Source organism: Sporolactobacillus shoreae, assembly GCF_004684935.1.
Classification (GTDB): Bacteria; Bacillota; Bacilli; order Bacillales; family Sporolactobacillaceae; genus Sporolactobacillus; species Sporolactobacillus shoreae.
In genome coordinates this window covers 1-115,343 of sequence record NZ_SRJD01000007.1, presented here as the reverse complement: position 1 = coordinate 115,343, position 115,343 = coordinate 1, and the positions used below count along the sequence as shown (strand labels likewise).

The following is a 115,343-nucleotide window of genomic DNA, read 5'->3' as shown; positions in this document are numbered from 1 at the left end:
AAACCGACGATGAGACCGGGTCGTTTGCCGATTGCTTCTGCAATATATGCGGAAAGGATAGGAACCATCAGTCCCATTGCAATGGCACCGATACTTTTAAGCTGAAAGGCGAATGGATTGAACTGAGCGTTTCCTGGTTCGCCGGAATGTATGCCGAACATGAAGGACACAGCGAGCAGCACACCTCCAGCAACTACAACAGGAATCATGTGCGAGACACCGTTCATCAGGTACACATAAATTTTGTGTAGATAGGAATCTTCGCTTTCAGATTGATTGTGTCCCTTCCCTGATGAACGCTGTTTTCCCTCTTTGAAAGGAGGCAGGTCGTCGCTCAGAATCTTTTTAATCAGTTCATCAGGCTCTTTGATCCCTTTTGAAACAGACACCTTGATCACTCTTTTACCGATAAAGCGATCCTCATCGACATCTTTGTCGGCGGCTATAATGACACCGTAGGCTTCCTCGATTTCCTGATCAGTCAGCTCGTTCTCAACACCAACCTGGCCGTGGGTCTCGACTTTGATTGAAATGCCTTTTTTCTCTGCTGCATCTTCCAGGGCTTTTTTAGCCATAAAAGTATGAGCAATGCCCGTAGGACAGCCAGTAGCCGCAATAATTTTCTTTGTCATTGCTTTCAAACCTCGCTTTCAGTTATGTTTTTTAGAACAATTTGCCTGAGGAGAAGCGGGATATCTTTAAGATCACTCAGACCTGATGTAAAGGCTGTTGAGGAAGCGGCCGCCGTTGCGTAAGCAAGCGCTTCGGCCAAATTTTTCCCTTTAATTTGTGAACCGACAAAAGCGGCCAGTAAAGTATCTCCAGCACAAGCCGTGTTGACTACCTCACCCTTCGGTGCACTGGTACTTAGAAGGTGCTTCTCATCTAAATAAATTGCACCCTTTGAACCGCGGGATACGATGATGCGCCGCGCTCCCATTTTCAGTAACTCTTTGGCCCCTTCAATGATTTCGCTCTCACTCGAGAAAGACGCGGGATTGGCATTAAGGAAGGCCGCAAGTTCCTCGTCACTTGGTTTAATCAATGAAGGACTATAAGGGAGGCATTTCAATAGTGCTTTGGAACTGACGTCAAGGACTAAGGAAAAACCTCTTTGTTTTGAGAGACGCGCAATCTCAACCAGGATGGTGTCATCGACATTCCGGGGCAGAGAACCGGAAACAAACAGGCTGTCCCTGGCACCCAAACCGCTGATCAACTCCAGCAGTTTCTGCTGGCTCGCTTTGCTGATCTCGGGACCGTGATTGACTGCTTTATATTCCTTATTGCCTGCGCGGATGAATGTGTTAATTCTGGTAATTCCTTCAACATGAATGAAAGCGGTAGTAATGTTCTTTTCCTTCAGACTTGATTCAATGAATTCCCCGGTAAATCCGCCGATAAATCCGGTGGCAACACTGTCAATACCCATTTTTTTCAATATAAATGAAATATTGATTGCCTTTCCGTTTGCCTGATAGTCTTCATAATGGCTACGGTTGACGACAAAGGGTTTGAAGGTGTCAAATTCTGAAAATAGATCAATAGCAGGATTCATGGTGCAAGTATAAATCATAGTTACCGTTCACTCCTTTCTTTCACCTTCTATGTTATCAGTATCGCATATCTTCGCCGAAAAAATTTTCAAAGCATGCTATAATTAATGTAAGGCTTTACATTGTTGAAAAGAAGGGGTTTCCATTGGCAACAAATTTTCTGACACGGATTCAAGAGCACGATCACTTACTCAGTAATAGTGAAAAGTATCTCATTAACTATATAAAAGATCATCTTGAACAAATCCCCCAATTATCAATTGTTCAATTGAGCATGGAAGCTAATGTTTCAACGGCTACGATTGTCCGCGCGATGCAAAAGCTCGGATATGGCGGCTTTACTTCTTTTAAAATTCGACTTAAGGATGAAACTACGGAAAATATCAGATTTACCGCTGTGGAAAAAGTGGATCATAAGATTAAAGAAGCCATTTTAAAAAATGAACGTGAAGTGAGCCAGACCATCGGTATGCTGGACAGTGGGACGATTGAGGATACACTACAGAAAATGATCTATGCCGATAAAATCATGCTGTTTGCACGGGGATTTTCAGAACTGATTGCAAAAGAAATGATGATTAAGTTACAGCTTCTGGGAAAATACAGCGAACTTCATAATGATCCGAACATCATCCGTACCATCAGTAAACGAATCCGGCCAACCGATCTGGTAATGTTTATTTCTCTGAATGGAAAAACAGAGGAACTTGTCGAAGCAGCGGAAAATTGCAAGGCGAACGGTGTCAGTACGATTACATTGACGGCCAATCGTAACAGTCCGCTTTACGAGCTTTCGGAAATTTCTATTGTCGGCTATAAATCGCATGTCTCCTACTTTCCGGATTATGAAGTACAATCGCGCATGCCGATTATGGTCATTGCCCGAATTATTCTTGATGCTTATGCGATACGAACTCAGGGAAAAGATTGATATCGTACATGCGCATCGATTATTTTATTCCTCTGCTTCTACTTTCATAAAATAGCATAGACAATTCTACGTATTTATCATTTAAAGTAAACTATTAGTCTATTTCATATCACTTTCTCGAAAACTCAAGGCGGCTGGTCTCTACAACAGCGCGCTTTTTTGATGTTCAAATTTATATTTTCAAATAGCAATGAGTCATTATGCCTGATCCGTTAGGCTGTTCACGCCTGGGGGACTTAAGAATCAATTTATGGGACAACCCTTTACAAGAGTCGAAGAATAGCAGATTATGACGAATAGTGTCGAATAACTGGAACGCTGTTTAAAAATGTCTCATCAGCTATAAAACGCGCAGCGGATACCAATTGCTTTCATGAGGTAAAGTGGGTGCTGAAATTTGTGGTTCTCTCAAGATATCTATCCTGCCGTAATGATCGGCCTGTTACTTATATTCTTTTTGGGCGCTTTGTGGCGTGAAAATATTTTTAAGAAGCCGTTGATTCTGTTGTGCTGCATGATAAGCGCGATCTACCTGGTCTGGAGAATTTTTTTTACGCTGCCCGGCGATGGCCTAGCCAATATCATTGCGGGCATTATTTTGCTTGCGACAGAATTTATTGGTTTCTTGCAGATGCTAATTTTTTACACTTTAGTTTGGAAACCCGCCGATCAGAAGACAGTTCCACTGGAGAGGCTTGAAAAAATTCCGACTGTTGACATTCTGATTGCAACGTATAATGAACCTGTTTCTGTTTTAAAGCGGACCATAGCCGGCTGTCTGAATCTTGATTATCCTCCCGGTCTTTGTACGATTTATCTGTGCGATGATGGCGGCCGTGAAGAAGTCCAAAGAATGGCGGAACAGTTCCATGTTCGGTATCTGGCCCGAACCGATCACACATCGGCTAAGGCGGGAAATCTGAATCATGCACTGCAGCATTCAGAAGGAGACTTTATCGTCACTCTTGACGCCGATATGGTTCCTCTGGCACCTTTTCTGCGTCAGACACTGGGTTATTTTTCAGAACCTGAAGTGGCTTTCGTCCAGACACCTCAGGCTTTTTATAATGACGATCCCTATCAGTACAATACATTTTCCACGCATCATGTGCCGAATGAGCAGGACTTTTTCATGCGGACGCTACAGGCCGGCAAGGCACGCTTCAACGGAGTGATGTTTGTCGGCAGCAATGCAGTCTTTCGCCGTACAGCGCTTGATGCCATTGGGGGATTCGCAACGGGGGTTATCACCGAAGATATGGCGACCGGCATGATCCTGCAATCGAAAAAATACAAAACGAAATTCGTCGGCGAGGTGCTGGCAATGGGCCTCGCGCCGGAATCGTGGAGTGATATGCTGAAGCAGCGCGATCGATGGTGTCGGGGAAATATTCAATGTGCGAAAAAGTGGAATCCTCTGACCATGAGCGGTTTGACACTGATGCAGCGCCTGCTTTACATGGACGGGCTGATTTATTGGTTCTTCGGCCTCTTTAAGCTGGTTTACGTGGCGGCGCCGCTGGCATTTTTACTACTTGGCATCTATTCGCTGAAGACAGATATTTTTTCTATTATAATTTTCTGGCTCCCCTTTTTCCTTGGCACAGTGCTGGCTTTCCGTATTGTCTCGAAGCGGCAGCGCAGCATGATCTGGAGCCATATCTACGACACATCGATGGCCCCGAGGCTGGCCCTATCGGTGCTGATGGAGCTTTTTTTCAATAAGCAGGTTCATTTCAAAGTCACACCAAAAGGGGAAAGATCCGACCGGAGGGACTTCCAGTGGCTGACGATTCTACCGCATTTGATTCTTCTGGTACTTACTCTGACCGCATTAGCAAAAGTGGCGGTCGATTATTTCTATTTTCACAATGTGGCGATCAACAGTGTCAGTTTCAACCTGTTTTGGGCACTCTACAACATGACCGGACTGATTGTTTCGGTAACGGTTGCCGTCAACCGGCCGCGTTTCCGGCGAGCTGAGCGTTTTGCTGTTCGGCAACGCGCGCGGCTTCACATGATGGCTCCGGATGGATCGGCCTACGACGTCCAGGCGCAAATCGTCGATATGAGTGAAACCGGGGCCCGTGTTTCTATTGATGACCGGAAGATCCATAACGATCTGAATCTGGTGGCGCGCGCTCTGACGATTGAAGGTGTCGGCGAACTGGCCTGTAAAATGATTTGGATATCGCCGGATTCCGTAACTAATGGCGCGTTTCTTGGACTCCATTTTGACGCGTTAAGTGAGTCCCAGTATATCCGTGTGATTCAGCTGCTGTTCAATATGAATAATCCTCGCCGCCCGTTTGTCGAGCAGCGGTCGGGATTTATTCGGACACTCTACCGCTTTTCCCGTAATTCCTTTGTGCCGCTCAAGGACCGGCGCCGCCAATACGTCCGGGAAGTGATTCAGGCCGAAGGTTATCTCCTTAAAATATCCTCTGAAAGGATTCATCAGGCCGCGTTTGAGGCAGCCGCCGCACTTGCACAGAGTACTTCTTATCAGGAACAAATAGTCCGTCCGATGGAGAAGCCTGTGACCATCATGGATATCAGTTCAACCGGATGCCAGATCCGAAGCCGATTTCCTCTTGTCCTTCATGAAAAATATGCCCTTTCTTCCGAATCAGAAAGAATGAATCTTGTCCGTGCCGAAGTGGTCTGGACGAAAAGAAAACTAGGAAAGAGTTATTCGGGCCTTCGATTTTTGTAACACAATAAAAGATTCAAAGAAAAGCCCTCTCCCTCACACGTTCCGTGCAAGGGAGAGGGCTTGCGTGCGATAAACCATCATTTGTAGCAACAAAATTGTAGAAAAAGCTTCAGAGTTTTTAATAGGTGCTTTTTCTCATAGAAAATCCATGCAAATATGTGAAATAACGACAACAAAAGTGCAAATCCGGGACTTTAATAATGGTATAATTAATCTGCATTTATTATTTCTTATCCTTGATCAGAAAGAAGGCCTATCATTTGTTCTGCAAAAATTGCGGCGCTAAGAATCCGGATGATGCGAAATTCTGTGCCAAATGCGGCATTCCGCTGGCAATTCCACCTGTCCCGCTGCAACCGGAAACACCGAAGCCGCCTGATGTTCCGAAAAGTGTTGAAAGATCTAACACTTCTGAAATCTCTGATCCTCCTGAAATTCCGGAAGTCACTCAAGCATCTGAAAGCTCGGCTCAGCCTGAGCCTCCAGTATCGGAAGCTCCCCGGGATTCTGAAGCAGCAAAATCACCTGATATACCTGAAGTAAAGAGTCAGGATCTTCTATCAGATGCTAAATTGTCGGATAATCCTGAAACGTCCGGTGAAGAAGTGCCGGATCGACCGGCCGCTTCTGAAAATGAGGATCCGGCGGATATCCCGGGCATTCCGAGTGAACCGGATATTGAAATACGCAGAAGGCCCGAGATGGTGCATCCTCCTGAAAATATCCGAGTGCCTGAGGAATCATTAAGCTCGCACCCTGAAAAGATTGCGCTGGCTCATGTTCCAGCCGGAATGGCCCCAGGCGAAACACGCACCGCGAGTGGTACTAAGTCGAAGTCGCATAAGAAGCTCTGGCTCATCCCGATTCTGATCATCGTCGTATTGGGCACGGCCGCCTATTTTACAGGAAAATACTTGACCGACCCGAGCCGGACGGTGGATGCTTTCGAGCAGGCTGTCCGCGATCAGAACGTGTCGGAACTTAAGTCGCTGATTCAGCCGAATGAGCACACAGGCGTGACAGATGCCCAGATCAGGGCGATGCTTAATCTGTTTAAAAATCAGCCAGATACATATCACTCAATTGTTACAGCACTGGATGCGTCAGCAGCATCACCAAACCGGACAACCGGCGACACACCTTATTATCTGCAGAGGTCTGGCAAGAGGTTTCTGATTTTTGACAACTATCGGATCGGGACGGACACGGTTCAGGCCAAAGTGACGACAAACCTGCAGGGGATGCAAGTGGGGATACAAGGTGTCGGACAGTCGAAAGTTGCCTCTGAGGCGGACAGCAATACACCTCAGACACTCACTGTAGGACCGGTGATTCCAGGTGAATATACAATCTACGGGAAATCAAAGACCCTGAACACGACGAAAGTTGTCAGTCTGACTTCTTCAGGAAAGTCTGTCGACTTTTCCGGCATTTATGTCAGGGTCAGCAGCAACATCAGCGATGCTGAGCTTTTTGTCAATGATCAGGATACAGGGAAAACAATCGCTGAAGTGGGAGAATATGGTCCGTTTAAGAAAAATGACACTCCGGTGTTCTACGCTAAATATACGGTGAACGGGAAATCCATACAGACCAGTCCGGTATCGATCACTCCTGACGGTTCAAATTATGACGACAGCAGCATGACATTTGACGATGCCCAGAACAGTGGTATTGAACTCGACTTCTCCGAGGTGAATTCAGGCGATTTCTATGTTCTGAACAGCAACGATGAACAGGGGAACATTGATACACTGAACAGTTACTTCTCCGGGTTCTACGATGCCCTTTCGAATGCCGTGTCCAGTGGCGATACATCTGATTTCGCCAACTATTTTGAAACCGGCACAAGTTACGCTGCCGCTCAGTTGAAAAACGCACAAAGTTTTAATAAACAGGGCATTAGCGAAACCAACTCGGATTATACAATCAATAGCGTGCAGAGCCTCGGCAATGGCGTGTTCAGCGCCCAGGTTGATGAAAGCTGGGATGAGGAGATTACAGACCCCGATACCGGTGATTATACGACTAAGAGTTTTTCGTACACCAATACTTATAAACTCCAGGAAACAGCGCCCGGCACATTGAAGATTATCGGTCAGAATATCACCAACAGGCAGGATACGACGGACTCTTCATCTTCGTCCGACGCTTCCAGCTTTTAATCCGCTTGCAAGTAGTGTGTTAAGAAGATTCCTGGTAAACCGTTTCTTGGAATTTGGAAGATAATAGTGTGGATTCAAATTTCTTTAAAAATGATCTGACCCACCCCTCATTTTGTCAAAAAGAGACGAATGTTATACTAATTGACTGTAATTTTGTCGAAATTTAGAGATTAAAGGAAAGATAATAGTGAAGAAGTTTTTGCTCACGGTAGGTTCTATTCTTGTTTTCCTCCTGGCTGCCGGAGGTGGATATGCCTGGTGGATGTGGCATTCAGCAGCCGCGACAGCGCAGAAAATGTATGATGTAAAAGGCGGTAAGGGCAATCATCAGACCGTTGCTGTCCAGAAACCGATCAGCATTCTGCTTCTTGGAGTTGACGAACGTAAAAATGATTCCGGAAGATCCGACACGATTATTGCACTGACACTGAATCCGAAAACGGGCACGATGCAGATGATCTCGATACCACGCGATACCCGGACTGATATTGTCGGACGCGGGACGCTGGATAAAATCAACGCTGCTTACGCATTCGGCGGCGTACAGATGGCTGAAGATACAGTGAGCAATTTTGTCGGGAACATCCCTTTCGACTTTTATATCAAGATCAACATGCAGGGCATGAGTGATCTGGTCGACGCCATTGGCGGTGTAACGGTCAATAACACGGTGGACTGGATCGATGAGGGGTACTATAAAAAGGGTTACCACTTCAAAACGGGGAAAATCACGCTGACAGACGGGGCAATGGCAATGGGGTATGTCCGCATGCGCCATCTTGATCCGCAGGGTGATCTCGGCAGGAATAAACGCCAGCGCGAAGTGATTATGGCGATCGTGAACAAGATGGCCAATGTCAGCTCTGTTTCCCGTTACTCCCAAATTTTGCAGGCAATCGGAAATAACGTTAAGACGAACATGACCTTTGACGATATGAAAAATATAGCGCTCCACTACCGGAATGCCAGCAAGCATACGATTAATTACGAAGTCAATACGACGCCCGAGAAGATCAACGGAGTCGACTATCTGGTCGTCAGTGATGCGGAAAAGCAGCGTGTGCACGACATGATCGAAAAACAACTCGGCAACACGACGAATGAATAAAAAACAATTGAAATAAAATCCTGAGCAGGAAAGTCACCTGCCCGGGATTTTTCATTGTAAAGGACCATTATAAAAAAAGATCTGTAGATTACTATGGCTAAGCGGTACAACAGAAGATCTTATGAAAAGCGAACCCGAGATTGCTGAGTTCCGATAAAATTGCTTGAGTTCTGATAAATTGATCCGAGTTCTGATATATTTTACCGAGTTCCGATAAATCTGTCTGAGTTCTGATATATTTTCTTATTGGACCAGGGTTTGGAAATCAGGTCTGATTTTTTTACTTTTGGATGCGTTCTCCAAAGCTTGAGGAAACCATATACAATTCGGATGAACTTCAGAAAAATAAGCCCACCTCCGAATAAATTCCGATGAAACTTTTTCTAAATCATGTAAAATGTAAGAAGTTGTATTCTTAGAGACAGACCGCGGGATGATGCGGACGGAGGGGATTTGCAATTCTTATTTTTGCTGAAGTAATTTTGCCGGTTTTTCTGATTTTTGTGTGCGGTTTTGTTTTGCAGCGTGTGTTCATGCTGGATTTGAAGCCGATCTCGACACTTGCAGTGTATCTGCTTCTGCCGTTTCTCGTGTTTGATACGTTTTACACAGTACCATTAAATATGAATTTTTTCTATATCGTGGTTACTTCGGTACTGATCATGGCCGTTCTGATTGTTTTTGGGGTATTTCTATGCAAGCTGCTGAAATATGACAAAGGTGAAGCCAATGCCTTCCTTCTGTCCACCATTTTTCCGAACAGTGGCAATTACGGTATTCCAATCGTGATGTTCGCTTTCGGAAAACAGGGTGTGGCTTACGCGATGCCGCTGATGATCTGCCACGCGATCTTGATGGGAATCATCGGAATCTATATCGCGGCGAACGGACGCGGTGGAGCCAAAGTTTCGCTGCAGACCGTTCTAAAGCAGCCAATGAATTACGTGATTATCCCGGCGATACTTATGCAGCAATTTCAGATCCGCATTCCCGGAAATTTTCTGGAAAGTATTGAAATGATCGGCAATACAGCTGTTCCAATCATTATGATCATTCTGGGGATGCAGCTGGCAAATGTGGCGATACGGAAAATGAATTGGAAAAAGATCAGCCTCGTCTCGCTGGTTCGGCTGATCCTTTCACCTGTGATTGCTTTTATCATCTGTCTGCTTTTCCCGGTAAGCCCGCTGCTGAGAAATGTGATCATTGTGATGGCAGCGATGCCAAGTGCGGCGAATACTACTTTGTACGCAATCCAGTTTAATGCGCGGCCGCAGTTTGTTTCCAGCTGCACCCTGATTACGACGCTTGCCAGTGTCGTAACGTTGACCGTTCTCTTAAATCTGATTTGAAAAGTTAATCCGCTTTGACTTTAAAAGAGATGACCACCTGGTGCAGTTCATCGGCGATCGCCGCGAGCGCGCCCGCACTATTAGCCACTTCTTCAGCGGCGGCAGCCTGCTCTTTGGACGCGCTCGAAATCGTAAGGGTCTGTTCGGAGGTCGCAAGAGCCGCTGTTTCGATGGTCTTATAGGCTGCTGCGGCTTTGAAGGAGACCTGGGAAATTTTATTGACTTCGGAGTCGACGGTTTTCATTTTTTCACTGGTCTCATTCACAAGATCTTCAATCTGTTTGAATGATTTCCCTGTGCGTTCGACCGTCTCCATGCCCTGGTCAACCTTTGCGACGCCAACGCCCATTGATTGGGCCACACGCTCGGTCTCATTCTGAATCGCCGCCAGAATTTCATGAACCTTCTGCGCCGACTCCGCAGATTGATCGGCCAGTTTTCCGATCTCATCGGCGACAACGGAAAATCCTTTGCCCTGTTCCCCGGCGCGGGCAGCTTCAATAGATGCATTCAGCGACAGAAGCTGTGTCTGATCGGCAATGTCGTTGATGTCGCGGATGATCTGATTAACATCCTGTGTCTGGGTGCTCAGCTTTCCGACCATTTCGGCCAGTTCGTTGACGGTCTCCTTGATCTCTCGCATCTGCTGTGTCGCCCGTATCATTTCTTTTTCACCGATCCGGGCTGTCCGGACGGATTCCTTTGCAGACTCAGCAAGTTTCATTGTATCCATCGTAATGGCGACAATGGACATGTTAATGCCGTCATTATCTTTCTTTGCTACATTGACGCTTTGAAGATCCTTATCTGTGGCCGATGCCACCAGCTGAAGTGAATGAGCGATTTCATCGGTTGTGGCTTTGTTCTCTTCTGAAGATGCGGTTAGCTCCTCTGATGATGCTGCGACCGTTTCCGATTTATGCCTGATCGTGTTAATAATCCCATTCAACGAACCGATCATCTGATTGACGCTGTTTCGCATTTCGCCGAATTCCCTGTTCGTCACAACGGAATCCTCCAGCTGTCTGGACAGGTCATGTCCGCTCACAGCATTCAGCCTCTTGATAAATCCGTCCATTGGTTTCAGAAAAACAATACGGCAGACAAACCAAACGAGGATAAAAAGGACAACCAGTGTAATCAGGGCAATGATACCTATCTGTTCAACAATGGGGAAGGCGGCTGATGCCGCTGCTGAGGAGCTCAAATGTAGCCGCGTTTCGCCGAGTGTCTTAATATTTGAATAAACGGATCCAATAATGAAAAGATCCGGAATAATGACTATGGCTAAGACAAACGGAAGAAAAAGAGTGCGGATATGAAACCTTGAAATGATTCTGGTGAAGCGACGTATGAGATTCAATGAGATAGGCCTCCCGGGAACAAAAACGATTTTTTCGTATCAAGTCCTATCTATTATATCGGTTTGAGTAATGAAAGATATAGAGCGTTTTCAAAAAAATTATACTGCCAGTTTGAAATGGGCCCATATATTCCATATAGTAAAATAAAACTACCTGAAACCGGAAAGCGGGGTTCACGATGGAATACATTATTAAATTTATTTATGGATTTATCCTGCCCCCGGGCCTCTTTTTCACCCTTATGGTTATTTTGAGCCTATGGCTGCGTCAAAGGAACCGCAGACTGTTTTTCCTGACCGGGGGATTCGCACTTTTGCTTTATCTGTCTTTCATCCCGCTGACGGGAATCCTGCTCGTCCACCCGCTGGAGAACAGCTATAAGCCGCCAGCCCACCCAAATGGCGACGTGATTGTGATGCTAGGGGGCGGGGCGACACTTGGCACGCCGGATATGAATGGGGAAGGGCAGCTATCCGGAGATGCGGCGAACCGGCTGATGACCGCGTTCCGACTGTACCGTGAAACCGGCCTGCCCGTTATTGTTTCGGGAGGAAAAGTCTACCCGGACAGCGGGGTTGAAGCGGATATAGCCAAAAGAGAATTGATTGCTCTCGGCATGCCGGCGAATAAAGTAATTGTTGAAAATAAGAGCATTACCACGCGTCAAAATGCGATTAATACTAAAAAAATTCTGGTACGATTCCATTACGTGCGGCCTGTCCTTGTCACGTCAGCCTTTCATATGCCCCGCGCGGTCCGGAATTTCAGCCAAATCGGGATCAGGGTGGGGCCTTATCCGACGGATTATCTGGCGAGCAAAAAACTGTCGCTTTATCCGGGGCAGTTCGTCCCGTCCGATGGCGGAGTAGCTTTTACAGCTATTAAAGAGTATGCGGGATTGCTTACCACGCTGTTTTAAAGGATTAGACTGAAACATTTTAGAGGGCCCTGAGTCATAAATTACTCACTCGGACTTTTTAATGTGTTTGGAATGTGTAAGGGAAATAGAGATGCCCATTAGATTGTTCATACCAACAGCGGATCTGATTGGTCATTGATTAGAATGTACTCAGACTACAGAAAAGGTCTCCCAACAGAGCATCAGAAATCGGCTAGAAAAAATAGAACTACGGAATGGAAGATCACTCATTAAAAAATGAGCAATATCTTAAAAGAAACTAAGGATCTTACAGCAAGAATAATGTTGTAAGATCCTTAGTTTCATTATGTGGGATTTTTGGATCGAAACAGGTAAATAGGATTCAATCATTCGATTTCATCTTTAATAAATTTCCAAAGTTTATATAATTTTGCTACTTTTGTTTCAGGATCAACTTCTAAATCTGCAATGAACTGAGAGTACTTTTTCAATTCAATCATTAATTGAATTTCTTCATTTGAGAGAGAAAGTTCCTCTGTGACTTTAATTAACAAAGGGGGATTCTTGACATTCGTCAGACCAATTAGATAGTCAGTCGATGTATCAAATAGAACTGACAACGTTTGCAGTGCATTCAACGAAGGCTCATTTCTGCCTTGTTCATAGTAGCCATACGCACTAGTCGTTATATTGAGTTTCTTTGCCATGTCCTCTTGCTTTAGCTGAGCATCTTCTCGTAATTCTCTTAACCTTTCGGGAAAGGTAGTCACTTGTCAACACCTCTTACTCTTGAGGTGAATTATACAATCAAAGATTGTTAAAAATTAAAAATACAACAAAATGTCAGAAAATATATTTACATACAACATAATGTTGTTTATAATGTTCCATGTAAGGTAAACTTACATCAAATAATACATATTTCGACAGAAGGGATGTCCTGAAGAGCAGAGATTAGAAATCACAGCTTAGCAAATTTTTTTTATTCGACTGTGGGAGCATATTGAATTGCGAGAAAAGGAGGGAGCCAACATTAGAAGAGTGGAGAGAAACAAATGATGAGTAGGTAGCTTGGGATATCTTAGAGTCCGTATAGAAAAAATATCTGATTATTACCAAAATAGGTTGAAAAATAAAGCATCGAGAAGCAGGAGGAAAAAATAGAGGATGAAACTGAAAAAGATAAGCTTTAAGGGAGTTACACTGTTTTTAATATTCACTCTTATTATGGTACTTGCCTTGTCAGGATGCAGTGGTTCTTCACAAGGCAGTAACAGCAAAACCATAAAATTGGGTCTGCTTGAAGATCGCTCAGGTGATTTTTCATTAGTCGGTATTCAAAAATATCACGCAGCAGAATTGGCTGTAGATCAAATTAATCAACAGGGTGGCTTATTAGGGAAAAAAGTAGTGTTGGACGCACCTGATACCCAATCTAACAACAGCGTCTATCAACAGATGGCTAAAAAATTAATTTTGCAAGATCATGTCGTAGCGATTATGGGTGCTTATTCAAGCGCCTCACGAGAAGCAATTCGGCCGATTATGGATCAGAATAAAATGCTCTACTTCTATAATAACCAATATGAAGGCGGAGTAGCTGATAATGATACTTTCTTAACAGGAGCGGTTCCGGAGCAACAAATCGTTCCATTGATGAAGTATATGATTAAAAAATTTGGTCCCCGCGTTTACACGATTGCGGCTGACTATAACTTCGGTCAGATCTCTGCACAATGGGTTCAACAGTCCGTGAAGCAGGATGGTGGAAAGCTGGTTGGACAGGAATTTATTCCATTGGATGTCTCTCAGTTCAGCAGTACAATCAGCCGGATCAAAGCTGCAAAGCCTGATGTACTTGTAACGTTACTTATTGGTCAAAACCAATCGGCATTCTACGAGCAGTGGGCCAAACAAGGAGACAAAAGCATACCTATGGCTTCATCGGTTAACCTTGCTCAGACCTATGAACAATTGCGCTTTGCTCCACCAACAATGGCAAATATGTACGTCACAACAAGTTTTATGCAAGAACTTGATACAAAATATCCGGGTGCAAAGACATTTGTTGATGCGTTCTATAAAAAGTTCCCTCACGATAAATATGTCGGACAGGAAGCTGAAGCTGAATATAGTGGAATTATGCTTTGGGCAAAAGCAGTTCAAAAAGCGAAAACAACAGATCGGGATGCAGTTATAAAGGCACTTGAAAGTGGTATTAGTTATAACGGACCTACCGGACCGGTGACAATAGATCCAAAAACGCATCACGTCATTAGAAATATGTTTCTGGTAAACACCGATAGTAAACAAAAAATACAAATTGATGCAGAATATAAAGCGGTCAAGCCAGATTGGCTCTCAACGGCAAAGGGGGTAGACTTGCCCAAAAAACCGCAGTCTCACCAATATACACCTTTAGGTAACTAATCAAAAATCAATTATTGGGGGGGAAATCCCCCCATTTATCATTTAATACCACAGTTTAGCAGTATAGGAGGATGAAATGAGCCTATCAAGTTTAATGAATCAATTTATCAATGATTTCTCATTTTTGATTTTGGCAGCGATTGGGCTGGCCGTCATATTTGGCATGATGAAGATCATTAATCTCGCACATGGAGAGTTTATTATGCTCGGTGCATATATAACGACTTTATCTGCTCAGGCTGGCGTACCTTTGATCATATCTATTGTTTTCGGTGCTATTGGTGTCGGGATCATGGGATACTTGATTGATCGTCTTATTATTTGCAGGCTCTATGGAAGAACCCTAGACTCCGTTGTTGTCACTTGGGGAATTAGCATGGTTATTCAGCAGGGGATGCTGATCATTTTTGGCCCTTCATTACAAGGAGTGTCAACACCACTGGGATCGGTTTCTTTCGCTGGAAGTACCTATTCTGTTTACAGAATACTCCTTTTTGCAATATCTATTGGCGCCTTGTTTCTTTTGTATTTAATTTTTATGAAAACAAAATTCGGTTTGTATTCAAGAGCGACAATGCAAAATCAGGAAATTGCGAGGAGTATGGGAGTTAATACTAACAGGATCTATTCAATGACTTTTAGTATAGGCGCCGCGTTTGCTGGCCTGACAGGGGGACTATACGCACCAACGATGGCCATTTCTCCAACATTTGGGACAGGTTTCTTAATGCAAAGTTTTGTCACAGTGATTGTCGGAGGGGCCAATCCTCTTATAGGCACTTCATTGTCAGGAGGGGTGCTTGGCATCGTAAATAGCATTTTGGATACCACATGGGGGACCTTTTTCGGTGAAATTGGACTCTTGATATGCGCCATTCTCGTGATTAGATTACTGCCACTTGGATTTTCAGGAGTAGTAGAAAAATGGTTTGTAAGAAAACGCAGGATGTGATTGTAGATGGTTCAAGGAAAAATTAAAACTGAAAATATCGTAGCAGCCTTGATCTTTTTCTTCCTTTTTATATGCCCATTATTCATTGATTCCTATAGTGTACTTAACATTTCCTATTTTCTATCAATGGCCTTCTTATCACTAAGCTTGACACTCATATGGGGGTATTGCGGCATATTTAGTTTTGGTCAGGCAGTTTTCTTTGGAATTGGCGGCTATTTCTATGCAGTTTTGACATTAAATCTAACTGGAACGTCAGCAATTACTCCGCTCGGATTACTTTTAGGAGTGATATTAGGTGGTCTTGCAGCTTGGATATTGGGTTATTTTATGTTCTACGGGGGTGTGAACGATGTCTTTGTCGGTTTGATCACGCTCTGTTTAACGCTAGTCTTATCAACTTTTATGGGACAAACGGCAGGATCTGCATGGAACATCGGTCAGGTGAGCCTGGGAGGATTTAACGGAATTAATGGTATACCTGCACTGGAGTTAGGTCCAATTAGTCTTTCCGGAAATAACTTCTATTACTTTGTTCTGATTATTCTATTTGTGATCTATTGCCTTTTAAAATTGTTTACACATTCTAAAGTTGGTGCAGCGATCGTTGCTATACGTGAGAATCGGGAACGGACAAAGATGTTTGGGTATAACGTGCCGAAAATACAATCCCTGGTTTTTGCGGCAGGCGGAGCTTTAGCGTCACTGAGTGGTATTCTATATGCCACCTGGGGCAACTATATTACTCCTTCCGCTTTCGCATTGTCTTCGGCTACAATTCCAGTCGTTCTTGTAGCAGCAGGAGGAAGAAAAAATTTTACTGCATCAATCATTTTCACCGTTTTATATTATTGGTTTGCCCAAGGGCTTTCCGCAAGCGGAAGTCAATACGCTTTGGTCATTCTTGGCTTGATTTTAATATTGGTCACTCTATTCGTTCCGGATGGTATCATTGTTTTCCTGTTTCATTTATCAGACCGCTTGTTTTTCCATCGAGAAAGTAAAATGAAAGAAGTTCAAGAGGAGCATTTGCATGAAAAAAACATCGGTTGAGAACAGTACTAATAAGAAAGCGATACTGGAACTAAAAGGAGTAGGAAAATATTTTGGCGGACTCCGGGCGGTCGATAATATTAATCTATCAGTCAAAAAAGGAGATTTACACTGTTTAATCGGGCCTAATGGAGCGGGAAAGAGTACGATCTTTAAAATGATCATGGGTGTCTACAAACCGACAAGTGGCTCTATTTTATTTGAAAATAATGCTATTACAAACAAGAGAACTTGGGACAGGGTAAAACTCGGGCTCAGCATTAAAATGCAGATTCCCGGGGTATATGGTGACCTGACGGCCTATGAGAACATGAAAATTGCTGCTCAAAATTTTTATAAGCGCAGAGAAATGAACAATAAAATTATGGAATTATTCGACTTGTTGGAGATAACGAACTTAAAATCCAAAATTGTTAATAATTTATCCCATGGGCAGCAACAGTGGTTGGAAATAGGGATGGCACTGGCGTGTAAGCCCAAAATGCTTTTGCTGGATGAACCAGCAGCCGGGCTGGGACCAGAAGAAACAAATTATACTTCTGATCTTATTCGTAAGTTGAATGATAAAGGCCTTACCATTTTATTCATCGATCATGATATGGATTTTGTTAAAAATATAGCAAAAAGTGCTACTGTACTTCATCTAGGCAATAAATTCGCAGAAGGAACTGTGGATGAAATTGCATCAAATCAAAAAGTAATCGACATTTATTTGGGAAAATAATTGGAATAATGACCAAGGAAGAAGGGAGATAAAAATGATACTAAATACAGAGGGTGTGTTTTCTGGATACGGAAAAGTTGAGGTCGTAAAAGACTTCAATATTCAAATTAACGAAGGTGAAATTGTTTCAATTATTGGAAGAAACGGAGTCGGAAAGAGTACTTTTATAAAAACTCTAATGGGGCTATTGAAAACCAACAAGGGCAGCATTACATTTAAAAATCAAAATATTACAAATGTTAAAGCATTTGACCGTGCACGTGGAGGAATAGGCTATGTACCTCAGGGACATGGCGTGTTTCCAACTTTAACTGTAGAAGAAAACTTACTAATGGGGAAATTGATTAATCTCCAGAAAGAAAATTTGAAATTAGAACTTGTTTATAACTATTTTCCAAAGTTAAAAGAACGTAGAAAACAAAAAGCCGGAACACTTAGCGGAGGAGAGCAGGCTGCCTTAGCTATTGGAAGAGCTCTGGTTGGCAATCCTGATCTTCTAATACTGGATGAACCATCGGAGGGTATACAGCCGAGTATTGTTAATCAGATCAGTAAAATAGTCAATCAAATTAATCATGAAACGGGCCTGACGGTTTTATTTGTAGAGCAGAATATGGCGCTGATTCAACAATTATCACAGCGTTGTTATGCCATGGATAAAGGAATGATCAAAGGCGAAATAAATCAGGAAGCCTTACAGGATTATGACGTTTTAAAAAGTTATTTAACTGTGTGATTACGTTGTTTTAAATAGTGGATTTTGAATTGAAAGGAATGTAATTAAATGTCAGTTAAAGTGGCTGCTATTCAATTTGAACCTACAATGTATGAAAAGGAAAGAAATATCAGTAAGTTATATAACCTGGTTGAGGCTGCAGCCAAGAATGGGGCAAAGTTAATTACTGCACCTGAAATGGGGACAACAGGTTATTGCTGGTATGATCGTTCGGAGATTGCCCCTTTTGTCGAAACAATACCAGGACCAACAACAGATAAGTTTCAAACATTGGCTAAGCAGTATGCATGCTACATTGTCATTGGTATGCCTGAAGTGGATATTGAAAATAATCTTTATTATAATTCGGCGGCCTTAATAGGTCCTGCGGGTGTTGTCGGAAAACACAGGAAAACGCATCTTTATATTTCTGAGCCTAAATGGGCGGCCGCAGGAGACTTAGGGCATCAGGTTTTTGACACACCTATTGGACGGATAGCTCTGCTGATATGTATGGATCTTCATTTTATTGAAACTGCCCGACTGGTTGCCTTGAATGGTGCTGATGTTATTTGTCATATCAGTAACTGGCTTGCGGAACGCACACCGGCACCCTATTGGATTAATCGTGCTTACGAAAACAGATGCTATTTGATGGAGAGTAACAGATGGGGGTATGAACGAACGGTCCAATTCAGTGGTGGCAGCTGTGTGATTAGTCCGGATGGGTCGATTCAGTCAGTGGTTGACTATGGGGACGGTATTGCGTATGGCGAGATGGATATCAAAAATTCAAGGGACAAGAGTATTGACGGAGAAACAATATTTGCCGATCGCCGTCCGGATCTTTACTCAGCACTACTGACAGATACCTACTTGTGGAATCCTCTGGATTTCTTTTCACTCTATGGACATCGGCCGTTGCCACCGGGCAAGCAATCAAAAGTCGCTGTAGCACAAATGAAAATATCAAATGATAAAAAAGTGAATTACAAGAAGATTAATGAAGAAGTCGTCAAAGCAAAAAATGAAGACGCAGAATTGGTTGTTTTCCCTGAATTTGCTTTAAGCGGATTTTATGAAAACCAAACCTCTGCAGAAGTTATTCCAGTTGGTGGCACAGAATATCTTATGCGGCTCGCTATGAGATATAAGATATATCTGATTGCTGGGCTGATCGAAGAAGATCACGGTCTGTTCTATAACACAGCCGTTCTTACAGGGCCAGAAGGGTACATTGGAAAATATCGGAAAATACATTTGAATCAAAGTGATAAACAATGGGCTACATGTGGGAATGAGTGGAAAATTTTTGATCTGCCTATTGGAAGAATTGGACTCTTGATTGGTTATGATGCGTTCATGCCGGAAGCAGGACGCATTCTATCTCTTCAAGGGTGTGATTTGATCGCTTGTCCTTCTGCTATACCTCATTTAATGACGATGAGTCATCAGGGAACATCGGTAAAACAAAACTATCCGATTCCAACATCTGCAGATCCGTATCACTGGCATCTCTTTCGAGTCCGTGCAGGTGAAAACAATGTGTATGTTGCATTTTCAAACATTTACCTTCCTGAGAAAGCCTATCTAGGCAAAAGTGGGATTTTTGGGCCGGACACCTTTAGTTTTCCACGTTCAGAATCGATGATGTTCGATGATGAGGGAGTAATACTTTCAGAAATGGATACGAGAAATTTAAATAGTGGGTATCCGACCAATGTTGTCCGTAGAAAAGATCTCGTTATGATGCGGCAGCCACATTATTACAAAGATTTGATCTGCCTCAATGAATTTAAAGAGTGACACTAATAGATAGTATTCTATTACTCTATCCATAAAGTCCGTCCGGAAATGCAGAACAAAGACAGTTTATCAGACTCTTTAAACTTCACCTAATTTATCTGCATGCTATAGTTTTTAGCTCTCCGCTAAAAACCTAACATAAATATTATTTGGAGGTAATTATTGTGAAAGAAATAAAGCAACCAGGCAAGTATAGTTATGTTTTCAGCCGTTATGCGGAACCTATTGTTCATATTGAACCAGGTGAAACTGTGGCTATTTATACAAAGGATGCATTTGAAAATCGTGTTTCCAAGGAGACAGACTTACCCTCAAAGATTCTTGAGGGAGATCCGAATCCTCAGACAGGACCAATCTACATTGATGGGGCAGAACCTGGAGACACGCTTGCAGCACATATCATTAATATTGAGCCAACACGCGGCTATGCAGTAAGTGCCCATAAACCGGGGTTAGGAGGCCTGACACCTACACGTTCAACTCCAATGCTGGCTGAGCCAATGCCGGAAAAGGTCTATATTTATAAGATTGAAGGAGACATGATTACTTACAACGATCGAATGAGTTATCCTTGGCGTCCATTTATCGGCACAATTGCAACGGCTCCTAGACTGGAGGCATTATCTGCACTAACACCCTTCGACAATGGCGGAAATATGGATACTCCGGAAACGAAGCCTGGCAATATTGTTTATTTACCGGTAAACATCCCTGGGGCATACTTCTACACAGGTGATTGCCATGCGGGGCAGGGTGATGGTGAATTGTGTGGCTTTGCTCTTGAAATACCTGCTAAAGTAACGATTAAATTCGATCTCATCAAAGGTAAATCCATTAACTGGCCACGTATTGAAAGTCCGTCAGAATTTATGGCCATAGGTAGTGCCCGCCCAATGGAAGACGCTGCAAGAATCGCTTATGCTGAACTGATTGAATGGATGGTCGAGTATGGCTGGGATAAATATGATGCTCACCAAGTGCTTTCGCAGATTGGCAAATTAAGTGTAGGCAATATGGTTGATACTTACTATTCTTTGGTAGCGAAGATTGAGAAGAAATATGTCAAATTTTGATTAATAGGATCATATCAGAAACAGAGCTATCTCTAAGTTGTTAGAATGTCCAAAACGTTGTATGAAGGGCGGATTTCCCTAACATCTTTGTTGAGAGGAGAGTGCACATGACAAAAGTAGCTATCGGGCAAATTACACCTATTACTGGGGATAAAGAAAAAAATATTAAAAAAATGGAAAGGTTCATTTCCGAAGCAGCTGGCCAAGGTGCTCAACTTGTCGTTTTTCCAGAGCTTGTCCTAACCGGCTACAACTGTGGCGATCAATTTTTTGAAGTGGCAGAGCGGATCCCGGGAGCTGCGACTCAACATTTCACTAAGATAGCTGAGAAATTCGGCATCTACATTATATGGGGGATGCCCGAGACAAGTGTGGATGGTATTCTCTACAATGCAGCGGCTCTAGTTGGCCCTGAGGGATTCGTAGGTAAATGGCGAAAAAATACATTACCCGGACATGCGACAGAAGCGACTGGTCCCGGAGCTTTTCCTGATCGCAGATATTTTAAGCCGGGAGAAGACCTGCAGGTATATGAGACGTCAATTGGTAAAATTGGCTTGCTTATTTGTTATGATATTTGGTTCCCAGAACTGGCAAGATTGCTTACCCTTAAAGGTGCGGATTTAATTGTTGGCATTTCTGGTTCCCCGTCATTTGAAAGAGAAATTTTTGAACCGCTTGTTAAGGCAAGAGCAGTTGAAAACGCCATAAATTTTGTGTATACCAATCTTGTCGGTCAAGAGGGAGCGATTACCTACTGGGGAGGAGGTTTTGTCGTTAGCGCGGGAGATAAAGAAAAGAAAATTTCTGGATCTCCGATTCTCTGTAAAGCTCCTTATGAGGGTGAATGTATCACCATTGCTGAAATCGATCTCGAGGCCCGTCACAAAATCAGCCCGTATTTTCCATTCATGCGTGATTTGACGACACATATGTATGAACAACTGGCTGAAGCGCATCGACGACTAACTTAAAGATGTGATTGTTATTAAGTTAAAGAATTGAGGTAAACTCTATAGAAATTTTGAAGGTAATAGATTAATTGGCCAGATAATGCACCGGGAATGAAGTGTATTATCTGGTTTTTTGAGTGAATTGAATGGATAGAAGCAAGTATGATTGTATATAAAAATCCAATAATTGACGAACTATTGCCTATTCTTTATAAAAAAATATTAACTAAGTAGATGACCATTGATGATTGGATTATCCTCCAGTTGGACATAAACGATTTTTGCCTTTCATATGCATAATTGGAGAACAATGCAGAGTTTACATGCTTTATGATGTTTAAACTTGGTTATGAGGTGAACTTTATGGAACTCATTCAATCCTCAGAAACAATCGAACTTGTCCATGAAAACGGAAACTGGCTGCTCAGCAGGCAGGAGGGTTTTTCCCCGGTTCAGCTGATTGCCGCATCTGCGGCGGCTTGCAGCAGCTATGTATTCGAGGAACTGCTGAACAGGCAGCGGATTCCATATCAGCTGATCAAAGTTTCTTTCGAATATATGGAGAACCCTTTTTACCCCAACCCGATCTCGAAGATTGACGTCCGTTTTCTAATCAATGTGCCTAAGAAAAATCAGGAGGCAGCCAAACAAATTTTCCTGCAGATTCCTCAGAACTGCCCTGTGATCCAATCACTTCATCCGCGCATCAAGCTTAATGAATCCGTTTTTTTTGCTGAATAAGCGACCATTACTGTCGGAACGGCTGTGACTGGTAAAATCTCGAATCATGCTGGTAAATACGATAGAAAGCATGTACATTTGAAATGATAGGATCGCAGCATAACAATCAAATTAATTTTTCCCACTTATAGTCTATTAAATTGAATCGCTCATTTCAGAAGGAGCCTGCATGTCATGTTGAATAGACATAGACAAAAAGATTTTTATTACGGCGGAGATTATAATCCGGAACAGTGGGATGAATCAGTGTGGGCTGAAGATATGCGCCTGATGAAGGTGGCAGGAGTGAATTATGTCAGCATCAACATTTTCAGTTGGGCACGGCTTCAGCCGAATGAGGACACGTACGACTTCAGCATATTGGACAAAATTATGGACATGCTCGCGGCAAACGGCATTTACGCAGATCTGGCGACGGCGACCGCCGCGCCACCCGCCTGGCTCGCCAGGAAATACCCGGAGTCGCTTCCGGTCACGATTGATGGCGTGCGACTTCTCCCAGGCTCGCGCCAGCACTATTGTCCGAACAGTCCTGACTACCGGAGACTCGCCGCGGGGCTCGTCGAACAAATCTCTTTCCGCTACCGGAATCATCCCGCACTTGCGATGTGGCATGTGAACAATGAGTTCGGCTGCCACGTTTCGGAGTGCTATTGCAGTATATGCAAGGCGGAGTTCCAGAAATGGCTTCAAAAAAAGTACAGAACAATTGAGCAGCTAAACCAAAGCTGGTCGACGGATTTTTGGAGTCAGCGCTATTATGACTGGGAAGAAATAAACCTTCCGGGAAAGATGCCAACCCATCACAATCCGAACCAGCAGGTTGATTATAAACGGTTTATGAATGAATCCATTTTGCGGTTATTTAAAACAGAACGCGACATCATCAAAAAATATACGCCGCACGTCCCGGTGATGACCAATTTGATGGGGCTTCATAAACCGATCAATGGATTTATGTGGGCCAAAGAAATGGATCTGGTGACGTGGGATGCTTATCCGGATCCGTTTTGGCATGAGCCTTATGAATTTTTTATGGCGCACGATTTAACGAGAAGCCTCAAAAAAAGGCCTTTTTTATTGATGGAACAGGCGCCGGGCGCGGTCAACTGGCGGGAGCAGAACGCTGTAAAAACGCCCGGGCAGATGCGGCTGTGGAGCTATGAAGCGGTGGCACACGGTGCGGATGGCGTGATGTTTTTCCAGTGGCGGGCGTCACAGGGCGGTGCGGAAAAATTCCACAGCGGGATGGTGCCGCATTCCAATGACGAAAACAGCAGGAGTTTCCGAGAGGTTACCGTGCTCGGGCAGGAACTGAAACGCTGCCGGGAACTTGTTGGTACAACGTACAGGGCTGATGTGGCCATTATTTTTGACTGGGAGAACTGGTGGGCGCTGGAGCTGGATTCCAGGCCGTCCAATCTCGTCCGGTACGCGCCTGAGCTGGGTACATATTACCGGGCGCTTCGCGAACTGAATATCAGTGTTGACTTTATCCATCCGGATGAAGCGCTGGAACCCTATCGCGCGATTCTGGCTCCGGCCAGCTATCAGGTCTCCCTTTCGTTTGCAGAAAAAATGAAGGAGTATGTCCGGGGCGGAGGCATTTTCCTGACCAACTATTTCAGCGGGATTGTCGATGCCAATGACCGGGTCTATCTCGGAGGCTATCCCGGCGCATATCGAGATCTGCTCGGCATCTATGTTGAAGAATTCGCTCCGCTGAAAAAAGGAGAGGTGCATCAGATCAAGACACCATGGGGTGAATCGTCCATTCAAATCTGGGAGGAATGCATTCACCTGCGCGGCGCTCAGGCGCTTGCCACCTTCAACAACGGTTATTTATCAGGCATGCCTGCGGTAACGGAAAACAGTTACGGTGCAGGGAAAACATTTTATGTCGGCACACATCCTTATAAGGATTTCCTCAAGCGTTTGCTAGGCGGAATCATGACGGAAGCTCAGGTCAGCGCTCCTCTGAATGTGCCAGAAGGCGTTGAGGTGACGGTGCGCGAAAGCCCCTCAGCGAAGTACTATTTTATTCTTAACCACTCAGACACCGAAAAAATGTTTGTCACGGACAAAGAATTTGTGGATCTTTTGACAGATCGCCCGGCAAGTGGAATCGTCCAAATTAAATCTATGGATGTAAAAATTTTAAAAAGCAAAAAGCGCTAAGTTTTTTTAGAAAAAAAGTGTCAAAAAATACCTTCTGACAGAAGATCCGACACAAAAGTGTTCCTGTCTTGGTAGATTGCCTCCGACCTGTTAAAATGAACATATCAGACCGGAATGGGCCGGCATTTTCCCGAGAGGAGGATCAAAGGCGTGAAAGTCCTATTTTGTGTAGGGAAATCCTATTTTCCAATTCATCAAACGATCGTAAGCCAGCTCGAGTCAATCGGTGCGGAAGTGACCTGCCTGATGTACGATCAGGCAAGTAATAAACAGAACATTATTGATGCGATCCATGATGCGTCTGTCTATATAACCGCGGTGGCACCCGCCGATCAGGAAGTGATTGACGCAGCACCGCAGCTCAAATATATTTTAAAAACCGGCACGGGCCTTGACAATGTGGATATTGATTACGCGACCCAGAAGGGAATTTATGTCAGTAACGCACCAGGTGAAAATGCAACATCGGTTGCAGAACTTGCGATCGGGCTGATGGTGGCGATTTCGAGAAAGATACCGCTGCTGGATAAGCAGACGAAGGATGGCCATTGGTTACACAATAACGGCTTTGAGTGCAGCGGAAAGACTCTGGGAATCATCGGCTTCGGGTCAATAGGAATGAAGATCGCCCGAATCGCCGGCGCATTCGATATGAAAGTCATCGCCTATGGCGTGCATAAGGACTATGACGCGGCGGCCAGGCTGCGCGCGGCATTTGTCGATCTCGACACGCTGCTCGCCGATTCCGATTATATCGTGGTCAGCACATCGCTGAAGAAGACAAATTATCATCTGATCAATGCTGAGGCGATGGATAAAATGAAGGATTCAGCGTATCTGATCAATATTTCCCGGGGCGCCCTGATCGATGAACCGGCACTATTTGAAGCTTTGCGCCAAAAAAAAATCGGCGGAGCGGCGCTCGATGTTTTTGAGTCGGAGCCGCCTGCTGAACCTCTGCCTGATCTCGACAACCTGATTGCCACGCCGCATATCGGCGGCACGACGCAGGAAAGTGTTACTCGGGTGGCCGAGGTGACTGTTGAGAATATCCGCCGGTTTATTCAACATGAGCCGTTGTCGCACTTAGCTAATGAAAAAGAGCTTCATCATTTGCAACAATGAAAAAAAACAGACCTCGATGTCTGTTTTTTTGTTGTTAACAGATAATACACAACAAAATGTATTTGACGCGACCAAAATTTCAAGTTCGCATTTAATTGAGCGAAAGGCGCACCGAAACAGAAAATAATCATACAAAAGATTCCCCTATGTGCCGCTCTGTCCACATGAAATAAGCTGCGAGAACAAGAATATAATCAAGGAGGCGTACATTTTTCAACGGGCGTACGCCTCCTTTTTTATTACTTGGCCTTCTGATGGGAAGGAGAATGAACTTGGAAGAGCACCGACTGAGAGAATTGCTTGCACAGCTCAGCCTGAAAGAAAAAATCGGTCAGATGACCCAACTGCACAGCCACTTTTATCAGGATCTGAATGAGAAAGCAGCCGGACAGATGATGAAAATGGGCGTAACCGATGAAATGGTGGGAAACAGCGGATCTGTTCTTGGGGCTTCGGGAGCCGGCCGGATCAAGAAAATGCTGAAAAATCAGCTTGAGAAAAACCGGCATCACATTCCTCTTCTGATCATGGCGGATGTGATTCACGGGTATAAAACCATTTTTCCAATTCCACTGGCGCTTGGCTGTTCATGGGATCCGACGCTTGCGAAGCGGGCGTCCGAGGTAGCTGCCCGTGAGGCATCTGTCAGCGGTGTCCACGTTGTTTTTGCTCCCATGGTTGATTTGGTACGCGATCCGAGATGGGGCCGGGTGATGGAATCCACAGGTGAAGATCCTTACCTGAATTCCGTGTTCGCTCAAGCGTTTGTTGATGGTTTTCAGGGCGACGATTTAAAAAATGATCTGAATCGGACAGCGGCCTGTGTCAAACATTTTGCAGGTTATGGAGCGGTTGAGGGCGGACGCGAGTACAATACCGTCAATATGTCGGAACGGCAGATGAGGCAGGACTATCTGGTTTCCTATAAGTCGGCCATCGAAGCGGGATGCAGGTTGATCATGACCGCTTATAATACTGTGGATGGGATTCCGGCCACCGCCAACCATTGGCTTCTGCGGAAGGTGCTCAGGGATGAATGGGGTTTTGATGGTGTAACTATTTCCGACTCGGGAGCTGTACGCGAATTGGTTCCGCACAGTGTTGCTGCAGACGAAAAGGAAGCGGCGATGAAAGCTATAGAGGCAGGCGTTGATATCGAAATGGGAACGTTCTGCTATATGCACCACCTGGAACGGCTGGTCAATGAGCATAAAATTCTGGAGTCCCGGATCGACGAAGCCGTTTGGCGGATTCTGAAACTGAAAAATGATCTCGGCCTTTTTGAAAACCCATTCCGCGGAGCCGATGAAGAAAAAGAAAAAAGGGTTGTTTATTGCCGAGATCATCGGGATCAGGCTCAAAAAGCCGCTGAGCAAAGCTGTGTTCTTCTGAAAAACAGCGGCATTCTCCCATTGAAGCAAAATCAGAAACTGGCGATCATCGGTCCATTCGCAGACAACGGAGCCATTCTTGGTGCCTGGTCGTGGCGGGGGGATCCGAATGCGACCGAAACGCTGACTGCAGCATTCAGGTCTGAAAAAATTTTTAAGACGTATTCCTCCAGAGGCTCAGGGATTCTTGAGGGGAATCGGGAGCTGCTGAATGAGGCGATAAAGACGGCAAGGGGGGCGAATTTGATCATTGCAGCCGTGGGCGAAGCATCAAATATGAGCGGCGAAGCATCCAGCAGGGCACACATCGACCTGCCTGAATGCCAGCTTGAACTCATCCGGGAACTGAAAGCCCTGCGGAAACCCTTAGTTATCGTACTTTTTAACGGTCGACCGCTCGACCTCACTCCGCTGATTGACGACGTCGACGCACTGCTTGAAGTCTGGTATCCGGGATCTGAAGGTGCGCATGCTGTTTTTAATCTGCTGACGGGAAGAGCCAATCCGTCGGGAAAACTCAGCATGTCCTTTCCCAGAACAATCGGACAGATCCCGATTTATTATAATTGCTATAATACCGGCCGCCCACTCGCAGAAAACGGGGACAAAAAGAAATACGTTTCAAAATATCTGGATTGCCCGAATGACGCGCTTTTTCCCTTTGGTTTTGGATTGAGCTATACCACGTTTGAATATAGCGGGTTGAGCCTGGCAGCGGTCCGAATCGCCGGGTCCATGTCCGTTCAGGTTACTGTCTGCGTCCGGAATTCCGGAAAAGTTGCCGGATCAGAAGTTGTACAGCTTTATATCCGGGATATTTCCGGGGAAGTGGTACGGCCTGTGAAAGAACTGAAGGCTTTTAAAAAGATCGATCTACTGCCGGGGGAGCGCAAATACCTCCACTTTACGATTCAGGAATCGATGCTCAGATACTATCATTCCGATCTCACGTTTAAGAGCGATGATGGAAAATTTGAAGTGATGGTGGGCGGCGACAGTGTAAGGACGCTGCACGTACCGTTCGTTTTGTCGAGAGGACGTTTGGTGCTGATTCATGATGAAGCGAAATAAAAATACTGGGATATTTTTTACACTGTGGATCTGTCGTGTAAATAAAATGATCTCGCAGTAACCTAGGTACGGCAAAGTTATAGAAAGTTGACTGGTCATAGGTTATGCTTAATCTGGGTACTGCTCTAGGTTGTGTCATATTTTTGATTCGTTGGAATCGATCAATGAATGAGGTGGAATCATGTCAGATATGGAACTGTTGTTGAAAAATGCGCCTCACCAGCTTTTTATCAATGGGAAATGGGTGAATGCAGAAAGCGGCGCGACAGATGAAGTAATCAACCCGGCGACCGGGAGAGTGATTGCTACAGTCGCACGCGGCGGCGCCGTAGATACTGAAAAAGCAATTAAAGCCGCAAGTGAGGCGTTTCCAGATTGGGCAGACACACCGGCCGATCAGCGGGCGCAGATCATGCGTACGATTGCTGATCTGATTGTTGAACGGGCAGATCAGCTTGCGGTGATCATGACTTTGGAGCAGGGTAAACCAGTGGCCCAGGCAAAGGGGGAGATTCTCGCTGGAGCGGAGAGTGTCCGCTGGTATGCGGAAGAACTGCGCCGTGTCTATGGCGAAACGATTCCAGGACCGAACGGACATCTGTTCCTCGTTGAGAAAGAACCGCTTGGCGTCGTTGGGGCGATCACTCCCTGGAACTTTCCTTCTTCGATGATCACACGCAAAATTTCCCCGGCAATTGCGGCGGGTAATACGATTGTACTCAAACCGTCACCGGAAACGCCGCTCTCGGCAACGGCGTTGATGGTGATTTTCCAGGAAGGCGGACTTCCTGACGGCGTCGTCAATCTGGTTATGGGCGATGCCCCGGCGATTGGTCGAACGCTGACTCAAAGCGATACCGTGCGTAAAATTGCGTTTACCGGATCGACCGCGGTTGGCAAACTGCTCTTCGGTCAGTCCGCCGAGACAGTGAAAAAGATCTCGCTCGAACTCGGCGGACATGCGCCCTTTATCGTCTTCGGCGACGCACCTGTCGAAAAGGTTATCCCTAATCTTGTCGGTTCAAAGTATCGAAACAACGGACAGGTCTGCACCTCGCCAAACCGGATTTTTGTCCATCAGTCGATACTAAAGGAATTTACGGAACAGCTTGTCGCAGCAGTAAAAAATGTGAAGGTCGGTAATGGGCTTGAGAATGGTGTCGACGCCGGGCCGCTGATCCGGGAAGATGCGATCGCCAAGATTGACGGGCAGATCGCGGACGCTGTTGCCAAAGGCGCGAAACTTGAGACCGGGGGCAAAAGGCTGACAGACGGAGCCCTTGCAGAAGGTTACTTCTATGCACCGACCGTCCTGACCGGTGTCACCAATAAAATGAAGATCTTTTATGAGGAAACATTCGGTCCGGTGATTCCGGTGATCTCATTCTCCGATACGGATGAAGTCATTGCCATGGCAAATGACACAGCTTATGGACTGGCCAGCTATTTCTATACAAGAGACCTGAAGACTATTGCCAGGGTCAGCAGAAAGCTCCAGTACGGCATGGTCGGTGTCAATAGCAACGCAGTCGCATTCACTCAGGCACCGTTCGGCGGTGTCAAGCACTCAGGGGTTGGCCGTGAAAACGGACACCAGGGCATTGATGAATACGTGAATGTGAAATTTATTAATCTTGACTATAATTTCTGAGGATGCTTCAAATAGAAATAGGATCCAGAAGGGTAGTTCACCGATTACAGGGTGAACTGCTTTTTTGTTAGACCGTATAAGAAACAGGAGGGCTAAGAATGATCTGAATTTTATCATCAGAGAATTGAGGATAAGAGTGGAAGATGCTCTGCCATCTTTACGAAAAAAGTAAAAATAGCAGAGCATTTTTTCCCATGAAAAACTATTGATGTGCGATTCCTGTTGGCCGACTTTTTACTAGTCCCGCTGCACCGGTGCGTACAGTGCAATATGATCACTGTTGTACAAGGTCTCGGAAACGTTGAAGATCGCACTGTTTCTCAGGAAGTTGATTTCCTTGATCATCAGACAGGAACTGCCCTGATTCAGATTCAACAGATGGCATTCTTCATCAGACAGACGTTTCATAGAGATGTATTCATCTGAAAAACGAATGTCCATCTTCAAGTCATTCTCGATATAGGAATAAATCGAATTTTTGACAATATTTTTGTCCAGATATTTGACGATATCTTTATTGTAGTAAGAATTCTCAATGGCCAGTGGTTTACCATCAATCATCCGGAGTCTTTTAACCCTGTAAATCAATGTTTCAGGATCGCAGTTGAATTCCTGGGCCATGGCTGCATCTGCTGGAAATATATGGAAATCCAGAACCTCCGATGTTATGGTGCTTTTAGGCAGTAAGCGAGTCAGTCCGATTTTTACCGATAGATTGATAATCGTTTTATCGTCTGTCGTTTTCCTGTTGATGTAAAGACCGCTTCCCTGTACCTTATGAATGCTTCCGCGCTTAACCAGAATATTTATGGCACTACGAATGGTATTTCGGCTTACATCATACATTTCTATGAGCGCCTGTTCCGTGGGCAACTTTCCATTAAATTCATTGGCGTAGATCCTTTTCTGTATATCCTCTGCGACTTCTTTATATTTTACCATTTTGAAACCTCCGTCTCTTTGAATTAATACCATAAATTGATGAATAAAAGCAAATAAAAAATATTTATTGGTACTTGAATAATTGGTACCAATAAATTATACTATATTTGTTCTATGAAAGCGATTGCATTTATTTGGAAAGGTGGGAATCATATTATGAAAATCGTACTTTGTTGTGCAGCAGGAATGTCTACTAGTTTGTTAGTTTCGAAAATGGAAACGGCTTCAAAGGCGCAAAATAAGGATTATACAATAATCGCCGTTCCCGCGGAGCAAGTGCCTCTAGAAATTGATTCCACGGATGTACTGCTTCTTGGTCCTCAAGTCAGATACCTCCTAAGCAAGTTTAAAAAACTGGGGGAGGAAAAAAATGTCCCGGTTGATGTCATTGGCTCGATTGAATACGGGACAATGAACGGAGCAAAAGTTCTTGCTCAGGCTGAAAGTCTACTAAATAATCAAACGGGGAAAGGAGGGGAAAAGAAATGAGTGAAACAAAAGGTAGTTTTATTGATGAAAAATTGTTGCCAATAGCCGGCAAGATAGCGAGTCAGCGTCATCTCGTGGCCCTTCGTGATGGTATTATGCTGGCCATGCCGCTGATTATTATCGGATCATTATTCCTGATTATCGCAAACTTCCCGATTCCTGCGTATCAAAATTTCATGGCAGGAATTTTCGGTAAAGATTGGGCCACGGTGGCTCAATATCCGGTTAACGCGACGTTCAGCATTATGGGCCTTGTCGCCGCCTTTGGTATTGCTTATTATCTGGCGCAGAGTTACAAAGTTGATCCACTGTCGTCTGGAATCATTTCAGTGGCTGCATTCTTACTTGCCATTCCTCTGGATAAACTCAGCGATGTTCCACTCGCTTTGCTGGGCAGCCAGGGATTGTTCATGGCCATCATCTTCGGATTATGTTCTGCGGAAATTTACAGATTTTTTATTCAGAAAAACATTACGATTAAAATGCCGGATTCTGTGCCACCCGCTGTCAGCAAATCGTTCTCAGCGCTGATTCCCGGGTTCGCAGTTGTTGTGCTGGTATGGCTCCTCAGAATTCTTGTGGAACATACATCGATCGGAAGCATTCCAAACGTTATTACCTCTGTCATCGGTAAACCGTTAAGCATGGTCGGCGGCAGTTACGGAGGGAGCTTAGTCGCTGAATTCGCCATTGTATTCCTTTGGTCTTTCGGTATTCACGGTGCCAATATTGTCGGCGGTATTATGGCTCCGATCTGGTATGGCGCAATGGATGCCAACCGTGTTGCTTTCCAAGCGCATCAGGTACTTCCGAATATCGTGACGCAGCAGATCTTCGATAACTTCATCAACCTTGGCGGTTCAGGGACAACCCTCGCCCTTGCATTCATGATTGCCTTCCTTGCGAAAAGCCAGCAGCTGAAAGCATTGGGAAAGCTCGTTGTCGGACCGGCAATATTTAATATCAACGAACCGATACTGTTCGGATTGCCGATCGTCATGAACCCGATGATGATCATTCCATTTGTCCTTACGCCAATCGTCGTTTTGACAACAACCTATTTCTCTATGAAATTCGGGTGGGTTTCGCTGACAGCAGGCATCGCGGTTCCCTGGACAACACCGCCGATTATCTCAGGCTACTTAGCAACAGGTGGACATATTTCCGGAGCAATTATACAGGCTGTCAATATCGTTCTTTCATTTTTCATCTACTATCCGTTCTTCCGTGCTGTCGACAGACAGAAACTCAGAGAAGAAGATGAATACAACAAAGAACACGGTGCTGACGTAATAGGAAAAGAAACGGCCTGAAAGCAAAATAAATCACGAAATCAGGTGGATGTAAAAATGAGACAGGAAGAAACGTTTCAGTTGATTCTGCATGGCGGTAACGGACGCAGTTTCGCGATGGAAGCGATCTATCAGGCAAAAGACGGCAATATTGAGGGAGCAAAGGAGAGCCTGAAAAAAGCTGGCGATGAACTGGTTCAGGCGCATCATGTCCAGACCAAAGCCCTGCAGGACGAAATAAAAAACACGGAAAACGGAGAAAAAAAGCCAGTCTCGCTTCTCGAGGTGCATGGTCAGGATCATCTGATGAACGCGATGACGGTCAGGGACCTGGCAACCGAAATAGTCGAATTATACGACTATATTGATAAAAAATTTTCAGAGAAATAAGAGGTGATATTATGCCGCAATCACAGACAATACTATTTCCAGAGGGTTTCCTCTGGGGCGGTGCGACAGCTGCAAATCAAATTGAAGGCGCGTACAACTCTGACGGAAAGGGTTTGGACGCCCAGGATCTGATGCCCTTTGTCACAAAGGAGCAACGAAAGGGCCGAATCAGTATGGATCTGACTTCGGAGCAGTTTGAGCACAATCTGAAGGATGAAGTAGGTGTCTATCCCAAGCGGTTTGGTATTGACTTTTATCACCGCTACAAGGAAGATATCAAACTTTTTGCCGAAATGGGTTTTAAAGTTTTCAGGATCTCGATATCTTGGGCGCGGATTTTTCCTAAAGGTTACGAGCAGGAACCGAATGAAAAAGGCCTGTCCTTTTATGACAGCGTTTTTGATGAATGTCATAAATATGGCATTCAACCGCTCGTCACACTGTCCCATTATGAAACACCGGTCGGACTGATAAAAAAGTACAATGGCTGGGAGAGCCGTGAAGTGATTGATCATTTTGTCCACTATGCGACAACGGTGTTCAATCGCTATAAGGATAAAGTAAAGTACTGGCTCACATTCAATGAAATAAATGTGATTACCAAAAGCCCTTATACCGGCGGAGGAATTATACTGGACCGCGCGAAGGATCCGGTTAGCGTTGGCTATCAGGCCGCACATCACCAATTTGTTGCCAGTGCACTTGTTACGAAAATTGCTCATGAGATCAATTCGGATTTCTGTGTCGGCTGTATGCTGGCAAGGAGCGAGATCTATCCCGGCACTAATGATCCCGTAGACATTCTGCTAGCACAGCAGGAAAATAACCTGAATCTTTTTTTTACGGATGTGCAGGTCCGCGGTGAATATCCTGCCTATATGACCCGTTATTTTGAAGAAAACGGTATTCATATTCACAAGAAAACAGGCGACGACGAACTGTTAAAATCCTATCCAGTCGACTTTCTATCCTTCAGTTATTACACATCGCTCAGTGTGTCGACCCATCATGACACAGCAGCCTCCGAGGGAAATCTCTTTCAGGGTCAGGTTAATCCGTATCTTGAGACTTCCGATTGGGGCTGGCAGATTGACCCGATCGGCCTGAGAGTAGCATTGAATGATTTGTATGTCCGTTACCGTGTGCCGCTGTTCATCGTTGAAAATGGATTGGGCGCTTATGACAAAGTTGAAAACGGACAGATTCATGATGATTACAGGATCAGCTATCTGCGTGAACATATACGGCAGATCGGGGAAGCAATCCAAGATGGCGCGGATGTCATCGGCTATACCTCCTGGGGACCGATTGATCTGGTCAGCATGTCCACCTCGGAAATGAGCAAACGGTATGGATTTGTTTACGTCGATCAGGATGATGAGGGCAAAGGTACCTTAAAACGGCTGAAGAAAGACTCTTTTTATTGGTATAAGAAAGTGATCGCCAGCAACGGGCGGGAACTTTGAACAAACGTGTAAACGGAAAGGGGCACATCATTTATGTCACAAGAAGCATTGTTTCCTAAAAATTTTCTTTTCGGCGGGGCCCTCGCAGGGAATCAGTACGAAGGAGGGTTTGACAAAGATGGGAAAGGATTGTCCATTGTCGATGTCGAACCGGCTGGACCGGAACGCAGCCAGATGCTGGCGCACCCGAAAAATTATTTGAACATCAGAGATGACCTGTATTATCCTTCGCATAAAGCGATCGAGTTCTATGATCACTATAAGGAAGACATCAGACTGTTTGGTGAGATGCATTTTTCAGCACTCAGAATTTCTGTGAACTGGGCGAGAATTTTTCCAAATGGCGATGAAGAAACGCCAAATGAGGCCGGCCTAGAGTTTTATGATCAGGTGTTTGATGAACTGGAAAAATATCAGATCGAACCTGTTGTAACTATTTCACATTATGAAACCCCGCTTGGGTTAGTGAAAAAGTACGGGGGCTGGAACAACAGAAAATTGATTGACTTCTATCTGAGATACGCAGAAACCCTATTCAAGCGTTACGGAAGCCGCGTAAAGTACTGGATGAGCTTCAATGAAATCAACTGTATAACGGGCAGTCCGTTTATCGCTGGCGCACTGGTTCTGGATGATGTGCCAAATAAGATCCAGGCGATCTATCAGGCATCGCATTATGAGCTGGTAGCAAGTGCGAAAGCGACTAAACTGCTTCACAAGCTTGTTCCGGGCGCTCAGATGGGCTGCATGCTCGCATTCTCTCCTTTTTACGCGAAAACCTGCAGACCGGAAGATCAGATTGCCGCACTGCAGCAGAACCGCGTTACCCTTTTCTATGGAGACGTACATTCGCGGGGGTATTATCCGACTTACATGAACCGGTTCTTTAAAGAAAACAACGTTGAACTTGAGATCACCGATGAGGACCGGAAAGTGCTCAAAGAGAATACGGTAGACTATATTTCATTCAGCTACTATATGAGCCATACGACTGACGCGGATCACAAGAGTAAACTGGCCAGTGAGGCATTTGAACCGGTTAAAAATCCGTATATCGAAGAATCGGACTGGGGCTGGCCGATTGACCCTGTTGGGCTGAGATATTCTCTGAATCTTCTCTATGAGCGTTATCAGAAACCGCTCTTTATTGTTGAAAACGGGCTCGGGGCACGGGATGATATTGAATCGGACGGCTCGATCAATGACGATTACCGGATTAACTATCTGAATGATCACCTGGTTCAGGTGGCGGAAGCGATTAAAGATGGCGTGGATCTGATCGGTTACACAACTTGGGGGCCGATTGACGTGGTCAGCGCAGGCACCGGCGAAATGGAGAAACGCTATGGTTTCATTTATGTGGATCGTGATAACAAAGGAAACGGCACACTTGAACGACGGAAAAAGAAAAGTTTCGACTGGTACCGGGATGTGATTGACTCCAAGGGGGCAGTACTGAAATCGGCAGATCTTGAAGAGCGTTCGATACACTAAGTTCTATATGGAAGCCAGCAGTGCGTCGTTCAAAAAAATATTTTATTCTCATGTTTATTTTAATGAAGCACTCCTCTTTTTTTCATCAAAGACGGGTGCTGTTTTAACATGACAGAGCGTAAAAAAGACACTTGAGGACATTTGTAAATCTGTACTCAAACACGATAACGGGATGACTATTTTCACACTTTGATTTAAATTTTTGGATTCAAGGTTAACCGTACTCTTTTGGTACAGAGAGAAACAATGCAAGGAGGTGCTGATATGCCCATTAAATTAATTGCTGTGGATATGGATGGCACATTTCTGGATGATCAGATGTCCTATAATGAACAGCGATTTATGAGACTTTATCATGAGATGAAGTCACGCGATATACATTTTGTCGTGGCCAGCGGGAATCAGTACTTTCAGCTGCGCTCATTCTTTAAAGGTTATGAAGATATCATTTATATTGCTGAAAATGGCGCTTATATTGCAGATGGTGCTAAAGAATATTTTATCTCATCATTCGAAAGGGAAGCATTGGCTGTAATTTTTGATTATGTTGCACGGCATCCTGAATTAAAAAATGCAGTCTGCGGAAAAAAGAATGCCTATATTTTGAGAACAGCAGATGCAGCTTTTATTTCAATGATGAAGAAATACTATCACAAAATTCAGTTGGTTGACTGCTATGACACTATCGATGACCGTATTCTGAAATTCGCCATATCGTGCCCGGATGAAAAGACTATGAAAATAATTGATGAATTGAAGAACGGACTGAATGGTGCCGCAGTGCCTGTGTCCAGTGGATTAGGAAGTATTGACCTTATTAAGTCCGGAATGCACAAAGCCAATGGTCTTAGAAAATTAGGGGAGGTGCTAGGTATTTCATCAGCCGATATGATTGCCTTTGGCGACGGAGGGAATGACGTTGAGATGCTGAAGTTTGTCGGCTGCGGTGTCGCAATGAAAAACGCTCTGGGAAGTATTAAGGCCCAAGCCGACGCAGTGACAGATTCAAATAATGATGAGGGTGTCTTAAATTATATTGAAAAATGCCTGAACCCATAAAATTTGTAAGTTTTCCCGATCATCAGAAACAGGGACTGCAGTGCAATTCCGCACTACAGTCCCTGTATTTTTATATTTGAACGATTGAATAAATATCAGTTTGTAAAATAATTCTTAATGACTGTCTTCAGCTGATCAGGTGCCAGAATAACCTGGTCATTGTTCGCTTTCAGTACATCGTCATACATGACAGCGCCGCGGCCCTTAACCTGACGGTACTTAATCTGCTGCTCCGGATGGAAATTGCCTCTCGCGCTCAGGCCGATACTTACCATGTCTTCTGAAGACATGTTCGTCGCCATCAGGAATTTCGGGAGCGATTGCGACAGAGCAGGGAAGCGAGTCACATTGGACGGCTGCATCATCTTTTTAGCGATGCCAATCAGTGCCGCTTCCTGCAGCTGCTGACGGCCGTAGTCCGTACCCGGAAGCGAGTAGCGTTCGTGAACGAGTTCTGTCACCGTCGCACCGTCAAAGGAATGCATGCCCGGCTGATAAGTTCTGCCTTGATAAGCTTTGTTCCAGGCGTGTGTCAGCGTGACTTTGAACGGCAGATTCATGTCAATACCGCCGATCGCGTCGACCATATCCTGAAGGCCCCAATAGTTCGTTTCTGCGTAAAAGTTGATCGGCACGCCGGTCAGATTCGATACGGCCTTGACGGCATCAACAATTCCTGCCTGTGTTCCGTGGTTGACCTGTGAAATGTACTGGACACTGGTGAGCTTCGTGTAGCCGTAACCATCCATGTAGACACGTGTGTCCCGAGGGATACTTAGCATGTTATACGTATGATCTTTTAAATTCGCATGAATGAGCACCATGGAGTCCGTATGGCTTGCCGAATCTCCTTTTCTGGCGTCAGAACCAATCAGCAGCATATTGAAAACGCCGGCGCTTTGCTTGGCATTTCCGGTGCCACCGATTACTTTCAGGTTGCTGAACCGGTTTTCAGGATTCAGCCGATGGACTTCATAAGCGGTGAATCCGGCCGCAGTGGCCACAAGAAGTACAAAGACAAGCAGAACAATGCGAAGAACTTTATGCTTCTTTTTGCTTTTTCTCAAGTCTGATCTGGAAGTATTGCTATCATTTTTCCGCATTTTATCCAATCCTTTTCATTATTTACCAAAAAATATGTCGGAATATCTGTGACCACGGAATAATAATACTCTATTTCGGTCTAAAGTTCTATATGCCCTGAGAATATATAAAAATTCCCAAACTCTTGGGCAGGCTCAGAACATGACATTCCATGTTTTCGGTCCGACGATGCCGTCCGCCTCCAGTCCGTGGTGCTTCTGATAGGACCGGACGGCCCGCTCAGTGATCGGACCGAACATCCCGTCCGCTGTCACGCGTACTACCCGCTGAATACGCATGACGTCCTTCCCGCGGCTGCCGAGGTGGATCAGCCCGGGGTAGGGGACAATGGCTGCCTGTGTGTCTGAATCTGATTTCTCCGGCGGCTTTTCTATCAAGGGAATGGCTGCTCTTTTTGCTGCGCTTCGGTTCCAGGTACTGGACGGATCGAGGATCCGATCATAGTCCACGGTAATCCCGGCCAGTGCCCTGCCGTTGTCGTGCTGATAGATGTGGGCGCGCCGGGATAATTTTCCGCTCGACCAGGCATAGGTCTGATAATAATAGTCTGCGGCGCCTGAACGCGCAAGCGCTTCGACCACTGAAAAAGAGCCGTAAGCGCCTGTTTTGTATTTGCCGATCACGGATTTAATGCGGCGAAAATAATCAATAATCGAATCCATTTCATGCGCCGCCGCGTCATAATCTACGGTGAAATAAATGGGCGTTGCTGCGGGCTGGCCGATTCCGGACGCGAAAAGCGCCGCGCTTTTCGCGTCTTTCTCACCTTGCGCTCCGGTAAAGTAAGCGTGCCTGACAGGGTTTGTTTCCCAGATGCTGAAGAGACTCAGGCCGGCTGAGAGAATGCTTGAAGCTTCGGAGCGGTTCATCGCCTTCCATGATGACTCAGGGCCCAGGTAGCGTCCAATCACCTGAACACCCGATGCCTTTAACCCTTCAATGTTTTCCTTATTCAGTTTTGTTGCGCAATCGATTGCTTTCATTCGGAATTCCCCTTCCTTATCATCAAGAATGGAGAGACGAGCGAAAAATTGTTTCGCGCCTCTCTTATTTCAATAAAGTAGAAGGGACCGAAAGGAAACGGTGATCGTGATGTGCTGCCTTGAGAATAAAGTGATCTGTCGATGGGCAAAACGGCCTACTTTATTCTCTGTCCTGCCTGACTTTTTAAAGCAGGGTATTCACGGATCCTCTCTGGTTCTTCATTAGTCCTTCTCAGTATGATCCATCCAATGAAGACAAGCATCAGAATAGGCAGTGAAATAAGAGACCAGTATGTTGTCTTTTTCAGATAAGGTGCTTCAGAACTTTGAAAGACCTTGAATCTCAGATCAGCCTGCCCTTGGTGGACACCATTTTCCATTAAGTAACCGCTGGGGTAAAGATCCCTGATTTCGGGGCCTGCTCCATTCATCTGCAATTGAAGCTTTGACCCGCGGCTTCCATTCAGCTGAGTCAAACGGATGCGTTCTTCTGCCGCATCGTTTGGTGTTTTTCTAGGGATAATGAAATCAAGATTCCGTCCCATTCTGATCCTGGATATTCTGAATTTTTGAGTGAACAGGACCCTTCCGGTTTTTTCATCGGAAATCGACATTTGGTAGAGTCCTTTTCCTCTGGCGCTTCTTTCAAAAAGTAAGATGTGATTATATGGACCGAATGCGCGGAAAGTCTGTGCGACAGAGTGTTTCGCGTCGATCACCGCATTTTCCTTTCCCGCGGCATAAATCTGATTGACAATGTAGTCGTCCTGCGGTTGTTTTGCCTGAGTATAGTCATATAAGCCGGCTGACGCGCTGAGAAGGACGGCCGCAAGCAGGACACAGACGGTGATCAGTTTCAGGGTATTCATGACCGGCACGTGCCTTAGATGGTCCGATTTGTTTATCTGTACGGCATCCGCCAGGTCCCTGAGGCCGAACGCACTGCTGATCAGGATGAATGGAGTGAACAGCAGACTGTAGCGCGGCTCCGCTTCCCAGACAAATACGTAAAAGAGAAAATTCCCGAACAGGCAGATCTGGATCAGCAGGTTCAGATCTGCCTGTCGCGTTTTAAAGCCACGGATCACCGAGAAAAGAAGAAGGAGCAGGTTGACAATATAGAACACCTGAATAATGAACAGAGTCAATCCTTTTTGATCATTAAAAAGGTATTGATAGGCCGTAGTCGGGTTCGTGGAAATGTGGGCATACGTGAAATAATTGTGTGAGCCCGCGCCCCATGTCCGGGCCGTTTTAATACCCCATGTTTTTACAAGTCCGCTGAGACCGTCCGTGCTGATCCTTTCCTTGATCAGCTGCAGGTCCGCCTGTTTCTTAGCGGTCTGGTCGGGCTGAGACAGGGTCAGATTAAAATCGTGTGCATTGTAGGCTCCATCATGAGACAGGCCCATCATGATCCAATGTGTAGTCGGCATATCCAGAGACGGATCACTGATGTAACCGAAATGCCTTTCAATCGTCGGCGTGGAAAGGCTGATCATCCCAAGAACGACACCAATCAGAACGGTGTTAAGCAGCACCTTCTTCCAATTAAGAACGAAGAACATATAGATGATCAGAGCGGGCAGAAACAGGATGAGATTCGGGCGGATCAGATCGCCAATGCCCAGAGTCAGCCCCAGAAGCAGAATGAAGCCGATGTTCTTCGACTGGCTGTAACGATACCATAGATAGAGAAGCAGAGCCGGGAACGCCATGATCACCGTGTCTGTATAAAAATACAGCGTATAGAAGAAGAGCGGCAGGCAGGTTAGTGTCATGAGCAAAAAGATACAGGCGGTTCTTTCGTCAGCAATTTTTCTGACCAGTCTCCAGGCGATAAAAATGCCCGCTCCCATCACAAACGCACAAAAAATCCGGTCAATGATCATGTAGTTTGAAAAATGCACCAGTGCAAAGGGGCGATAAAGAAAATACCGCAGCAACGTGATCGGTATGTTATTCGGATAAATCTTAAAATACGCATTTCCCGAGGCATGATGATGCTGCAGCAGATACAACGCCTCTGCATAAGTGTGCCCGCCGTCAATGATCGGAGGTAGAATGGTGTTAAAGGCAGCAATCAGAGCGATTTCTGCGATCGCCATGACAGTGAGCAGTACAATTGAGACTCTGTAGACAGCCACGGAAGTCAACGAACCAAGAAAATGGCAAAATGCCAGAAAAAAACAGATAACAATCGAAGCAAACAGCGCAAGTAAGAGTGCCGCTGTCAGAAGATCCTGATTGTTTCTGTAAATCAGTGGAAATAAAAAGCTGACAATCAGCACGGCCAGGAAACAGAGCGCAAATGCAATGCTGAAAAGTGAAGTTAATCCTTGTTTCAATCGTAAAATAAATGCCACATCCCGTCTCATTCTTTGCCGTTCTCAGCCGGATGCATGCTTAGCCAAGTTTGCTCTCAAGTGCCTTTTTCTCTACGTCCCTACGGCCATCCGTTAAAAGGCGCTTTTCGACCGTATAACGCGGGCGGTGTTTCGTTTCCTTGAATATTTTTCCAATGTATTCCCCGATTATTCCTGTCGCGATCAGTTGCAATCCTCCGATCATCCAGATTGAGATAATCATTGACGTCCATCCGGTAACCACGTGTCCGAGAAAATGCTGGATCAGCGCGTACATCCCGATCAGAAAGCCGATTCCGGCCACTATTCCACCCAGATAAGTTACCATCCGGATCGGAGCGATCGAAAATGAGGTCAGGCCGTCAATTGCGAAATTCAGCATCTTTTTCAGGGGATATTTGGACTCTCCGGCGAATCGTTCCGCTCGGTTGTAGTAGACTTCGGTGCTTCTGAACCCCAGCAGCGGGATCATGCCGCGCAGGAAAATATTTTCTTCCTGATATTTGACAAACTCGTCGAGCACTCGGCGGTCCATCAGCCGGAAGTCGGCATGATTAGGTACCATTTTGACACCCAGTTTTCCCATGATTCTGTAGAAAAGAAGTGCGGTGTTGCGTTTGAAGAAAGTGTCGGTCTCCCGTTTGTCGCGCACACCATAGACGATGTCGTAGCCTTCCTGATATTTAAGCAGAAATTGTCTGATTGCGTTCACGTCATCCTGAAGATCCGCGTCGATCGTAATGACGCAATCCGAATAAGGGCGTGCGGTCTCAATTCCGGAGATCAGCGCATTCTGGTGTCCGAAGTTCCGGCTGAGCTTCAGACCGGTGATGTCCCTATACTCCTGTATATTCCTGTCGATCATTTCCCATGTACGGTCACTGCTCCCGTCGTCAACAAAAAGGATCGTGCTGCCATAGGAAGCCAGATGTTCGCGGCATACCCGCGACAAAACGGCGCGCAGCCGTTTCGCAGTTTCTTCCAGCACCGCCTCTTCATTAAAACAGGGCACGACAATGGTCAGAATGGGTTCGTCCATGATTTCTTCCTCCTGAGCCGTTCGAATTTATTACTAAGCTAAGTGCGGCAGACCTATGCCTGGTACCGCGCCTGGATTTTATGGAATTTATGTTATACTTGTGATGTTTCGTGGTAACAAATTCAGCGTGAAATTATCATGAGATTATTCTCATAAAACTCTCATGACGCATTCCATACGAATCAACTGCAGATCCTCTATAATATAGACTGGGTTCACTGGCTCTCCGGACACATCGGTCAACGCTTACACTGAAAGAGAAGGTTGCTCATTCATGGAAAAAACAAATATTCTGCTCGTTGAAGACGAAAAAAGTGTGGCTTCTTTTGTAGCGACTGAACTCAGCTTTGAAAATTATCAGGTTGAGGAAGCCTATGACGGGGAGCAGGCACTGGAATTATTTTTTAGTGATGAGTCTAAATGGGATCTGGTCCTCCTTGACTGGATGCTGCCGAAGCTGAACGGTCTTGAAGTCTGCCGGCGTATTCGCAAAAAAAGCCTGGTACCGATTATCATAATGACCGCGAGGGACTATGTCGGCGATAAAGTGGCCGGGCTCGACGGCGGAGCGGACGATTATATTACCAAACCGTTCGACATTGAGGAACTTCTGGCAAGGGTTCGGGTCGCGATCCGGCGGCGGAAAAGCTATTCTGAAGCGCCTGCCGCCCACCTTTATAAAACGGGCGATCTCACACTCGATACAGAGAAACGAATGGCTTCGCGTGGCGGGAAGACCTTTGATCTGACGCAGCGTGAGTTCGATTTGCTTGCTACCCTGATGAAAAATGAGGGCAAAGTCATGACACGTGATGAACTGCTTTCAAAAGTGTGGGGTTTCGACTATATGGGACAGACCAATATTGTTGATGTCTATATCCGTTATCTGAGAAATAAGATCGACCGTCCCGAGACGGGAAAACTGATCCACACAGTACGCGGTGTTGGCTACGCGCTGAGGGTTGAAGAATGAGAAAGTGGATGACCGCACTCAGGATTAAAAGAAAAACAACTCTTTTCCAAATGAATTTCTGGTATATTCTGATACTTTTCCTTACAGTGCTTTCAATCGGGCTCGCCGTTGTTTCTGTCACCAGTTACCAGCTTTATAAGGGGACCGAGCAAGAAGTCATTTATGTGGAAAGTCAGCTGAAAAATGAATCGATGGAAAAACACCCGGACTGGAAGGATTCTCTTGACAGTATTATTTATGAGCAGCATCCGGATTTCTATGTCCGGATCGAAACACCGGATTCGAAGACCATTTATTCCCGAGGCAGTGAAAGCATCACGGATCAAAATGAATATTTGATCAAATTGTCGCTTTTCTCTTCCATCTCTTTCAAAAAGAAGTTTATACCTGTCTATCACCACCAGGCTTCATATAATGGTTACACTTTTGACATCTATGTCCGGATGATCAGCATTCATACCTTTATTGTTGACATGGTTAGAGTGCTCGCACTCTGCGTTTTACTGGGCATCGTGATCGGGTCGCTTGCCATATACCAGCTGTCCCGGAGACTCAGCCGCCCGCTGCTCGATGTGACAGGAATGATCCGTCAGGTGACGGAAACCAACGATCTGAAGCGGCGCGTGCTCATACCGGATCAGCCCAAAGAAGTACATGATCTGGCGAAGTCATTCAATCAGCTGATGAGTCAGCTTGATCAGCTGATTGAAAGGGACAGGCACTTCGTCTCGGATGCCTCACATGAACTGAGAACACCGCTTTCAGCGATCCGGGGCCATGTCGAGCTGATCCAGCGGCACGGCGCGGGTCACCCCGAAGTAGTTGAACGGTCGATCCACTTTGTCGATCAGGAATCGAAACGGATGCAGCGCCTCATTGAACAGCTCCTGATGATTGCCCGTCTCGACCGCAGATCGAAGGTTCTTGAAACAGTCGACTTGTCGATGATCGCAAAAAATGTCATCGCAGACTATGCGCCTAGTATCATTCAGCGGTTCAAAGCGAATATCGCTGACGGGACGTATGCGCTTGCCAACGAAGATTACGTTCATCAAGTTATCGTTTCACTGCTTGGAAATGCACGGAAATACACGCCGGATGACGGATGGATCAAAATCATCGTCGAGGGAGGCCCGGAGTTTTCCTATGTCCGGGTGCAGAACTCAGGACCCCGCATCCCCGACGAAGAAAAAGAGAAAATTTTTACACGCTTCTATCGGCTGGATCAATCCCGGTCGAGCGAAGCCGGAGGATCCGGACTGGGCCTGGCCATCGTCCGGGAACTCGTGGAGCTTGACGAAGGGATCATCTGGGTTGACGATCTTAACCCGACCGGCAGTGAGTTCATCGTCCGCCTCAAAGCCAGGAAGGCGGAGGGGTTAAATCAGTGATTTCGAAAAAGGAAGTACATCAGATTTACAATGTTGTATTTTAAGCTGGATCATTTGACTTGAATTGGGAACTTTTCGCGATGAATTGACGCGAAAAGTTCTTTTTCTGATTCAGACGTGAAGAGCCGAGACTCCTGCGGGATCAGTGAGCCTTCTGCCCTCTCAGTGAGGGTACCAAGCGAGGAGGCTTACGGATCGTCCGCGGAAAGCGAGCACATGGAGCGTCATCGCGGGGGTGAATGACGCATAAACAACACGCATCATAGGTTTCAGGACCGGGCGATTTTTGACCGGTCTTAGCATGAGGCAAAAATACGATGGCGCCTAGTCGAATGGTAAAGAGAGAGTCGCATTGAATCGCATGAAACTTGCACCGGAATCCTAATCAATCACACTGAATCAAGATGAATTTTTTGCAGATCAAGGAAAATCCCGTCTTGAATACAACCAATGGAACGGCTTACCAGCCGGATTCGGCACTTTACCAGCCGCGATTGCAAATTTACCAGCCGGATTCGGCACTTTACCAGCCACGATCGCAAGTTTACCAGCCGGATTCGAGATTTTACCAGCCAGCAGCTAAAATGTTGTATCTTTTTACCACATCACAATGTCGCAATCCATGTTTGCTGCGTCACAGTTAATTCAGGATTTCCTCTAAACAACAAAGGATCAGTCGATTTTTTGCCCCGTTCTTCTTAGTTAAAAGCCAACGATCCCCGAACCTAATCTTTCAATGGAACGAAAATTTAACAATTTCCTTGCTTCAACTTTACAGAGCCTTCAAACTTCGATATTAGAATTGAAACTGCCTGTTTCTATGCATAGAACGGGTTTTGCAGGGATACTGTATAAAATAGTGATAATAGGTGAGGAGTGGCGGAATGAGAATCGCTGTTATCGGTACGGGATATGTCGGTCTGGTGACGGGTGTGGCGCTTTCGGAAATCGGCCATGCAGTGACGTGTATCGATATTGATCCTAAAAAAGTTGAAAAGCTGAATCATGGGGAACCGACGATTTACGAACCGGGGCTCCAGGAACTGATGCTGAAAAATATGGAAGCGCACCGATTGTCCTTCACTTCCAAACATGAGACGGGGCTTGAGGGCGCACAGGTCGTCTATATTGCTGTAGGCACGCCGAGGCGGCCGGACGGTTCGGCGAATCTCGATTATGTCGAACAGGCCGCACGCGATATTGCCGGAAATCTCAGCCGCCCGGCGATTGTTGTTATAAAAAGTACGGTTCCGGTCGGCACAAACGATCATATTAAGAGGCTGATTAACAGTGCAGCGAAGGATGGAATTCAGGTAGAGATTGCCTCCAATCCGGAGTTTCTTCGCGAGGGTTCCGCTGTCGAAGACACATTCAATGGAGACCGGATTGTGATCGGCACGGAGAGTCCGGCGGCCGCGGATGTTCTTGAAGAAGTCAACCGTCCGTTCGGCATACCGGTTCTGAAAACAGATTTGGCAAGCAGTGAGATGATTAAATATGCGTCTAACGCATTTCTTGCGACAAAAATCAGTTTTATCAATGAAATTGCGAATATCTGTGAGAAACTAGGCGCAAATGTCGATGAAGTCGCCACAGGGATGGGAATGGATCGTCGGATCGGTTCCAGTTTTCTTAAGGCCGGGATCGGGTACGGCGGCTCATGCTTCCCTAAAGACACTAACGCGCTGGTGCAGCTGGCAGGCAACCATCATCACGACTTCAATCTGCTGAAGTCAGTGATTGAAGTCAACAACCACCAGCAGGTTCTGCTGATCGAAAAAATGCTGGCGCGGTTCGGATCACTTAAGGAGAAACGGATTGCGGTTCTCGGTCTTGCTTTTAAGCCGAATACGGATGATTTGAGAGAGTCGCCGGCGCTGGTGATGATTCCGAAGCTGGTCGAACTCGGCGCGGATGTGATCGCCTATGATCCGATTGCCGTAAAAAATGCAAGGAAGGTTCTGAGCGCCCCTGTGGCCTATACGGAAAATGTGGGGGAGGCGCTGCGCGGAGCGGATTGCGTCTTAATTATTACAGATTGGCCGGCCGTAAAAAAGATGGATCTTTCGACCTACAGCAGGACGATGAATCATCCGGTCGTTTTTGACGGACGCAACTGCTATAGCTTGGATGAGGTCAGCCGTTCCAAAATTGAATATTACTCAATTGGCCGGCCGAGCCACATTCCTGAGCTGATCGGGTGATATTTTTCTCCCTGGTCTGCTTTCCATAACGTGAGTGAATGTCAGTCAGAGCGGAGTACATTCTTTTGCCTAGTTATCAGCGTGACGTCCGAAATAACCCATAGTGCTGAGAATAATCAGGACAGGAGTCAGGCTGACAAGATAGCGCGATCTGGTCTCCCAGATGTTCAGAAAGAGAAAGAAACCGATCAGCGCGAGCATGGAGAAAATCACAAATGCGCTTGGTTGCCGCCGCAGATACGGTATAGCGGCCAGAAGAATTCCGGCAAGAAGTACCAGAAGCTGAACGCGGGCGTAGCCCTGCGTCAGCCAGCCCAGTGGATGATGTGCTAACGCATCAAAATGATCAGGAACCGCCGGCTTTCTTTTTAAAACATTCAGGGCATAGTAGGTTCCGTCGGACCAAGTCTCCGCATTTTTTTCAATCAGAAAGCGGACATTTCCCAACCATCCTTTTTCTGAGATGCGTTTCCGCAACTCGCCAAGCTCGATTTGGGAAACTTCACCGCGCGAATGCGTCTCCAGCAATTGTTGTGTATGAAGGACATCGCTGAGCAGATATTTTCCGTAATGCGGCTGATTCTGACCCATCAGAAGCCAGTGGGTTACGGGAAATTTGAACTGCCCGGTCAACTGGCGGTTAGCGATTCCGCTTCCGAAAATACAGAAATTAAAGATGGACTGTACAAGAAGAAATATAATAATAGGAAGAAAAAAATATACTTTTTTCCATTTTCTGAAAAACAGGAACATTGTCAGGCTGAAAGCAATGACAAAGACGATCATCAAGCCTTTGAGAAGCACTCCGAGAGCAAGGATGACGGAAACGACGAAAAGAATGTGGAAATCCTCTCTTAAGCCTCCATCCTTTCGGATAAAAAGAGCGAGCGGGAGGAGGATAAAAAACAGTGACAGGGTGTCAGTGTACACAATCGGCGCGTAGAAAATATAGGGAAAGAAGAGCACGCTTGCCAGAAGGCTTAAAATACCTGCGGGTTTTCCCAGCAGCCTCGCGGTGATTCGGCCGATCAGAAACTCGCTGAGTGTGATCACAAAGATATTTAAGGCCACATAGACGGCAAGCGAGGGGAAGATCAGCTTGCCAATCAGAGCCAGAATGACAACGATCAATAAGTTGTTCGGGTAGTTTTCAAAATAGGGATCAATATGGCCGCCTTCAGAAAGCAGCCTTGCGCTTCTCACAACGACGCCGAAATCCCATGAAGGATGCACAACGAATAAAAATACAGCCGCAACCTGCAGACCGACGCTGAAAGTGAGAAGGAGCGCCGTGGCGCGTCCAGCGGGAAGCTTTTCTGTGAAATGGATGACACGGCGGCGTGCCTTGTAGAGCATTAGAATGGTCAGACCGGAGAGAAGCAGTGTCACGATTTTAAAAATGAAAGAGGCCGACTCTCCGATGGACTCGTAGCCCCTTGTGAAAAAAATGTTGAGAATGAGGATGAATCCCAGAATAGCCAGAAAAGTAATAACAATGGCTTGGTTAAAAAATTTGGACATCATATTCTCCTTAAAGGAAAGTTTCCATACGGCGGACGATCAACCGGCTAAAGTGAATCTTAGCTGTAAAAAACACCGTTGTCTATTATCTTTGGATATTTTTTATTAAACTTTTACAATAAGATAGCAGTAGATACATACAAACACAGTACGGCCAAAATATCCTGCTGACTGGCGGTTCTGAAGATGACACTGCCATCACAGATGGAGAAGAGTGAACATGAAGATTCTTTTTTTTGTCGGAGAATTTCCGAAATTATCTCAGACTTTTATTCTCAATCAGATCACAGGTCTCATTGAGGCCGGGCATGATGTGAAGATCATCGCTAAGAGAAGGGCTCCCGGACAGCGGGTTCATGAGGATGTGCTGAACTATAGTCTGGACGAAAAGACCGTTTACTATGACAGGGGCGGAAAAAGCGGCAAAGCGTGGAAGGCACTGAGTATTTTTAGAAACCTGATCTGCCTGGAGGCGTCCCGATTTTTTTCAGGAAGAGGCGACGAACACGTTGCTCTCAAAGATTTGATCAGGTACCCCAATCTAATTTATCTGATCCGTACACTGCACCACGTGGATCTGTCTGATCGTGAAATTATTATGGCTCATTTCGGACCGAATGGCATTCTGGCGGAGAAATGCATCGAAATGGGACTGCTCAAGGGAAAACTTTTCACCGCTTTTCATGGCTACGACATGTTGCGCTACGTGAATGAAAAAGGAGTGAATGCCTATGATAGTCTGTTCCATTCACCGGCCGTTCTGCTTCCGATCAGTGATTTTTGGAAAAAGCGGTGCGTCAGTCTTGGCGCGGATCCTGACCGCATCATCATTCACCGCATGGGCATTGATCTGAAAAAGTTTGACAGCCATCCCGCAAATCCCGGCCGTGTGCTCCGGATTGTATCGGCCGCGCGGTTTGTCGAGAAAAAAGGCCTGGAGTACGCGATTGCCGCTGTAGCCCAGCTCATCAAAAAGGGCTATAACGTCTCTTATGAGATCGCTGGCGACGGTCCGATGAAGGAAAAAATGGAAGGCCTCATTTCAATTAATCATCTGGGTGATCATATTCGCCTGTCCGGCTGGAAGACGCAGGAAGAATGGATTGAGATCATGAAAGACGCCCAGATCGTGCTGGCACCGAGCGTGATCGCTGATGACGGTGATATGGAAGGGATTCCAGTGCAGCTGATGGAGGCAATGGCCATGGGAAAGATTGTCGTCTCCACTTTTCACAGCGGCATCCCGGAACTGATACATAACGAAAGAAATGGTTTTCTGGTGGCGGAAAGGGACACGGAGGGATTGGCCTATACGATCGAGCAGATTATGAAACATCCGGAAAACTGGCCGGAGATTGCAGAAAATGCCCGCAGGATCGTTTCTGAAGAATTTAACATCCACGTCCAAAATCAAAAGCTGATCGATCTTTTTGAAGAAGAGATCAAAAAATCAACCTGACTGAACGACAGTCAGGTTTTTAAAAACCTTTTTTAATAATCAGGGTCGGTCCGGTTCGGTCACGCTTTTTCTTCGGGACAGAACCCATATTTGTCGGATGGTTGCCCACTGAATGAGCAAAATGAAGACCAGCATACCGAGGTTGATCAAGGGCATTTCTTTTACGGGCAGCAGATTCAATGAGGCACTGATCAGAAGGACGACAAACACAAGATGATGCTTCCACACGCTGAACTTCATTCCATTTTTTCCGGAGAAATAGGTTCTTGCCATGAAGAAAAAGATATAAGAAACTGCCGTTGCTATTGCAGTACCGACGGCTCCAAACTTCGGAACCAACAGAATATTGATCACGAGGTTGGGTACAAGGGCGATCAGACCAACCCAGATGGTCAAATAACTCTTCCTTGAAAAAACGATGCCGAGGCAAGTGGTTTCGCTCACCGTGAAGATAACCGGCTGAAGGCAAAGAAATCCGATAATAAAACGCGCGTCCGCGTAACCGGAAGATAAAATGGTGACAATGAGCCCTTTGAAAATGAGAACGGCCTGAGCCAGAATGGACATCCCTAGAAGGATGGCGTCACTCACTATTTTAAAGTATCTGATGTTTTTCCCTTCACTGTACCAGCGATAGGCAGTCGGCACCCAGAAACTGGTGAAGCTTGTCTGAATGATGGACAGGACGGCGGCGATTTTCCATGTCGCTGTAAGAATACCTATCTGGTAAAAAGTGCTCCAGGTCCAAAGCATCAGACGGTCCATATAATTAAGCAGGCTGGAAAGAGAAGTAGCGACGACAATGGGAATACCGAAAACAATCATTCCTCTGATCAGAGCTCTGTCAAGTGAGAAAGATTTCATATTGAATAAACCGCGGTATCGTGCCAGTAAAAAAAGGTCGCCAAAAATCTGCCCAAAAACCGTTGAGTAGACAACAGCCAAAAAATCGCGTCGAATAAAAAAAACAAAGACAAATGTGAGGACCAGGGCCGCAAACTTAACAAAAATATTGAGCAGAGAATATTCGATGGCCTTTTCCTGCATTCTTAAAGACAGAAGGATAAAACGTTCAAGCACCATGAAGATGATCATTACGCCAAACAAAACGGCGGGCGCCTGGTATTTGGAACTTCCGAATAGTGCAGATGATACTGCACCGGGAAACGCCACAGTAATAAGCAAAACGGAAAGAGCGAGAATCAGGGGCAGCATCAGCGCGTTCTGAAACAGATTAAGCTTATTGTTAGTCGAATGATACTCGCGGGTGTAGGCCTGATCCAGCCCCAGAAAAAGGAATGTGGCAAAGATCATCTGAAAGGTCATGAACATGCTTGCCTTTCCATATTCACTGGGAACCACAAAGTAGGTTGTTAAAGGAATAGTAATAAAAGACAGAATCGCGCCAACCACAGGCCCGATTGAAAAACCGATGAATTTGCTGATAAATGCTTTCATTAATATAGAGCAGCAAACGCCAGTCTGCTGCTTTCCTCCTTAATCACTTTATCCAGCACCTCTAACGGAGCTCAGGAATGTGATACCTCTGAACACTGTACAGCGAAGTTTCTGGAGCTTCAAGGCTTTTTGTCCATTCTCAATACCAGCTTTACTTAATCTTTATAGTTCCATAACAAATTTTAAACGTAATTCATTTTTTTGCCGCCCATCTGTTCAAGACGCTCCCCGGTTTACCGTCCACGAAGTATATTCTCCCTGCAATACAGGGAATGATTATAAAGGGGCTTTGTACGGAAAGCTGGGATCGGAGCAGGCAGCCATTGAGCCAGGTAATGAGGCCACCTCACCTGCAGCCAATTGCCGCAGAACCCTCTTTACAAAACCTTTAACTAATCACCACGATTTCTATACATCCTCTAATTATAATTGAAAGATGTACTGAAGAAGAAATGAATGGGCAAAGAGGTGGCCTTTCGTGAATGCAGAAAAACAGATGAAGATGGACAATAGCTATGCGGTCATGATGATGCCGAAAACCGTGCTTCCTGCGGGAGCTGAATCCTATCTACACCTGAAAAGGGCGGGCGACATTCTTTTGTCCGCCGTAGGGTTGATCGTGGCTTTGCCGCTTATTGTGATTTTTTCCATATTGATCATGATTGAAACGCCGGGCTCCGCTTTTTACTCTCAGGTGAGGGTCGGCAAGGATGGGAAAAAGTTCCGGATGGTCAAGCTCAGATCAATGAGGATTGATGCGGAGAAGGCCGGCGCGAAATGGGCGGAAGCGCATGATCCACGGGTGACCAGGGTCGGCCGTCTGATCCGGAAGACACGTATCGACGAACTGCCTCAACTCATCTCGGTTCTGAGAGGCGATATGTCATTGATCGGGCCACGCCCCGAACGTCCGGTTTTTACGGAACAGTTTGAACGCGATATACCGGGATTTAAAAACCGGCTGATGGTCAAGCCTGGATTGACGGGACTCGCGCAGGTCAGCGGAGGCTATGATCTCTCGCCAAGGGAAAAACTGGTGTACGATCTGGAATATATCCGCAAACTGTCACCGAAACTGGATTTTGAAATCATCATCAAAACAATTCGCGTGCTTCTGACCGGAGAAGGCGCGCGTTAATCAGCCTACTGAGCCGATGCGGAGTAATCGGACAATCTCCAATGTGAGAATAAAAAACAATGCAAAACAGTATTTATTAGAGGTTAGAGATCTCGTAAATAATGAGGTTTTAACAGCCTGTAAGGAACTATAGGGAATAAGGTGAATTCTGATGGACAAAGTGATTGTTACAGGCGGGGCGGGGTTTATCGGATCCCATGTTGTCGAAGAACTGATCCGGCGTGATTACGAAGTTTCCGTGATCGATAACTTTTCATCAGGTCATCACGAGAACATTGCGGGGCTCCCGGTTAAATTGTATATATGCGATGTTGCGGATCCGGCGGTCATTAATTTGATCCAGTCATTGAAACCGGACTTTATTATTCACCTGGCGGCACAGGTGAGTGTCGCTCGCTCAGTGAAAGACCCGCTGCTCGACGCTCGGACCAATGTCGTCGGTTCACTCAATGTGATTAACGCCGCAAATAGTGCAGGTGTTAAAAAGGTCGTCTTTTCATCGTCGGCGGCTGTTTACGGAAATCCAAAGTCACTGCCGGTGCTTACGAGCCATCCGGCAGAGCCCGAATCGCCCTACGGATTGACAAAGCTGACTGTCGAAAATTATCTGAAGATGTTCGATAAATTTCATCATCTGTCCTACGGCATTTTGCGCTTCAGCAATGTCTATGGACCGAGGCAGGACGCCGAGGGAGAGGGCGGTGTGGTCTCCATTTTCGCGGACCGTATCAGAAAAGGGACGCCGCCGATGATTTACGGGGACGGAAAGCAGACAAGGGACTTTATCTTTGTAAAAGACGTGGCTGCTGCCGCCGTGTCCGCACTGCGCGTTGAAAATAGCTTCTGCGCGAATGTTTCTTCCGCAACTTCGGTATCCATTATCCGGCTGTTTGAAATCATGAAGGCTGTCTCTCATTCGGACATTGAGGTGCTTTACGGGCCGGAGCGTCAAGGTGATATCCGTGACAGCACGTTATCGAACGAAGAAACAAAATCGATACTGAATTGGGTGCCTTGTTTTGACCTCGTAAGCGGTCTGCGGGAGACATTGGGTATTGTCAGCGGAAGAAATGCGGCTCTTTAATTTAGGCTCTGTTTCGATTCAATGTTGATTCTGTCTCTCCGTTAATGGAGCGGAAGGTGCACGTGACTCTGCGGGATCAGTGAACCTTCTGGCCTCGCAGCGAGGGTACCAAGCGAGTGCCTGAAGCGAAAAAGAGCAGACAAGTCTAACAAAGCCTTTAATTATAAGCCCTATATATTTATTAAAGAAAAACAGGGGATTAAAAGATGAATCATATTAACCTGTCGGCAGGGAAGACAACGGGACTATTCGCGGTTCTGCTCGCGGGGCTGGTGGGAGTCAGCCTCGCTGGATCCGCCCCGGTCCACCTGATTTTTTTTCTCTGCTGGACTTGGGCTCTGATCTGCGCCTGCCTTTATATCAAAACATCGGAATTGGGCGGGCAGGTATTTGTCAGCACTATGTACCTGTTTATTGCCACAACCTTTTTAAATCAATCCTTGTTGAGCGTGCAGGTCGGTTTCTTTTCACTCTTTATTTACAGGTTGATGCTGATTGTGGCGCTGATCATTTTATTGGTCAAAGCGAACGGCGCGAAAGGGCTTCACGATCTTTGGGATCAGATCTATGTCAAAGGCGTTCTGTTCTTTTTACTGTTCTGGATGGCCTACGGAAGTATCTCGCTGCTCTGGGCGCAATCGGTTATTGACGGAGTGAAGTACCTTTTCCTCCTTGGAATCGGCATCGCCTTTATTTTTCTCGCTGTTTTTTCTTTTACAAAAATCAGGCAGCTGACCGTATTTTACGCCATTTGGATGTTTATGACGGCCGCTCTTCTTGTTATTGGCCTGGTGAACCATTTTACCGGATTTCAGCTGCCAACGTCTTCGTTGTATGGCGGATCGGCATACAAGCTTGATTACCCGACTGCAGTGTTTACCAATCAGAATGATTTTGCAACATTGCTGACCATTTCATTCTTTTTCTATCTCTCGTATGCAAAAAATGCGGAAAAGGGCGGATACAGGGTACTCACCCTGGCATTGTCCGCACTTTCCCTCTATATTATTTTTCTGACCGATTCACGCGCGAGCCTGCTCGCGATTGCGGCGGGACTGGCTTTTTATGTTTTTATGTTTCTTCCCGGCAAATTCAAAAAGTACAGTGCGATTGCGGCGGCCGCGCTTCTAGCCGGCGGGGTTCTGCTCTATTCAGGCAAGATCGTCTCTAAGCTGATCGCTTTTTTTACCGAGGAACCCGACCTTTCAGTTTATGGCACCACCGACTCAAATGTGGTGCGCATGCATTTTCTGCAAAGCACGGCGCATTATCTGGCGGACACATATGGCTTTGGTGTCGGAGCCGGCAATCTCTCTTATTATCTGGAATACCGGCCTTTATTTAATACGGATCATATATATGAAGTGCACAACTGGCTGGCAGAAATCACCGGAAATTTTGGCCTTCTGATTGGTGCCGGTTATCTGGCGATGTACACCGCCCTCTTTGTGAGTCTGTACCGTATGCGCCAAAGAGTTGAGGAACGCAACCAAAAAATGCTGATTGAGGGTGCCTTGGCGGGGCAGCTTGCTTTCCTTGTATCAAGCATCAGTCCGAGCTCAGTGAGCAACCTTTATTTTCATTGGGTTTTCCTCGGTTTTGTGGTGACGCTGGTATCCGTCCTTCAAAGAGACAGACGATTGAATGAAGTTAAACCCGGAGGAGTAAAAAGATGAACGTGATACGAAGAATCTCAGAACGATTGAAAAAACATATGCTGATTTTCATTGCCATTCCGCTTATTCTCGGAGTGGCGGGCTGGCTGATGCCTGCGGTGCACGGATCGTCCACTTATCAGGCAAGCGCCACTGTCCAACTCGGAAAATACTGGAACTATGATCTTAATACCCCTGAACCTGTGATTCAGCTTCTCTCAAACGGTCCGTTCTATCAAAAAAATTTGCCGGATCTATGGAATAGTCAGCAGCAGAATCTGTTGTCACATATTAATGTTACCTCACTCAAAGGAAATCTTGTGCAGGTGACATATACCGGAGTATCTAAAACAGAGGCTGCGGACACAGCCAACCGAATCGCCAACGCCTTTTTGAAAAATGATCAGGAACAGTATCAGAAAAGGATGGCGCTGACCGATCAGTCCATCCAGGCAGTCACCCAGTCGAAAACCAATGAAAGCAGTGCCGTTGATAAACAACGATTCCTTTACCAGCTTGGGTCGGATAAAATTAAAATGAAGCCTGCAGAGCTTCTGGAAGCCGCCCAACCTGGTGTCATCAAAGGCACTAGTTCATTCACGCCGAAGAAACGCGCGGTTCTGGGCGTTGTTCTGGGTATCACGCTGATCTTTGTATGGGTCGCTTTTCCTGAATTTGTCAGAGAAAGAGAAGGGAGACGCTGATGCTCCCCTTCGGTCCGGAAGTTTCGATCATCACCCCTTCTTATAATTCAGAGAAAACGGTTGAAGCGACGATTCGATCGGTACTCGGACAGACTTTTCGGGACTGGGAAATGATCATTGTCGACGACTGCTCTACAGATCAGACGCGGATGAAGCTCGCTGCTGCCGAATTTGCAGATGAACGGATCCATACCGTTTTTCTGACTGAAAACAGTGGAGCTGCAGCCGCGCGAAATGCAGCACTGGATCTGGCCAGAGGACGTTACATCGCGTTTCTCGACAGCGATGACTGCTGGAAGCCTGAAAAGCTGGAGAAACAATTGAATTTTATGAAGAAAAATGGGTATGCTTTCTCGTTCACCGGCTACGAATACATCAGTCAGGACGGCGAATCGCTCCACAAAGTGATTCAGGCTCCTGCACAGATTACCTATGAAGATATGCTTAAAAACACGATTGTCGGTTGTCTGACGGTTATGGTCGACAGGGAGAGAACTGGGCAATTCAGGATGCCCGACCTTCGTTCCAGACAGGATCTGGCGACTTGGCTTGGGTTATTAAAAAAGGGAATCGTCGCATACGGCCTGAATGAGACACTCTCCGAATACCGGATCAGCGGAAAAACATCTCTATCCGGAAATAAATGGAAGGCCGCGCGTAAAACCTGGTTTGTTTACCGCCAGGTGGAAAAACTCCCTGTGCTGCTTTCCTGCTGGTATTTTTGCCATTATGCGGCACACGCGCTGATCAAGCGCTTTTGAATCAGGAGGTTAGACGATGAAGAAGATACACGTTATTGTCGCGACGGGAATGTGGGGGCAGGACGCCCTGAGATACAGGCGTCACAGGCTGGCTGATTTCCTACAGAAGCAGCCGGACACCCGTGAGGTTATATGGGTATGCCCGACGCCGGACAGCCAGCCCACCGGTTTTAGCATCCTGAAAAATGGCGTTTGCCAGTATGTGGTTCAGGATCTTCTGCCGAACCGGATGTTCCGGTTCGGACGGTTTGTGGATCTTTTTTACAGGCTCAAATTGCGGACGCTCCTTTCAAAGCTTTTTTCAATGAGTGGCCAGTCCGAATTTTATTTATGGTATACCTGCCCTGAATTCCCGCTGCTTTCAGAACTTTTTCCATGGGACAAAGTTGTCTATGATTGCAGCGATCTTTGGGCCGCGCCGATCGGAGGCAGAGTTTCCCCCGCATATTTGATGCGTGAATGGGTGGTATCCCGGGCGGAACAGCGGATTATCAATCGGGCGGATCTGATCTTCTGTACCTCGGATTATCTGCATGAACAGGTGATGAAAAAGGTCCAGATTGATAAATGTTCCCGGATCTTTACGATGGAAAATGGTGTGGAGTACGACTTGTTCACCGGGAACAAGCAGGCTTTGAACGTCCTTCCCGAAAATTTCAGCGGTACAGTGCTGGGATATATCGGAGGCATTAAACCAAAGCTCGATTTTCGCCTGATCCGTGCGGCCGCCGCGAAAAAAAAGGATTGGCTTTTTCTGTTTGTCGGTCCCGACGGAACGGGACAGGATCCGGCTTTCCACGAGCTGCTTTACGAAAAAAATGTACTCTGGATCGGTAGTGTTCCGCCGGCCGAAGTTCCCGAATATATGAATCTGGTGGACATAGGAATCATGCCGTACAAACCATCGCCCTATAATCAGGCGGTTTTTCCGTTGAAGCTTTTTGAATTTCTGGCGGCTGGGAAACCAGCGGTCGGGGTCAATCTGCCGTCGACGCAGAAATACAATGAAGAGGGTGTTTATGCCTCGCTTGCTACGGATGATCCCGATGTTTTTGTGCGGGAGTGCCAGCAGATGGAGCAACTGGAAAATCATGAAGATTTGCAGTCCAGGCGTCGTGACCGGGCAAGGGCCAAAGACTGGGATGCGATCTTCGATGAAATGCTGGACCGGGTCGCAGGCGACTCGGAATATGAAACAATCACAAGCGCGGGCAGCATGCGGTAAGCAGGCCTGCGCAATTTTTTAACTTGACTTAACCCTTGTTCTGTATATAATTAAAATTGAATTTTTATAGAAAAAATAAGAAAAACAAAGAATTTCGGAGAATCACTAGTGTATTTCTCCGCTCACAGAAAGTTATACATCCATTTCACTGTATTTCCCCTGAATATTGTAATTCATCGTTTCTTCAGATCCCGATCAAAAGAAAGGCTGTGAGGATAGGGTTGGAAAATAAGCTGAAATTGTACGGCTTTAACAACCTCACAAAGGCACTGAGCTTCAACATTTATGATGTTTGCTATGCGAAGAGCGAGCGTGAGCAGCGTGATTATATATCTTACATCGATGAACAGTACAATTCAGAAAGGCTGACCCATATACTCTGCCAGGTGACGGAGATGATTGGTGCGCACGTCCTGAACATTAGCAAGCAGGATTACGATCCCCAGGGCGCAAGCGTCACCATTCTGATCGCCGAACAGGAATTTTCGAAAGATCAGATTGACCGTTCCTGCAACCTCGGCAATCTTGACAATTATACTGGCCGTGATACAGTCGTCGGACATCTCGACAAAAGCCATGTCACGGTGCATACCTATCCCGAGTTTCATCCGGGCAATGCGATAGCGACATTCAGGGTTGACATTGACGTAGCGACGTGCGGCGAGATCACACCGCTCAACACCCTAAACTATCTGATCGGCAGTTTTGACTCCGACATTATTACCGCGGATTACCGCGTACGCGGATTTACACGGGACGTGAATGGGAAGAAGCTGTTCATGGATCACAAGATGACGTCCATTCAGGACTACATTGATGCGGAAACACTCGATAAATATGACGCGGTGGATATTAACGTCTACCAGGCGAATCTTTTTCATACAAAAATGCTGATCAAAGAACCGGAGCTGCAGAATTATCTCTTTAACCGCGATGTGCTGGAAATTCCACCGAAAGAACGGCTGAAAATCAGCAGTAGCCTTCGCAGGGAAATGATTGAAATTTTCAGCGGAGCCAATATTTTCGATTAAAATAAGACAGCGCGCTGCCGCGTGAACGACAGAACTATGGAGACTGATGCTGAAAATGAACCGTTTTTCACAAGAAAAAGCGCCCATTCTTGAGGCGCTGAACCGATACAAAGCGATGCGGGTCGTTCCGTTTGACGTCCCCGGACACAAGCGGGGTAAGGGAAACAGGGAATTGACCGAGTTTCTAGGCGCGCAGTGTCTCACTGTCGATGTCAATTCGATGAAGCCGCTGGATAATCTCTGCCACCCGGTATCGGTGATTAAGGAAGCCGAAGAGCTGGCGGCTGACGCGTTTGGGGCGGAGCACGCCTTTTTTATGGTCAACGGCACCACTTCTGCTGTACAGAGTATGGTGATGAGCGTCTGCAAGTGCGGGGAAAAAATTATTATGCCCCGGAATGTGCACCGAAGCGCCATCAACGCGCTGATTCTGAGTGGGGCGGTACCGGTTTACGTTAATCCGGGTATGGACCGGGAACTGGGCATTTCGCTTGGAATGTCGCTAGCGGATGTGGAACTGGCTATCAAGGAGAATCCGGATGCCAAAGCTGTACTGGTGAACAATCCGACTTACTACGGTGTCTGCTCTAATCTGAAGGCGATCACGGATCTGGCACACCGCCATCAGATGCGCGTGCTGGTCGATGAAGCGCACGGCACTCATTTTTATTTCAGTGAAGATCTGCCGATGACGGCCATGGAAGCCGGCGCCGACATGGCCGCAGTCAGCATGCATAAATCTGGCGGGTCGCTGACTCAAAGTTCACTTTTACTGATAAACAACGGGGTCAGTGAAGGCTATGTCCGCCAGATTATCAATCTGACGCAGACAACGAGCGGCTCCTATCTGCTGATTTCATCGTTGGATATTTCACGCCGCAATCTGGCGCTTCATGGGAAGCAGATCTTTCATAAAGTCAGCGCGATGGCGGAATACGCACGGACGGAGATCAACAAGATTGGCGGATACTACGCTTTTTCCAAAGAACGGGTTAATGGCAGCACAATTTTTGACTTTGATGTCACCAAGCTGTCGGTTCACACATTGGATATCGGGCTGGCAGGTATCGAAGTCTACGACCTGCTTCGCGACGAGTATGATATTCAGATCGAGTTCGGCGATATCGGAAATATTCTTGCCTATATCTCGATCGGCGACCGAATTCTGGACCTGGAGCGGCTTGTTTCGTCCCTTTCTGAAATCAAAAGGCGCTATGCTAAGGACAAAGCGGGGATGCTCAGTCAGGAATACATCCGCCCGCAGGTTGAGCTCGCGCCGCAGGACGCTTTTTATGCGGAAAGCGAATCGCTCCCTCTTGAAGAAAGTTCGGGCCGGATCTGCAGCGAGTTTGTGATGTGCTACCCGCCCGGCATCCCGATCCTCGCGCCCGGTGAAAAAGTTACGGACGAGATTCTTGAATACATACACTATGCCAAGAAAAAAGGCTGCTTCCTGACAGGTACGCAGGACAGCCAGGTGAACAGGATACAAGTGATCAGGGAGGGATAAGCTTGGAACTTTGGTTTACGGAAAAACATACGGAACATGTCAAATTTTCCATTCAGGTCGACAAGCAACTCTACTCCGGACAAAGTGAATTTCAGAGGATTGATATCTTTGACTCACCGGAATTCGGTAAATTTCTGACGCTTGACGGATACATGATGCTCACGGAAAAGGATGAGTTTATCTATCATGAAATGATTGTCCATGTGCCAATGGCGGTTCATCCGTTGGCGAAAAGAGTACTGGTGATCGGTGGCGGAGACGGTGGCGCTGTGCGTGAACTGACACGCTACCTGGGAATTGAGCGGATCGACCTTGTTGAGATTGACCGGCAGGTGGTCGATGTGTGCCGAAAGTACCTGCCTCAGACCGCCGGCCGGCTGGATGATCCCCGGGTGTCGATCCACTACGAGGATGGGTTGAAATTTGTCCGGGCTGAAGAAAATGTATATGATTTAATTATCGTCGATTCAACCGATCCGTTCGGGCCAGGAGAAGGGCTTTTTACAAAAGAGTTCTATGGCAACTGCTTTAAAGCACTGAAAGAAGACGGCCTGATGGTCAACCAGCAGGAGAGCCCGTTCTATCCTGTTGATGCCATCGCTATGCAGCGCGCCCACAAACGGATTGTCGATTCATTTCCGGTCAGCCGCGTCTATCAGGCGCACATCCCGACCTATCCGTCCGGCCACTGGCTGTTCGGATTCGCCTCAAAAAAATATCATCCGACTGAGGACTTTGATGCATCGGCGTGGATGAAATTGGGGCTGAAAACCCGCTACTACAATCCGAAAATCCATATCGGTGCGTTCGCTTTGCCAAACTACGTCAAGACACTGCTCGAAGAAGTCGAACCAGGCAGATAAGCTTTGAGCGCAGTGGTCAGACGAGTGAGCTCGGCTGGCCTCCTGCGCTCAAAGTGGCTGGTAAAACGGCGAAAGTGGCTGGTAAAACGGCGAAAGTGGCTGGTAAAACGGCGAAAGTGGCTGGTAAAACGGCGAAAGTGGCTGGTAAAACGGCGAAAGTGGCTGGTAAAACGGCGAAAGTGGCTGGTAAAACGGCGAAAGTGGCTGGTAAAACGGCGAAAGTGGCTGGTAAAACGGCGAAAGTGGCTGGTAAAACACTAATTTTTACAATGAAATTACCCAGGGGGGCGTTAGATAATGGGAAAAGCGTTAATTATCGGAGCAGGCGGCGTGGCGAGTGTCGTTGTACATAAATGTTGCCAGAATCCGGATGTCTTTGAAGAAATCTGCATTGCAAGCCGGACGGTTTCAAAGTGCGAGGCGTTGAAACAGGGGCTGGACGGGGGCAAAACAAAAATTCAGACTGCACAGGTCGATGCCAATAACGTTCCGGAACTGGTTGCGCTGATCAAAAAATTTCAGCCGGATATTGTGATTAACGTCGCGCTTCCTTATCAGGATCTGACCATCATGGACGCCTGTCTTGAAACAAAAGTGGATTATGTTGATACTGCCAATTATGAGCCCGAAGATACGGCCAAATTTGAATATAAATGGCAATGGGCATACCGCGAGCGTTTTAAAGAAGCGGGAATCACAGCGCTTCTGGGTAGCGGGTTTGATCCCGGTGTAACGGGTGTCTTCTCTGCGTACGCGCAGAAACATTATTTTGATACGATCAGCCAGATTGATATTCTTGACGCCAATGCCGGTGATCACGGCTATCCATTCGCGACGAATTTCAACCCGGAAATTAATATACGTGAAGTTACCGCCAAGGGCAGCTACTACGACAACGGAAAGTTCATTGAAACCGACCCGATGTCAATCAAGCAGGTTTATAATTTCCCTCAGATCGGACCTAAGGACATCTACCTGCTGCACCATGAAGAAATGGAGTCATTGGCTCTGAATATTAAGGGTATTAAAAAAATAAGATTCTGGATGACTTTTTCACAAAAATACCTTACACACCTTGAGGTATTGCAGAATGTCGGTATGACCTCAATCGAACCGATTAATTTCGAAGGCAAGCAAATCGTTCCGCTTCAATTCCTTAAAGCGGTCCTTCCGGATCCCGCATCGCTTGGCCCGCGGACGAAGGGCAAAACGAATATCGGCTGCATCTTCCAGGGTGAAAAGGATGGCAAGCCGGTGACTTACTACGTCTACAATGTCTGTGACCACGAGGAGTGCTACAAGGAGGTCGGCTCACAGGCTGTCTCCTATACAACCGGTGTACCGGCGATGATCGGTGCTGAAATGGTTCTGACCGGCAAATGGAAAAAGCCGGGTGTTTACAACATCGAAGAATTCGATCCGGATCCATTCATGGATGCACTGAACCGGTTCGGCCTGCCGTGGCATGAAAGCTTCGTGCCTGAATTGGTCAAGTGAGGGGGTTGCCGATGAACCTGGACTTTAATCAGGCGCCCTCTCCCAGCTACGTGGTCGATGAGCGCCTGCTGATAAAAAACCTCGAGATACTGAAATCGGTTCAGGACCGGACCGGCTGTAAAATCTTGCTCGCTCAGAAGGCCTTTTCCATGTTTTCCTTGTATCCGCTGATTGGAAAATATTTGAGCGGCGTGGCGTCAAGTTCACTTTACGAAGCGCGCCTCGGCTATGAAGAGATGGGCAAAGAGGTGCATGTCTACTCACCGGCCTACAGCGACACGGATTTTGAACAAATTTTGAATTACGCCGATCATGTGGTGTTCAACTCATTCAGCCAGTGGGCACATTTTAGGGAAAAAGTGAAGCAGGCGCCGAAAAAAATTGAGTGCGGTATCCGCGTGAATCCGGAATATTCGGAAGTGGAGACGGAACTGTATGATCCATGCGCGCCATTCTCCAGAATGGGTGTTACTGAAACCAATTTCAACCCGGACGAGCTGAATGGCATTGATGGCCTTCATTTCCACACACTGTGTGAGCAGAATTCAGATGCTCTGGAGCACACACTTCAGGCGGTCGACCGGAAATTTGGCAAGTATCTGAAAAAAATGAAGTGGATCAATTTTGGCGGCGGACATCACATCACCCGGCCTGATTATGATATTGAGCGGCTGATCCGCTGTATCGGGATGATGCAGGACAAATACGGGCTGGACGTATATATTGAACCTGGAGAAGCCGTGGCGCTGAATACAGGGTATCTCGTCAGCACGGTGCTGGATGTCACACATAACGGGATGGATCTTGCCATCTTAGATACATCGGCGACGTGCCACATGCCTGATGTTCTGGAGATGCCGTACCGTCCTGAAATTATCGGCGCCGGGAAGCCCGGCGAACGGACTCATACTTATCGATTCGGCGGGCCGACCTGCCTGGCAGGTGACGTGATCGGAGATTACTCTTTCGATCGGCCACTGCATGTCGGTGACCGGCTCGTTTTCTGTGACATGGCCATCTATTCAATGGTTAAAAATAATACCTTCAATGGCATTGCGCTTCCGGCCATTGCCACTTTTAACGAAACAGACGGCTTGCGTATCGTCAGGCAGTTTTCCTACGATAATTTTAAAGTCCGCTTATCCTGAAAAATTACATCAGAATCTTTTAAAGGCTTGCCATCCGGCGGGTCTTTTTCTTTTTGATCAATGGATAGAGTCAGAATGTTTGTCCACCAGCCGAATAAACTAATGAAAAAAACGATTGGGTTTGATCAGAGAGAGGGTTTATTGTGAATCGATATGCGATGTTTGAAGAATTCAATGGGAAAATAGCATTGCCCGTCGATAGTGACCGCCCGACTTTAGTGATTGTTGCTGAAACAATGATGTCCGCAATCCAGTCTTTTGCCGATAAAAACAAATTGAATCTGGTCAGCTTCGACGAGCTGGAGGGCGATTCGATGCGCGCTTATTATCAGCGGAAAAAGCTGTTCCAACGTCCGGAGGATATTATTTATTATATCAGCACGGCAAGAGAAGATGCTTAAGATTTACTGGAATCTGAATGAATACGCAGCAGCCACATCCTCGGTGTATGTGGCTCTTTTATTATTTATTTCATTTTACTTAAAAGTTGCTTTGCCAAAGCTGAGAAAAAACGGGCTCCATACATGATCACACGCTCGTCGATAATTAGATCTGAATGATGAAGATCTGAATTTCCGGAAACACCCATGAAAAAGAAGGCGCCCGGCATTTTTTTCTGATACTCCGCAAAGTCTTCACCAATTGTTGTGAGTTCGGGATTGATCACTTTCAACCCGGATGCATGGGCGACGCTCTCCGCCAGGTCCGCGAGACGAGAGTCGTTGACGACCGGTGGCCCGAGCCGAATATAGTCAAGCTTACCTGTGGTACCGAAGGCTTGGGCAACGTCCTCGACAATTGTTTTCATTCTTTTCTCAATTTTGTCCCGGACTTCCCCACGGAATGTGCGGACAGTGCCTTCGAGCTGTGCACGCTGCGGCATGACGTTCCACGTATTACCGGCTTGCACCCGCGTCACACTGATCAGTGCCTGATCAAGGGGAGAAATGTTGCGGCTGATGACTGTCTGCAGCGCGGCGATGATTTGGCCGGCAGCGACAATCGTGTCTGTGCCCTTCTCAGGGACTGCCCCATGGGTTTCGGTCCCCTCAATGTCAATGATAAAGTGGTCGACCCCCGCCATCAACGGACCGGATTTTATACCAATCGTCCCAACCGGAAGATTCGGCATAATATGCATACCGCAGATCGCCTGCACGTCGCTCAGAACGCCCGTCTGCAGAACTTTGACCGCGCCGCATCCGTTCTCTTCAGCCGGCTGAAAGATGATTTTGATCGTTCCTCCAAGTTCTTCCTCCTGTTCCTTCAGCAGCAGTACCGCACCCAGAATGGAAGCCATATGGACATCGTGGCCGCACGCATGCATTTTACCTGGTACCTTCGAAGAATAAGGCAATCCTGTCTGTTCCTGAATCGGCAATGCGTCAATGTCTGAACGCAGCGCAATCACCGGACCCGGTTTTTTTCCACCGATAATGGCGAGAACCCCCGTACTTAATGGCAGATCCACGGTTCTGACGGATGCTTCATCAAGCCATCGTTTCAGCGATCCGGTCGTTTCAATTTCTTCAAAAGCGAGTTCAGGTTTTTGATGCAGTTGTCTCCGATATCCGATCAGCTGCTCTTCAAGTGAATTTAATTCCACGTTCGGCACGATGCGTTTCCCCCATCTTTTCCTCTACTTTTATTATGTCCGTTCTTTTCAGTAATTAAGGTAAGAATACACGATATTCCGTATCCGGACAACTGAAGATACCGGCAAAGCCTCAAAAAAAGTCTGCAACTTTTTCAAAAAAGGGGACATAATAACGTGGCTGATTTGAACAAAGGGGCGGTCCGTATTGAGATACTTCCGGGGAAAAAATAAATTTGGATCACGAAAAATGCGGGCAGTCGGTATTATCATTTTCATCCTGTGCCTTTTTTTTTACCCTGAAAATTTGCTTGTTCGGACATTGGCGGCCGAACACATTGTTTTGGCTGAACCCGCCATCATTGAAAGCCCCGTAGTGGAATCCGGTGGGGATACCTTTTACCATGATCCATCCGCGGTACTTGGGATGAGCAAGGAATCGTTCAGCAAAAAAGTTCTGCATCCACTCTTCCAAGGTATCGATTCCATCGATTTTACTTTTGGCGTTCTCCCCGACACACAGTTCTACAGCAAATCCTATCCTGAAACATTTAATAAAATCAATCAGTGGTTTGTCACGAATCAGAAGACATTGAACTTGAACTATGTCTTTCATCTTGGCGACATTGTGAATAATATGACCGAAGACTCTCAATGGGAGAGAGCTTCTGAAGCGATGCGTCTGTTTGAGCGGGCAGAAATTCCATATGGCATTATTGCCGGTAATCACGATGTAGGAACCCCTGATAATTATGCGTCCTTTAGCCGGTTTTTCGGGACAAACAGATACCGGTCCGATCCGTGGCACGGCGGTTCTTACCAAAAGAACAAAGGGCACTATGATCTGATTAATGTCTCCGGCCGCAAATTTATCATGCTGGGCATGGGCTGGGGGATCGGTGAAGGTGAAACCGCCTGGATGAACAAGGTGCTTCGGAACTATCCGGATCGGACGGCGATCCTTTTCGTCCATGATTACTTAAACAAAGATGGCAACAGGACGCAGGAAGGACAGATGATCTTCAGGAAAGTTGTCCGTGGGAATGCCAATGTGCGCCTGGTGCTTAACGGACATTATTCCGGGGCAGCGCGAAAAACGGACATTTTTGATGATAATGGGGACGGAAAACCGGACCGGCGGGTCACGCAGATTCTCTCCGACTATCAGTCGGTCAATGGCGGGGAGGGATTCATACGGGTCATGGGGTTTGATCTGACCCATGGCAGGGTCTATGTGAGGACTTTCTCTCCGTGCAATGGAAGGACGCAAGCCTATGGAAATGATCAAGAAAATTTTATGTTTCGCTTTGATCAGCATTAGAGAGTGCTAAAAATATTTTCATGATTGAGTACATAGACTTAGTCGGGATAGATTGTTCAGAAATAGTATAGTTTAACGTTGTATAATTTGTGTCAAAAAATATAACATTTTTCAACAATTTGTCGTACTTATGGAAATTTCAAAAAAGGGTGAAGGTTTATGAAAATTATAATCACTGGCGGTGCGGGATTTATCGGTTCGACGATTCTTGAGGAAGTCATTAAAAATGGATGGAGCCCGGTTGTCATTGATAATTTGTCGACAGGGAGCATCAAACACATTCCCGACGGTGTTTCCTTCTACAATATGGATGTATGTTCACCAGATATTGAACGCGTATTCAGTAAAGAGAAACCGGATGTCGTCATTCACGAGGCGGCACAGGTTTCAGTTGGTTATTCACAGAAATATCCACTTTTAGACAGCAGAATAAATGTGCAGGGTACTATTAATCTTATGCAGCTGTGTGTCAAGTATCATGTTGCCAAGTTCATCTATGCTTCGTCCGCGGCGGTTTATGGAACAAGCAACAGGATTCCCCTGGAGGAAAACACTGAGCTGCATCCTATTTCTTTCTACGGACTTTCGAAATATACCGCTGAGCAATACATCCGTATGTTCAGTGAATCGTACGGTTTGAATTACACGATCCTCCGATATGCTAATGTCTACGGTATGAGGCAGAATCTGTCAAAGGAGTCGGGAGTTATCAGTATTTTTGTTGATAGACTCGTCAAAGGCGAACCAATTACAGTATTCGGCGACGGTCAGCAAACACGGGATTTCGTGTTTGTCCGTGATGTGGCGAGAGCAAATGTACAGGCTGTTCTTCACGGAGATTTGGATACTTTTAATATTAGTTCCATGCATAGGATCACAATCAATCAGTTAATTGCGCTGCTGCAGAAATTATCCGGCCGCACATCTGAGATCAGCTATCAGAGCGCCCGAGCAGGAGACATCAAGGACAGTGCTCTGGACAATGGCAAGGCGAGACGTATTTTGCAGTGGGATCCAATGACTGAGATGGAAAGCGGTTTGATCGAAACGATCAGTTACTACAAAAATCTTGCTGGTATCCCATTGATGAATATGAGAGAATGAAAACGGGATATCAGTATTGGGTATTAAGAAATAAAAAAATGGTCGGGAAGATGGCAACAATTATGTTTTTTAAACAATCCAACATATTTCTGAAAATAATAGAGCCTACCGTTTGTTTTCTTTTGCTGGGATGCTTGACTGTATCTTTTCAATTCTCCTCTTTCTTTTTCGAATATCTGGTTCTGGTTTTCCTGGTCATGATCTTCTCGAACAGATATGGCATCTATATTGGCCTCCTGGCTTTCCTTGAGTCTGTCTGCTACACTCTGTCAAAGGGCGTCTTTACGGGACAGCCCATACTACCTTATTTCTATTTACAGACTCAATGGTTCCAATGGCTTTTTCTTCTGGTAACCGCGATATGCTGCGGGCTGTGGAGCACATCCCAGAGGGAACGTTATGAAGATCTCCATCATAACAACGAGGAGCTGCAGTCTGAAAATCAGGATCTGAAAGAGACAGTATCACTCTTAGACGAAACCAGAAAAGAACTGAAAAGCAAAATTCTTGAATCAGACAATCAGCTGTCCAAGATTTATAACATATACAAGGCGCTCAGCCACAATCATCCGGAAATCGTTCTTGATGAAAGTATCAGAGTGATGAAAGAGTATCTTCATGCTTCTAAAATAGGAATCTATTTTGTTGGCAATTCAGAAATGACGCTTAGATTGAAACTCAGTTCCGAGCATGATTCGGAAATCCTGCCGCAGACTATTTTTGCCGAACACGCTCCGGAAGTGATCCTGAAATCGCTGAAACAAAAGAAAGCATTCTTCAGGTCACGCAAAGATCCTGTAAAAGCTCCGATTCTTGCAGGTCCCGTGGTTTTTCAAGATGAAGTTCGCTATCTGATCGTGTTAGGACAAATTGATTTTGATACTATTTCTTCGCAAAACTTCGAATTGTTTGTCTGGATGCTCAAATGGATGGGGGACCGCCTGGCGAACGCGTCTGGAATCTATCAATCAAGTATCAACAAGAGAAAGTATGAGGGTACGAACATTTATCTGGCCTCGGAATTTAACTATCTGCTTGAAATAGAGAAAAAACGGCATGAGCAGCTGAATTATCCCTATGTCTCTTTTGAATGCCATTTGGAGAAATATAATCTTGCCGAAGTTGACGATATTCTGAAGAAACAGTTGCGTGAAATTATTGATTACGTCGGTTTTGACATGGAAAATCAGAAGCTTATGATCCTGCTCCCGGGAACGGATGAGCAATATAGAAAAGCTATTGAAAGGCGCATTCAGAAGGCGCTGCTCGGCTACGCAGAGGTGATCATTTGACTGATCTCTATATACTGCTCATTGTTTATTATTTACTGACGGGACTGTTTTTCTATGCCCTCAAGAAAAAAGCCTCGCATGATAAAAAGGGGCTTTACAATTATTGCCTGATTCTTGCTTATGCCTGCCCGCCTGCCGGATTTTTGATCGCAGTTCTGTTAATCATGGCCGACAGGTTTCACAAAAAAACGAACTGGGCCGAGGAATACTTGGAATATATTTCATCTGATCTTGTCAATTACGAACATATACGCGCCGAAGCCCTTCACGACAGGAGCCTTATCTCTTTCTCTTCAGGCCTTGAACTGGATGACACTGATTTGCAGAAGAAACTGATCGTCCAGTTGAGCTCAGGGAGTGTAGCGAATGAGGGCGGCATGCTTAGGAAAGCGGTCAATCAAAATGATGCCGAGACAGTCCATTATGCGGCAACCACGATCAATGTACTCAGCGACCGATACCGCAAACAGATCAACGAATTAAAAAAAGTATTCACAAACCACCGTCTAGAGGAAACAGCCGCTGAATTGTCCCTGCTTTATTCCCATTTTCTGTCGAGCGGGATTCTCCCACTCAGACAAGAGAAATCATTGATCAGAGAATTTTATCAGTTTCTTGTTTATGCTATTAAGTATTTTCCGAAAAATGCAACACTGTACTACCAATTAGAGATGCTATATATCAGAAATGGGGAATGGGACAAAGCTGAGCTCCAATGCTTAAAGATGGTGCACGATTTTCCTGATCTTTATTTCGGATATGTGGGTTTGCTGGAAGTCTATTTCAAAAATAATGCGTGGTCCCAGTTATATTCAGTTGTTGACCAATTAAACGAACATACCGAAATAGAGAAACTTCCGGATAAATATAGGGAATTTGTCAGGCAATTGGGGGCGTAAGGTATGAAACAAAGGCCTGGATGGTTCATATTAATTATCGGAATAGTGTTCTTGGGGGTTATTTCAGCCATCCTTTATTTACGCTCCGACGCTTTTTACCGCCAATTCGGTGACCGACAGGTGATTCCCTCTCAGAAAGTCCGGATGCTAACCGCTTCCGCTTCTGTTCAGAAAGGAGAAAGCATTCAGCTGTATATCGTTCAGCCGGAGGATCCTGAAGGCAATAAGATTATGAAAAATACGATGACGGCTATGAAATATGCCAAGGTTTCATATCAAGTCATCCAGCCTGAGAAAATAGAAAGTCTTAAGGCTGATCCATATCATGGAATTATTTTATACGGTGAAAAGCCGGGAATCCTGCATCAGGCAGCTCTTGACCGGTTTGTGGAAAATGGGGGAAGGCTTATTTTTGCGAACCGATTCTATATGGACTCATCATGGTACAAATTGATGGGAGTAACTGCGAATCACAATTTTACAACCGTCAGGGGACTTCATTTCAAAAAAATGCTTTTCCCCGGATATCCTGAAGTCCCTGAAAGTTCCAATGTTGCCGTACACAGCTCATTGAAAATCGAACTCAATCGTCGCACGACAGATACACTTATTACGGCGCAGAACCTTCCAATATTGTGGACTAATAATTATGGCAAGGGAAAAGTGCTTTTCTGGAATACAACAGCCATGGATGACAAGATGTCGCGCGGTATGTTCGTTCAGTCTCTGGGACATGTTTTTCCCGCATTTGTGTCAGGGCAGGTGGGCGCGCAAACAATGTTCATCGACGACTTTCCTGCGCCGGCACCAGACTCAATGCTAAATAAGAAAGTTACGGGGCAGAAAATGACCGTCAAAGATTTCTACCAAAACGACTGGTGGCCGACAATGAAAAAAATTGCCATCAGGGACCACATAAAATATACAACGGTCGCAATAGGTACCTACCAGAAAATAGTAAAGCCTCCCTTCCCGGATTTTTCCCAGCTCGACCGTAACGCTTATCTTTACTTTGGCTGGGAAAATCTTTCGATGGGTGGTGAACTGGGCATCCATGGATTTAATCATCAGCCGCTTCTTCTTAAAAGTGATCCCGTGGACAAAAGTCTGAACTACGTTAGCTGGAAAAATGAACAGTATATGGGGCAGTCAATTGTTGCCCTGCAGAAATTAGTGCATCAGTTTTTCCCGAAAAATAAAATAAAGGTGTATGTTCCGCCGTCTGATATTATGAATAAGACCGGACTTGATGCACTCAGCAAGTATGCTCCAAATATTGAAACCGTTTCTTCAAATTATCTTGGGACAACAGCAGACGGCAGCCTCGTGACGGAATTCGGTTATGACAAACAGCATCCGAAGATTTTTATGTATCCCAGGGTGACTAGCGGTTATTGGTTGAACGTAGGAGATCAGTATGCCATGGCAGATGCCGCTGCAAATCTGGGAGTCGTTTCACATTTCGTTCATCCCGACGACGTGCTGGACCCGACACGTTCAGGAAATATGAACTGGAAACAGCTTTCTCAGGGATACGCGAACATTGCAGGCAGAGTCCGAAAATACTATCCTCAGATTAAGAGTATGACACAGACCGAAGCAACAACGATCATGAAACATTATTTTCAGGGGAAAATCATAGCGACTTACAGCAAAAACATTATCTATCTTTCTTATGAGGGCATACCGGTTCAGTCTTCAGTCATCGTGCATGTCGAGGAGGGAAAGAAGCTGGATACAGGAAAATTCAGTTTCGGAGAGGTGACGAAACTGGGCGATGCCCTATATGATGTTCATTTGTCAAAACCTGAGGCTATTCTGCAGATTAAGGGTGATCAGAGATGAAGATCGGATTAGTTGTTGAAGGAAGCTACCCGTTTGTCAGCGGAGGAGTAGCCAACTGGGTGCAAATGATGATCCGAAAATTCCCGGAACATGATTTTACAGTCATTGCGATTGTTCCCTCTCCAAAGAAGAGGGAAGATTCCCATTATATTCTCCCGGTCAATCTTAATGATCTGGTGATCATCCCCTTACAGGGTGAGAAGAAGAGTGAAGAATTTTCCTCGTCTTTATCTTCAGATGATGAAGATCTGATCAAAAACTGGTTTACCTTCCAATCGACTGATATTCATGCGGTCAAAATCATTGGCGAGGCCGGTAAACTGGGTTCGCCCGAAGGTTTTCTCAGCAGCAGAACTTTTTATCGGATCGTTAGGGAGAGTTATATACAGGAAAAGAGTAGCAGTCCGTTTTCCGACTACTTCTGGATGTGGCGGTCATTATTTTCCCCCGTCATTAAATTAGTTCAACTTAAATTTAAACATTTTGACCTGATTCACTCCGTTTCAACAGGTTATGGCGGTTTGCTTGCTACCTCAATCAGCGCGGACCAGAACATCCCTTTCATTCTGACGGAGCATGGCATTTATTCACGTGAAAGAGAAGAGGAAATTCTGCAAGCGGACTGGATTCCGATTGAATATAAAAGTCACTGGATCTCCTTCTTCTATCATCTGTCACGGCAAGCCTACGCGCAGGCAAGGGATGTGATCACACTTTTTGGCAGAAATAGTGTCCATCAACGGGAATCCGGGGCGCCCACTGAGAAGCTTAAAATCATTCCAAACGGCGTTGAACTTAGCCAATACGAATCTGTCCGAGCTGAGAAAACAGAGAATGGAAGGCTGACCATATCTGCCGTTATTCGCATTGTTCCCATAAAAGATGTAAAAACGATGATATACAGTGCAAAGATCCTGGCAGATAAAGGGATATCCTTTGAATTTAATTTGCTCGGTTCAGAGTCGGAAGAACCTGAATACGTCAGTGAATGCCGGGAATTAATTGCTAATCTGCATTTAAACCGGCACGTATTCATGAGAGGCAAGGTGGAAGTCAGTGACTATTTAAAAAATACAGATGTTGTGGTCCTGACAAGTGTTTCAGAGGGACAGCCTCTGGCTATCCTCGAAGCAATGGCTTCCGGCATTCCCTGCGTTGTGACCGATGTCGGCTCATGCGGCGAATTGGTCAACGGACGTGATGATGAATTTGGTCCGTGCGGTTTTGTCGTTCCGCCTGTTTCACCGGAAAAGGTTGCCTATTATCTGGAATGGTTCCGGGACCATCCCGAAAAGCGAAAAGTATATGGACATAACGGTTATTTAAGAGTGGAAAAATACTATCAGTTGTCCAGCACAATTGATAGCTATCGAAAATTATATGCGGAAAGGGGAGAATAATAATGGCAGGTATCGGATTCCGTTTACAAAAACTCTTTGCCGAGGATTATTTTTCGTCACGGACAAAAGCGTATGGCTATTCGTTATTTGTCACCGCGGGTCCCTGGCTGATTGTGATCGGCACGATCTCGATTATTCGCTTTCTGATTCACTTTCTCTACCCGATCCCTATGGGCGAACAACAGTTGTTTATTATTTCGGTGTCGTATTGTTTTATTTTTTCACAAATTATTTATGGAATCATTCAGTTGCCGGTGACGAGATATGTAGCCGACCTGCTCTATGATCAAGATGTCAGAAGCATCTACTCATCATTTCTAGGTGTCGTAAAGGTAAGCCTAGCCCTTGCTTTTTTGCTCTGGCTCTTGTTTGCACTGTTCACTCCTCTGCCATTTTATTATGATCTTATTCTGCTCATTCTTTTTTTGTCGCTCGACATCATCTGGATTCAGAGCATTTATCTGACAGCAGCTAAGAACTTCCAGGCTATTGCTCTTGCGTTCTTTTTCGGGGGGATCGTTTCCATTGTCGGTATGGGGGCAGTCTCATTTTTTCGCCCGCACTTCATGTATGCCCAGGCTTTTCTGCTGCTCGGTTCATTTACGACGGGAATCATTGTGACACTGGGCGTACTAAGCCTGGTCCTGGTGCGGATGTTTCCAGGACTTGAGGCGAAAGATCAGTTTAATTTCTTGAGAGCGTTTGATAAATATCCGGAACTCGCGCTCAGTGGCCTGCTCTATAATGTCGGTATCTGGGTCTGCAACTTTATCATCTGGTTTGGTGAAGGGCACCAGATCATCGCGGGAAGTTTCCGATACAATCCGATTTATGACAGTTCCGTGTTCTGGGCCTACCTAACAATTACGCCAACCTATGTATTCTTTACTGTTTCAATAGAAACCAGATTTTACGAACGTTATAAAAAATTTCTCGGCGCTGTGAATCACGGCGGCACGCTGAAACAGGTCGAACACTTAAAAAGTGCCATGAATCTCACGGTTCGCCAGGAACTGAAACATCTATTAATGATGCAGGGGGCGATCACGGGGATCGCCATTTTTATAGCATGGATCCTCATGTCCCAAATGTCTCAGTCGACAATGCTGTATTCTATTTTCCAACTGGCTGCGGTCGGCGCATTTGCTAACGGTATGGTTCTTGTCTGCACACTTATGCTTCTGTATTTTGAGGACAGACGGGGAGCCGTCATGACATCCGTCATATTCTGCCTGACGAACGCCCTGATCACGCTGATATTACTTCCTTTAGGTTATAACGGGTATGGCATTGGATTTGCGTTAGGATCGGTTACGGCACTTCTTTTTTCACTGTCTCGACTTCTCTGGTATGTCAGGGACATTGACTACTATCTTTTCTGCAGGGCAGAATCAATGAGAGCGGGTCGCAGGCTGTTCACCTCTGTTGCGGGATGGTTTAACCGGTTTAGCTGAACGAGTTAAGATGAATAAAGAGGCTGTCTCTTAGTCAAAAACCGACTCATGAGACAGCCTCTTGTTATTCTTACCGGAATTACTATTTACAGGTTGTTATATATATCGTTGCCGTTCAACGTACTGATGAATCCAAGCTGCTGCGCGTAGCTTTCTGATGAGGTGTTCGGCGCTACCGTAATCAGCCGGATGCTTCCGGATACGCTCCGGAAATAGTTGATCCAGTTCTGGCTCCATTCGTCGGTGGAGACAACAGATTTGTCGAAATCTTCCCACATAACACCGTTAATGTAAGGGGCAGAAGTGGATTTTACAGTATCAAATCCCCAATTCTGAATAAGTGACAATCCGGGATAGGACGACTTAATCTTGCCAAGCAAAGTTTTATAAGCTTGTCTGAACTGATTCTGAACGGCAGGATCTTTATAAAAGTAATCATCAATGTCGCCGACAGTGTCGAGGAATACGCCATCCATATCTTTAGCGGCGATTTGGCTGTTCACCTTATTCATTAAGATATCCTGATAGTGAGGTTTGGAGAGATCCATGATATAAGTTTTCCATTGAGGAATTCTGTACTTTTTACCATGGTAGTAGAAATAATCAGAATCATTGACAAGACCTTTATTCTGATCTTCTAGCTCCATGACGCTTAAATAACCGTAAACTTTTGTGCCATGTGCCTTCAGCGTGTCAACCTGCGCTTTCGAAAAAGCATAGGGCTCGATAATGACCGCACCATACTTGGACAGAGCGCTGATTGCGGAGGGAGTCGCTTCACCATAATAAACCTTGACTGATTTTATACTATTCATCGAAGCACCTGTGATAGTTGGTTTGCTGGTCGTTTTTGCAGTCAAAGTTTTCACTGTGGCGGTTTTTTTAATTGAAGCGTTTTTTTTCAAAGTAACTTTTTTAACCGCAGCTTTTTTGTTTTTCTTAACTGCTACGGCCTGTTTTTTGACAACTGACTTTTTCTTAGGAATCTTATTTTTAGATGCGCTCTTTTTGCTTTTGACGGTCTTATGTACGACTTTTACCGCTCGAGCCTTGGAAGAACTTTTCGCCTGAACGATACTTTCTGTGGAACCGGAAAAAAACAGGCAGAAAAACAATAGTAACACCAAAGCTTTCTTATATAAGCGCATAAAAAAACTCCCCCTCATTTACGTTTTCTCCTAAAATCAGAAAAAAATACGGAAGACCAGCCGTCATAGCGAAAAAATCGCCTTAGACCTGTGACTTTGCGTCACTGCTTTTCAGCAGCTTTGCCCTTTAGAAAGAAAGACTAGAACATAAACAAATATATAGCATGTCTTATAAATTAGCAATAATAAGATGCGCCTAAATGTGAAGATGTCATGAATTAAATTGATAAGATCCGCAGGAAGAACAAAAAATCATTCAATCAATTATATGTCAAGTTAAAAATGAATACTGACAGTCGTCCGTTCATGTTGTATAATTTTATCGTGAATACACGAACGTATTTTCGTATTCAATACATAATGAAGGGAAAACCAGATCATGACCTATTGCAAAGTTTCTCAGGCGGACATCTATTATGAAGATAGAGGCGAGGGGACACCCATCCTGATGATTCACGGCTATTCTCCGGATCACAGGCTTATGAGCGGATGCATGGAACCGGTTTTCAGAAAGCGGACCGGATGGCGACGGATTTATATGGATTTACCGGGAATGGGCTTGACGAAAAATTATCAGGACATCGGTAGTTCGGATGATATGCTGCAAACTGTATTGGAGTTTGTTCAAAAGGTGCTTCCTGATCAGGACTTTCTGATTGCCGGTGAGTCCTATGGCGGTTATTTGGCAAGAGGAATTATTGAAAAACAAAGAAGCCGGGTTCACGGAGCGGCATTCATTTGCCCCTGCATTGTTCCCCAAAAAGAGAAAAGAAGGCTACCGGAACATGTGGTCCTTCGTTCTGATCATGAATTTTTGAAGAACCTGACGGACGATGAACTGGAGGACTTCAGCTCCATGCAGGTAGTTTTAGACGAGTACAACTGGAACAGATACCAACATGAAATTCTGACGGGGTGCGCAATCGCGGATGAGCCTTTTTTGGAAAAGGTCAAGAAAAACTATGCGTTTTCGTTCGATATTGATCAGTCAGAGTTTGATCAACCGACTTTATTTCTGCTCGGACGGCAGGATGCTTCAGTTGGATTCAAGGATGCACTGGACCTCATAGATAAATACCCAAGAGGCACTTTCGGTGTATTGGATACGGCAGGCCACAATCTGCAGATTGAGCAGTCGCAAATTTTCAACACGCTTATCAATGACTGGCTGGACAGGGTTGAATAATTTTAAAGCTAAAGATTTTAATCCATTTAGAAACGGAGCGATTTCCGCATGCCACGATATACAGTAATTGAAAACTATCAATCATGTTATCCGGACCCTATTGTTTTAAAAAGGGGTGAAGAGGTCCTCTATGGAGAAGAAGACACTCAGTATCCTAACTGGATCTTTTGCCAGTCTTTGAAGTCGAAAAAAGAAGGCTGGGTGCCCAAGCAAATTCTATCATCCCCGAACCATCTGGCACATGCAAAAGTTCTGGACGATTATTCTGCCCATGAATTGACAGTAACTAAAGGCGAACGATTGCATGGCTTAAAACATTTAAATGATTGGACCTATTGCAGAACCGGAAGTGGCAAACAGGGCTGGATTCCATCAGATCACATAGCCCCTATATTTAATCAGTGAGAACTATTTTTGCTGCATTAGATAAAGCTATTTATTGCAAAAGTACCAGTCATGAGCACCGGTACGTTCTTCATAAGTAAAGTCCAAATAAAGTTTTTCCATTTCTTTACTTAATCGAATATTGAACCTTTGTAAGTAATCGTCTGTCACAAGTCGTTTTAACACAAAAAGGCTTTCCTGTACGGAAAACTTCGTTTCAATAGAATATGCTGGTTAAATTTGAAAGCATTTAGAAGCCTTGTTCCACCATATGCAACATAATAAAAAAGGACCATTCCTGTAGAAACGTACAGGATTGATCCCCTTTCACATTTAAAAAATTCAATTTGTTTATTGATTTGCTTTATTCACGAATTGGTTCGTGTATGTTTTGCTTAAGTCAATATTTTTAACATCCGGTTTGAAAGAAGAAAGGATTTTTTGAACATTTTCAGGAACACTGGCAGGCATTTTTCCATCATGAGTGAACATTGGCAGCTGACCTTTCAATGCCTGGATGTACAGGCTTTTGTTGCCTGCATAATAATCTGTCGGCATTTTCGCGGCGATTTCTTCAGGCGTATGAGTACTCATCCATTTCAACGTTTTTACATAAGCGTTAACAAGCTTCTGGACAACATCCGGATGTGCTTTCACATAAGAATTCTGCATATAAAGGCTGGTCGAGGCATAGCCTCCGCCCAATGCTTTGTTCGACGAATCCTTGTGGTTCATATCGACTAATGGGTACGCTAAATGGCTGTTTTCTAACATAGTCGCCGTCGGTTCACTTGTGACTGCTGCATCAATTTTATTATTTTTCATGGCGGCGATTAACGTACTGCCGGCACCGACAGGAATCGGAGTGTAATCGTTCTCCTTACCGCCACCTTTTACGACATTGTAAGTCGCTAACATGTTCGTTGACGAACCAAGACCAGTGACGCCGATTTTCAGTCCTTTTAAGTCAGAAATAGATTTAACTTTATTCTTCAATTTATCGGATACGAGTAAAGTTTCCCCCGGAACATCCGCCATCGTCACAACGGCTTCAACATTTTTCCCTTTTGTCGCAAGGTCAAGGGTGTGGTCATAGAATCCGCCGGCACCGTCAACCTGACCGGCTAAAAGGGCTAATTCAGCATCCTGACCGGCACTTTCTTCAACAAGACTGACGTTCACGCCTGCCTGCTGATAATACCCAAGTTGCTGAGCCAACATAAACGGCATGTAAATAATTTTTTCTAATCCACCGACCATGATCACCACCCTTGGATGCGTCGACGAACCATTTTGGGTTGAGCTATTCGAATTCGCAGACGATGAAAAACACCCTGTAAGAAGCATAGTGAAAACAACAATACCTGACACACCTGTTACTATTTTTTTTAGAGTACTTTTTTTCAAGCAGACTCCCCCTCGTTTTATGTTATTTCCGAACGTAACGCCAGGCGATAAAACGTTTTTCAAGCTTTGAAACGCCCAGATCAGCAATGAGTGCCGTAATTGACAGGATGAGCATTCCGGCAAATACTCCTGTGGTATCAAATGCTCCCTGAGCCTGAGCAATTAAATACCCTAATCCCTGGGTTGCACCAATAAATTCACCAACAACCGCCCCGATTAAAGCAAATCCAAAACTGGAATGAAGGCTGGAGAGGATCCAGGTCAATGCAGAAGGTATAATCACATGCTTCGCTAGTTGACCTTTGCTCGCACCGAGAAGAAGCGCGTTGTTGATCAAATTCCGATCTACTTCCCGAACGCCCTGGAAGGCATTGAAGAATACGATAAAGAATGTTAAAACCAGACCGGAAGCAACTTTTGAAGGCATTCCTAATCCAAACCATAGGATGAAAATGGGGACTAAAACAACACGTGGAATGGCGTTGATCATTTTGATATACGGTCCTAAAATCACCGACAGCAAATCATTAACACCAAGGGCATAGCCGAAGATGATCCCAAAAACGCCACCCAAGATGAAGGAGAGAACTGTTTCTTCCAAGGTCACCAAAAATTGAAGCCATAGAGGACCTGCAGTAGTTCCATAAACGGCCCAAGTCCAAATATGTTTCACGATGTCAAAAGGACTGGAGAAAAAGAATGGATCAATGATTTTTTGACTGGATAAAAATTGCCAGGATCCCGTCACTACAACAAACACTAACAACTGCAAGCTCAAATTGCGGGCCTGAAGCTTTAATGCCTTTTTCTTTAACTCAGCCTTTCGTGAAACCACTTCTACACTAGCTGGACTAGCTAGTGAACTTATTTGCGTTTTCATAGCTAATCATCACCTCATCCTTCAGGTCTTTCCAAATTTGTTGGTGAATTCTCATAAAAGCAGGGTCAAAGCTGATTTCTGCTACATTACGAGGCCTTGGTAAATCAATCTGGTAATCCCCCTTAATCGTTGCTCCTGGTCCTGCTGTAAGAACGATCACCCGATCACTGAGCGCAATGGCTTCTTCTAAATCATGGGTGATAAAAAAAACAGAAGCAGAGGTCTCTTCCCATATCCTCAGCAATTCATCCTCCATTAATTGTCTTGTGTGAACATCAAGAGCCGAAAAAGACTCATCCATGAGGAGAATTTCAGGCTGAACAATTAAGCATTGAGCCAGTGACACTCGTTTCCTCATTCCTCCTGAAAGCTGGGAAGGATAATGTCCTTCAAACCCTTTAAGACCGACACGGGTGATCCACTTTCTGGCTTCATCATAGGCATCTGCCTTACTTATCCCCCGTAACCGCAGACCTAGTGAAACATTATCAATAACCGTCTTCCATGGAAAAGCATTTTCCGTTTGGAAAACACATGCGGCCCGCTGATTTATCCCATCTAGTCTCTGCTCGGAAATATACACCTCACCTTCTGTGGGAGGTTCAAATCCTGCAATTAAGTTCAGCGCTGTTGATTTCCCACAGCCAGTAGGTCCAACAATCGATGTAAATTCCCCTTTTGGAATTCGCAAATTAATATCCCGTAATACGGTATGAACTTCACCTGAAGGCTTAACATATTCCTTCGTTATCCCTTTCAGTTCGATCATATCGGGTGCCGTTTGTGTCATAGCCCGATAGGCTCTCTTATCCGAAGTGCTCATAATTTTCACCCATTTTCTTAGTTATGATAGCGGTTACATTTTGATTTAATCATTTTCATCAGGCTCACCCACTCTAACCGGCTCATTTGATTGTACAGCCGGCTCGATTATTTTATTACTTTGATCGGCAAATATGACTGATGCTAATTTTTTCGTGGAATTTCTTTATTGAGGCAAAGGTGCCCGTGGCTGCGGTCATAATCCTGCCTCCATCGAAGCAGGAAGGGTTCCTGTACGGTACAAACTGAGCTTTCTATAAATTTTCTTGACCACTGTGCAGAAAATAGTGTAACATAGTCATGTTGTCGGCACGGAGATATAAGTTGCTGTCATTTTTCGGGGCATTAGCTCAGCTGGGAGAGCGTTGCGCTGGCAGCGCAAAGGTCAGGGGTTCGAGCCCCCTATGCTCCATAAATACGAATAAGACCTCTAAGAGTGAAGTTTTCAGAAACATACTCTTGGAGGTCTTTTTTCTATGTTCATTGAAACGGTTGGCCGAAAGATAAAAGTATCGATCATACACCGACGTTTTGAAAATGGTGGTTCGGCTTCGTCACTTATTTCAAAACAATCGTTTGCATTCAACTTTCGGAGGGATCGCACATGATATTAGAAGGTAACGTCTTCTCAAGGACACTTGGATTGAATACAGGAATAACTGTTGTTTCTCCCAATCATTTGAATGTGGGCGGTAACTATAAAGTGGCCTATCTGTTGCATGGATTAGGCGGCAATAACAGGGACTGGATTGATTTTACGATGTTACCGGTGTATGCCAATGAATATGACACCATCTTTGTCATGCCGGAAGTGGGCCGAAGTTTTTATACAGACATGAAATATGGCTCAAAATATTTTACTTATATTACAGAAGAACTACCGAGCATATGTAAGAGCATTTTTAACGTATCAGCAAAAAGGGAAGACACCATGGTTATGGGTGCCTCTATGGGGAGGATACGGGGCATTAAAATGCGCATTGTCAAAACCGGAGCAATATGGCGTTTGCTGTGCGTTTTCCCCAGCTTGTTTATTTTTAAAAGAATACTTGGATAAAGCAGTTTTCGGAGAGCAGTTGAAAGGAGACTTCAAAGCCATCTTTGGTGATTCATTAGAACCAAATGCTGATGATGAAATACTGGAGTTGGCCAAAAAAGCGAATAACCAACCAGTTAAACCAAAAATATACACGGCATGCGGATCAGACGATCATTTGCAAAAATTTAATGTCCGGTTTAGCCATGAAATGAAGAAACTTGATTTTGGCTTTACTTATGAAGAGTGGACAGGCGATCACGACTGGTATTTCTTTAACGAAGCCCTGAAAAAAGCGTTAGAAAGATCCTTGTAAGACGTGAAACTTCAAGATACTAAACGACCACCTGGCAGGTGGTCGTTTAGTTATGTGTCGACAGAATAACTCAAAGCACCCGAAAGAACGTGAGTATTATAATGAATTGACATTCGTATCCATTGTATTATGGGCAATTAAATTAAAGTTGAATATTATTCAAAATTACTATTGACAAAAATACTGTTAAAAAATAAAATTGAATAGTATTCAAAATATAGTGACGGGTGAATATCATGTATCAGAAAAGTACGTTAACGAAAAATAATATTATGCTAGCGGTAGTAAATTTGCTACAAGACAGAGAAGTGGAGCAAATCAGCATCGTTGATATTGCAAAAGAAGCGAATGTAGCAGTAGGGTTAATAAATTATCATTTTAAGAGTAAGGAAGAACTCTTTCGATTGGCTGTTGAATATTACATCAGAAAAACGATAACGGAAGAAAGCCGGAATGTTACATCGCTGGGTTTGACGCCCAGGGAGCAGCTTGCTATTTCTATAAAAGGATATGCGGATTTTATTGAGAGGCATAAAAGGCTAAGCAGATATTATCTTCTCTATCTTCTTGAAAATGTCATAGATGCCGAATCTTCTAATTTGGGATATGACTATTATATTCCGCTCCTAAAAGAATTAAAAAAGGGGTGTGCCGAAGAAGACTTGGTTCTCTACATTTGCCAAATCATTCATCCGATCCAAATGATGTTTTTGAGAAATGACATCATGAAAAAGGCCGTAAAACTTGATTTTTCTTGTAAAAAGGATAGGGATGTGATCATAGAAAAGCTGATTTCCAATATCGTTGATTAGGTGAAAATAATATGTTTAGGAGAAGACCCAAAGAATAGCAAATGCAGAATGGAACTTCGGAATTACTAAAAATAGAATTTGGAGGGGACATACAATGCAGGAATTGTGGCTGATACGCAGCGAAAATTGAAAAAGGTTTATAGAAGTAAATTTGGCGCAAGTGAGATTACCACTACCCTAAAAAGAGTGATTACTAATAGGATAGAAACATCCTAGTCTAGATTTGTTTAACATTCTTAAAATTTATGTGTCGACAGGAGGGCAATAGCGTGGCATCAATTTTTGAACTTGAAGTTAATAAAAATGCAGAGTCAGCTTATAAAGAGAAGAAGTATTCTCTTCCTTTAATAATATCCATGTCATTCACTCGTATCTTTTTATTCTTGTTATTTCAGTTTATATTTTTCATCGTATTTAAAATGAGTAATGTTCAATCGCCATGGCAACAATCGACCTATTGGTGGCCGTTTGTTGTTACCATTGCAAACGTGATTTGCGTGATACTATTAAATATGCTGTTGAAAAGGGAGAATAAAAGGTACTGGAACTTTTTTGTGTTTGATAAGAAAACAGTTCTTAAGGATTCATTCATGTCACTTGGTTTACTACTTTTATGTATACCTGTTGCGAATATCCCTTTCATCTTGCTGGGCAATGCTCTGTTTGGTGATTACATGGGAGCGGTTAATCTGTTTATCAGGCCTCTGCCAATATGGGCTGCGTGGACAGCTTTTATGATTTTCCCACTGACCATGCTATTTGGAGAATTAACTACATATTTTGGTTATGTGATGCCTAGATTAGAAATCATAACAAGGAATAAATGGTTTTCTCTTTTCTTACCGGCTATTATGCTTTCATTTCAGCATGCTGCCTTACCGCTCATATTTGATCCAAGATTTATTGTCTGGCGTTTGTTCATGTTTTTACCTTTTGCAATTGTTATTGGCTTTGTTGTAAGGTGGAAACCAAAGCTTCTCCCCTATTTTTTGATAGGTCATTTTTTACTGGATTTGACGACTGCTTTTCAGATTTTATCCGTTTCAATAGCAAAGTGAGATTTTCAACCGGCAAATATATGCATCTTTTTTATCTACACATTAAATATAGTATCAGAAAGAATTTAAAAAAACGCACAACATTCAATGCGCCATCCCTTTTTCCCTCTTCAGTGGACATTGCACAGATGAAGTCCATTAAAGGGGTTTTCCATATGTTTTCTTTGAAAAAGGTTGAAAGGGATTTTTGGCAAAAAAGTGTTTTATGTTCATTTGACGATCTATGGTTGATTTTTTGGAAAGTAATTCGTAAATAATAGCCATTCCGATAAGCAAGGCAGAATGACCAACTCTATTCGTTGATTGATTACGATTAGGCATCCTATTGGAAAGAAGAAGTTTAATATATATTTTATTTGCTTCACCTTCTTGGAATTCATTCATCAGTGTTTAGGCGTTTTCTTTATGTAGATCAACTTTTCAATGTCCTTTAATTCGTCGCCATTTTCCACCGGATAATGTATCCAACCCCCTTCTCCGCACGGGTAACGCTTTTCCCACAAGGTCTGAGTTTTAGGAAGCATATTTTCCAATTCCTGATATAATTTTTTGAGCTCTGGCTTTCCAATAGATAGGGTAACGGTAAATGAATTTTTCTCAAAAAACAAGTAGCAGAGCATTTTGCTTTTATGGCTGTATTTGTAGCCCCAACCGTAGTTATTGCCAAAAGGGAATTTCAGTTCGCGGATTAATTCATATCGGCTGTTCAGAAAATGTTCAAATTCATTGAGCCTTCTTACGGCCTGATCTCCTAATAGATCACTTATTTCTGAGGAAGAGGGTGCAGCATTTTTATCCATAAATCGTTCTTTTGTATGAATATCCACTTTTACAGCTCCCTGAGTATCGGTGTCCATAATTCATAGTCGCTTTTACTGCCGGCAGGATAGTACTCAAAATTGAAGCCGTGCTCCTTGTCGGGAGTATATCCGGCGTTTGGTAAGGTCTTCTCATAATACTCAGTCCAAGCATCAAAGGCAGACATGCTTACAGGTACATGGCTGACCGCATAAATTGTCTCAGGTATGTGTTTACATATAGTTTCTTTTGGAGAATGGGTGATATTACTGATTTCAATACCAATCAAATAATTATAATATCCGGTATGACTTGAAGACCATATGAGTCCATAAAAATCTTTTTTGCAGCCATATATATCAAATAATTCATCTTTTTTAGCATCATAATCACGCCACAATTGCGAGATTTCTTTGCCACAGGTCTCTAAACTTGTTTCTTTATTGTACCCGCACAGATAAAAGGCCTGACGTTTTTTTAACGTTACATTTAGCACTGACACTCATCTCCTTTTTTTAATTATAAAATAACCCAATAGGGATATATGTGACAAAAAAAATAAAGAGCAGGAAGCTCGAATTTATTTACTACTTCAGGATTTTTCCCCATAGGAAAGCCCTTTTTGTTTGGCTATGTTTAAATCCAATGTTGTTTTTGCCTCTCCGCTGTTTGAAGCGGAAGGCGCGAGACTCCTGCGGGATCAGCGAGCAGCGAGCCTGGTGAGACCCCGCGGCGAGGGTACCGAGCGAGGAGGCTCACGGATCGCCCGCGGAAAGCGAGCGCATGGAGCGAAAAACAACAGATAAGTTTAACAAAGCCTTTTGTTTAGAAACCAGGTCATCCCTGACCATCACTACTAAGGCTTCTTTAATAAAAATAGGTCTTCTTTAATAGGTTTCGCTTTCAATGCACGTTTTGTTAGAAACGCCCTTCCAATATGTGGTTGTGTCGGACAGACATCAAAACAAACGCACAAACAGGATCTTAGTGTCTAAGCCGTCTTTACTAATTGTCATCCATTTTTTACAAATAGAAAATACTGCGGAAACCGGGAGGTAACCTTCAGAAATTATGATCAATTTGTGACAAAAAATTGATCAAATCGGAGATGATTGAAAAATGATTAGGCTCAAGTCATCGAAAAAATGGACTGCCGGTTTGCTTGCCGCCGTCCTCGTCGCGACCGGCGGATATTTTGCTTTGCCCAATACTCAGGTCTTGTCCGCAAAGTCAATGGCTAAGCACAGCAACAGCTATTCCTATGTCAAGTATCAAGGAAGCACGACCACACCTATTAAACATGTTGTTGTCATTTTTCAGGAGAATATCTCATTCGACCATTACTTCGGAACTTATCCGCATGCGCTGAATCCGAAGGGGGAGCCGGCTTTTCATGCGGCTCCGAACACTCCGACGGTCAACGGGCTGAGCGGGACGCTTCTGACAAACAATCCGAACGGCGCGAATCCACAGCGGCTGGATCGCTCGCAGGCTGTTACCGGTGGCAATGATCACAGCTATACCAATGAACAAAAAGCGACGGATAGTGGGTTGATGGACAAGTATGTGACCTATGGTGGGCACGGCTCGACAAATGTCATGAACTACTATGACGGCAACACGGTTACCGGATTATGGAACTACGCGCAGCATTACGCTTTAAACGATAATTCATTCGGGACAAGCTACGGTCCGTCGACACCTGGCGCACTGAACCTGGTTTCCGGTCAGACACACGGATCCGTGCCCTATACAGCAAATGTCACGGCTGGCGGCGAAAAGATAAGCGACGGCGTGGTCAGCGGTCTGGTTAACAATGGGACAACCTATAATGATATCGATCCCTATTATGATGAGACATCAAAAGGAAAAACCGTGGCACTGACCGGTAAGAATGTTGGTGATCTTCTCAACGCAAAGAACATTACCTGGGGTTGGTTTGAAGGCGGATTCCACAATTCCGGCGAGAAGCATGATAATGTCGGGGGAACCGGTTCAACGGATTATATCCCGCATCATGAACCGTTTCAGTACTATCAGTCAACAGCAAATCCGAATCATCTGGCACCTTCAAAAGCTTCATTGATCGGGAAAACGGATCAGGCCAACCATCAGTACGATCTGGCAGACTTCTGGACTGCGGCAAACTCTGGAAACCTGCCTGCAGTTAGTTTCTTAAAAGCACCTGCCAATCAGGACGGACATTCCGGCTACTCCGATCCGCTTGACGAACAGTACTTCCTGACGAATACCATCAATAATCTGGAACAACTGCCGTCATGGAAAGATACCGCCGTGATCATTGCCTATGATGACTCGGACGGATGGTATGATCATGTGATGCCCCCACTCGTCAACGGATCCAATGATCCGACGGCTGACGCGCTGAACGGGCCGGGCGTTGCCGGTCAAGTGAAACCGGGCGCCTATCTTGACCGCGCGGGTTACGGACCTAGGCTCCCGCTCCTTGTGATTTCTCCCTATGCCAGATCGAACTTCGTGGACAATACATTGACCGATCAGTCTTCCGTCTTGCGTTTCATTGAAGACAACTGGAAACTGGGGCGCATCGGTGACCAGTCGTTCGACGCGATGGCCGGAAGCCTAGAGAACATGTTCGACTTCACAAATCATGGGAAAAACAAAGCGCTCTTCCTGAATCCGAACACCGGACTGGTAGAAAGCAAGCAGTCAGCCCGGAAACAGGGTCAGGATTATTTGAAGAATCTTTATAAAGACGCGGGTGTAACGATACCTAAAGATGCGCTAAAATAATCTACTGAAATTGAAGGATTGACTTGACTTGAACAGATCAAATGTGATGATTTTCGTTAATCACATTTGATTTTTTGTTTTTCCGTAAGACAACGTCCATTGGTTGAGCTTCATGCTATATAATGAAAGTGACTGCAGATTATTAATATTGTCCGTTATTTAAGAAAGCGGGATACGATGAATGCAATTCTGTTAGCAATACCAATCATACTTATAAGGTTTGGACTTTTATACACATTAAATAAAGAAGCGTTAAAACGTGCGGCCTTTTTCCCTCCGCTGACAGGTGGAGAAAAAATTGCGTACTGGTTTTATCAACTGGCAAACATTCTTATATTCCTGTATTTATTTTTCCTCAAAATAAGAGTTGACTCTCCTTGGTTTTCCGCAGGCATGATCATATATAGTTTAGGAATTATTTTTTGCATCGTATCCATATCGAATTTTGCGAAGCCCGAAAAAAATGGGATCAATTTAAAAGGGCTGTACCAAGTCTCCCGTAACCCTATGTATATTGGGTATTTTATTTATTTTTTAGGCTGTGTGCTGCTCACACATTCATTGATATTGCTAACATTATTAGTGATTTTTCAAGTATCCGCACATTGGATTGTTCTTTCCGAAGAAAGATGGTGTGTACAGGAATTTGGAGAAGAGTACATAAATTATATGAATAAAGTGAGACGTTATCTTTAGAGAGTAGCTATATTCTTCGTTTGAGTATAATGCATAGGAAACGGTATCATCTTTTTTGTTCATACATTGACGCTCCCTTCAAACAGATCGGTAAAAATCACTGCCTCGTCCACGTCTTTAAGATCTAAAAAAATTGATTAAGTGATTCATCAATATCCTGCTTATTCACATAAACATCGACAAAAGTACATTTTTGGTTCGCCGGTAAGAATGGTCAAGCTGCTCTTTACGCCATCCGTCAGACTACCGTGTGAAGCGACCAGTATCTTTTTCATCTGCTTCCCCTCCCTCGCAATCAGGCTGCCTCGGGGAACGGCCGGCTCTGCATTTACAACTGATAATAGAAAAACTAATGACAATAACTATCGGCTTTTCGGGTAAAGATAAGATGATAAGCAAGCCATAAAGCTGTGCTGTTTAATTGACCTGAGAATGAGGTGGCAGATATGTGGTTTTCCAAACCGGTTGACGAAGTCCTGGACGCATTCCATGTCGATCAGGCGCACGGCCTCTCTTCCGCGGATGCCAGGGAAAGAATGACAAAGTATGGGGAAAACAAACTGAAGGGCAAACCTGAAAAAAGTCTTGCGGCGCTGTTTTTCTCGCAGCTCAAAGATATGCTTATTTATGTACTTCTCGGCGCGGCGGTGATTACCTTAGTCATTGGTGACTATTCGGATGCCATCATTATCCTGATCGTTGTTTTGCTGAATGCCATAATCGGTGTTGTTCAGGAATTCAAGGCGGAAAAGGCGATCGAAGCCCTTCAGAAATTGTCTGTGCCCAGAGCGCTCGTCCGCCGGGATGGCGAGGTCAGGGAAATAGACTCGAGGGAGATTGTACCTGGCGATCTGGTTATTCTTGATGCCGGGCGGCTTATTCCTGCAGATCTGCGCCTGACCGAAAGTGCGAACCTGCAGGTCGAAGAATCCGCGCTGACTGGGGAGTCGGTGCCTTCTGAAAAAAAAGCGCGGGACATCTATGACGATCCGAAAACGCCGCTTGGTGATCAGTCAAACATGGCATTTATGTCTACTCTGGCAACTTACGGACGCGGCGAAGGTGTCGCTGTCGCAACCGGAATGAACACAGAAATCGGTAAGATTGCGCAGGTTCTTGATGCAGACGATGAGGATCTGACACCATTGCAGAAGAGGCTCGCTGCTCTGGGCAAAATGCTCGGTTACATCGCTATCGCCATTTGCGCAGTGATCTTTGTTGTGGCGCTGATCCAGAGAAGGGATCTTTTTGAAATGTTCCTGACCGCGATCAGTCTCGCGGTCGCCGCAATCCCGGAAGGACTTCCGGCTATTGTCGCCATCGTCCTGGCGCTGGGCGTGACACGTATGTCACGGATCCATGCGATTGTCAAACGGCTGCCAGCCGTTGAGACCCTCGGGTCCGTGACGATTATTTGCTCAGATAAAACGGGTACGCTGACCCGTAACAGGATGACGGTCGTCCATACCTATGTGTCCGGGAAATTCGCGGATGTTCCTGAAAAAGGGCAGGCCGAGTGCGACACGCAGGACATGAAAGAGCTGATCCGCACGTTCGTTCTTTGTTCTGATGCGACTTATGAGAGCGGTGAAGGAACAGGCGATCCAACTGAAGTGGCGCTGGTTGTTCTCGGTGAAAAATATCGTATCCAGAAGAAAAAATTAGCAACCATCAATGAGCGGGTTGCCGAAAAACCATTTGACTCCGACCGGAAACTGATGTCGACCTTGAACAAGGAGAACGGCGGCTTCCGCGTGCACACCAAAGGGGCTATCGACTCTATTATGAAGATCGCCGATTCTGTGCGCATCGAGGGCAAGGTGGTGCCGCTGACCGAAGAAATCAAGGCTGATATTCTGAGGGCGGCTGAAACTATGTCCGATCAGGCACTTCGTGTGCTTGGCGCGGCATACAAGGAGACGGAGCAGATCCTTCAGCCGGATGAAATGGAGAAGGGGCTAACCGTACTCGGACTTGTGGGGATGATGGATCCACCGAGAACCGAAGTGAAAAATGCAATCCAAAAAGCGAAAAATGCAGGAATTACCTGTGTGATGATTACAGGAGATCACCAGCGCACAGCGGCCGCCATTGCCGGGGAACTCGGCATTGCCTCGTCCCCGGAACAAGCGATTTCCGGAAGTGAAATGGACGCAGTTGCGGACGAAGCGTTTAACGAAAAAGTTAACCACTACCGCGTCTTCGCGCGTGTTTCCCCAGAGCATAAAGTTAAAATTGTCCGGGCTTTTCAGTCAAACGGCAATATCGTGTCAATGACTGGTGACGGAGTGAACGACGCGCCTTCGCTGAAGCGGGCGGATATTGGTGTAGCCATGGGCATTACCGGAACCGACGTGTCCAAAGGGGCCAGTGACATGATCCTGACCGACGATAATTTTACAACGATTGTCGCGGCCATTGAGGAAGGGCGGAACATTTACGCTAATATAAGGAAAACGGTGGTTTTTCTGCTGTCGTGCAACCTCGGCGAAATTGTCGCGATTTTTGCCTCGGTGCTCTTTTTCTGGCCGGTACCTCTGATGCCGACGCAGATTCTCTGGATTAATCTGATCACCGACACACTGCCGGCACTTGCGCTCGGGGTGGACCCGGGAGATCCTGAGATCATGAGGAGACCCCCGAGAAGTGCGGACGAAGGTTTCTTCGCGGGCGGCGTGGCGTTCCGGGCAATTCTGGGAGGGACGCTGATCGGTGTACTGACACTGTGCGCTTTTTATTTCGGCCTGAATGAGCACGGTTACGGCCTGTGGTCGAAAAATATTCCTGAAAACACATTAACCTATGCGGAAACAATGGCCTTCGTCGTTCTTGCTGTCTCCCAACTTTTCTATTCTCTGGCGATGCGCCATTCGCTTCAGTCTATTTTCCGGATCGGGCTCTTTTCTAACCGATATTTAGCCGGAGCAATCGCACTTGGCATGCTCTTGCAGTATGCCGTCATTTCAATTCCGGTTTTGTCCGGCGCATTCCACGTTCAGATGCTGACGATGAGCGACTGGCTCGTCGTTATTGGGCTTTCACTCGTCCCTTTGGCGGTCAGTGAATGCGTCAAAGCTGTCATGCGAATGGCATTTGAAAAGCGGTAGTTTTGAGCCGTTTGGTCCCCACCTCTCCTACCGGCTAATTCCACCGGGCAGCTTACCCGGAACATTCATGTTACCTTTCGTCACAATCGTAATGAAAGCGCTTTTATATACTGTGATGAAGTATGGAACAAAACACTATATACTTCAAATTGTAGGGAGGTTGAGAATCATGGGTCTGGAAGAACGGGAATTAATCAAGCATATTTTGACACAAACGGATCCGAGTCTGCCGGAGATCGAAAATAATTTATCAACGAGCAGGGAAGAAGTCATTCATGCGATTCATTCCATTAATACGATTCTTCCCCATGAATCAATCGACGTGGTCAACGGCGAACTGAGCATTTCGGATCAATGCGCGGATGAGCTGTACGGACTGCTGATTGGCGATGAGCATGTCAGCGCCTCGGACCGCAATGTCACGCTCAGAAAGTGTCTCATTGAAACAGAACTTATGACACATCAGAGCGGCAGCTCGCTGCAGACACTTTCCGAACAATTTTACGTCAGCAAAAATACGATGTTCGCGGATATCAAACAGTTAAAAGAAGAGTTAAAAAACCTGCAGCTGAACGTGACGTATTCCCGGAAGAAGGGTTACCGGATCGAGGGTCAGGAATATCTGCTCAGAAACCAGCTTGTTCATATAACTAGGAACCTGCTCAAAACCGTCTATGGCAAATCCTGTCTCACTCGATTAAATTTTTTAAACAAGGAAGATGTCGCCCTGTTGAAAGGCAAGTTGGCCGTCATTGAGGAAAAAACGCAAATTCGGCTGACAGACGAACAGGTTGGGGAATTGCCCTATGTCCTTGCCGTCCTGATGGAGCGCATCCGTAACTATCCGGAAACCTGGAGCTTCAAAGTTGAAAAATATGACATCAGAAACACTCTGGAATTCCCAGTCATTAAAGACCAGCTCAGCGATTTTCCTTTTTTAAAGGAAACGGATATTCTCTATTTCTCATTGCACATCCTGTCATCAAACCGGATCGAATCCGCCATGGATTTTTCCAACAGCGAGGAGATCCGGTCGGCAGTGAACCAGTTCGTCGAGTCTTTAAAACAGAAGCTCGCGGTTAAATTCATTAAGGAAACGAACTTTAAAGAAAAAATTCTGCTGCATATCCAGCCGGCCATTTTCAGAAATATTCTTGGGTTCCGGGTCAATAACCCGCTAACGGGCCGGTTTATGAATGAGCACTATGATGTGTTCATGACGGTGGCTGACGCGGCTGAACCCTTTGAGCAAATCATCGGGCATGCCCTGTCGGATGAAGAGATTGCCTATCTGTCCATGATTGTTCTTGGCTGGCTCTATCAGTCAGAGGAAGAGAGGGGCTCGACTTATTTCAAAGCGATTGTTCTCTGTCCGAACGGGACGTCTGTTTCCCAGCTGCTCTTGGAAAACTTGAAGGATATGTTCCCGCAGATCGAGTTTGTCGGCGCCTATTCCTTCAGGCAGTTTGAGGGCATGGACCTCGCCCTTGATTTTATCTTTACAACCATACCGATCAAAAGCCAGACAACAACCATTATTGTTCCGCCGTTTCTGGAACCGGAAAGCAGAAGGCAGTTGAGGGCAACGGTTGCAAAACTATTGAAAAAAGATTCCGGTAAGCAGGCGAAAAGCGTTGTCAACGCGATCAGAAGCTTGATTCCTGACGACAAAATTTCTTTAGTGGAAAGTGCCCTGAAATCTTTTTTTGAAGACAAAAAAGAACCCATTGCGCAAAACGATTCACCCGGGAAAATGAAGTTTGGTGAAAAAAATATATCTTTTATTGATGGGGTTGCATCCTGGAAGGATTGCGTGGAGGTCACATTTGATCCAATTTTGAGAAGGGGCAATTGCGAGAATGATTATGTCCACGCATGTAAGAAAGTGTTCTATGAGCATTACAAAAATATGCTGATTGGTCCCAACATCTATTTACCTCATACTGAATCTATGAATCCATCCGAGCACGCGGATGTCCAGATTGCTATTTTCAGAAGGCCTGTCGTGAATCCGGAAGGCGTGCCGTTTCAGATTATGGTCGGACTTGTCCCTTCCAGGTCGAACGTTCACGTGCCGCTGCTGCTGCGGTTGAATGATTTCTTTTTAAAAAGTGAATCAATACCTAAAATCATCCATGCAGGATCTGCAAAAGAAGTGCTGGATCTCTTTGAAAGGAGGCGTGGTCAATGAATCTGATCCGACTGCTTCGAAACGGTACGGGGTTCACCTAACACTCCGGCCGTAAAATGGGAGTTGCCGTTACTGATGAAGGGATATAAAAAAAGGAGCGATTCGTATGCTGGAACATTTAAAAAAAGATGTTTGCGAGATTTCAAAAAAGGCGCAGCGTGAAGGATTATGCAAGCACAAGTCCGGTAATTTCAGTGCGAGAGACCCGGAAACCGGATTATTTGTCTTCACACCATCCGGAGTGGACCGCGATCTGCTCACACCACGGGATCTTGTCGTTGTCGACAAAGACGTCCATGTTGTTGAGAATCTGTCAAACCTGAAACCGACCAGTGAACTGTTGATGCATCTCAGAGTGTACGAAGAGCGTCCGGATGTAAATGCGGTGGCGCACACCCACTCGCTCTATGCGACATCTTTTGCCGTCCTCAGCAAAACAATCCCCGCCATTGTCTATGAGCTGCAGGCACTCGGTGCAAAGAGGGGCTATGTTCCGGTTGCCCCCTACGGCCGCCCGGGAACCTATCAGCTGGCCGATCATGTAGCCGAGACGATGAGGGATTCCGATGTAGCCCTGATGGAGAAGCACGGAACCATCGGAGCGGGAAAGGACATCTATGACGCCTATCTTAAAGTCAATTATCTCGAAGAGCTGGCCCAGATGTATTACAATGTTCTGACGGTCAGAGGTGGGCAGGAGCCAGAAGTTTTGCCAAAATCGGAAATCGCGGAATGGGCTTATCCGAAAGAAGTTATTTTTTCATAAGTTTCTTGAAAACGATTACAAAAAAAGAAATAGTGAAATGCATAATGAGGGGGGATAAAAAATGGCAAACGAAGATGTACAGGAATTTGACGTGTTTTTTAAGCCGGATTTAGTATTCCGGGATGTGGAGTACCCTGATACGTCCGTCTTTTTCAGGAAAATCGCTGATGTTTTGGAGGAAAAAGGATACGTGCAGCCGACATTTTATCAGGCAATCACAAAACGGGAAGAGAATTACCCGACAGGCCTTCAGACCGCTTCCGTCGGAGTAGCTATTCCACACGCGGATCCGGTGAATTTGAAGAAGCCGTTTATTTCCGTGATCCGTCCGAAAAATCCGATTGAATTTTCTCCGATGGGCGGCTCTCAGGATGACCCAAAAGTCAAAGCTGAATTGATCTTTGTTCTGGGCGTTACACGGGACGGTCTTCAGGTCAAAGTGCTTCAGAAGCTCATGGCCATGCTGTCGGATGAGAGCCTGACCGATGCTTTGATTCGTGCCGGAAGCGACCGGGAGACATTGAAGATTATTGAAACTTTTTTTACGGGTAAAAAAGCGACGGTCGGCTAATAAAAAACTAAAAATAGAAGGGAAGTATTATCATGGCAAAAATTATTGTGGCGTGCGGCTCGGGAGTAGCAACCTCTCAGACGGTGGCATCGAAGATTAACAAATTACTCAGTGAAAAGAAGATTAAATCCACGGTCGAGGCCGTCGATATTAAGTCACTGGATAAGTTCATCAAGGGTGCGGATGTTTACGTGTCCATCGTAAGAACGAATAAAAGTTTCCAAATCCCTGTGATCAACGGTATCGCATTCCTGACAGGGATGGGGCAGGATAAAGAATTTGAAAAATTAGTGAATGCAATCAAAGAGGCTGACGCTCATAAAGCCGGATAATGGGTGAACTCGCGTCTACGGGATTCAACCTATTAGGATATAGCTGTTCATGTCAGCAAAAAAACGGAGGGGAAAACGATGCAAATTTTAAGAGAAATCGTTAATTATGTGCTCAATCTTGGCGCGCCCGTTTTCGTTCCACTGATTATGCTCGTTGTCGGATTGATCGCACGGATGAAATTTAAGGACGCATTCTCTGCGGCTCTGACATTGGGAATCGCTTTTACAGGAATGACGCTGGTCATTAACTTCATGACCGGAGCGATCAGCCCAGCCGCGCAAGCACTTTCTCAACGCACAGGTATTACTCTGACGGCAGTCGATGGCGGCTGGCCGGGCATGGCGGCCATTTCGTGGGCGTGGCCCTATGCGTTCTTACTTTTCCCATTGCAAATTGCCATTAATATTGTCATGCTGATTTTCAACTGGACGAAAACGCTCAATGTGGATATGTGGAACGTCTGGTCCAAAATTTTCACAGCAGTAATGGTCGCTTACATCTCGAATAACCTGATCCTTGGTTTTGTCGCCGCGGCGATTCAGATTGTTCTTGAACTCAAGGCCGGCGATATCTGGGGGCCGCGCGTTGAAAAACTGACCGGTATTCCTGGTGTTACCGTTCCGCACCATATCACGCTGTTGGCCAATATTCTGCATCCTTTTGAAATAATCATGAATAAGACACCATTCCTGAGCAAAAAAATTGATTCGGACTATCTAAAAGACAAAATCGGCATCTTCGGTGAAAATGAAGTTATGGGCGCAATCATCGGCCTCCTGCTGGGCTTCGCCGCCGGGTACAGTATCACCAATTCATTGACGCTGGCTGTAAAAGCTGCCGCGGCGCTGGTATTGTTCCCGATGATTTCGAAACTATTCTCACAGGCTCTGTCTCCGATTTCGGAAGGCGTCTCGGAATTTATGAGAAATAAGTTCAAGGATAAAGAAGTCTACATCGGGCTTGACTGGCCGATTCTCGCGGGACGCAGTGAACTGTGGGTCGCTGTCATCATTACCATTCCGGTTCTCCTGATCTTCTCGATTATTCTGCCGGGCAACGCCGTTCTACCGTTCGCCGGGATTATCAACCTGTCGTTTGTCGTCGCGGCTCTCCTTCTGACGAACGCCAATATTATTCATATGATTATCATGGGACTGATTACATCACCGCTGTTCCTTTATGCAGCAACCTATTTCGCCCCATATATTACACGGCTGGGACGTTCAGTCGGGACGGTTTCGATCCCTCATGGGATGATGCTGAGCTGGAGCACATTTGAGTCCCCTGATATGCGCTTCCTTATGGCTCAATCGGCAAATTTGAATATCTGGGCTATTCTGGGACTGCTCGGCTGGTTTGCGATGTTCTACTGGCTGTACAAGGATATTGACCGGCAGAACAAAGAAGAAGCGGCTTCAGAACTGGAACCTGCTGAGGAAAGTGATGCGTCATGACTCGAAAATTATTCTGGATGATGATGCTAATCATTGCAACGTCACTTTTTATTGTCACTCTTTTCTCGAATAATATGAGCCTGCTTCTGGTCAGCCTGGTTTTGGCTCTGGTCGTGCGGATCGGTGGCAACAAAGTTCTATTCCAAGATTTTTATAAGAAGAGACTGGAAAAGGTCAAACGCCTGAGAGGACTTTCGGTTAATAAGGAAGCTGATAAATGATCTTTTTCAGTGAATTGATTCTCAGCATTTAAGACAGCAGATGCTTCAGTCTGCAGAGAGAAGGATTGAAGGAATGATACATTCTCTTGACGATCAAGTGAAACTGAATAACGGTATGGGGATGCCGGGATTCGGACTGGGTGTCTGGCACGTGCGCGGAGAAGATTGCGTCAACTCAGTGACCTGGGCACTTGAAACGGGCTATAGAATGATTGATACGGCGGAACATTATCAAAACGAGGATCTCGTCGGAGAAGCAGTCAGAAGGTCAGGCATTCCTCGGGAGCAGCTGTTCATTACCACAAAGCTGTGGAACGACGATCAGGGCTATGATCCGGCCCTTAAGGCCTTTGACAAGAGTCTGAAAAAGATTGGCCTGGATTATATAGATCTCTATCTGATCCACTGGCCGATTAAAGGGAAATATCTGGATTCCTGGAGGGCATTGGTCAGGCTCTATGAGGAAGGCAGAATCAGAGCGATCGGTGTCAGTAATTTTCATCGGCATCATTTAGAAGCGCTTACTAATGTTTCGGACGTTGTCCCTGCTGTAAACCAGATTGAGCTTCATCCACTGCTGTCGCAGGTACCGCTCAGGGAATACTGCGCGTCACGGAACATTCTGGTCGAAGGCTATTCACCACTCGGGACGGGAACGGAGCTGGATCACCCCGTAATTCGGGCGATCGCCGGGCAGCATCATAAGACTGCCGCTCAGGTGATCCTGAGATGGAGTATCCAGAACGGCGTTGTGACCATCCCGCGGTCGACTAAAAAGGAGCATGTTTTCAGTAACGCTGATCTCTTTGATTTTAGCCTGACTGAGGAAGACATGGTGAGGATCGATGGCCTGAATGAAAACAAGCGGAATAACACTGATCCGGATACCGTTTAAAAAAAGGCTAAGATTAAATTCAGTATTGTTTTAGCCCTTTCGTTGATTGGAGCGAAAAACAACAGGCAAGTTTAACAAAGCCAAAAAAAGAAGCAGTAAAAGCCCAGCAGATCAAATTTCTGCTGGGTTTTTTGCCTGCTTTTTTTATGAAGCGGATGGTCACTGCTCCTGGACAGCCACGCAGGAGATTTCCAGTTTCGCCTGTTTTGGCAGCGCACAAACCTGAACCGCGGACCGGGCGGGGAGAACCCCTTCTTTAAAATATTCCGCATAGACAGCATTTACGGCCGCAAAATCTCCAATGTCGGTCAGAAAAACAGTCGCGCTGACGACATTGGAGAAGTCCAGCCCCGCCTCATGGAGGATGGCACCGATATTTTTAAAAATACGCCCTGCCTGCGCCTGAATATCACCTTCTACGATCTTGCCCGTTTCCGGATCGAGCGGAATCTGACCGGAAACAAAGAGGAGCCCTCCAGCGGCTACGGCCTGTGAATAGGGCCCGACTGCCTGCGGGGCGCTGGTGGACGCAATTTGTTTTTTCATTAAAAAGCACCTCCATCTGAACTCGTGATACGTTAATCCTTATTGTAGCACACACCAGGGGAGGCGTAATGAAAATATGTGAATACATGGATCTGTCTCACCAACCCGGGACGTCTGTCCCTACATATAGAGTGTAGGAGGTGATTATGATGGCAAACAGTACGATAACGGCATCCGCATTTGTCCTGACGTTCGACGGTGGACAGGATCAGAACGGCGATCCGATCGTTCTTACCAAAGCGTTCCGCAACATCAAGCCCGCCGCGTCCTATGACGCGCTTCTGGCCATTGCCGGGAAACTGGCTCCGCTGCAGCAGCATCCGCTGGCGGCGGTCGAACGCGACGACACGTCGGAAATCACTGCCTGATCCCAAGCATCGGCAGGAAAATAGCCTTGGAAAGGAGGATGAGCGATGAAGAGACTCAATCTTGTATTCCTGAATGAACAGGGAAAGAGCGTTACGCTCTCGGTCAACGATCCGGTTGAACCGGCTGATCCGGCAGCTGTCAAAAGCGCCATGGACGAGATTATTGCGCAGAACGTCTTTATTTCTGCGGGCGGGACGCTGACCCAGATCAAGTCGGCACGAATTTCTGAAAACAACACCACACCGATTCCCGTTGTCTGACTCGGCGGGAAATGAATGAACCGGAGCCGAAAAGGAAAAATCATCATTCCTCTTCGGCTCTATTTTTTTCACACAGTACATCAAAAGAAAGGAGGCTGATCGGATGGACGTATGGCTTCCAATTGTCAGGGATGTCGGATTCCCAGCAGTCGTCACCTTTTTTCTTCTCTACAGAATTGAAGGAAAACTGGATGAACTGATTCAGTCGGTCCGGACATTGCCTGCAGGACAGGCGGCAGAACGGCCGGAAGACCGCTCATTTCCGAAAATGACGAAGCAGGGATAACTGATGGAGCGCTTGGCGGAACTCGCCAAGCGCTTTTTCAATTGAATCTTGATCAGCTATTCTAGTGATGGATCCGGCGTGGTAAAATGATTCTATCATCCGAGTATCTGTAGAAAACGAAGTGAATCGTAAAATTGAAAAAGATCATAATCATTGTTATAAGCTTAGTTTTTATTCTGACCGCCGGTATCCTCGCAGCCCATCTCCTGATGAAAAAAGAGACGAAAACGGTTCAGAAAACGGTGCACACAGAATCTGTTGCGCGGTTTGCGGATCCGGCGATCCTGCCGGATTCTATGGAGCGGCATCTCGAATCGGTCACGGCAAAATTTGAAGGTGTAAAGAAAACAGCAGCGCCTGTTACCGCTGCGAAAACAAAAATAAGCCGGAAAGTGGTCCGAAAACCTGCCGCGACAGTGAAAGACGTTAAAAAAAGTGACACTTCGGCAAACGGCAATAAAGGTCCAGCTGCCGCGCCCGCCGCTGTGACCATTAAATCGGAGCCAGTGGTTGCACGGACCAGACTTTCTTCCCGGACGCAGCAGATTGTTACGGTTGTGGCGTCTGGAAGCAGCGCACATGTTGAATTTTGGGAAAAGAGCGGCACAACGTGGATTCGGCAGCTTTCCGCAAACGGCCATGTTGGCTCCGCGGGTGTAGGCGCGACCCGGGAAGGGATGAGCAAGACGCCATACGGGGCTTACACGCTTGGTTTTGCGTTCGGAACAGAAAATCCAGGTACTTCGCTACCCTTCAGACAAATCACATCACAGTCCTGGTGGGTGGAAGACAGCAAGAATCCAAACTATAACAGCTGGCAGGAGGGTGCGCATTTTAATGATCCAAGCGAGCACTTGGCAGATTATCCCGTTCAGTACCACTATGCGGTGGTCATCAATTATAATACGGCACGGACACCTTATGCTGGTTCGGGCTTTTTCCTCCATTGTGATAATGGCAGGCCGACTGCCGGCTGTGTCTCCATTCCCACCGCTCAAATGCGTCAGCTGATGCAGATGCTTCGTCCCGGTGCGTATATCGTGAATGTTAACAGCACCAATGAAATCAGCAACTTCTGATTTTTTCCGAAAATCCTGATCATTTGAATGTTCAGCGGAAAGATGACGAAATCTTTTGTAGCAAGAAATAAAGCACGGCTAAAGTTGAATTGCAAAAGGGTGGAGGTAGGTGTTACATGGGATGGTTAGGTGAGGACAACAAGAAAAAAAGATTTGTAACGTTCATAATTATTGTTGCATTACTCGCATTGGGGTATGGAACTTATACAATCGTTACTGGTTTATATCACAAGACAGCAAAGTCATCAACATATCCGTTAAACAAGGATGATTCAAAGGCTTTAAGCCATGTTGAAAGCACTCTTAGTACGGCTAAGAAGACTTTGAGTGATCAAGAGATTTCATGGTTTGATGATGAAAAAATATACCTGATTAACACAAGTTCAGATTTAAAGGTTGTTGATGAAGATTGGTTAAGCATGAATAAGGATTCTAGTATTAAACAAGCATTCTATGACAACATCAATTATCTGAACAAGGATAGTGATAAGTTGTTAAGTCACAAACCAATAGGGACTAAGTCAAAAGATTTCTATAATAAGGTAAAACCATTTGTCACAGACTATAAAACGGCGATGTTCTATATTGAAGAAGGAACTAAGAAAGCTGACAAAAATGAGATACTTAAAGGCGTAGATTATATTAGGAAGGGTAATTCAGCACTTATTAAGTATAAGACGGATGTTGACAAGGTGATTAACGGGGAGTTTTAAATGCAGGGTATTCAAGCATGCGAACCGTTAAGGAATTACCGTCTTCTACACAAAAAAATTGAGCTAAGTATTAGCAGTTTTTGGAGACAGAGATGTCGACATCCTTCAAAAAACTGCTTATCTTTACAACAAAAAAGCGGCTGAACCCAAAGATTCAGCCGCTTTTCCATAGTTACCTATCTATTTTGCAATCAACGGAGTGAGCGGACAAAACGAGCTAAAATTCCATAGTATAATTAAGAAATTGTTAACTTTTAATTCTCAAATCTTTTTTGATGCGATTAATAGTTCATGCTTCTGAATTTTCTTCTTCAGTTGAGGATTATCTGCGAGCATCAACATAAAAATCGCTTCAATAGCCGTGACTGCGGATACTCTGGAGAAAAAATATTCCGACATAAATATAGTCCCTCTGCTTGCTGTTACCACATTGAAGTCAGACAGCGTAGCGATCGGTGAACTATGATTATTAGTAAGAGCTATGATCGTTACATTATTCTTTTTGGCAACTTCGATTAATTGAATGAGCTGCCGGGATTCTCCTGAGTTAGATATGACGATAACCAGGTCTGAATCAGTTAAGTTTAAAGTCTGCCCCATAGCCACTTCCCAAGAAGTGGCGGTAAACGCTAACCGCCCAATCTGATTAAACTTAAAACAAGCATCAAGTGCTACTGGAAAAGTATTGCCTTCAGCCATAATTTGAATGAGCCGGGCATCTTTAATCACCTGAATGATTTTCTCCATCATTGCTTTGTCAAAGCCCTCTAGGGTTGCCTGAATCTCATCTTTTTTATCATTCATTAATTTGTCTAATGTTTTATCTTCACTATCCAAGGAAACGTTATTTTGAGAGTCAGTGTTAATGAACGAACTTTGCGCTAGTAAGACTTTTAAATGATGAAAACCATTCAGGCCGGCCCTTTTACAAAAACGTGATACGGACGCTTCGCTAATGTTACTTCGATTTGCCAGTTGTGAAATCGTTGCATTAATCACAAAGTCAGGGTCGTTGATGATTAAATCAACTATTTTCTTCTCGGATTTAGAATATTTTCCTATATTTGAATAGATTCCATTGACAAATTCTTTAATATTAGATTCCATACGATTAACGGTCCACACGATCAAAGGGGTACTTCATTCCCCATTGGTTCCGCACATTTGTTAAGATGTCCATGATGTCAACGGACAAAGCAAATTCACCGTCATCATGACACTGTTCAATATATCTTTGCATATCCTGAACTTCGTATTGCAGGGCAAGGGATTCGTCTCCCGCAGTAATCGTTTCATGCGTTTCGGTATGTGCGTCTTCTGTATAGGTTATCGCAGCTTTTGTGGCCCGCGGATAATTAGCTATTTCAATATAGCCCTTGGTGCCCGAGATAACCCCGCGTTTGGGCTGTTTCGCACGCATGGATAAAGCCATAACGGCCAGTTGATCATCCAGATTTTTTAAGATAATTCCTGATTGTTCATCCACACCCGTTTCAAAATATTTAACGGTTGTCAAAACATTGACGGGCTGTGTTTTCAAAAACGAACGCGCAAAGGCTGTGGCATAACCGCCAATGTCCAGTAATGCGCCACCAGCCAAATTCTTATTAAAAAAGCGATTTTTGACATCGTAATCTTTTAGACTGCCGAAATTAACTTGTACCAGATTAATTTCGCCAAGCTTTCCGGAATTGACAATCTGTTTCACTTTTTTGTAGAGCGGCATGTGCAATAGCGTTAAGCCTTCGGTCACAATCAATCCTTTTTTATCAGCCAATTGCTTAACATTATTTAATTGTTGAGAATTCACCGTGATCGCCTTCTCAGCAAAAACATGCTTGTCAGCCTGCAGGGCCTTTATAATATAGTCATAGTGAAAATTATGCGGGGTTGCAATATAGACGATATCAACATCGGGATCTTTAAGTAAATCATCAGGATTAGAGAAAGTCCGCTGAATATTTTTTTCCTTACTGAATGCTTGTAAAGCCGCTTCATTCACATCGGCCACGGCATAAATTTCTCCATTAACACTATTTAATGCATCCGCCATTTCGTGTGCAATCCATCCGGTACCAATCATGCCCCAATTATACTTTTTCATTTTTTTCATCCTCTCAATAATTGATATTTTTTCCGAGTCTGCCCAAACATTTTAGATGCTCAACCCTTGACGAATGAATGATCGGGGACCTTACCTCCTTGTTATCACAAAAATGAAATTAATTTTAATATTTATTTTATCTTTGAAACTAATTTTAATATAATGATTCAATCCATTTTTGTCAATGGCTTTGTTACACTTGTCTGTTGTTTTTCGCTCAAGGCGCTCGCTGATCCCGCAGGAGTCTCGCGTCTTCCGCTCCAATCAACGGAGGGGCAAAAACAATTTTAAATTTAAACTTAGCTTTGTCAATAGAAATAAACCAGCAAAAAAACATACCCGTTGTTCTTTACAGAGGTATGACGTCAGTCCCATTTCATTTGCGCTCCAGAGCCGGAACCGGAAATACTTCGCTGACTGTTCTGAACAAAGGTGCTGAAATCCACGTTAACTAAAATCCGGAAACCACTCACTAAAAAGTGACAGCGGTAGGACAGACGATGTATGCGAAGGCAGGTTAATATCCGCATTTTCAATAGGCCGATTTTGTAGATACGGCTTTATCAGAAGATCGACATTGGGCAGTTGATCGTTTTTAACGTGCAAAATACAAGAGACACTTCTTTTTTTTAGCTTTATTGGTTCGGACACAAAATCTTACTATTTGATGAACTTTTGTATCTTAATAAACAATGAAAGCGCTGTTAAAATAAGAATTAAGAACAGAATAAATTAAAGGAGAGAACGACTCTGTTTCGTTAAGAGGATCCCACTTTGATGCTGTAAATACGCTAGGATCATTTGTTTACAATTAATGTGAATTAACTCACAAAGAAGAGGTGCCAGCACATGACATGGACACAGGTTTACAATCCGGCCGATAACATCTGGCTATCTGCCGTCTTTGCGGCTCTTCCCGTCATTTTCTTTTTCTTATCGCTGACTCTGTTTAAAATCAAAGGCCATCTTGCTGCTTTTTACACGCTTCTTCTATCTGTTGCCATTGCTTTGTTGTTCTATCATATGCCGGTAAAAATGGCAGTCGGGGCTGCCGGTTTCGGAGCCGCCTATGCCATCTGGCCGATCGCATATATTGTCATTGGCGCTGTGTTTCTGTATAAGATCACAGTTAAAAGCGGCCAGTTTGAGGTCATCCGGCAGTCCATTGTCTCATTGACCGATGATCCGAGGGTTCAGATGCTTCTTGTCGGTTTTATTTTCAATTCTTTCCTGGAAGGTGCTGCCGGCTTCGGAGCGCCAATCGCGATTACTGCAGCCCTTCTTGTCGGGCTGGGTTTCGATCCGATCAAAGCCGCAGGTCTGTGCCTGATCGCTAATGTGGCTCCAGGTTCGTTCGGAGCCATTGGCATTCCGATCGTCGTCGCCGGGCAAGTCTCCGGCCTGGCACCAGATGTCATCTCTGCCCATCTTGCGACGTTCATGCCTTTCGTTTCGTTTATGATCCCGTTCCTGCTCATCTCGATCATGAGCGGTCTTAAAGGGATAAAAGAAGTGTGGAGACCAACACTGGTCACCGCCATCGCCTATTCATTCACTCAGTTTCTAACCATCCGTTTTATCGGCCCTGAGCTGCCTGACATTACTTCTGCCATTGTTTCATTAATTGTGCTGGCCTGCTATCTGAAGATGTCACAGAAAAAGCAGCAAGCTGCACATCATGCAAGCACGGGTAACTTGTCTTTTGGAAAAATAATTAAAGGATGGTCACCGTTTATCATTTTAACCGTATTTGTGATGATCTGGTGCTTGGATGCCTTCAAACAGCTGTTCGCGGCCGGAGGGATGCTTTCATGGACAACGGTTAGCGTCCCGTTTCCGTGGCTGAATAATTTTGTGGTCAAAGCGGCACCTCTTGTGACTCATCCGACGCCCTACGCTGCTGTTCTGAAACTGGATCTTATATCAGCAACGGGAACGGCGATTCTCCTGTCCTGCGTCGTTGCGGCGGTATCTCTGAAAGTCCATTTCCGCACCGGACTCGGGATTTTTGCCGAGACCCTGAAGGAACTGTATAAACCCATTCTGACTATTATGCTCGTTCTGTCCTTTGCCTTTGTGTCCAACTATTCTGGCCAGTCGTCTACAATGGGTATCGCCCTGGCACGTACTGCCCAGTATTTTCCAATGTTTTCGCCTGTGCTTGGATGGCTGGGGGTATTCCTGACCGGATCAGTGGTCTCCGCCAACGCTTTGTTCGGAGGACTTCAGGAAATCACGGCTAATCAGATCGGTGTTCTTCCGCTCGTCCTGATCGCGGCCAATGTCGGCGGTGGGACGATGGAAAAAATGCTATCACCGCAATCAATTGCCATCGCTGCGGGAGCCGTGGGCATCGCTGGCAAGGAAAGTTCACTGTTTCGTTTTACCATAAAATACAGTGTCGTTCTGCTTGTGATCATTTGCGCTGTGGCCTTTGTCCAGTCATTGATTTATTAATAGAGTTTGCCATCCTTAAACAGGCCGCGCTTGGGACTTCCTGTCGAATGTTGATAAAAATATCTTGGGACCAGCATGATGGGTATAACAGTATCGAATCAAATAATTTTTACGAATTCTTGTTAAATCGAACACTGAATTCTATTTTCTCCTAATGATTTCCGATAGGGATCTATCATTTTCCGACGGGGCAATCAGTGATATTTTTAGATAGTAAAGACGAACCGTGAAGACAAAGCTCAATCGACCGCGCGTCTGATTATCGCCGATGAGCCTTATAACCTGAATTTAGCCGTATGGGATGTCGATTTTAATTATGATGAACTAATGTATGTAATTTACAAGTTATTAGACTAAAACGGCAGTCAGTCGTCAACCGCTGGGAGAATATGCTTTCTCTGGATCAGTTGGCCAAGGCACCACGGCCTTCAGGTGGTGTAAGCAATGTCACCGGCGCTGCTACGGGTATGAGATTGATTAAGGCACTTATCAGAACATCGATTTAAATTAAACTCTTCAAAATCAAAGAGACAGTCTGGATGAGTAGGATAATCATCTAAGCTGTCTCTTTTGATAGGGTATTGTTATTACGTAGTAAAACACGTACTGCAAAATAAATAATAAATGAAAAGAAATTAGGTAGTCAGCTTTCAATTTTAACTGTTATTTTCTTTTTGTTGATACTGACCATATAATTGTCCGCAGGCTGCATCAATATAGATCCCAAATTGTTGCCTAATAGTAGTGTGAATTCCTGCTGACTTTAATTCACGATAAAATGCGTTTACATTCATTTCATCTGACCTTCTGTAATGTACTGGAGCATCAATGGTAGGATTATACCTTATAATATTAACATGATATAAATTTCCCGATTTAACCCTTCCTTTTGTAAAGTGAGAGGCAATCTTTAAATTTCAACGTATTTTTGGAGGTGATTGTTAAAATGACTTTCAGTGGAAAGCTCCGATAACTCTCAATTTGTTTTCAGTGGAATCATCGCCCGCATTTTGAAACACCACGTATTGCCCCGTATCGGGAATTTGGAGTGTGTTCTCTATCAGGTAGAGTTCACCAAATTCCACTGTATTTACTAGCAGACGCTGCTCGTGGAAGTCCGCCACGGCAAGTTCATCCCAGGCCTCACGAAAAATCGGATCGTTCTTAACCGATACGAAGACTTGATACAGAAACTTAGAGTCTGCATCACGACTATAAGTTTGCCTGAAAAGCGCTACTTGATGTCGCGCATAACTGGGCCAATCATTCAATGCTGTTCGGATAAATTTATCGTTAAAAGTACGCCAAACCACGTTTCGACACAAAAAATTTTCGCTCAACAAATCTCCATAAATTCGCGAATAGCTTTCGTTTGTTTGCAGAATTGTAAGATTCTTGTCCATCATAAAAGCTGGTGCTGGTATCTGTGCCTGAATTAGGCTAACAATCGATTCATTGACTTCTTTCTCCGTTGCTGTTGGTGGTACTTGATCCATCAGATGAAAAACGTAGTTTACTTCAGCTGTATTTAGTTTTAATGCATGGCAGATGTCCCGAAGAACCTCTGGGGACGCAATGACTCCCACACGTCCTTGCTCAATCCTTGTGTACCAATCGGTACTGACGTTTGCCATAGCTGCGACTTCATCACGTGTTAATCCTGATGTACGTCTCCGTTCAGTTTTCGATACATCATATTCAGCAATGTCTACATTGGTGCGCTTATATCTAAAGAAATGGCCTAACACTCTCTCGTTAATATTAATCACCCCAAACTAGGACCATTTGTCCTATGATAAATCCGCTCTGAATATACCAAATGCAACCCAGTATACTATAACCGTTCAGAGGAACACCGATCGAAAATAATAAGGAGGTTTACTCATGACAGTGAAAATTGGTATCAATGGTTTTGGCCGTATTGGCCGCTTAGCTTTTCGGCGCATTCTGGAGCTTCAGCAACACTCTAACAGTATCGAAGTTGTTGCCATTAATGATCTCACCTCGCCGGAAATGCTGGCGCAATTGTTGCAATATGACTCAGCGCACGGCACATTAGATGCGCGCGTTGAAGCATCCGACAATGCAATTATCGTCAATGGTTCAACGTACCACGTGTACGCTGAACCAGACGCGACAAAGATTCCTTGGGTCAAGAACGACGGTGTGGATTTTGTTCTCGAATGTACCGGCTTCTACACATCACGACAAAAGGCACAAGCACACATCGATGCAGGTGTTAAAAAAGTTTTGATTTCAGCACCCGCGGGTAACGACGTAAAGACAATTGTTTACAACGTCAATGATAACATTCTGACCCCCGAAGATCGTATCGTTTCCGCTGGCTCCTGCACGACAAATTGTCTGGCACTGATGGCGGATCCCTTAGATAAGGAATTCGGTATTCTTGCAGGTACAATGACAACTGTACACGCATACACATCAACACAGATGATTCTTGATGGACCCGTGCGTGGTGGAAACCTGCGCGCAGCCCGCACAGCAGCTACTAACATTATTCCACATTCTTCAGGAGCGGCCAAAGCAATTGGTCTGGTACTCCCCAATCTTAACGGAAAATTACAAGGCCATGCACAACGCGTTCCGGTTACCGATGGCTCTCTGACGGAGTTGGTAACCATTCTGAAAACTAAGGACTTAACTGCTGATATCATCAATAAACAAATCAAACCACACACCGTTAACAACGAGAGCTTTGGTTGGAATGACGATCAGATTGTTTCGAGCGATGTTGTCAACACGACATACGGCTCAATTTTTGATCCAACTCAGACTTCGGTAGTTTCCTCTGGTAATATTCAAATTGTCAAGACTGTAGCCTGGTACGACAATGAGTACGGGTTTACCTGCCAGATGGTTCGAACCCTATTAAAATTTGCTCGCATGAATTAAGTAGTTAAATACACCTGTCTACTAATTATTGTCCTGAGATATCGTGAACCTCATGTTCAGTGGTGATCACAAATCTTAAAGACAGAATCTCTGTTGATGGTTAACAAGTGTCATACAATACCCAATCGCTCTAACCGAATCATTACTACTTCTCAAAAAAAGCTCAGAAGGTAATCACCATCTGAGCTTTTGTGTATAAAAAGGATGTCTTCATTGGCAACCTGGAACGTGTCAATCAAAGTCCGTCGTAAAGTATTGGTATCATCCAAGATCAATTAGCCGACCGCTTTGATATCACGCGAAGAAATCTGGTTCGCATCGAGACTGACAAAGGCAATCCTAGTGCCGGATTACAGATGCAGATTGACCAAGTTCTCATCTGATCCGGAACTGAACCAAATTGGGGTACGGTGCATATTATTGTTTACCTATGCGCGCTTTTGCCGGAATGCAGGCAACCATCGCCAATAGGGCGATGACCATCGCAACAAGAAATGTGATATGCAGGGCAAAAGTGAACGATTGGTTTTGGATCGCTTGAGCACTAAGCTGTTGTGCCGCTGCATTTTGTTTGCCCAAGGTTTGCAACGCGGTAAACAGGGATCCCGACGCGGTTATGCCCAGAATCATGCCAATGTTTTTCATGGTGGAAAGTGTGCCGGATGTTACGCCTCTGTCCGCGTCGGGAACGCTTCCTAGAACGGCACTATTGTTTGGCGTCTGGAACATACCATACCCAATCCCAATCAGAGCTACCACCAAGATCAGATAAGGCAGCCCAGTATTTTGTCCAAGAAAACTCATCAGCAATAAAGCAACGCCCATAATTCCCATGCCCGTGATACAAAGACCACGGCTGCCAATTCGGTCGGATATAGACCCGCTGACCGGAGCCGCCACCAAAAAGGCGAGAGGCATGGGCAAATATAAAAGGCCTGCCTGAACCGTGGAAAAGTGCCGGAAGGTTTCAAGATAGAACGGGAGAAGAAAGATAAAAATGTACATAGCTGTAAAGTTAAGCATCGCCGCGATTCCGTTGTAAACAAATATTCGGCTGCGGAACAAAGAGAAACGCAAAAGTGAGTTCGACTGTTTGCGTTCATAAAGCGCAAATAAAAACCAGAGGAGGACACCAGCAAACAACAATCCGATAAACAATCCAGCAGGCATATATGATTCTCCGATTGTATCGAGTGGGAATAAAATCAGCCACAGGGACAAAATGAACAAAACTCCGCCTTTCCAGTCAAAGAGTGTATTTGTGTGTGGTTCGTCTTTTTCAATATTCCGAACAGCTAAAATGATTGCAATCACGCCTACTGGAACATTGACAAAGAAGATGCTGTGCCAGCCCAATGTTGCAGTCAGTATACCACCAAGAAGTGGGCCGAGGCACAGGGCGAGAGAGATGGAGACAGCCGTCACGCTAAGCGCTTTACCTCGGTCTTTCTCATCGGCAGCATGAGTGGAAATTGCCGGTCCGGATGAAATGATCATGGCTCCGCCTACCGCCTGAATGGACACCCCAAGTAGCAACATGGCAATGTTAACAGATAGACCACAGATCAGCGAACCCACCGTAAATATCGACAGCCCTGTTACAAAAATACGTTTCCACCCGAAGGCATCCGCCAATTTTCCGCAGAGCAATAGCGTGCTGCTGATGGTAATGAGATATGCGGTGACCACCCATTCAGTCAACGTAAGCGAAATGTTAAAATCTTTTTGAATTACCGGTAGTGATACGTTTACGATGCTGTTGTCAATTTGGCCCATAAAGCTGCCCAATGCAACTGTAATCAAAATGTTTCGCAGCTTTGCACGTGGAGTACGGCTCAAGGTATCATTTCCTTTCCCAAGATGCAGTTATAAAAATTGAGTAATCTCTCGCATTTACAATAAGTCGTGAGCTTGTCATTGTCAACAAAAAGATGAGGAATTCCTCACTTTTTTGTTGACAGGCACTTTGCTGGTGGATACAATGACGGTAAAGGAAGTGACCACATGAGTGAAGTAAGACCCATCCGCAAACCTAGGCAGTCCAGAGGAGTTGCGTCCCGGGCAAAAATCGTTGATGCCGCCTTTGAATTGTTTCAGGAAAAGGGATATTATGGCACCAACACCGAGGAAATTGCAAAAGCTGCTGATGTTTCCATTGGATGCCTGTATTCATACTTCAAGGATCGGGACGATCTGTTCCGTGAGGTACTCAATCAGAGGCAGCAGATTTTCCTTCAACTGCTTCCTTCCGAACCGATCACGATAAAATCGAAAGAGGATATCCGCGAGTGGTTGACAAAGCAGATCAACCGAGTGGCCGAGTTTCAAAAAAGGTCGTGGCGCATCTATACGGACATCCGTTCTCTTTCTTTTTCTTCACCGGCAGTTTTACGTATTCTTACGGAACAGCGAAACCACCGTCTCCATATGGCAATGGAGTTTTTCAATACACATAAGCAGATCTTCAAAGTGGAAGATATAGAAGCGGCTGCAGTTCTGTTCTGTAATCTTATTTCTGTCACCACAGAGCAGATTGCATTTCGGGAAAACGATATATCGGAAGAGCGCATTGTGCAGGCAGTGATTGATGCTCTGATGGCGTATCTGTTTATCTGACTGCGTACCGAAAAGTGCCCAAGATCCTTGATACATCAAAGATCTTGGGCACTTTCGTGATTACCCCGTTTGCAGGATGAAAAATTGGCACGCCTCATCTTAATGATATTGAGCCGTTGTTATCGGCTAACCAGAGAGTTAAAAATAACAAAACCCGGTCACACAAAACAACCTGTTCTCATCGCTATCAGAAAGAGAACAGATCTTCCCCGTCCTCCATAATATTTCTATTTGTCGTCGACAGTCCATACACCAACTTAATAATAGATTCATACGCGTGTTAACGAAAATTCTCCCATTCCTCTGCAAATCTCGGAACACGCCAAGCATGATTCTTTCTTTAACCTAAGGCTTTCCGTAAAGCTGGCACAATATCTGTCAAACGCACAGTACCGTGTTCTGGTTCGTGAGCACGAAGATCGGCATAAAATTTGGAATCACGCTGTGCCGCACGCATTTGCATCATTTCTGAAGCCATCGTTTTCGACATTCCGATCTTTTCAAGACTAGTTTGCATGGCCTCATCCGTAATAGTGACCCAGTGAAGGTCAGGTAAGTTCAAGGCCACTCGAAGCTGTGCTACCAATTCCGTCCCAGTCAACCACTGACTAAGCACGTAACAAACTTGGTTTTGTGTCGGAACTACTTTAAATGCCTTCAGAACGGTCTGAGCTATATCACGAGGATCTGTCCACGCGCTTTGAATATCTTCAGAATAGTTGTTAATCAGTTTTATTTGGAACAGTATTAAAGAATAAAAATTTTTCGCACAACTAGACTGACTAGTCAATTAAAAACTGCGAGAGGGATGTTATTATGACCATTAAAAATGAAATCCATCAAAAAGGCGCTGTCTTAATCACAGGGGCTTCCGGAGGAATTGGTACACTTTGCGCCCGAAAACTCGCTGCACAAGGATTTCTTGTATTTGCCGGGATACGAAAAAAAGAAGATGATAGTTTATTACAAAAAAAATCGTTGAAGACGATTATTCCTGTTCTCCTCGATATCACCAATGAAACGTCAATTAAAGAGGCGGTAAGAGGTTCTTACACAGAGCAATGGCTGTGTCTGTTGAGAAAGGTGCTCAGACATCGATTTATGCTGCATCTTCGGGTGATTTGGGAAAGGTCACCGGTGCCTATCTTGAGAACTGCCGACGTGTACACTCGTCTGACGAATCCTATGATCAGGAAATGGCCAAAAGGGTTGGCACATTAGTGAAAAGTTGACCGGTCTAACAACAGAGAAGATCTAGCATAAATTAGGAGGTGCCGCAATGAAACAGATTCCAAAAATCGTGATCTTTGGCGCGGGCGCTATTGGGGGATCCATGGGGGCGTGGATCGCTAATCAATACGACAACATTTACTTCGTGGCGCGTGGCGAAAATGAGAAAATATTTCGAAAAGATGGGATCACTACTTATCAAGGAATTGATTCTAATAATAAAAAAAAGCAACCGATTAAAGTCATAGGCAACATCCAAGAAGCACGGGACGCTGATGTTATTGTTATCGGCGTGAAGAATTTTAGCCTTGACGCTGTGGCAAAAGAAATAAAGCGATCGGTGGGGGACAAACCTATTATAATCGGGATACAGAATGGATTAGAAAACCAAACGATCTTGCCCAAATATTTTTCCAAAGTCATTTATTGTGTTGTGGGTTATAACGCTTGGGTCGATCAGCCGGGTGTGATTGGGTACCAGAAGAAAGGCCCCTTAATCTTGGGAACGGAAAATAATAAGCTCGCCGAAGATATGAAGGCGATTTCGGATATTTTCAATCTTGGTCCCGAGACACAAATCACCGAACATTTTCAGGATGCCGCACATTCTAAACTAGTAATCAATCTAGCTAATTCGTTAACAACACTTGTTGGATTAAATGTTGTTGACATTCAGAGTTCCAAATTTCCTCGTTTCCAAAAGTTATTTAGTCGTCAACTATTAGAAGGAATAAGGATTATTCGAGCCGCAAATTTCAAAGAACATAAAATTGAAGGAGTTCCATCCTGGAGACAAATATGGCTGTTAGCAAATTTTCCAAGAATTATTACGAGTAAAATGTTTATCGCCAACACAAAAAGATTCAACATAAGTAGCATGGCACAAGACGTTATTCAAAGAAATAGTCAGGTTTCAGAATTAGAAAGTATTAATGGATACATTTTACAGATGGCAAAGAAATATGGCGTGAAAGCACCCGTTAATCAAACGATTTATCAACTTTGCAAAGAATCATTTTCAAAACCTGGTTTCAAGCCTATGGATATAGATGAAGTATGGGAAGAAGTAATAAAGTTAACCTGATGGGGACAAGACAGGGCTCTCTAGCAATCACCTCAGACCAATTTTTGGGCTTTGTTACCGAATCTTTAAGTCAGCCGTCAAGATCGGACAGATCCCGACCAATCCTGCTAAGGTGTTGAAGAAATTCAAAATTAGGCACGATGAGCCATGTACTCTCAATATTTGGGCCTCGGCCGATTTTTAAAAAGCAGGCAAAAAGGGAGAACAATCACCAACGGATCGCCCCTCAGCAGCCGGTTGAAAAAACGGATTGTGACACAGTCCGTGACATTCTTATAGAGAAAGAGCCCGAAAGCCTTGATACATCAAAGCTTTCGGGCTCTTATATGATTACCCCATCTGTTCTCTGATCAACGGAGTTAGCGGGCAGAACGCTGAGTTATCGGGAGTTTGGATGAGTTAGAGAAGCTCAAGCAGGGATAAAAAGGGTTTGGATGGTGACATTTTGAGAGATTTTTTTTGTCGACACAGTTTGAAGGGGGCGGCCCCACCCCTCCAAAGAACAGGCAGTTCTACCCAAGCTATCTCTTCATTCATAAAACCCTATTTACACAATAATAAGTCCTTAATTCAAGTTTTTAGAATAAATTCAGATTAAAACTGAAAAACTTCTAACAATGTATATTATCAGGAGATAGAGGCTAAATTATCGCTATTTCTGATTAAACAAAAAAAATACAGACCTGGGCATGATCACCGCAGATCCGTCTTTTTTTGTTCTTTTCACGCCCAAACAATGATCATTTAGGTGGTTTATTGTTTCGCTTAATGATTTTTAATATCGCTTCATTTGTATCTTTGTTTGCAATCAAAATGCACACTGCGGCAATGATTGACAAAAGAATTCCGCTCACTCGTTCATTATTGGTTGTAAAAATAACAATGGTACTCATAATGATTAAGAGGCCGATGGCTATTAAAAGCCTGTAAGATCGCTTCATGAGCATACCTCCAAGAACTTATTGAAATCTGACACTTGTGATGACTCCACCAAGTAACATGTTCTGATCAATAATTAATGCTCTTGCGACCTTAGGGGAGATGTAGTTATCCATTAGCCAAATGCAAACGACTCCTGCTAAAGCAGCACCTACACCCGTTTCAGCGGTCAAAAGTACAACTGCTAAACCTGTTGATAACGATAAAAGATTTTTGACAAGTGATTTTGAAAGCCAGAACCGTAGTCCCCACCAGTAATATTGAACCTTGGTAATTCCATTTGAACTACTAGCAAGAGCCGTAAATTTTCCAGTTGATTCGTTGACCGTTGTCAAAGCCTTTTCATTTGCATTAGTGTAAAGAGGAGCTGTGCTCTCACTAATATTCGCGTTAGATCTGCTCACCATATCTAAGACAGAGGTATAGTTTTGATTTCCAACGAGATTTAATAATCCTTGTTTATTGACAATAACATACTTATGACCTTGCAATGAAATAAATGGGTCAGCTTCTAGAATCAAAGCGCTATCGAGATTCCCTGTTGAAACACTCGGATTTGACTGAACAGGTTGATTCAAGTCAGGGGGAGGGGTTGCGGCATGTGCCTGCGGAATGCTACCAAAAGGTACTAAGATTGAAGCAGAGAATGTTAGCACTCCCACCATACTTATTAACCTGAATTATTCACGGCCAATCTATTTGATTAGCTAAAATGCTTACTTACTCAGTGTTGTAACGATTTTCTCATTTTCACTGATTGGGTGATTAAAATTAATGAAAAAGGAGCCACTCCTTTGTATG

The 115,343-nt window shown here is 45.1% G+C and carries 102 protein-coding genes, 1 tRNA gene and 1 riboswitch (1 of these 104 running past the window's edge); of the genes, 76 read left to right on the top strand and 27 right to left on the bottom strand.

Translation table 11 applies throughout. The features are described 5' to 3' along the window. Positions 1-632, bottom strand: partial view of a fructose-specific PTS transporter subunit EIIC gene (locus tag E4665_RS08280; protein ID WP_135348317.1) — the beginning only. It extends 1,279 nt beyond the left edge of the window; only the first 632 of its 1,911 coding nucleotides appear in the window; the start codon lies at positions 630-632; its stop codon lies beyond the left edge, outside the window. 5 nt (positions 633-637) lie between these two features. Then, positions 638-1,576, bottom strand: a complete 939-nt coding sequence (pfkB, locus tag E4665_RS08275; RefSeq protein WP_135348316.1) for a 1-phosphofructokinase — start codon at positions 1,574-1,576, stop codon at positions 638-640. 125 nt (positions 1,577-1,701) lie between these two features. On the opposite strand from pfkB, the gene E4665_RS08270 reads away from it, so the two are divergent. The 5 genes from E4665_RS08270 to E4665_RS08250 all read left to right on the top strand — a co-directional run bounded on the left by E4665_RS08270 (position 1,702) and on the right by E4665_RS08250 (position 9,828). Next, positions 1,702-2,487 (top strand): MurR/RpiR family transcriptional regulator, encoded by a 786-nt coding sequence (locus tag E4665_RS08270; RefSeq protein ID WP_241654750.1) that lies wholly within the window; start codon positions 1,702-1,704, stop codon positions 2,485-2,487. 397 nt (positions 2,488-2,884) lie between these two features. Further along, positions 2,885-5,203 (top strand): glycosyltransferase, encoded by a 2,319-nt coding sequence (locus tag E4665_RS08265; RefSeq protein WP_241654749.1) that lies wholly within the window; start codon positions 2,885-2,887, stop codon positions 5,201-5,203. Positions 5,204-5,463: 260 nt separating this feature from the next. After that, positions 5,464-7,368: a TcaA 3rd/4th domain-containing protein gene (locus E4665_RS08260; RefSeq protein ID WP_167815157.1), complete on the top strand. Its 1,905-nt coding sequence runs from the start codon at positions 5,464-5,466 to the stop codon at positions 7,366-7,368. Positions 7,369-7,552: 184 nt separating this feature from the next. Then, a complete protein-coding gene (locus E4665_RS08255) occupies positions 7,553-8,476 on the top strand; it encodes an LCP family glycopolymer transferase (protein WP_174845469.1) in 924 nt (307 codons plus the stop codon). A 482-nt stretch (positions 8,477-8,958) separates the two neighbouring features. Beyond that, on the top strand, positions 8,959-9,828 hold the full coding sequence (locus E4665_RS08250; RefSeq protein ID WP_277752216.1) for an AEC family transporter: 870 nt from the start codon (positions 8,959-8,961) through the stop codon (positions 9,826-9,828). A 4-nt stretch (positions 9,829-9,832) separates the two neighbouring features. On the opposite strand, the gene E4665_RS08245 is transcribed toward E4665_RS08250, so the two are convergent. Then, positions 9,833-11,191 carry a methyl-accepting chemotaxis protein gene (locus E4665_RS08245; protein ID WP_135348312.1) on the bottom strand — a complete coding sequence of 453 codons (1,359 nt, stop codon included), beginning with the start codon at positions 11,189-11,191 and terminating at the stop codon, positions 9,833-9,835. A 179-nt stretch (positions 11,192-11,370) separates the two neighbouring features. On the opposite strand from E4665_RS08245, the gene E4665_RS08240 reads away from it, so the two are divergent. Next, entirely contained in the window at positions 11,371-12,111 is a 741-nt protein-coding gene (locus tag E4665_RS08240) for a YdcF family protein (protein ID WP_135348311.1), read from the top strand. A gap of 347 nt (positions 12,112-12,458) precedes the next feature. Here the strand turns inward: E4665_RS08240 and E4665_RS08235 are convergent, their stop codons facing one another. Then, positions 12,459-12,842, bottom strand: coding sequence for a helix-turn-helix domain-containing protein (locus E4665_RS08235; protein ID WP_135348310.1), 384 nt, complete (start codon positions 12,840-12,842; stop codon positions 12,459-12,461). Between the two features lie 397 nt (positions 12,843-13,239). On the opposite strand from E4665_RS08235, the gene E4665_RS08230 reads away from it, so the two are divergent. From E4665_RS08230 to E4665_RS08170, 13 genes are all read left to right on the top strand, one after another. Then, a complete protein-coding gene (locus E4665_RS08230; protein WP_174845468.1) occupies positions 13,240-14,502 on the top strand; it encodes an urea ABC transporter substrate-binding protein in 1,263 nt (420 codons plus the stop codon). 76 nt (positions 14,503-14,578) lie between these two features. Beyond that, positions 14,579-15,454, top strand: a complete 876-nt coding sequence (locus E4665_RS08225; protein WP_135348309.1) for an ABC transporter permease subunit — start codon at positions 14,579-14,581, stop codon at positions 15,452-15,454. 6 nt (positions 15,455-15,460) lie between these two features. Next, on the top strand, positions 15,461-16,507 hold the full coding sequence (locus tag E4665_RS08220; RefSeq protein ID WP_135348308.1) for an ABC transporter permease subunit: 1,047 nt from the start codon (positions 15,461-15,463) through the stop codon (positions 16,505-16,507). Then, positions 16,488-17,231: an ABC transporter ATP-binding protein gene (locus E4665_RS08215; protein WP_135348307.1), complete on the top strand. Its 744-nt coding sequence runs from the start codon at positions 16,488-16,490 to the stop codon at positions 17,229-17,231. Before E4665_RS08220 ends, E4665_RS08215 begins: the two co-directional genes overlap by 20 nt. A gap of 34 nt (positions 17,232-17,265) precedes the next feature. Then, the gene (locus E4665_RS08210; protein ID WP_135348306.1) at positions 17,266-17,967 is read left to right on the top strand and encodes an ABC transporter ATP-binding protein; all 702 of its coding nucleotides are present in this window, start codon (positions 17,266-17,268) and stop codon (positions 17,965-17,967) included. Between the two features lie 48 nt (positions 17,968-18,015). Continuing rightward, positions 18,016-19,752: a nitrilase-related carbon-nitrogen hydrolase gene (locus E4665_RS08205; protein WP_135348305.1), complete on the top strand. Its 1,737-nt coding sequence runs from the start codon at positions 18,016-18,018 to the stop codon at positions 19,750-19,752. 164 nt (positions 19,753-19,916) lie between these two features. Further along, positions 19,917-20,825: an acetamidase/formamidase family protein gene (locus tag E4665_RS08200; RefSeq protein WP_206663570.1), complete on the top strand. Its 909-nt coding sequence runs from the start codon at positions 19,917-19,919 to the stop codon at positions 20,823-20,825. Between the two features lie 107 nt (positions 20,826-20,932). Further along, positions 20,933-21,799, top strand: a complete 867-nt coding sequence (locus tag E4665_RS08195) for a carbon-nitrogen hydrolase family protein (protein WP_135348304.1) — start codon at positions 20,933-20,935, stop codon at positions 21,797-21,799. 342 nt (positions 21,800-22,141) lie between these two features. Continuing rightward, entirely contained in the window at positions 22,142-22,519 is a 378-nt protein-coding gene (locus E4665_RS08190; protein ID WP_135348303.1) for an OsmC family protein, read from the top strand. A gap of 174 nt (positions 22,520-22,693) precedes the next feature. Next, positions 22,694-24,697, top strand: coding sequence for a beta-galactosidase (locus tag E4665_RS08185; protein ID WP_135348302.1), 2,004 nt, complete (start codon positions 22,694-22,696; stop codon positions 24,695-24,697). A gap of 150 nt (positions 24,698-24,847) precedes the next feature. After that, the gene (locus tag E4665_RS08180) at positions 24,848-25,822 is read left to right on the top strand and encodes a phosphoglycerate dehydrogenase (protein ID WP_135348301.1); all 975 of its coding nucleotides are present in this window, start codon (positions 24,848-24,850) and stop codon (positions 25,820-25,822) included. A gap of 272 nt (positions 25,823-26,094) precedes the next feature. Continuing rightward, positions 26,095-28,284 carry a glycoside hydrolase family 3 N-terminal domain-containing protein gene (locus tag E4665_RS08175; protein WP_174845467.1) on the top strand — a complete coding sequence of 730 codons (2,190 nt, stop codon included), beginning with the start codon at positions 26,095-26,097 and terminating at the stop codon, positions 28,282-28,284. Positions 28,285-28,465: 181 nt separating this feature from the next. Continuing rightward, positions 28,466-29,935 (top strand): NAD-dependent succinate-semialdehyde dehydrogenase, encoded by a 1,470-nt coding sequence (locus E4665_RS08170; protein WP_135348299.1) that lies wholly within the window; start codon positions 28,466-28,468, stop codon positions 29,933-29,935. Positions 29,936-30,172: 237 nt separating this feature from the next. Here the strand turns inward: E4665_RS08170 and E4665_RS08165 are convergent, their stop codons facing one another. After that, on the bottom strand, positions 30,173-30,877 hold the full coding sequence (locus E4665_RS08165; protein WP_167815156.1) for a GntR family transcriptional regulator: 705 nt from the start codon (positions 30,875-30,877) through the stop codon (positions 30,173-30,175). 156 nt (positions 30,878-31,033) lie between these two features. Between E4665_RS08165 and E4665_RS08160 the strand changes: the two genes are divergently transcribed. The 6 genes from E4665_RS08160 to E4665_RS08135 all read left to right on the top strand — a co-directional run bounded on the left by E4665_RS08160 (position 31,034) and on the right by E4665_RS08135 (position 37,067). After that, entirely contained in the window at positions 31,034-31,366 is a 333-nt protein-coding gene (locus E4665_RS08160; RefSeq protein ID WP_135348297.1) for a PTS sugar transporter subunit IIB, read from the top strand. Beyond that, positions 31,363-32,679, top strand: a complete 1,317-nt coding sequence (gene celB, locus E4665_RS08155; RefSeq protein WP_135348296.1) for a PTS cellobiose transporter subunit IIC — start codon at positions 31,363-31,365, stop codon at positions 32,677-32,679. Before E4665_RS08160 ends, celB begins: the two co-directional genes overlap by 4 nt. A gap of 36 nt (positions 32,680-32,715) precedes the next feature. Then, on the top strand, positions 32,716-33,048 hold the full coding sequence (locus E4665_RS08150) for a PTS lactose/cellobiose transporter subunit IIA (protein ID WP_135348295.1): 333 nt from the start codon (positions 32,716-32,718) through the stop codon (positions 33,046-33,048). Between the two features lie 11 nt (positions 33,049-33,059). Then, positions 33,060-34,514, top strand: a complete 1,455-nt coding sequence (locus E4665_RS08145) for a glycoside hydrolase family 1 protein (RefSeq protein WP_135348294.1) — start codon at positions 33,060-33,062, stop codon at positions 34,512-34,514. A 33-nt stretch (positions 34,515-34,547) separates the two neighbouring features. After that, positions 34,548-36,008 carry a 6-phospho-beta-glucosidase gene (locus E4665_RS08140; RefSeq protein ID WP_135348293.1) on the top strand — a complete coding sequence of 487 codons (1,461 nt, stop codon included), beginning with the start codon at positions 34,548-34,550 and terminating at the stop codon, positions 36,006-36,008. Between the two features lie 264 nt (positions 36,009-36,272). Continuing rightward, on the top strand, positions 36,273-37,067 hold the full coding sequence (locus tag E4665_RS08135) for a Cof-type HAD-IIB family hydrolase (RefSeq protein ID WP_206663568.1): 795 nt from the start codon (positions 36,273-36,275) through the stop codon (positions 37,065-37,067). 95 nt (positions 37,068-37,162) lie between these two features. On the opposite strand, the gene E4665_RS08130 is transcribed toward E4665_RS08135, so the two are convergent. From E4665_RS08130 to E4665_RS08115, 4 genes are all read right to left on the bottom strand, one after another. Beyond that, positions 37,163-38,170, bottom strand: coding sequence for an LCP family protein (locus tag E4665_RS08130; protein ID WP_135348292.1), 1,008 nt, complete (start codon positions 38,168-38,170; stop codon positions 37,163-37,165). A 135-nt stretch (positions 38,171-38,305) separates the two neighbouring features. Further along, the gene (locus E4665_RS08125) at positions 38,306-39,154 is read right to left on the bottom strand and encodes a glycoside hydrolase domain-containing protein (protein WP_135348291.1); all 849 of its coding nucleotides are present in this window, start codon (positions 39,152-39,154) and stop codon (positions 38,306-38,308) included. A 155-nt stretch (positions 39,155-39,309) separates the two neighbouring features. After that, positions 39,310-41,520 carry a glycosyltransferase family 39 protein gene (locus tag E4665_RS08120; RefSeq protein ID WP_135348290.1) on the bottom strand — a complete coding sequence of 737 codons (2,211 nt, stop codon included), beginning with the start codon at positions 41,518-41,520 and terminating at the stop codon, positions 39,310-39,312. Between the two features lie 40 nt (positions 41,521-41,560). After that, a complete protein-coding gene (locus tag E4665_RS08115) occupies positions 41,561-42,559 on the bottom strand; it encodes a glycosyltransferase family 2 protein (protein WP_135348289.1) in 999 nt (332 codons plus the stop codon). A gap of 274 nt (positions 42,560-42,833) precedes the next feature. Here E4665_RS08115 and E4665_RS08110 point away from each other — a divergent pair, with 274 nt between their 5' ends. The 3 genes from E4665_RS08110 (at position 42,834) to E4665_RS08100 (ending at position 47,127) form a co-directional block, all read left to right on the top strand. Further along, on the top strand, positions 42,834-43,532 hold the full coding sequence (locus E4665_RS08110; protein ID WP_135348288.1) for a response regulator transcription factor: 699 nt from the start codon (positions 42,834-42,836) through the stop codon (positions 43,530-43,532). Continuing rightward, positions 43,529-44,923 carry a sensor histidine kinase gene (locus E4665_RS08105; protein WP_135348287.1) on the top strand — a complete coding sequence of 465 codons (1,395 nt, stop codon included), beginning with the start codon at positions 43,529-43,531 and terminating at the stop codon, positions 44,921-44,923. The genes E4665_RS08110 and E4665_RS08105 overlap by 4 nt, the downstream gene beginning before the upstream one ends. 884 nt (positions 44,924-45,807) lie before the next feature. Continuing rightward, a complete protein-coding gene (locus E4665_RS08100; RefSeq protein WP_135348286.1) occupies positions 45,808-47,127 on the top strand; it encodes a UDP-glucose dehydrogenase family protein in 1,320 nt (439 codons plus the stop codon). A gap of 69 nt (positions 47,128-47,196) precedes the next feature. On the opposite strand, the gene E4665_RS08095 is transcribed toward E4665_RS08100, so the two are convergent. Beyond that, positions 47,197-48,648 carry a glycosyltransferase family protein gene (locus E4665_RS08095; RefSeq protein ID WP_135348285.1) on the bottom strand — a complete coding sequence of 484 codons (1,452 nt, stop codon included), beginning with the start codon at positions 48,646-48,648 and terminating at the stop codon, positions 47,197-47,199. 220 nt (positions 48,649-48,868) lie between these two features. Between E4665_RS08095 and E4665_RS08090 the strand changes: the two genes are divergently transcribed. Continuing rightward, the gene (locus E4665_RS08090) at positions 48,869-50,107 is read left to right on the top strand and encodes a glycosyltransferase (RefSeq protein WP_135348284.1); all 1,239 of its coding nucleotides are present in this window, start codon (positions 48,869-48,871) and stop codon (positions 50,105-50,107) included. Positions 50,108-50,146: 39 nt separating this feature from the next. On the opposite strand, the gene E4665_RS08085 is transcribed toward E4665_RS08090, so the two are convergent. Further along, on the bottom strand, positions 50,147-51,565 hold the full coding sequence (locus tag E4665_RS08085; RefSeq protein WP_135348283.1) for an oligosaccharide flippase family protein: 1,419 nt from the start codon (positions 51,563-51,565) through the stop codon (positions 50,147-50,149). Between the two features lie 523 nt (positions 51,566-52,088). Between E4665_RS08085 and E4665_RS08080 the strand changes: the two genes are divergently transcribed. From E4665_RS08080 to E4665_RS08020, 13 genes are all read left to right on the top strand, one after another. Beyond that, the gene (locus tag E4665_RS08080; RefSeq protein WP_422067248.1) at positions 52,089-52,703 is read left to right on the top strand and encodes a sugar transferase; all 615 of its coding nucleotides are present in this window, start codon (positions 52,089-52,091) and stop codon (positions 52,701-52,703) included. A 151-nt stretch (positions 52,704-52,854) separates the two neighbouring features. Beyond that, positions 52,855-53,787: an NAD-dependent epimerase/dehydratase family protein gene (locus E4665_RS08075; protein WP_135348282.1), complete on the top strand. Its 933-nt coding sequence runs from the start codon at positions 52,855-52,857 to the stop codon at positions 53,785-53,787. Between the two features lie 206 nt (positions 53,788-53,993). Then, a complete protein-coding gene (tuaE, locus tag E4665_RS08070) occupies positions 53,994-55,463 on the top strand; it encodes a teichuronic acid biosynthesis protein TuaE (RefSeq protein ID WP_135348281.1) in 1,470 nt (489 codons plus the stop codon). Then, positions 55,460-56,146, top strand: coding sequence for a hydrolase (locus tag E4665_RS08065; protein ID WP_135348280.1), 687 nt, complete (start codon positions 55,460-55,462; stop codon positions 56,144-56,146). Before tuaE ends, E4665_RS08065 begins: the two co-directional genes overlap by 4 nt. Further along, a complete protein-coding gene (gene tuaG, locus E4665_RS08060; protein ID WP_135348279.1) occupies positions 56,146-56,907 on the top strand; it encodes a teichuronic acid biosynthesis protein TuaG in 762 nt (253 codons plus the stop codon). Before E4665_RS08065 ends, tuaG begins: the two co-directional genes overlap by 1 nt. A gap of 16 nt (positions 56,908-56,923) precedes the next feature. Beyond that, positions 56,924-58,132, top strand: coding sequence for a teichuronic acid biosynthesis protein TuaH (gene tuaH, locus E4665_RS08055; protein WP_135348278.1), 1,209 nt, complete (start codon positions 56,924-56,926; stop codon positions 58,130-58,132). A 221-nt stretch (positions 58,133-58,353) separates the two neighbouring features. Continuing rightward, positions 58,354-59,163, top strand: a complete 810-nt coding sequence (speD, locus tag E4665_RS08050; protein WP_206663567.1) for an adenosylmethionine decarboxylase — start codon at positions 58,354-58,356, stop codon at positions 59,161-59,163. Between the two features lie 55 nt (positions 59,164-59,218). Continuing rightward, positions 59,219-60,673 carry an aminotransferase class I/II-fold pyridoxal phosphate-dependent enzyme gene (locus tag E4665_RS08045; RefSeq protein WP_135348276.1) on the top strand — a complete coding sequence of 485 codons (1,455 nt, stop codon included), beginning with the start codon at positions 59,219-59,221 and terminating at the stop codon, positions 60,671-60,673. A 2-nt stretch (positions 60,674-60,675) separates the two neighbouring features. Continuing rightward, a complete protein-coding gene (speE, locus tag E4665_RS08040) occupies positions 60,676-61,536 on the top strand; it encodes a polyamine aminopropyltransferase (protein ID WP_135348275.1) in 861 nt (286 codons plus the stop codon). Positions 61,537-61,589: 53 nt separating this feature from the next. Next, positions 61,590-61,889 (top strand): hypothetical protein, encoded by a 300-nt coding sequence (locus E4665_RS08035; protein ID WP_135348274.1) that lies wholly within the window; start codon positions 61,590-61,592, stop codon positions 61,887-61,889. Next, on the top strand, positions 61,834-63,033 hold the full coding sequence (locus tag E4665_RS08030) for a saccharopine dehydrogenase family protein (protein WP_135348273.1): 1,200 nt from the start codon (positions 61,834-61,836) through the stop codon (positions 63,031-63,033). Before E4665_RS08035 ends, E4665_RS08030 begins: the two co-directional genes overlap by 56 nt. Before the next feature lie 11 nt (positions 63,034-63,044). Then, complete coding sequence (gene nspC, locus E4665_RS08025; RefSeq protein WP_135348272.1) at positions 63,045-64,181, top strand: carboxynorspermidine decarboxylase; 1,137 nt, start codon at positions 63,045-63,047, stop codon at positions 64,179-64,181. Between the two features lie 143 nt (positions 64,182-64,324). After that, a complete protein-coding gene (locus tag E4665_RS08020) occupies positions 64,325-64,582 on the top strand; it encodes a hypothetical protein (protein WP_135348271.1) in 258 nt (85 codons plus the stop codon). A 65-nt stretch (positions 64,583-64,647) separates the two neighbouring features. Here the strand turns inward: E4665_RS08020 and E4665_RS08015 are convergent, their stop codons facing one another. Further along, positions 64,648-65,796 (bottom strand): amidohydrolase, encoded by a 1,149-nt coding sequence (locus E4665_RS08015; protein ID WP_135348270.1) that lies wholly within the window; start codon positions 65,794-65,796, stop codon positions 64,648-64,650. A 187-nt stretch (positions 65,797-65,983) separates the two neighbouring features. Here E4665_RS08015 and E4665_RS08010 point away from each other — a divergent pair, with 187 nt between their 5' ends. From E4665_RS08010 to pelG, 7 genes are all read left to right on the top strand, one after another. Beyond that, positions 65,984-67,096: a metallophosphoesterase gene (locus E4665_RS08010; RefSeq protein ID WP_241654744.1), complete on the top strand. Its 1,113-nt coding sequence runs from the start codon at positions 65,984-65,986 to the stop codon at positions 67,094-67,096. 159 nt (positions 67,097-67,255) lie between these two features. After that, positions 67,256-68,200, top strand: a complete 945-nt coding sequence (locus tag E4665_RS08005) for an NAD-dependent epimerase/dehydratase family protein (protein ID WP_135348269.1) — start codon at positions 67,256-67,258, stop codon at positions 68,198-68,200. A gap of 134 nt (positions 68,201-68,334) precedes the next feature. Further along, the gene (locus E4665_RS08000; protein WP_135348268.1) at positions 68,335-69,492 is read left to right on the top strand and encodes a nucleoside-diphosphate sugar epimerase; all 1,158 of its coding nucleotides are present in this window, start codon (positions 68,335-68,337) and stop codon (positions 69,490-69,492) included. Beyond that, positions 69,489-70,391, top strand: coding sequence for a hypothetical protein (locus E4665_RS07995; protein WP_135348267.1), 903 nt, complete (start codon positions 69,489-69,491; stop codon positions 70,389-70,391). Before E4665_RS08000 ends, E4665_RS07995 begins: the two co-directional genes overlap by 4 nt. Positions 70,392-70,394: 3 nt before the next feature. Then, a complete protein-coding gene (locus E4665_RS07990; protein ID WP_167815155.1) occupies positions 70,395-72,236 on the top strand; it encodes a DUF2194 domain-containing protein in 1,842 nt (613 codons plus the stop codon). Further along, positions 72,233-73,636, top strand: coding sequence for a GT4 family glycosyltransferase PelF (gene pelF / locus E4665_RS07985; protein ID WP_135348266.1), 1,404 nt, complete (start codon positions 72,233-72,235; stop codon positions 73,634-73,636). The genes E4665_RS07990 and pelF overlap by 4 nt, the downstream gene beginning before the upstream one ends. Before the next feature lie 2 nt (positions 73,637-73,638). Further along, positions 73,639-75,090 carry an exopolysaccharide Pel transporter PelG gene (gene pelG / locus E4665_RS07980; RefSeq protein ID WP_135348265.1) on the top strand — a complete coding sequence of 484 codons (1,452 nt, stop codon included), beginning with the start codon at positions 73,639-73,641 and terminating at the stop codon, positions 75,088-75,090. 86 nt (positions 75,091-75,176) lie between these two features. On the opposite strand, the gene E4665_RS07975 is transcribed toward pelG, so the two are convergent. Then, positions 75,177-75,995 (bottom strand): endo alpha-1,4 polygalactosaminidase, encoded by an 819-nt coding sequence (locus E4665_RS07975; protein ID WP_422067247.1) that lies wholly within the window; start codon positions 75,993-75,995, stop codon positions 75,177-75,179. Between the two features lie 290 nt (positions 75,996-76,285). Next, a riboswitch (cyclic di-GMP riboswitch) is annotated at positions 76,286-76,373 on the bottom strand. A gap of 244 nt (positions 76,374-76,617) precedes the next feature. Between E4665_RS07975 and E4665_RS07970 the strand changes: the two genes are divergently transcribed. Together E4665_RS07970 and E4665_RS07965 are read left to right on the top strand one after the other, a co-directional pair. Beyond that, the gene (locus E4665_RS07970) at positions 76,618-77,424 is read left to right on the top strand and encodes an alpha/beta fold hydrolase (RefSeq protein ID WP_135348264.1); all 807 of its coding nucleotides are present in this window, start codon (positions 76,618-76,620) and stop codon (positions 77,422-77,424) included. Between the two features lie 48 nt (positions 77,425-77,472). After that, a complete protein-coding gene (locus E4665_RS07965; protein ID WP_135348263.1) occupies positions 77,473-77,829 on the top strand; it encodes an SH3 domain-containing protein in 357 nt (118 codons plus the stop codon). 330 nt (positions 77,830-78,159) lie between these two features. On the opposite strand, the gene E4665_RS07960 is transcribed toward E4665_RS07965, so the two are convergent. The 3 genes from E4665_RS07960 to E4665_RS07950 are packed head-to-tail and all read right to left on the bottom strand — an operon-like array spanning position 78,160 to position 80,885. After that, complete coding sequence (locus E4665_RS07960) at positions 78,160-79,215, bottom strand: ABC transporter substrate-binding protein (RefSeq protein WP_206663566.1); 1,056 nt, start codon at positions 79,213-79,215, stop codon at positions 78,160-78,162. A 22-nt stretch (positions 79,216-79,237) separates the two neighbouring features. Further along, the gene (locus E4665_RS07955; protein ID WP_135348262.1) at positions 79,238-80,095 is read right to left on the bottom strand and encodes an ABC transporter permease; all 858 of its coding nucleotides are present in this window, start codon (positions 80,093-80,095) and stop codon (positions 79,238-79,240) included. Continuing rightward, complete coding sequence (locus tag E4665_RS07950) at positions 80,067-80,885, bottom strand: ABC transporter ATP-binding protein (RefSeq protein WP_135348261.1); 819 nt, start codon at positions 80,883-80,885, stop codon at positions 80,067-80,069. Before E4665_RS07950 ends, E4665_RS07955 begins: the two co-directional genes overlap by 29 nt. A gap of 371 nt (positions 80,886-81,256) precedes the next feature. Between E4665_RS07950 and E4665_RS07945 the strand changes: the two genes are divergently transcribed. From E4665_RS07945 to E4665_RS07930, 5 genes are all read left to right on the top strand, one after another. Beyond that, positions 81,257-81,329 (top strand) — tRNA-Ala (locus E4665_RS07945). A 192-nt stretch (positions 81,330-81,521) separates the two neighbouring features. Further along, the gene (locus E4665_RS18485; RefSeq protein WP_241654742.1) at positions 81,522-81,974 is read left to right on the top strand and encodes an alpha/beta hydrolase; all 453 of its coding nucleotides are present in this window, start codon (positions 81,522-81,524) and stop codon (positions 81,972-81,974) included. Next, entirely contained in the window at positions 81,859-82,269 is a 411-nt protein-coding gene (locus tag E4665_RS18480) for an alpha/beta hydrolase-fold protein (protein ID WP_241654752.1), read from the top strand. Before E4665_RS18485 ends, E4665_RS18480 begins: the two co-directional genes overlap by 116 nt. Positions 82,270-82,505: 236 nt before the next feature. Continuing rightward, the gene (locus tag E4665_RS07935; RefSeq protein WP_135348260.1) at positions 82,506-83,081 is read left to right on the top strand and encodes a TetR/AcrR family transcriptional regulator; all 576 of its coding nucleotides are present in this window, start codon (positions 82,506-82,508) and stop codon (positions 83,079-83,081) included. A gap of 269 nt (positions 83,082-83,350) precedes the next feature. After that, the gene (locus tag E4665_RS07930) at positions 83,351-84,139 is read left to right on the top strand and encodes a hypothetical protein (protein ID WP_135348259.1); all 789 of its coding nucleotides are present in this window, start codon (positions 83,351-83,353) and stop codon (positions 84,137-84,139) included. Between the two features lie 383 nt (positions 84,140-84,522). On the opposite strand, the gene E4665_RS07925 is transcribed toward E4665_RS07930, so the two are convergent. Together E4665_RS07925 and E4665_RS07920 are read right to left on the bottom strand one after the other, a co-directional pair. Then, positions 84,523-84,966 (bottom strand): DUF3788 domain-containing protein, encoded by a 444-nt coding sequence (locus tag E4665_RS07925; protein ID WP_135348258.1) that lies wholly within the window; start codon positions 84,964-84,966, stop codon positions 84,523-84,525. Positions 84,967-84,968: 2 nt separating this feature from the next. Next, positions 84,969-85,433, bottom strand: coding sequence for a GyrI-like domain-containing protein (locus E4665_RS07920; protein ID WP_167815154.1), 465 nt, complete (start codon positions 85,431-85,433; stop codon positions 84,969-84,971). Between the two features lie 623 nt (positions 85,434-86,056). On the opposite strand from E4665_RS07920, the gene E4665_RS07915 reads away from it, so the two are divergent. From E4665_RS07915 to E4665_RS07870, 10 genes are all read left to right on the top strand, one after another. Further along, complete coding sequence (locus tag E4665_RS07915; RefSeq protein ID WP_135348256.1) at positions 86,057-87,712, top strand: phospholipase C; 1,656 nt, start codon at positions 86,057-86,059, stop codon at positions 87,710-87,712. A gap of 177 nt (positions 87,713-87,889) precedes the next feature. Next, positions 87,890-88,408 carry a methyltransferase family protein gene (locus E4665_RS07910; protein ID WP_135348255.1) on the top strand — a complete coding sequence of 173 codons (519 nt, stop codon included), beginning with the start codon at positions 87,890-87,892 and terminating at the stop codon, positions 88,406-88,408. 446 nt (positions 88,409-88,854) lie between these two features. Next, entirely contained in the window at positions 88,855-91,515 is a 2,661-nt protein-coding gene (locus E4665_RS07905) for a cation-translocating P-type ATPase (protein WP_135348254.1), read from the top strand. A gap of 169 nt (positions 91,516-91,684) precedes the next feature. Further along, complete coding sequence (locus tag E4665_RS07900; RefSeq protein WP_167815153.1) at positions 91,685-93,706, top strand: PRD domain-containing protein; 2,022 nt, start codon at positions 91,685-91,687, stop codon at positions 93,704-93,706. 106 nt (positions 93,707-93,812) lie between these two features. Continuing rightward, the gene (locus E4665_RS07895; protein ID WP_135348252.1) at positions 93,813-94,472 is read left to right on the top strand and encodes a class II aldolase/adducin family protein; all 660 of its coding nucleotides are present in this window, start codon (positions 93,813-93,815) and stop codon (positions 94,470-94,472) included. A gap of 61 nt (positions 94,473-94,533) precedes the next feature. Further along, positions 94,534-95,043 carry a PTS sugar transporter subunit IIA gene (locus E4665_RS07890; RefSeq protein WP_135348251.1) on the top strand — a complete coding sequence of 170 codons (510 nt, stop codon included), beginning with the start codon at positions 94,534-94,536 and terminating at the stop codon, positions 95,041-95,043. A gap of 32 nt (positions 95,044-95,075) precedes the next feature. Continuing rightward, the gene (locus tag E4665_RS07885) at positions 95,076-95,375 is read left to right on the top strand and encodes a PTS sugar transporter subunit IIB (protein ID WP_135348250.1); all 300 of its coding nucleotides are present in this window, start codon (positions 95,076-95,078) and stop codon (positions 95,373-95,375) included. Between the two features lie 78 nt (positions 95,376-95,453). Next, positions 95,454-96,830 (top strand): PTS galactitol transporter subunit IIC, encoded by a 1,377-nt coding sequence (locus E4665_RS07880; RefSeq protein WP_135348249.1) that lies wholly within the window; start codon positions 95,454-95,456, stop codon positions 96,828-96,830. Next, positions 96,827-97,051 (top strand): hypothetical protein, encoded by a 225-nt coding sequence (locus tag E4665_RS07875; protein WP_135348248.1) that lies wholly within the window; start codon positions 96,827-96,829, stop codon positions 97,049-97,051. The genes E4665_RS07880 and E4665_RS07875 overlap by 4 nt, the downstream gene beginning before the upstream one ends. Before the next feature lie 73 nt (positions 97,052-97,124). Then, positions 97,125-97,946, top strand: coding sequence for an aldo/keto reductase (locus tag E4665_RS07870; protein WP_135348247.1), 822 nt, complete (start codon positions 97,125-97,127; stop codon positions 97,944-97,946). Between the two features lie 159 nt (positions 97,947-98,105). On the opposite strand, the gene E4665_RS07865 is transcribed toward E4665_RS07870, so the two are convergent. After that, positions 98,106-98,492, bottom strand: a complete 387-nt coding sequence (locus tag E4665_RS07865) for a RidA family protein (RefSeq protein ID WP_135348246.1) — start codon at positions 98,490-98,492, stop codon at positions 98,106-98,108. Between the two features lie 149 nt (positions 98,493-98,641). On the opposite strand from E4665_RS07865, the gene E4665_RS07860 reads away from it, so the two are divergent. From E4665_RS07860 to E4665_RS07840, 5 genes are all read left to right on the top strand, one after another. Then, positions 98,642-98,860, top strand: coding sequence for a DUF1659 domain-containing protein (locus E4665_RS07860; protein WP_135348245.1), 219 nt, complete (start codon positions 98,642-98,644; stop codon positions 98,858-98,860). A gap of 45 nt (positions 98,861-98,905) precedes the next feature. Then, entirely contained in the window at positions 98,906-99,121 is a 216-nt protein-coding gene (locus E4665_RS07855; RefSeq protein ID WP_135348244.1) for a DUF2922 domain-containing protein, read from the top strand. 103 nt (positions 99,122-99,224) lie between these two features. Beyond that, a complete protein-coding gene (locus E4665_RS07850; protein WP_135348243.1) occupies positions 99,225-99,407 on the top strand; it encodes a YvrJ family protein in 183 nt (60 codons plus the stop codon). A gap of 134 nt (positions 99,408-99,541) precedes the next feature. Continuing rightward, a complete protein-coding gene (locus E4665_RS07845; RefSeq protein WP_241654741.1) occupies positions 99,542-100,486 on the top strand; it encodes a L,D-transpeptidase family protein in 945 nt (314 codons plus the stop codon). A gap of 116 nt (positions 100,487-100,602) precedes the next feature. Next, on the top strand, positions 100,603-101,199 hold the full coding sequence (locus E4665_RS07840) for a hypothetical protein (RefSeq protein WP_135348242.1): 597 nt from the start codon (positions 100,603-100,605) through the stop codon (positions 101,197-101,199). Between the two features lie 261 nt (positions 101,200-101,460). On the opposite strand, the gene E4665_RS07835 is transcribed toward E4665_RS07840, so the two are convergent. Both E4665_RS07835 and E4665_RS07830 read right to left on the bottom strand, forming a co-directional pair. Then, entirely contained in the window at positions 101,461-102,306 is an 846-nt protein-coding gene (locus tag E4665_RS07835; RefSeq protein ID WP_135348241.1) for a MurR/RpiR family transcriptional regulator, read from the bottom strand. A 4-nt stretch (positions 102,307-102,310) separates the two neighbouring features. After that, a complete protein-coding gene (locus E4665_RS07830) occupies positions 102,311-103,303 on the bottom strand; it encodes a Gfo/Idh/MocA family protein (RefSeq protein ID WP_135348334.1) in 993 nt (330 codons plus the stop codon). Positions 103,304-104,152: 849 nt separating this feature from the next. Here E4665_RS07830 and E4665_RS07825 point away from each other — a divergent pair. Beyond that, positions 104,153-105,760 (top strand): lactate permease LctP family transporter, encoded by a 1,608-nt coding sequence (locus tag E4665_RS07825; protein ID WP_135348240.1) that lies wholly within the window; start codon positions 104,153-104,155, stop codon positions 105,758-105,760. 656 nt (positions 105,761-106,416) lie between these two features. Here the strand turns inward: E4665_RS07825 and E4665_RS18880 are convergent. After that, positions 106,417-106,554 carry a radical SAM family protein gene (locus E4665_RS18880; protein ID WP_167815152.1) on the bottom strand — a complete coding sequence of 46 codons (138 nt, stop codon included), beginning with the start codon at positions 106,552-106,554 and terminating at the stop codon, positions 106,417-106,419. Between the two features lie 159 nt (positions 106,555-106,713). Then, positions 106,714-107,508, bottom strand: coding sequence for a helix-turn-helix transcriptional regulator (locus E4665_RS07820; protein WP_277752217.1), 795 nt, complete (start codon positions 107,506-107,508; stop codon positions 106,714-106,716). Positions 107,509-107,644: 136 nt separating this feature from the next. On the opposite strand from E4665_RS07820, the gene gap reads away from it, so the two are divergent. After that, a complete protein-coding gene (gene gap / locus E4665_RS07815; RefSeq protein WP_135348239.1) occupies positions 107,645-108,673 on the top strand; it encodes a type I glyceraldehyde-3-phosphate dehydrogenase in 1,029 nt (342 codons plus the stop codon). A 417-nt stretch (positions 108,674-109,090) separates the two neighbouring features. Here gap and E4665_RS07810 read toward each other — a convergent pair whose 3' ends face one another. Continuing rightward, on the bottom strand, positions 109,091-110,512 hold the full coding sequence (locus E4665_RS07810; protein WP_135348238.1) for an MFS transporter: 1,422 nt from the start codon (positions 110,510-110,512) through the stop codon (positions 109,091-109,093). A 165-nt stretch (positions 110,513-110,677) separates the two neighbouring features. On the opposite strand from E4665_RS07810, the gene E4665_RS07805 reads away from it, so the two are divergent. Continuing rightward, positions 110,678-111,289 (top strand): TetR/AcrR family transcriptional regulator, encoded by a 612-nt coding sequence (locus tag E4665_RS07805; protein ID WP_135348237.1) that lies wholly within the window; start codon positions 110,678-110,680, stop codon positions 111,287-111,289. A 340-nt stretch (positions 111,290-111,629) separates the two neighbouring features. Here the strand turns inward: E4665_RS07805 and E4665_RS07800 are convergent, their stop codons facing one another. Then, positions 111,630-112,079 carry a hypothetical protein gene (locus E4665_RS07800; protein ID WP_135348236.1) on the bottom strand — a complete coding sequence of 150 codons (450 nt, stop codon included), beginning with the start codon at positions 112,077-112,079 and terminating at the stop codon, positions 111,630-111,632. A 26-nt stretch (positions 112,080-112,105) separates the two neighbouring features. Between E4665_RS07800 and E4665_RS07795 the strand changes: the two genes are divergently transcribed. Further along, positions 112,106-112,510: an SDR family NAD(P)-dependent oxidoreductase gene (locus E4665_RS07795; RefSeq protein ID WP_135348235.1), complete on the top strand. Its 405-nt coding sequence runs from the start codon at positions 112,106-112,108 to the stop codon at positions 112,508-112,510. A gap of 58 nt (positions 112,511-112,568) precedes the next feature. Further along, positions 112,569-113,603, top strand: coding sequence for a ketopantoate reductase family protein (locus tag E4665_RS07790; protein WP_135348234.1), 1,035 nt, complete (start codon positions 112,569-112,571; stop codon positions 113,601-113,603). 740 nt (positions 113,604-114,343) lie between these two features. Here the strand turns inward: E4665_RS07790 and E4665_RS07785 are convergent. Both E4665_RS07785 and E4665_RS07780 read right to left on the bottom strand, forming a co-directional pair. Further along, entirely contained in the window at positions 114,344-114,544 is a 201-nt protein-coding gene (locus E4665_RS07785; protein WP_135348233.1) for a hypothetical protein, read from the bottom strand. Positions 114,545-114,562: 18 nt separating this feature from the next. Continuing rightward, on the bottom strand, positions 114,563-115,207 hold the full coding sequence (locus E4665_RS07780; RefSeq protein ID WP_135348232.1) for a hypothetical protein: 645 nt from the start codon (positions 115,205-115,207) through the stop codon (positions 114,563-114,565). Positions 115,208-115,343 lie beyond the last annotated feature (136 nt).

Bases quoted from the DNA above. Each gene is read 5' to 3' on its own strand.
- pfkB (WP_135348316.1), bottom strand. From the start codon at position 1,576: ATGATTTATACTTGCACCATGAATCCTGCTATTGATCTATTTTCAGAA.
- E4665_RS08240 (WP_135348311.1), top strand. From the start codon at position 11,371: ATGGAATACATTATTAAATTTATTTATGGATTTATCCTGCCCCCGGGC.
- E4665_RS08230 (WP_174845468.1), top strand. From the start codon at position 13,240: ATGAAACTGAAAAAGATAAGCTTTAAGGGAGTTACACTGTTTTTAATA.
- E4665_RS08225 (WP_135348309.1), top strand. From the start codon at position 14,579: ATGAGCCTATCAAGTTTAATGAATCAATTTATCAATGATTTCTCATTT.
- E4665_RS08220 (WP_135348308.1), top strand. From the start codon at position 15,461: ATGGTTCAAGGAAAAATTAAAACTGAAAATATCGTAGCAGCCTTGATC.
- E4665_RS08215 (WP_135348307.1), top strand. From the start codon at position 16,488: ATGAAAAAAACATCGGTTGAGAACAGTACTAATAAGAAAGCGATACTG.
- E4665_RS08210 (WP_135348306.1), top strand. From the start codon at position 17,266: ATGATACTAAATACAGAGGGTGTGTTTTCTGGATACGGAAAAGTTGAG.
- E4665_RS08205 (WP_135348305.1), top strand. From the start codon at position 18,016: ATGTCAGTTAAAGTGGCTGCTATTCAATTTGAACCTACAATGTATGAA.
- E4665_RS08195 (WP_135348304.1), top strand. From the start codon at position 20,933: ATGACAAAAGTAGCTATCGGGCAAATTACACCTATTACTGGGGATAAA.
- E4665_RS08190 (WP_135348303.1), top strand. From the start codon at position 22,142: ATGGAACTCATTCAATCCTCAGAAACAATCGAACTTGTCCATGAAAAC.
- E4665_RS08185 (WP_135348302.1), top strand. From the start codon at position 22,694: ATGTTGAATAGACATAGACAAAAAGATTTTTATTACGGCGGAGATTAT.
- E4665_RS08170 (WP_135348299.1), top strand. From the start codon at position 28,466: ATGTCAGATATGGAACTGTTGTTGAAAAATGCGCCTCACCAGCTTTTT.
- E4665_RS08165 (WP_167815156.1), bottom strand. From the start codon at position 30,877: ATGGTAAAATATAAAGAAGTCGCAGAGGATATACAGAAAAGGATCTAC.
- E4665_RS08160 (WP_135348297.1), top strand. From the start codon at position 31,034: ATGAAAATCGTACTTTGTTGTGCAGCAGGAATGTCTACTAGTTTGTTA.
- celB (WP_135348296.1), top strand. From the start codon at position 31,363: ATGAGTGAAACAAAAGGTAGTTTTATTGATGAAAAATTGTTGCCAATA.
- E4665_RS08150 (WP_135348295.1), top strand. From the start codon at position 32,716: ATGAGACAGGAAGAAACGTTTCAGTTGATTCTGCATGGCGGTAACGGA.
- E4665_RS08145 (WP_135348294.1), top strand. From the start codon at position 33,060: ATGCCGCAATCACAGACAATACTATTTCCAGAGGGTTTCCTCTGGGGC.
- E4665_RS08140 (WP_135348293.1), top strand. From the start codon at position 34,548: ATGTCACAAGAAGCATTGTTTCCTAAAAATTTTCTTTTCGGCGGGGCC.
- E4665_RS08135 (WP_206663568.1), top strand. From the start codon at position 36,273: ATGCCCATTAAATTAATTGCTGTGGATATGGATGGCACATTTCTGGAT.
- E4665_RS08130 (WP_135348292.1), bottom strand. From the start codon at position 38,170: ATGCGGAAAAATGATAGCAATACTTCCAGATCAGACTTGAGAAAAAGC.
- E4665_RS08125 (WP_135348291.1), bottom strand. From the start codon at position 39,154: ATGAAAGCAATCGATTGCGCAACAAAACTGAATAAGGAAAACATTGAA.
- E4665_RS08115 (WP_135348289.1), bottom strand. From the start codon at position 42,559: ATGGACGAACCCATTCTGACCATTGTCGTGCCCTGTTTTAATGAAGAG.
- E4665_RS08110 (WP_135348288.1), top strand. From the start codon at position 42,834: ATGGAAAAAACAAATATTCTGCTCGTTGAAGACGAAAAAAGTGTGGCT.
- E4665_RS08105 (WP_135348287.1), top strand. From the start codon at position 43,529: ATGAGAAAGTGGATGACCGCACTCAGGATTAAAAGAAAAACAACTCTT.
- E4665_RS08100 (WP_135348286.1), top strand. From the start codon at position 45,808: ATGAGAATCGCTGTTATCGGTACGGGATATGTCGGTCTGGTGACGGGT.
- E4665_RS08095 (WP_135348285.1), bottom strand. From the start codon at position 48,648: ATGTCCAAATTTTTTAACCAAGCCATTGTTATTACTTTTCTGGCTATT.
- E4665_RS08090 (WP_135348284.1), top strand. From the start codon at position 48,869: ATGAAGATTCTTTTTTTTGTCGGAGAATTTCCGAAATTATCTCAGACT.
- E4665_RS08085 (WP_135348283.1), bottom strand. From the start codon at position 51,565: ATGAAAGCATTTATCAGCAAATTCATCGGTTTTTCAATCGGGCCTGTG.
- E4665_RS08080 (WP_422067248.1), top strand. From the start codon at position 52,089: ATGATGATGCCGAAAACCGTGCTTCCTGCGGGAGCTGAATCCTATCTA.
- E4665_RS08075 (WP_135348282.1), top strand. From the start codon at position 52,855: ATGGACAAAGTGATTGTTACAGGCGGGGCGGGGTTTATCGGATCCCAT.
- tuaE (WP_135348281.1), top strand. From the start codon at position 53,994: ATGAATCATATTAACCTGTCGGCAGGGAAGACAACGGGACTATTCGCG.
- E4665_RS08065 (WP_135348280.1), top strand. From the start codon at position 55,460: ATGAACGTGATACGAAGAATCTCAGAACGATTGAAAAAACATATGCTG.
- tuaG (WP_135348279.1), top strand. From the start codon at position 56,146: ATGCTCCCCTTCGGTCCGGAAGTTTCGATCATCACCCCTTCTTATAAT.
- tuaH (WP_135348278.1), top strand. From the start codon at position 56,924: ATGAAGAAGATACACGTTATTGTCGCGACGGGAATGTGGGGGCAGGAC.
- E4665_RS08045 (WP_135348276.1), top strand. From the start codon at position 59,219: ATGAACCGTTTTTCACAAGAAAAAGCGCCCATTCTTGAGGCGCTGAAC.
- E4665_RS08030 (WP_135348273.1), top strand. From the start codon at position 61,834: ATGGGAAAAGCGTTAATTATCGGAGCAGGCGGCGTGGCGAGTGTCGTT.
- nspC (WP_135348272.1), top strand. From the start codon at position 63,045: ATGAACCTGGACTTTAATCAGGCGCCCTCTCCCAGCTACGTGGTCGAT.
- E4665_RS08005 (WP_135348269.1), top strand. From the start codon at position 67,256: ATGAAAATTATAATCACTGGCGGTGCGGGATTTATCGGTTCGACGATT.
- E4665_RS07990 (WP_167815155.1), top strand. From the start codon at position 70,395: ATGAAACAAAGGCCTGGATGGTTCATATTAATTATCGGAATAGTGTTC.
- pelF (WP_135348266.1), top strand. From the start codon at position 72,233: ATGAAGATCGGATTAGTTGTTGAAGGAAGCTACCCGTTTGTCAGCGGA.
- pelG (WP_135348265.1), top strand. From the start codon at position 73,639: ATGGCAGGTATCGGATTCCGTTTACAAAAACTCTTTGCCGAGGATTAT.
- E4665_RS07970 (WP_135348264.1), top strand. From the start codon at position 76,618: ATGACCTATTGCAAAGTTTCTCAGGCGGACATCTATTATGAAGATAGA.
- E4665_RS07965 (WP_135348263.1), top strand. From the start codon at position 77,473: ATGCCACGATATACAGTAATTGAAAACTATCAATCATGTTATCCGGAC.
- E4665_RS07955 (WP_135348262.1), bottom strand. From the start codon at position 80,095: ATGAAAACGCAAATAAGTTCACTAGCTAGTCCAGCTAGTGTAGAAGTG.
- E4665_RS07950 (WP_135348261.1), bottom strand. From the start codon at position 80,885: ATGACACAAACGGCACCCGATATGATCGAACTGAAAGGGATAACGAAG.
- E4665_RS18485 (WP_241654742.1), top strand. From the start codon at position 81,522: ATGATATTAGAAGGTAACGTCTTCTCAAGGACACTTGGATTGAATACA.
- E4665_RS07935 (WP_135348260.1), top strand. From the start codon at position 82,506: ATGTATCAGAAAAGTACGTTAACGAAAAATAATATTATGCTAGCGGTA.
- E4665_RS07915 (WP_135348256.1), top strand. From the start codon at position 86,057: ATGATTAGGCTCAAGTCATCGAAAAAATGGACTGCCGGTTTGCTTGCC.
- E4665_RS07910 (WP_135348255.1), top strand. From the start codon at position 87,890: ATGAATGCAATTCTGTTAGCAATACCAATCATACTTATAAGGTTTGGA.
- E4665_RS07905 (WP_135348254.1), top strand. From the start codon at position 88,855: ATGTGGTTTTCCAAACCGGTTGACGAAGTCCTGGACGCATTCCATGTC.
- E4665_RS07900 (WP_167815153.1), top strand. From the start codon at position 91,685: ATGGGTCTGGAAGAACGGGAATTAATCAAGCATATTTTGACACAAACG.
- E4665_RS07895 (WP_135348252.1), top strand. From the start codon at position 93,813: ATGCTGGAACATTTAAAAAAAGATGTTTGCGAGATTTCAAAAAAGGCG.
- E4665_RS07890 (WP_135348251.1), top strand. From the start codon at position 94,534: ATGGCAAACGAAGATGTACAGGAATTTGACGTGTTTTTTAAGCCGGAT.
- E4665_RS07885 (WP_135348250.1), top strand. From the start codon at position 95,076: ATGGCAAAAATTATTGTGGCGTGCGGCTCGGGAGTAGCAACCTCTCAG.
- E4665_RS07880 (WP_135348249.1), top strand. From the start codon at position 95,454: ATGCAAATTTTAAGAGAAATCGTTAATTATGTGCTCAATCTTGGCGCG.
- E4665_RS07875 (WP_135348248.1), top strand. From the start codon at position 96,827: ATGACTCGAAAATTATTCTGGATGATGATGCTAATCATTGCAACGTCA.
- E4665_RS07870 (WP_135348247.1), top strand. From the start codon at position 97,125: ATGATACATTCTCTTGACGATCAAGTGAAACTGAATAACGGTATGGGG.
- E4665_RS07865 (WP_135348246.1), bottom strand. From the start codon at position 98,492: ATGAAAAAACAAATTGCGTCCACCAGCGCCCCGCAGGCAGTCGGGCCC.
- E4665_RS07860 (WP_135348245.1), top strand. From the start codon at position 98,642: ATGGCAAACAGTACGATAACGGCATCCGCATTTGTCCTGACGTTCGAC.
- E4665_RS07855 (WP_135348244.1), top strand. From the start codon at position 98,906: ATGAAGAGACTCAATCTTGTATTCCTGAATGAACAGGGAAAGAGCGTT.
- E4665_RS07850 (WP_135348243.1), top strand. From the start codon at position 99,225: ATGGACGTATGGCTTCCAATTGTCAGGGATGTCGGATTCCCAGCAGTC.
- E4665_RS07840 (WP_135348242.1), top strand. From the start codon at position 100,603: ATGGGATGGTTAGGTGAGGACAACAAGAAAAAAAGATTTGTAACGTTC.
- E4665_RS07835 (WP_135348241.1), bottom strand. From the start codon at position 102,306: ATGGAATCTAATATTAAAGAATTTGTCAATGGAATCTATTCAAATATA.
- E4665_RS07830 (WP_135348334.1), bottom strand. From the start codon at position 103,303: ATGAAAAAGTATAATTGGGGCATGATTGGTACCGGATGGATTGCACAC.
- E4665_RS07825 (WP_135348240.1), top strand. From the start codon at position 104,153: ATGACATGGACACAGGTTTACAATCCGGCCGATAACATCTGGCTATCT.
- E4665_RS18880 (WP_167815152.1), bottom strand. From the start codon at position 106,554: ATGAATGTAAACGCATTTTATCGTGAATTAAAGTCAGCAGGAATTCAC.
- gap (WP_135348239.1), top strand. From the start codon at position 107,645: ATGACAGTGAAAATTGGTATCAATGGTTTTGGCCGTATTGGCCGCTTA.
- E4665_RS07805 (WP_135348237.1), top strand. From the start codon at position 110,678: ATGAGTGAAGTAAGACCCATCCGCAAACCTAGGCAGTCCAGAGGAGTT.
- E4665_RS07795 (WP_135348235.1), top strand. From the start codon at position 112,106: ATGACCATTAAAAATGAAATCCATCAAAAAGGCGCTGTCTTAATCACA.
- E4665_RS07790 (WP_135348234.1), top strand. From the start codon at position 112,569: ATGAAACAGATTCCAAAAATCGTGATCTTTGGCGCGGGCGCTATTGGG.
- E4665_RS07785 (WP_135348233.1), bottom strand. From the start codon at position 114,544: ATGAAGCGATCTTACAGGCTTTTAATAGCCATCGGCCTCTTAATCATT.
- E4665_RS07780 (WP_135348232.1), bottom strand. From the start codon at position 115,207: ATGGTGGGAGTGCTAACATTCTCTGCTTCAATCTTAGTACCTTTTGGT.